General features: G+C 72.2%; 97 protein-coding genes and 1 riboswitch (2 of these 98 only partly in view). Of the genes, 53 read left to right on the top strand and 44 right to left on the bottom strand.

Annotation, left to right across the window (positions count from 1 at the left end; genetic code table 11):
* The 7 genes from AB0J90_RS04080 to AB0J90_RS04050 all read left to right on the top strand — a co-directional run.
* Positions 1-1195: the 3' portion of a helix-turn-helix domain-containing protein gene (locus AB0J90_RS04080; protein ID WP_363591935.1), read on the top strand. The gene continues 35 nt to the left of window position 1, outside the view; only the last 1195 of its 1230 coding nucleotides appear in the window; its start codon lies beyond the left edge, outside the window; its stop codon occupies positions 1193-1195.
* A 107-nt stretch (positions 1196-1302) separates the two neighbouring features.
* Positions 1303-2475, top strand: coding sequence for an acyltransferase domain-containing protein (locus tag AB0J90_RS04075; RefSeq protein ID WP_363591933.1), 1173 nt, complete (start codon positions 1303-1305; stop codon positions 2473-2475).
* A complete protein-coding gene (locus AB0J90_RS04070) occupies positions 2472-3410 on the top strand; it encodes a beta-ketoacyl-ACP synthase III (protein WP_363591931.1) in 939 nt (312 codons plus the stop codon). The genes AB0J90_RS04075 and AB0J90_RS04070 overlap by 4 nt, the downstream gene beginning before the upstream one ends.
* 124 nt (positions 3411-3534) lie before the next feature.
* Entirely contained in the window at positions 3535-3777 is a 243-nt protein-coding gene (locus AB0J90_RS04065; protein ID WP_326556500.1) for an acyl carrier protein, read from the top strand.
* 2 nt (positions 3778-3779) lie between these two features.
* The gene (fabF, locus tag AB0J90_RS04060; RefSeq protein ID WP_363591929.1) at positions 3780-5003 is read left to right on the top strand and encodes a beta-ketoacyl-ACP synthase II; all 1224 of its coding nucleotides are present in this window, start codon (positions 3780-3782) and stop codon (positions 5001-5003) included.
* A gap of 64 nt (positions 5004-5067) precedes the next feature.
* Positions 5068-6492 carry a carboxyl transferase domain-containing protein gene (locus tag AB0J90_RS04055; protein ID WP_363591927.1) on the top strand — a complete coding sequence of 475 codons (1425 nt, stop codon included), beginning with the start codon at positions 5068-5070 and terminating at the stop codon, positions 6490-6492.
* Between the two features lie 113 nt (positions 6493-6605).
* Positions 6606-7340, top strand: a complete 735-nt coding sequence (locus AB0J90_RS04050) for a class I SAM-dependent methyltransferase (protein ID WP_363591925.1) — start codon at positions 6606-6608, stop codon at positions 7338-7340.
* 125 nt (positions 7341-7465) lie between these two features.
* Here the strand turns inward: AB0J90_RS04050 and AB0J90_RS04045 are convergent, their stop codons facing one another.
* The 4 genes from AB0J90_RS04045 to AB0J90_RS04030 all read right to left on the bottom strand — a co-directional run bounded on the left by AB0J90_RS04045 (position 7466) and on the right by AB0J90_RS04030 (position 13194).
* Complete coding sequence (locus AB0J90_RS04045; protein WP_363591923.1) at positions 7466-9757, bottom strand: hypothetical protein; 2292 nt, start codon at positions 9755-9757, stop codon at positions 7466-7468.
* A complete protein-coding gene (locus AB0J90_RS04040) occupies positions 9754-10779 on the bottom strand; it encodes a glycosyltransferase family 2 protein (RefSeq protein ID WP_363591921.1) in 1026 nt (341 codons plus the stop codon). The genes AB0J90_RS04045 and AB0J90_RS04040 overlap by 4 nt, the downstream gene beginning before the upstream one ends.
* A 132-nt stretch (positions 10780-10911) precedes the next feature.
* On the bottom strand, positions 10912-12642 hold the full coding sequence (locus tag AB0J90_RS04035) for a glycoside hydrolase family 3 protein (RefSeq protein WP_363591919.1): 1731 nt from the start codon (positions 12640-12642) through the stop codon (positions 10912-10914).
* Positions 12643-12702: 60 nt separating this feature from the next.
* Positions 12703-13194, bottom strand: coding sequence for a DUF3145 domain-containing protein (locus AB0J90_RS04030; RefSeq protein WP_326556493.1), 492 nt, complete (start codon positions 13192-13194; stop codon positions 12703-12705).
* A gap of 382 nt (positions 13195-13576) precedes the next feature.
* Here AB0J90_RS04030 and AB0J90_RS04025 point away from each other — a divergent pair, with 382 nt between their 5' ends.
* The 3 genes from AB0J90_RS04025 (at position 13577) to AB0J90_RS04015 (ending at position 17819) form a co-directional block, all read left to right on the top strand.
* On the top strand, positions 13577-13906 hold the full coding sequence (locus AB0J90_RS04025; RefSeq protein WP_326556492.1) for a hypothetical protein: 330 nt from the start codon (positions 13577-13579) through the stop codon (positions 13904-13906).
* 214 nt (positions 13907-14120) lie between these two features.
* Positions 14121-15296, top strand: a complete 1176-nt coding sequence (locus tag AB0J90_RS04020; protein WP_363591917.1) for an alpha/beta hydrolase — start codon at positions 14121-14123, stop codon at positions 15294-15296.
* A gap of 402 nt (positions 15297-15698) precedes the next feature.
* Positions 15699-17819 carry an AAA family ATPase gene (locus tag AB0J90_RS04015; protein WP_363591915.1) on the top strand — a complete coding sequence of 707 codons (2121 nt, stop codon included), beginning with the start codon at positions 15699-15701 and terminating at the stop codon, positions 17817-17819.
* Positions 17820-18008: 189 nt separating this feature from the next.
* Here the strand turns inward: AB0J90_RS04015 and AB0J90_RS04010 are convergent, their stop codons facing one another.
* Complete coding sequence (locus AB0J90_RS04010; protein ID WP_363591913.1) at positions 18009-18995, bottom strand: superoxide dismutase; 987 nt, start codon at positions 18993-18995, stop codon at positions 18009-18011.
* Between the two features lie 205 nt (positions 18996-19200).
* Here AB0J90_RS04010 and AB0J90_RS04005 point away from each other — a divergent pair, with 205 nt between their 5' ends.
* From AB0J90_RS04005 to AB0J90_RS03995, 3 genes are all read left to right on the top strand, one after another.
* The gene (locus tag AB0J90_RS04005; RefSeq protein WP_363591911.1) at positions 19201-21951 is read left to right on the top strand and encodes an FtsX-like permease family protein; all 2751 of its coding nucleotides are present in this window, start codon (positions 19201-19203) and stop codon (positions 21949-21951) included.
* A gap of 137 nt (positions 21952-22088) precedes the next feature.
* Positions 22089-22976 (top strand): cation diffusion facilitator family transporter, encoded by an 888-nt coding sequence (locus AB0J90_RS04000; RefSeq protein ID WP_363592181.1) that lies wholly within the window; start codon positions 22089-22091, stop codon positions 22974-22976.
* A 235-nt stretch (positions 22977-23211) separates the two neighbouring features.
* A riboswitch (cyclic di-AMP (ydaO/yuaA leader) is annotated at positions 23212-23342 on the top strand.
* A gap of 7 nt (positions 23343-23349) precedes the next feature.
* Positions 23350-24423, top strand: coding sequence for a hypothetical protein (locus AB0J90_RS03995; protein WP_363591910.1), 1074 nt, complete (start codon positions 23350-23352; stop codon positions 24421-24423).
* A gap of 44 nt (positions 24424-24467) precedes the next feature.
* Here the strand turns inward: AB0J90_RS03995 and AB0J90_RS03990 are convergent, their stop codons facing one another.
* Positions 24468-25430 carry a hypothetical protein gene (locus AB0J90_RS03990; RefSeq protein WP_363591908.1) on the bottom strand — a complete coding sequence of 321 codons (963 nt, stop codon included), beginning with the start codon at positions 25428-25430 and terminating at the stop codon, positions 24468-24470.
* Positions 25431-25605: 175 nt separating this feature from the next.
* Positions 25606-26178, bottom strand: coding sequence for a TetR family transcriptional regulator (locus AB0J90_RS03985; RefSeq protein WP_363591906.1), 573 nt, complete (start codon positions 26176-26178; stop codon positions 25606-25608).
* An 84-nt stretch (positions 26179-26262) separates the two neighbouring features.
* Between AB0J90_RS03985 and AB0J90_RS03980 the strand changes: the two genes are divergently transcribed.
* The 5 genes from AB0J90_RS03980 (at position 26263) to AB0J90_RS03960 (ending at position 33432) form a co-directional block, all read left to right on the top strand.
* Entirely contained in the window at positions 26263-27327 is a 1065-nt protein-coding gene (locus AB0J90_RS03980; RefSeq protein ID WP_363591904.1) for an FAD-dependent monooxygenase, read from the top strand.
* A 136-nt stretch (positions 27328-27463) separates the two neighbouring features.
* Positions 27464-27952 (top strand): MarR family winged helix-turn-helix transcriptional regulator, encoded by a 489-nt coding sequence (locus AB0J90_RS03975; protein WP_363591902.1) that lies wholly within the window; start codon positions 27464-27466, stop codon positions 27950-27952.
* Between the two features lie 113 nt (positions 27953-28065).
* On the top strand, positions 28066-29520 hold the full coding sequence (locus AB0J90_RS03970) for an MFS transporter (protein WP_363591900.1): 1455 nt from the start codon (positions 28066-28068) through the stop codon (positions 29518-29520).
* A 418-nt stretch (positions 29521-29938) separates the two neighbouring features.
* Positions 29939-32974: a glycosyl hydrolase gene (locus tag AB0J90_RS03965; protein WP_363591898.1), complete on the top strand. Its 3036-nt coding sequence runs from the start codon at positions 29939-29941 to the stop codon at positions 32972-32974.
* A 122-nt stretch (positions 32975-33096) separates the two neighbouring features.
* Positions 33097-33432 (top strand): YnfA family protein, encoded by a 336-nt coding sequence (locus AB0J90_RS03960; RefSeq protein ID WP_363591896.1) that lies wholly within the window; start codon positions 33097-33099, stop codon positions 33430-33432.
* A 13-nt stretch (positions 33433-33445) separates the two neighbouring features.
* Here the strand turns inward: AB0J90_RS03960 and AB0J90_RS03955 are convergent, their stop codons facing one another.
* Positions 33446-34147 carry a DUF4232 domain-containing protein gene (locus AB0J90_RS03955; RefSeq protein WP_363591894.1) on the bottom strand — a complete coding sequence of 234 codons (702 nt, stop codon included), beginning with the start codon at positions 34145-34147 and terminating at the stop codon, positions 33446-33448.
* A 244-nt stretch (positions 34148-34391) separates the two neighbouring features.
* Between AB0J90_RS03955 and AB0J90_RS03950 the strand changes: the two genes are divergently transcribed.
* Positions 34392-36215 carry a carbohydrate-binding module family 20 domain-containing protein gene (locus AB0J90_RS03950; RefSeq protein WP_363591892.1) on the top strand — a complete coding sequence of 608 codons (1824 nt, stop codon included), beginning with the start codon at positions 34392-34394 and terminating at the stop codon, positions 36213-36215.
* Positions 36216-36258: 43 nt separating this feature from the next.
* Here AB0J90_RS03950 and AB0J90_RS03945 read toward each other — a convergent pair whose 3' ends face one another.
* Entirely contained in the window at positions 36259-36714 is a 456-nt protein-coding gene (locus AB0J90_RS03945) for an SRPBCC family protein (protein ID WP_363591890.1), read from the bottom strand.
* Positions 36715-36910: 196 nt separating this feature from the next.
* Here AB0J90_RS03945 and AB0J90_RS03940 point away from each other — a divergent pair, with 196 nt between their 5' ends.
* Complete coding sequence (locus AB0J90_RS03940) at positions 36911-37888, top strand: PfkB family carbohydrate kinase (protein WP_363591888.1); 978 nt, start codon at positions 36911-36913, stop codon at positions 37886-37888.
* Entirely contained in the window at positions 37885-38721 is an 837-nt protein-coding gene (locus tag AB0J90_RS03935) for a 5'/3'-nucleotidase SurE (protein ID WP_363591886.1), read from the top strand. Before AB0J90_RS03940 ends, AB0J90_RS03935 begins: the two co-directional genes overlap by 4 nt.
* Before the next feature lie 117 nt (positions 38722-38838).
* On the opposite strand, the gene AB0J90_RS03930 is transcribed toward AB0J90_RS03935, so the two are convergent.
* A complete protein-coding gene (locus AB0J90_RS03930) occupies positions 38839-39207 on the bottom strand; it encodes an STAS domain-containing protein (RefSeq protein WP_326556473.1) in 369 nt (122 codons plus the stop codon).
* Positions 39208-39659: 452 nt separating this feature from the next.
* Here AB0J90_RS03930 and AB0J90_RS03925 point away from each other — a divergent pair, with 452 nt between their 5' ends.
* Positions 39660-39803 (top strand): hypothetical protein, encoded by a 144-nt coding sequence (locus AB0J90_RS03925; protein ID WP_363591884.1) that lies wholly within the window; start codon positions 39660-39662, stop codon positions 39801-39803.
* Positions 39804-39974: 171 nt separating this feature from the next.
* Positions 39975-40403 carry a hypothetical protein gene (locus AB0J90_RS03920; RefSeq protein ID WP_363591882.1) on the top strand — a complete coding sequence of 143 codons (429 nt, stop codon included), beginning with the start codon at positions 39975-39977 and terminating at the stop codon, positions 40401-40403.
* 114 nt (positions 40404-40517) lie between these two features.
* On the opposite strand, the gene AB0J90_RS03915 is transcribed toward AB0J90_RS03920, so the two are convergent.
* The 3 genes from AB0J90_RS03915 to AB0J90_RS03905 form a co-directional block, all read right to left on the bottom strand.
* Positions 40518-43280 carry a cellulose binding domain-containing protein gene (locus AB0J90_RS03915; protein ID WP_363591880.1) on the bottom strand — a complete coding sequence of 921 codons (2763 nt, stop codon included), beginning with the start codon at positions 43278-43280 and terminating at the stop codon, positions 40518-40520.
* Between the two features lie 345 nt (positions 43281-43625).
* A complete protein-coding gene (locus tag AB0J90_RS03910; RefSeq protein WP_363591878.1) occupies positions 43626-44042 on the bottom strand; it encodes a hypothetical protein in 417 nt (138 codons plus the stop codon).
* A 21-nt stretch (positions 44043-44063) separates the two neighbouring features.
* A complete protein-coding gene (locus tag AB0J90_RS03905; protein ID WP_363591876.1) occupies positions 44064-46235 on the bottom strand; it encodes a hypothetical protein in 2172 nt (723 codons plus the stop codon).
* Between the two features lie 217 nt (positions 46236-46452).
* Between AB0J90_RS03905 and AB0J90_RS03900 the strand changes: the two genes are divergently transcribed.
* The 3 genes from AB0J90_RS03900 to AB0J90_RS03890 all read left to right on the top strand — a co-directional run bounded on the left by AB0J90_RS03900 (position 46453) and on the right by AB0J90_RS03890 (position 48325).
* Complete coding sequence (locus AB0J90_RS03900) at positions 46453-47133, top strand: BON domain-containing protein (protein ID WP_363591874.1); 681 nt, start codon at positions 46453-46455, stop codon at positions 47131-47133.
* Positions 47134-47208: 75 nt separating this feature from the next.
* Positions 47209-47697: a redoxin domain-containing protein gene (locus tag AB0J90_RS03895; protein WP_363591872.1), complete on the top strand. Its 489-nt coding sequence runs from the start codon at positions 47209-47211 to the stop codon at positions 47695-47697.
* A gap of 76 nt (positions 47698-47773) precedes the next feature.
* Positions 47774-48325, top strand: coding sequence for a DsbA family protein (locus tag AB0J90_RS03890; RefSeq protein ID WP_363591870.1), 552 nt, complete (start codon positions 47774-47776; stop codon positions 48323-48325).
* Positions 48326-48347: 22 nt separating this feature from the next.
* Here AB0J90_RS03890 and AB0J90_RS03885 read toward each other — a convergent pair whose 3' ends face one another.
* Positions 48348-51149, bottom strand: a complete 2802-nt coding sequence (locus AB0J90_RS03885) for a LuxR C-terminal-related transcriptional regulator (RefSeq protein WP_363591868.1) — start codon at positions 51147-51149, stop codon at positions 48348-48350.
* 201 nt (positions 51150-51350) lie between these two features.
* On the opposite strand from AB0J90_RS03885, the gene AB0J90_RS03880 reads away from it, so the two are divergent.
* The 3 genes from AB0J90_RS03880 (at position 51351) to AB0J90_RS03870 (ending at position 54919) form a co-directional block, all read left to right on the top strand.
* Positions 51351-52520 (top strand): saccharopine dehydrogenase NADP-binding domain-containing protein, encoded by a 1170-nt coding sequence (locus AB0J90_RS03880; protein ID WP_363591866.1) that lies wholly within the window; start codon positions 51351-51353, stop codon positions 52518-52520.
* Between the two features lie 323 nt (positions 52521-52843).
* Entirely contained in the window at positions 52844-53668 is an 825-nt protein-coding gene (locus tag AB0J90_RS03875; RefSeq protein ID WP_363591864.1) for a hypothetical protein, read from the top strand.
* A gap of 123 nt (positions 53669-53791) precedes the next feature.
* Entirely contained in the window at positions 53792-54919 is a 1128-nt protein-coding gene (locus AB0J90_RS03870; RefSeq protein WP_363591862.1) for a MerR family transcriptional regulator, read from the top strand.
* 24 nt (positions 54920-54943) lie between these two features.
* On the opposite strand, the gene AB0J90_RS03865 is transcribed toward AB0J90_RS03870, so the two are convergent.
* The 3 genes from AB0J90_RS03865 to AB0J90_RS03855 all read right to left on the bottom strand — a co-directional run bounded on the left by AB0J90_RS03865 (position 54944) and on the right by AB0J90_RS03855 (position 57246).
* The gene (locus AB0J90_RS03865) at positions 54944-55504 is read right to left on the bottom strand and encodes a hypothetical protein (RefSeq protein WP_363591860.1); all 561 of its coding nucleotides are present in this window, start codon (positions 55502-55504) and stop codon (positions 54944-54946) included.
* Between the two features lie 115 nt (positions 55505-55619).
* Positions 55620-56684, bottom strand: a complete 1065-nt coding sequence (locus AB0J90_RS03860; RefSeq protein ID WP_363591858.1) for a CU044_5270 family protein — start codon at positions 56682-56684, stop codon at positions 55620-55622.
* On the bottom strand, positions 56677-57246 hold the full coding sequence (locus AB0J90_RS03855) for a sigma-70 family RNA polymerase sigma factor (protein ID WP_363591857.1): 570 nt from the start codon (positions 57244-57246) through the stop codon (positions 56677-56679). Before AB0J90_RS03855 ends, AB0J90_RS03860 begins: the two co-directional genes overlap by 8 nt.
* A gap of 333 nt (positions 57247-57579) precedes the next feature.
* Between AB0J90_RS03855 and AB0J90_RS03850 the strand changes: the two genes are divergently transcribed.
* Positions 57580-58128 carry a hypothetical protein gene (locus AB0J90_RS03850; protein ID WP_363591855.1) on the top strand — a complete coding sequence of 183 codons (549 nt, stop codon included), beginning with the start codon at positions 57580-57582 and terminating at the stop codon, positions 58126-58128.
* Positions 58129-58182: 54 nt separating this feature from the next.
* Here AB0J90_RS03850 and AB0J90_RS03845 read toward each other — a convergent pair whose 3' ends face one another.
* Positions 58183-59649 carry an NADH-ubiquinone oxidoreductase-F iron-sulfur binding region domain-containing protein gene (locus AB0J90_RS03845; RefSeq protein ID WP_363591853.1) on the bottom strand — a complete coding sequence of 489 codons (1467 nt, stop codon included), beginning with the start codon at positions 59647-59649 and terminating at the stop codon, positions 58183-58185.
* The gene (locus AB0J90_RS03840) at positions 59646-61292 is read right to left on the bottom strand and encodes a hypothetical protein (protein ID WP_363591851.1); all 1647 of its coding nucleotides are present in this window, start codon (positions 61290-61292) and stop codon (positions 59646-59648) included. The genes AB0J90_RS03845 and AB0J90_RS03840 overlap by 4 nt, the downstream gene beginning before the upstream one ends.
* A 183-nt stretch (positions 61293-61475) precedes the next feature.
* On the opposite strand from AB0J90_RS03840, the gene AB0J90_RS03835 reads away from it, so the two are divergent.
* Positions 61476-62429: a L,D-transpeptidase family protein gene (locus AB0J90_RS03835; protein WP_363591849.1), complete on the top strand. Its 954-nt coding sequence runs from the start codon at positions 61476-61478 to the stop codon at positions 62427-62429.
* Between the two features lie 247 nt (positions 62430-62676).
* Positions 62677-64572, top strand: a complete 1896-nt coding sequence (locus AB0J90_RS03830) for a RiPP maturation radical SAM C-methyltransferase (protein ID WP_363591847.1) — start codon at positions 62677-62679, stop codon at positions 64570-64572.
* Positions 64573-64584: 12 nt separating this feature from the next.
* Here the strand turns inward: AB0J90_RS03830 and AB0J90_RS03825 are convergent, their stop codons facing one another.
* The gene (locus AB0J90_RS03825; protein ID WP_363591845.1) at positions 64585-65157 is read right to left on the bottom strand and encodes a TetR family transcriptional regulator; all 573 of its coding nucleotides are present in this window, start codon (positions 65155-65157) and stop codon (positions 64585-64587) included.
* A gap of 128 nt (positions 65158-65285) precedes the next feature.
* On the opposite strand from AB0J90_RS03825, the gene AB0J90_RS03820 reads away from it, so the two are divergent.
* Entirely contained in the window at positions 65286-66242 is a 957-nt protein-coding gene (locus AB0J90_RS03820; protein ID WP_363591843.1) for an SDR family NAD(P)-dependent oxidoreductase, read from the top strand.
* A 215-nt stretch (positions 66243-66457) separates the two neighbouring features.
* Here AB0J90_RS03820 and AB0J90_RS03815 read toward each other — a convergent pair whose 3' ends face one another.
* Both AB0J90_RS03815 and AB0J90_RS03810 read right to left on the bottom strand, forming a co-directional pair.
* The gene (locus AB0J90_RS03815) at positions 66458-69022 is read right to left on the bottom strand and encodes an ABC transporter permease (protein ID WP_363591841.1); all 2565 of its coding nucleotides are present in this window, start codon (positions 69020-69022) and stop codon (positions 66458-66460) included.
* Positions 69019-69795, bottom strand: coding sequence for an ABC transporter ATP-binding protein (locus AB0J90_RS03810; RefSeq protein ID WP_363591839.1), 777 nt, complete (start codon positions 69793-69795; stop codon positions 69019-69021). The genes AB0J90_RS03815 and AB0J90_RS03810 overlap by 4 nt, the downstream gene beginning before the upstream one ends.
* Positions 69796-69944: 149 nt before the next feature.
* Here AB0J90_RS03810 and AB0J90_RS03805 point away from each other — a divergent pair, with 149 nt between their 5' ends.
* The 5 genes from AB0J90_RS03805 to AB0J90_RS03785 all read left to right on the top strand — a co-directional run bounded on the left by AB0J90_RS03805 (position 69945) and on the right by AB0J90_RS03785 (position 73290).
* Entirely contained in the window at positions 69945-71144 is a 1200-nt protein-coding gene (locus AB0J90_RS03805; RefSeq protein ID WP_363591837.1) for a histidine kinase, read from the top strand.
* Positions 71141-71779 carry a response regulator transcription factor gene (locus AB0J90_RS03800; RefSeq protein WP_363591835.1) on the top strand — a complete coding sequence of 213 codons (639 nt, stop codon included), beginning with the start codon at positions 71141-71143 and terminating at the stop codon, positions 71777-71779. The genes AB0J90_RS03805 and AB0J90_RS03800 overlap by 4 nt, the downstream gene beginning before the upstream one ends.
* Before the next feature lie 108 nt (positions 71780-71887).
* On the top strand, positions 71888-72421 hold the full coding sequence (locus tag AB0J90_RS03795) for a hypothetical protein (protein WP_363591833.1): 534 nt from the start codon (positions 71888-71890) through the stop codon (positions 72419-72421).
* Positions 72422-72443: 22 nt separating this feature from the next.
* Complete coding sequence (locus AB0J90_RS03790) at positions 72444-72761, top strand: carboxymuconolactone decarboxylase family protein (protein WP_363591831.1); 318 nt, start codon at positions 72444-72446, stop codon at positions 72759-72761.
* A 187-nt stretch (positions 72762-72948) separates the two neighbouring features.
* Positions 72949-73290: a hypothetical protein gene (locus AB0J90_RS03785; protein ID WP_326556442.1), complete on the top strand. Its 342-nt coding sequence runs from the start codon at positions 72949-72951 to the stop codon at positions 73288-73290.
* A gap of 116 nt (positions 73291-73406) precedes the next feature.
* Here AB0J90_RS03785 and AB0J90_RS03780 read toward each other — a convergent pair whose 3' ends face one another.
* The 5 genes from AB0J90_RS03780 to AB0J90_RS03760 all read right to left on the bottom strand — a co-directional run bounded on the left by AB0J90_RS03780 (position 73407) and on the right by AB0J90_RS03760 (position 81856).
* Complete coding sequence (locus AB0J90_RS03780) at positions 73407-74312, bottom strand: helix-turn-helix transcriptional regulator (RefSeq protein ID WP_363591829.1); 906 nt, start codon at positions 74310-74312, stop codon at positions 73407-73409.
* 77 nt (positions 74313-74389) lie between these two features.
* Positions 74390-77371 (bottom strand): glycine--tRNA ligase, encoded by a 2982-nt coding sequence (locus AB0J90_RS03775; RefSeq protein ID WP_363591827.1) that lies wholly within the window; start codon positions 77369-77371, stop codon positions 74390-74392.
* A 60-nt stretch (positions 77372-77431) separates the two neighbouring features.
* Positions 77432-78958, bottom strand: coding sequence for a hypothetical protein (locus AB0J90_RS03770; protein WP_363591825.1), 1527 nt, complete (start codon positions 78956-78958; stop codon positions 77432-77434).
* Positions 78955-80817 carry a dynamin family protein gene (locus AB0J90_RS03765; protein WP_363592179.1) on the bottom strand — a complete coding sequence of 621 codons (1863 nt, stop codon included), beginning with the start codon at positions 80815-80817 and terminating at the stop codon, positions 78955-78957. Before AB0J90_RS03765 ends, AB0J90_RS03770 begins: the two co-directional genes overlap by 4 nt.
* Positions 80818-80980: 163 nt before the next feature.
* On the bottom strand, positions 80981-81856 hold the full coding sequence (locus AB0J90_RS03760; protein WP_363591823.1) for an IniB N-terminal domain-containing protein: 876 nt from the start codon (positions 81854-81856) through the stop codon (positions 80981-80983).
* Between the two features lie 279 nt (positions 81857-82135).
* On the opposite strand from AB0J90_RS03760, the gene AB0J90_RS03755 reads away from it, so the two are divergent.
* From AB0J90_RS03755 to AB0J90_RS03735, 5 genes are all read left to right on the top strand, one after another.
* On the top strand, positions 82136-83533 hold the full coding sequence (locus tag AB0J90_RS03755) for an Hsp70 family protein (protein ID WP_363591821.1): 1398 nt from the start codon (positions 82136-82138) through the stop codon (positions 83531-83533).
* Positions 83530-86151, top strand: a complete 2622-nt coding sequence (locus AB0J90_RS03750) for a LuxR C-terminal-related transcriptional regulator (protein ID WP_363591819.1) — start codon at positions 83530-83532, stop codon at positions 86149-86151. Before AB0J90_RS03755 ends, AB0J90_RS03750 begins: the two co-directional genes overlap by 4 nt.
* A 97-nt stretch (positions 86152-86248) precedes the next feature.
* Positions 86249-86659, top strand: a complete 411-nt coding sequence (locus AB0J90_RS03745; protein ID WP_326556431.1) for a roadblock/LC7 domain-containing protein — start codon at positions 86249-86251, stop codon at positions 86657-86659.
* 35 nt (positions 86660-86694) lie between these two features.
* Positions 86695-87564 carry a cellulose binding domain-containing protein gene (locus tag AB0J90_RS03740; protein ID WP_363591817.1) on the top strand — a complete coding sequence of 290 codons (870 nt, stop codon included), beginning with the start codon at positions 86695-86697 and terminating at the stop codon, positions 87562-87564.
* Between the two features lie 11 nt (positions 87565-87575).
* Complete coding sequence (locus AB0J90_RS03735) at positions 87576-88295, top strand: methyltransferase (protein ID WP_363591815.1); 720 nt, start codon at positions 87576-87578, stop codon at positions 88293-88295.
* Between the two features lie 17 nt (positions 88296-88312).
* On the opposite strand, the gene AB0J90_RS03730 is transcribed toward AB0J90_RS03735, so the two are convergent.
* Together AB0J90_RS03730 and AB0J90_RS03725 are read right to left on the bottom strand one after the other, a co-directional pair.
* Positions 88313-88759: a VOC family protein gene (locus AB0J90_RS03730; protein WP_363591813.1), complete on the bottom strand. Its 447-nt coding sequence runs from the start codon at positions 88757-88759 to the stop codon at positions 88313-88315.
* A 144-nt stretch (positions 88760-88903) separates the two neighbouring features.
* Positions 88904-90175 carry a cellulose-binding domain-containing protein gene (locus tag AB0J90_RS03725; RefSeq protein ID WP_363591811.1) on the bottom strand — a complete coding sequence of 424 codons (1272 nt, stop codon included), beginning with the start codon at positions 90173-90175 and terminating at the stop codon, positions 88904-88906.
* Positions 90176-90473: 298 nt separating this feature from the next.
* On the opposite strand from AB0J90_RS03725, the gene AB0J90_RS03720 reads away from it, so the two are divergent.
* On the top strand, positions 90474-91352 hold the full coding sequence (locus tag AB0J90_RS03720; RefSeq protein WP_363591809.1) for an alpha/beta hydrolase: 879 nt from the start codon (positions 90474-90476) through the stop codon (positions 91350-91352).
* Positions 91353-91362: 10 nt separating this feature from the next.
* Here the strand turns inward: AB0J90_RS03720 and AB0J90_RS03715 are convergent, their stop codons facing one another.
* The 4 genes from AB0J90_RS03715 to AB0J90_RS03700 all read right to left on the bottom strand — a co-directional run bounded on the left by AB0J90_RS03715 (position 91363) and on the right by AB0J90_RS03700 (position 94423).
* A complete protein-coding gene (locus AB0J90_RS03715; RefSeq protein ID WP_363591807.1) occupies positions 91363-91767 on the bottom strand; it encodes a VOC family protein in 405 nt (134 codons plus the stop codon).
* A gap of 105 nt (positions 91768-91872) precedes the next feature.
* Positions 91873-92688, bottom strand: coding sequence for a DUF4352 domain-containing protein (locus AB0J90_RS03710; RefSeq protein ID WP_363591805.1), 816 nt, complete (start codon positions 92686-92688; stop codon positions 91873-91875).
* Positions 92689-92935: 247 nt separating this feature from the next.
* Positions 92936-93502, bottom strand: coding sequence for a GNAT family protein (locus AB0J90_RS03705; RefSeq protein WP_363591803.1), 567 nt, complete (start codon positions 93500-93502; stop codon positions 92936-92938).
* Between the two features lie 30 nt (positions 93503-93532).
* Positions 93533-94423, bottom strand: a complete 891-nt coding sequence (locus AB0J90_RS03700; protein ID WP_363591801.1) for a hypothetical protein — start codon at positions 94421-94423, stop codon at positions 93533-93535.
* Positions 94424-94488: 65 nt separating this feature from the next.
* Here AB0J90_RS03700 and AB0J90_RS03695 point away from each other — a divergent pair, with 65 nt between their 5' ends.
* Together AB0J90_RS03695 and AB0J90_RS03690 are read left to right on the top strand one after the other, a co-directional pair.
* Positions 94489-95157 (top strand): MOSC domain-containing protein, encoded by a 669-nt coding sequence (locus AB0J90_RS03695; protein ID WP_363591799.1) that lies wholly within the window; start codon positions 94489-94491, stop codon positions 95155-95157.
* A gap of 9 nt (positions 95158-95166) precedes the next feature.
* Positions 95167-96111: a serine hydrolase domain-containing protein gene (locus AB0J90_RS03690; RefSeq protein ID WP_363591797.1), complete on the top strand. Its 945-nt coding sequence runs from the start codon at positions 95167-95169 to the stop codon at positions 96109-96111.
* A 100-nt stretch (positions 96112-96211) separates the two neighbouring features.
* Here the strand turns inward: AB0J90_RS03690 and AB0J90_RS03685 are convergent, their stop codons facing one another.
* Together AB0J90_RS03685 and AB0J90_RS03680 are read right to left on the bottom strand one after the other, a co-directional pair.
* A complete protein-coding gene (locus AB0J90_RS03685; protein WP_363591795.1) occupies positions 96212-97225 on the bottom strand; it encodes an NAD(+)/NADH kinase in 1014 nt (337 codons plus the stop codon).
* Positions 97226-97351: 126 nt separating this feature from the next.
* Positions 97352-97963, bottom strand: coding sequence for a hypothetical protein (locus AB0J90_RS03680; RefSeq protein ID WP_363591793.1), 612 nt, complete (start codon positions 97961-97963; stop codon positions 97352-97354).
* Positions 97964-98077: 114 nt separating this feature from the next.
* Here AB0J90_RS03680 and AB0J90_RS03675 point away from each other — a divergent pair, with 114 nt between their 5' ends.
* A complete protein-coding gene (locus AB0J90_RS03675; protein WP_363591791.1) occupies positions 98078-98713 on the top strand; it encodes a class I SAM-dependent methyltransferase family protein in 636 nt (211 codons plus the stop codon).
* 26 nt (positions 98714-98739) lie between these two features.
* On the opposite strand, the gene AB0J90_RS03670 is transcribed toward AB0J90_RS03675, so the two are convergent.
* The 7 genes from AB0J90_RS03670 to AB0J90_RS03640 form a co-directional block, all read right to left on the bottom strand.
* Positions 98740-99426 (bottom strand): hypothetical protein, encoded by a 687-nt coding sequence (locus AB0J90_RS03670; protein WP_363591789.1) that lies wholly within the window; start codon positions 99424-99426, stop codon positions 98740-98742.
* Complete coding sequence (locus tag AB0J90_RS03665) at positions 99423-101033, bottom strand: hypothetical protein (protein WP_363591787.1); 1611 nt, start codon at positions 101031-101033, stop codon at positions 99423-99425. The genes AB0J90_RS03670 and AB0J90_RS03665 overlap by 4 nt, the downstream gene beginning before the upstream one ends.
* Positions 101030-101911, bottom strand: coding sequence for an ATP-binding cassette domain-containing protein (locus AB0J90_RS03660; protein WP_363591785.1), 882 nt, complete (start codon positions 101909-101911; stop codon positions 101030-101032). Before AB0J90_RS03660 ends, AB0J90_RS03665 begins: the two co-directional genes overlap by 4 nt.
* On the bottom strand, positions 101908-102762 hold the full coding sequence (locus AB0J90_RS03655) for a hypothetical protein (protein WP_363591783.1): 855 nt from the start codon (positions 102760-102762) through the stop codon (positions 101908-101910). The genes AB0J90_RS03660 and AB0J90_RS03655 overlap by 4 nt, the downstream gene beginning before the upstream one ends.
* On the bottom strand, positions 102759-102890 hold the full coding sequence (locus AB0J90_RS03650) for a hypothetical protein (RefSeq protein ID WP_363591781.1): 132 nt from the start codon (positions 102888-102890) through the stop codon (positions 102759-102761). The genes AB0J90_RS03655 and AB0J90_RS03650 overlap by 4 nt, the downstream gene beginning before the upstream one ends.
* A complete protein-coding gene (locus AB0J90_RS03645; protein WP_363591779.1) occupies positions 102887-103444 on the bottom strand; it encodes an RNA polymerase sigma factor in 558 nt (185 codons plus the stop codon). Before AB0J90_RS03645 ends, AB0J90_RS03650 begins: the two co-directional genes overlap by 4 nt.
* 155 nt (positions 103445-103599) lie before the next feature.
* Positions 103600-104427, bottom strand: coding sequence for a MerR family transcriptional regulator (locus AB0J90_RS03640; protein ID WP_363591777.1), 828 nt, complete (start codon positions 104425-104427; stop codon positions 103600-103602).
* 177 nt (positions 104428-104604) lie between these two features.
* Here AB0J90_RS03640 and AB0J90_RS03635 point away from each other — a divergent pair, with 177 nt between their 5' ends.
* Together AB0J90_RS03635 and AB0J90_RS03630 are read left to right on the top strand one after the other, a co-directional pair.
* On the top strand, positions 104605-108018 hold the full coding sequence (locus AB0J90_RS03635; protein ID WP_363591775.1) for an aminoglycoside phosphotransferase family protein: 3414 nt from the start codon (positions 104605-104607) through the stop codon (positions 108016-108018).
* Between the two features lie 96 nt (positions 108019-108114).
* The gene (locus AB0J90_RS03630) at positions 108115-108705 is read left to right on the top strand and encodes a hypothetical protein (protein ID WP_363591773.1); all 591 of its coding nucleotides are present in this window, start codon (positions 108115-108117) and stop codon (positions 108703-108705) included.
* 23 nt (positions 108706-108728) lie between these two features.
* Here the strand turns inward: AB0J90_RS03630 and AB0J90_RS03625 are convergent, their stop codons facing one another.
* Positions 108729-109652, bottom strand: coding sequence for a DUF72 domain-containing protein (locus tag AB0J90_RS03625; RefSeq protein ID WP_363591772.1), 924 nt, complete (start codon positions 109650-109652; stop codon positions 108729-108731).
* A 178-nt stretch (positions 109653-109830) separates the two neighbouring features.
* Between AB0J90_RS03625 and AB0J90_RS03620 the strand changes: the two genes are divergently transcribed.
* The 4 genes from AB0J90_RS03620 (at position 109831) to AB0J90_RS03605 (ending at position 113901) form a co-directional block, all read left to right on the top strand.
* Complete coding sequence (locus AB0J90_RS03620; protein ID WP_363591771.1) at positions 109831-111039, top strand: ATP-binding protein; 1209 nt, start codon at positions 109831-109833, stop codon at positions 111037-111039.
* On the top strand, positions 111029-112312 hold the full coding sequence (locus tag AB0J90_RS03615; protein WP_363591769.1) for a hypothetical protein: 1284 nt from the start codon (positions 111029-111031) through the stop codon (positions 112310-112312). The genes AB0J90_RS03620 and AB0J90_RS03615 overlap by 11 nt, the downstream gene beginning before the upstream one ends.
* Positions 112282-113007: a response regulator transcription factor gene (locus tag AB0J90_RS03610; RefSeq protein WP_363591767.1), complete on the top strand. Its 726-nt coding sequence runs from the start codon at positions 112282-112284 to the stop codon at positions 113005-113007. Before AB0J90_RS03615 ends, AB0J90_RS03610 begins: the two co-directional genes overlap by 31 nt.
* Positions 113008-113082: 75 nt before the next feature.
* The gene (locus AB0J90_RS03605) at positions 113083-113901 is read left to right on the top strand and encodes a hypothetical protein (RefSeq protein WP_363591765.1); all 819 of its coding nucleotides are present in this window, start codon (positions 113083-113085) and stop codon (positions 113899-113901) included.
* Between the two features lie 57 nt (positions 113902-113958).
* Here the strand turns inward: AB0J90_RS03605 and AB0J90_RS03600 are convergent, their stop codons facing one another.
* Positions 113959-115343: the 3' portion of an alkaline phosphatase D family protein gene (locus AB0J90_RS03600; RefSeq protein WP_363591763.1), read on the bottom strand. The gene runs 190 nt beyond the window's last position; the window shows 1385 of its 1575 coding nt (coding positions 191-1575); its start codon lies off the right edge, out of view; it ends in the stop codon at positions 113959-113961.

The raw sequence follows: 115343 nt of genomic DNA, 5'->3' as shown, positions 1-115343 counted from the left end.
GCTGCGCCGGATCGAGCGCGCGGCGGGCAGCCTGGCCACCGCGAGCATGGCCCGGATGGACGAGAGCCTGCCCTGGTTCCGGGGACTGCCGGCGGAGCAGCGGGCCTGGGTCATGCTGGTCGCGCAGGCCGGCGTCAGTTCCCTGGTCGAGTGGCTGCGGCAGGGCGGTGGCGCCAGCGAGAGCCCGCAGGAGGTCTCCGACGAGGTGTTCGCCTCGGCGCCCCGGGCGCTGGCCCGGTCGATCAGCCTGCAACAGACCGTCGCCCTGATCAAGGTGACCATCGACGTGGTCGAGGAACAGGTCCCGGAGCTGGCCGCGCCCGGTGAGGAGCAGCTGCTCCGCGAGGTGGTGCTGAAGTTCTCCCGCGAGATCGCGTTCGCCGCCGCCCGGGTGTACGCGCGCGCCGCCGAGTCGCGCGGTGCCTGGGACGCCCGATTGCAGGCCCTGCTGGTGGACGCGCTGCTGCGCGGCGACTCGTCCGACGTGCTGGCCAGCCGGGCGGCGGCGTTGGGCTGGGCGGACGCCCCGCCGGTGTCGGTCGCGGTGGGCCGCTCCCCCGGTGGCGAGGTGGCGGCGGTGCTGCACACCGTCTACCGGGCCGCCCGACGGATCGGGGTGGAGACGATCGGCGGGGTGCACGGGGACCGGCTGGTGCTGGTCCTCGGCGGGGCGGTGGACCCGCTGACCGCGACCGCACGGCTGCTCGGTGGTTTCGGCGAGGGTCCGGTGGTGGTCGGTCCGGCCGTGCCGAGCCTGGACCAGGCGACCGACTCGGCCCGCGCGGCGCTGTCGGGGTACCGGGCCGCACCGGCCTGGCCGGCGGCACCGCGCCCGGTGGCCGCGGTCGACCTGCTGCCGGAGCGGGCCCTGGCGGGCGACTCGGAGGCCCGGCGCGGGCTGCGCCAGGACGTGTACGCCCCGCTGGTGCGGGCCGGCGGGGAGTTACTGGAGACGATGGACGCCTTCTTCGCCGCCGGTGGGGTGTTGGAGAGCGCGGCCCGGGCGCTGTTCGTCCACCCGAACACGGTGCGTTACCGTCTGCGCCGGATCGCGGACGTGACCGGGTACTCGCCGCTGACCCCGCGGGACGCGTTCGCGTTGCGGATGGCGCTGACGATCGGACGGCTGGACCCGGCCGCACCGGGTCCCCCATCACCGGGACATGAACGACCGTTCACTGCAAAAGGCCCATAACCCGCATCACCCCCACCGATCTTTGTGGGAACCCTACAAAGGTCGTAGTGTGGTTTGGTGACTTGCGGCAACCACGTGACCGGCCAGTATCCAGCAGAGTCATAACCGTGCTCGCCGTACTCTCGCCTGGCCAGGGCTCACAGAAGCCCGGCTTCCTCACTCCCTGGCTCGACCTGACCGGCACGGAAGCGCGCCTGCGCTGGTGGTCCGCGCTCGCCGGAGTGGACCTGGTCCACCTCGGCACCACCGCCGACGCCGACGAGATCAAGGACACCGCGCGCACCCAGCCGCTGCTGATCGCCGCCGCGCTGCTCGCCGCCGAACACCTCCCGATGTACGACGTCGGCCTCACCGCCGGCCACAGCGTCGGTGAGCTGGGGGCGGCCGCCCTGGCCGGCGTACTGTCCGCCGAGGCCGCCATCACGCTGGCCGCCGTACGCGGCCGGGAGATGGCCGCCGCCTGCGCGCTCGAACCGACCGGCATGGCCGCCGTACTCGGCGGTGACGCCGACGGGGTGGCCGCCGCGATCGAGGCCCACGGGCTCCACTCGGCCAACCACAACGGCGCCGGCCAGATCGTCGCCGCCGGTGCGGTCGACCGGCTGGAGAAGCTCGCCGCCGAGCCGCCCGCCGGTGCCCGGGTACGACTGCTCCAGGTAGCCGGCGCCTTCCACACCCCGTACATGGCCCCGGCCGAGCAGGCCCTCGCCAGGGTCGCCGCCGGCATCGTGCCGAGCGACCCGGCCCGGCTGCTCCTGTCCAACCTCGACGGGGCCGCGGTCAACCACGGCCGGGACATGCTCCAGCGGCTGGTCCGGCAGGTGACCGCCCCGGTGCGCTGGGACCTGTGCATGGCCACCCTGGCCGACCTCGGTGTCACCGGGGTGATCGAACTCCCGCCGGCCGGCACGCTCGCCGGTCTGGTCAAGCGCGAGCTCAAGGCCACCGGGGCGCCGGAGATCGTGACCCTCAACACCCCCGACGACCTGCCCGCCGCCCGCGACCTGATCGCCCGGCACGCAATGGCACCCAGCCACGAACCCACCATGCAGTTCCGGGTGGTGGTCGCCCCGAGCGCGGGTACGTTCGTACCCGCCGTCGACCTCGACGAGGGCGACACGATCAAGTCCGGCCAGTCCATCGGCCACGTCACCACCCGGCAGGGCCCGGCCGATGTGGCCGCACACTGCTCCGGAGTGCTGACCGAATGGCTCGCCTCAGCCGACGACCCGGTCGCTCCGGGCCAACCCCTCGCCCGCATCGGAGGACACCTCTCATGAGCCGCATCGTCGCCATGGGGCACTACCAGCCATCCAGGGTCCTCACCAACGACGATCTCGCCAAGATCGTCGACACCAACGACGAGTGGATCCGCGACCGGGTCGGCATCGTCACCCGGCGGATCGCCGACAGCGAGACCGTCAGCGACATGGCCACCGCCGCGGCCGACACCGCGCTGGCCAAGTCCGGGCTCACCGCCGCCGACATCGACCTGGTGGTCGTCGCCACCTGCTCCTCGGTCGACCGCAGCCCGAACGTCGCCTGCCGGGTCGCCGCCAAGCTCGGCATCGACGCCCCCGGCGCGTACGACCTGAACACCGCCTGCTCGGGCTTCTCCTACGCGCTCGGCACCGTCGACCACGCGCTGCGCGCCGGAGCGGCCCGCAACGCCCTGGTCATCGGCGCCGAAAAGCTTTCCGACTTCACCGACTGGACCGACCGCTCGACCTGCATCATCTTCGGTGACGGTGCCGGTGCCGCGGTGGTCAGCGCCGAGGACGACGGCGACACCCCCGGTATCGGCCCGGTCGTCTGGGGCTCGGTGCCGGAGAAGAGCGACGCCGTACGGATCGAGGGCTGGCGCCCGTACATCCAGCAGGAGGGGCAGCAGGTGTTCCGCTGGGCGACCACCGCGCTCGCCCCGCTCGCCCTGCAGGCCTGCGAGCGGGCCGGGGTGGCGCCGGAGGACATCGCCGCGTTCGTGCCGCACCAGGCGAACCTGCGGATCATCGAGGGCATCGCCAAGAGGCTGGGCATGCCCAACGCCGTGATCGCCCGCGACATCGTCGAGTCGGGCAACACCTCGGCGGCGAGCGTACCGCTGGCCCTGTCCAAGCTGGTCGAGCAGCGCGCGATCCCGAAGGGCGCCCCGGTGCTGCTCTTCGGCTTCGGCGGCGGCCTCACCTACGCCGGCCAGGTCGTCCGCTGCCCCTGAGCCCCTGCCCGGTACGCCACTGCGGGCAGACCCGTTGTCAGACCCCACCGGCCGGCACGTACGGTCCGGTGCAGGCGGTATCGTCCGCCAGCGCAGATCCATTTACCGAGAGGAAACCAGCACCATGACGACCCGTGACGAGATCACCGCCGGCCTCGCCGAGATCCTCGAAGAGGTTGCCGGCGTGAACCCGGACGACGTCGCCGAGGAGAAGTCGTTCACCGACGACCTTGACGTCGACTCGCTCTCCATGGTCGAGGTCGTCGTCGCGGCCGAGGAGAAGTTCGGCGTGAAGATCCCCGACAACGAGGTACAGAACCTGAAGACCGTGGGCGACGCGGTCGCCTACATTGAGGCGCAGTCCTGATCATGACTCGCCCCGACGTCGTCGTCACCGGGCTCGGCGCGACGACCCCGCTCGGCGGGGACGTCGCGTCGACCTGGGACGCCATGCTCGCCGGCCGCTCCGGGGTGGGACCGCTCACCCAGGAGTGGGCCGAGCAACTGCCGGTACGGATCGCCGCCGAGCTGGCGGTCGACCCGTCCAAGGTCCTGGACCGGGTCAAGCTACGCCGGCTCGACCGGTCCGAGGCGATCGCCCTGATCGCCGCCCACCAGGCCTGGGCCGACTCCGGGCTGGCCGACTCCGGCCTGGACCCGGAGCGGCTCGGGGTCAGCGTCGGCACCGGCATCGGTGGCGCGCAGACCCTGCTCGCCCAGGACGACATCCTGGAAGCGAAGGGCGCGCGGCGGGTTTCCCCGCACACCGTCCCGATGCTCATGCCGAACGGACCGGCCGCCTGGGTCGGGCTCGAACTCGGTGCCCAGGCCGGTGTGCACTCGGTGGCCAGCGCCTGCGCGACCGGTGCGGAGGCGATCGCCCTCGGACTGGACATGATCAGGTCGGGTCGCGCCGACGTGGTCATGGCCGGCGGTACCGAGGCGGTCATCCACCCGCTGCCGATCGCCGGTTTCGCCTCGGCCCGGGCCATGTCGATCCGCAACGACGACCCGGAGACCGCGTCCCGCCCCTGGGACAAGGGCCGGGACGGGTTCGTGCTCGGTGAGGGCGCCGGTGTGCTGGTGCTCGAACGGGCCGACCACGCCGCCGCCCGCGGCGCGCGGGTCTACGCCCGGCTCGCCGGTGCCGGGATCACCTCGGACGGGTACGACATCGTCCAGCCGCACCCGGAGGGCGCCGGCTTCAAGCGGGCCATCCGGTTCGCGCTGGCCGACGCCGGCCTCGACCGGTCAGACATCGTGCACGTCAACGCGCACGCGACCTCCACCCCGGTCGGGGACATGCTGGAGGTGGCCGGACTGCGGGCCGCCCTCGGCGACCACCCGGTGCTGACCGCCACGAAGTCGCTGATCGGGCACCTGCTCGGCGCAGCCGGTGCGGTCGAGTCGATCGCCACCATCCTGTCCATCCGGGACTCGATCGTCCCGCCGACGATCAACCTCGACGACCCGGAGGACGGCCTGCTCGACGTGGTCGCCCACAAGCCCCGTTCCCTGGACATCCCCGCGGCGCTGAACAACTCGTTCGGCTTCGGCGGGCACAACGTGGCTCTCATCTTCACCCGGGTCTGAGACCAACTGACTGCTCCGGTCGGGTACGCCCGCGTACCCGACCGGGGTGTGATCGGAGGCGTACGTGACCACCACTTCCGTCAGCGCCGACTCCTCTGTCGTCGACCACCGCGACCCCGAGTTCCGGCTCCGGGCGCTGTTCGACGACGGCTCGCTGCGCCTGCTGGTGCCCCGCGACGACTCGGGCGTGCTCTGGGCCCGGGGCGAGATCGACGGCACCCCCGCCGTCGCGTACGCCACCGACGCCACCCGGATGGGTGGCGCCATGGGCACCGTCGGGTGCCAGCACATCGTCGACGCGATCGACACCGCCGTACGCGAGCGGGTGCCGGTGCTCGGCCTCTGGCACTCCGGCGGCGCCCGGCTGGCCGAGGGCGTGGTCGCACTCGACGCGGTCGGTCAGGTCTTCGCCGCCATGGTGCGCGCCTCCGGGCGGGTGCCGCAGATCTCGGTGGTGCTCGGCCCGGCGGCCGGCGGTGCCGCGTACGGGCCGGCGCTGACCGACATCGTGGTGATGAGCGGTGCCGGCCGGATCTTCGTGACCGGGCCGGAGGTGGTCCGCAGCGTCACCGGCGAACAGGTCGACATGGAACGCCTCGGCGGCCCCGAGCCGCACGGCCGCCGCTCCGGCGTGGTGCACGTGACCACCAAGGACGACGAGTCGGCTCTGGTCGAGGCCCGCAAGCTGGCCGCGCTCCTGGGTCACCAGGGGCGACTGAGCCCGGCCGACATCCCGGCCACCGCCCCGGAGGGGCACGACCTCGCGGCGCTGATGCCGCCGGAGCCGAACCGGGCGTACGACGTGAAGCCGGTGGTGAAGGCGCTGCTGGACGCCGCCGGGGTGGAGTTGCACGCCAAGTGGGCGCCGAACGTGGTGACCGTGCTCGGTCGCTTCGCCGGCCGTACGGTCGGCGTGGTCGCGAACAACCCACTGCGGCTCGGCGGCTGCCTGGACGCGTCCAGCGCGGAGAAGGCGGCCCGGTTCGTGCGCCTGTGCGACGCGCTCGGCGTACCGCTGATCGTGCTGGTCGACGTACCCGGTTACCTACCCGGCCTGGGCCAGGAGTGGGACGGCGTGGTACGCCGCGGCGCCAAGCTGCTGCACGCCTTCGCCGAGGCGGTGGTGCCCCGGGTGACCCTGGTGACCCGCAAGGCGTACGGCGGCGCGTACATCGCGATGAACTCCCGTTCGTTGGGTGCCACCGCGGTCTTCGCCTGGCCGAACGCCGAGGTCGCCGTGATGGGCGCGGCGGCGGCGGTGAACATCCTGCACCGCAAGCGGCTGGCCGCCACCCCGGCCGCCGAGCGCGACGCGCTGCGGGCGCAACTGATCGAGGAACAGACCAGGACCGCCGGTGGGGTGAACCGGGCGCTGGAGATCGGCGTGGTCGACGACGTGATCGAGCCGGCCGAGACCCGCCGCCGGATCGCCGAGGCGCTGGCCGCCGCCCCGGCCGCCCGCGGCGCCCACGGCAACATCCCGCTCTGACCGGATAGTGGTCCCGCAGAATTCCTGGCCGAGCCCTCCGGATCACGAAGCACCGGATCAGGGAGCGGGGGCTGGGTGCTGCGGGGGACGGTGTCCGATTAGGGTGAACCCCCGTGGAAGCGACCGAGATCCGCAAGCTGGCCGCCCTGGAGGACACCCACTGGTGGTACCGGGAGCGGCGGGCCCTGCTGGCCCGATCGCTGCGCCGGCTGGCCGCCGCCGGCCAGGGCCCGACCGCAACCGTCGCGGCAGGCAGCTCTGACCGGGCACTGGACATCGGTGCGGCCGGTGGTGGCAACACCCGGGTGCTGCGGGCGCACGGCTGGCGGCCGGTGGCGCTGGAGTACAGCCCCGAGGGCGCGCAGGTGGCCGCCGAACGCGGGCTGCACGTGCTGCGCGCGGACGCCCGGCAACTGCCACTGCCGTCGGCCAGCCTCGGGCTGGTGGTCGCGTTCGACATCCTCGAACACATCGACGAGGACCAGCTCGCCGCCGCGGAGATCCGGCGTACGCTACGGCCGGGCGGGACCGCGCTGATCGCCGTACCGTGCGACATGCGGCTCTGGTCGGCGCACGACGTCGCCGTCGGTCACGTACGCCGCTACGACCGGACCTCGCTGGTCTCGGTGCTGGAGCAGGCCGGTCTGGTCGTCGACGAACTCTGGAGCTGGAACGTGATGCTCCGCCCGGTGGCCGCCTGGCGCCGCCGCAAGTCCACCGGCAGCGACCTCGACGAGCTGCCCGGTGTGGTCAACCTCGGCCTCCGGGCGGTGATCACCGCCGAGCGCTACCTGCCGGTCAAGTCCCTACCCGGCGTCTCCCTCATGCTCCGCGCCCACCGCCCCTAACCCCACCCCCACACCACCCCCAAGATCACCACTAATACGGAGAATGAGTGGTGATCCAGCGCGGAATAACCACTCATTCAGTGAAAGAGGCGCCTCGGACGCCCGACGGGCGGGCGCGGGGGGCGTCAGGGGAGTTCGTAGACGGCTAGGTTGCCGTTGTCGAAGCGGATGGTGGCGAGGGTGGACAGGTCCGGGGACTCCTGCTCGACGCTGCGGTCCGCCACCAGCCAGCGGACGCCGTACCGGTCGCGGAGGGTGGCCAGGCCGTCCGGGGTCGGGGCGGTGAACGCCTCGTCGTTGGCCCGCAACCGCTCCTGGTCCCAGAACGGGGCGTACGGGCCGCCGGGCAGCCCGACCATCCGGGGCGCGAACGACCAGCCCTCGACCAGCACCGAGCGCTCGGTGTAGGCGCTGAGCCAGAACGAGCGCGCGTCGCAGTAGCCGTTGACCATCGCCCGGCAGTGCACGTTGGTGGCGACGATGTCGTCCGGGTCGCTGTGCGCGTACACCCAGCGGGCGGCGTCGACCCGCGACTGCGGCATCGGCACCACCGCGTACGCGCCGCCGTTGGGATACCGGCGCCCGGCCGCCGCGTCCAGCACGAGTCCCGGTGCCCCGGCGACGAGTACGCCCGTCAGCAGGATCGCCGCCCCGCGCCCGCGTAGCCGGGGCCAGTGTCCGGCCAGCGCCGGCCAGAGCAGTGCCCCGAGTACGGCGAGCCCGCCGAGTGCCGCCGCCCACCAGAACAGCGGCCGGAGCACGTCCCAGGTCGGCGCGGCGTACACGGTGGCCGGGTGGTCGAGCTGGATCAGGCTCAGTACGAGCGCGAACCCGACCGCGCCGACCGCGAGCAGGATCCGGGCGCGGGTCGAGAGCCGGGCGCGTTCCAGCAGTTCGGCGTACCCCCAGGCGGAGGCGATCACCCCGAACGCGAAACCGGCCCGGATGAAGTACTGGTTGCTGCTGCCGGGGTGCCCGACCAGCAGGTAGATCGCCGGGCCGGCGAGCGCGCCGCCGAGCAGGAACACCTGCACCGGTTCGAGCCGGAACCGCCGGTACCGGATCAGCGCGACGATGCCGGCCAGCCGGAGCTGGAGGTTGACCAGGAAGGCGAGCAGGACGGCGACCCAGAGCAGGGCGGTGGTGCCGGCCGGGCGGTCGACCGTACCGACGAAGGGGCGCAGGCCGGAGAACGGGTCGACGGTCACGCCGTGGCTCTCGAACGCGAACAGGATAGCGGTGGCGAAGCCCTGGGCGGCCAGCGCCAGCGCACCGCCGACGAGCACCGGCCAGGCCAGGCGTCGGCGTACCACGAGGGTGACCAGGGCGGTCAGCGCGAGGGCGGCGACGACCACCGGCACCGAGCTGGCCTTCGCCCCGGTCGAGGCGACCAGCAGCAGCGCGGCGAGCACCCAGGCGCCCCGCCCCAGCGGCGGCACGGCCACGTCGCGGGCCGGGCCGATCCGGTCGGCCAGCACCGCGATCAGCGGCAACAGCAACACCCAGCTGTACGTCATCGACGGGCTGCCCCAGACGATGAACGTCGCCTGGGTGCCGAAGAGCTGGCGGATTCCGTTCTCGTAGCCGAACTCGCCGATGGTGAACATGAGCGCCGCCGCGACCGCACCCGCGTACGGCCGACCGGTGATCCGCCAGCCCACGACCGCGACCAGCACCACCGCGAGCAGGCAGAGCGCCGGTACGGCCAGCCGGAAGAACACCGTCGGCAGGTCGACCCCGCTGACCAGGCTCGCCGCCGCCATGTGGGCGAAGCCGAACCAGTGGTAGTGCAGTGGCTCGCCGGCCACCTGCGGCACGTCCGGCGGCATCTGGTGGGTGGCGGCGCCCGCGATGGAGAGCTGGAAGGGCAGGTCGATGTACTGCGCCTGCCCTTCCCCGACGGGCAGGATCGGGTTGCGGTAGAGGAACGACTCGGCGAGGTACGCGGTGAAGCCGACCACCACGGCCGCCACCGACCAGGCCCAGCCGGTCGGGACCGGGGTGTAGCCGCGTACCCGCCAGTGCCGGCGCAGCCGGGGTACGGCGAGGAACGGCAGCAGCACGGCGACCGGCCAGTACCGCAGCCACTGTTCGAGCCCGAGTCCGGTGAGGACGGCCCAGGCGGCCAGTTCGAGGATCAGCCCGACGGCGGCGCCGACGGCCAGGTCCTCGACCAGGGTGTGCGGTCGGGCGCGCAGTGCCCGGTAGACCAGGGTGCCGGGGAGCACGACGCCGAGCAGGGCGTAACCGGTGTAGCGGGCGATGTCGACCGCCGGGGTGCCGGCGTCGAGCAGGATCGCCGCGAGCACGACGAACACGGCGACCGCGGGTGCGTACCGGCGGAGCTGCCCGAGGGCGCGGGTGGACCGGCGGGTCGGGGTGTCCAGGGTCGGCGCCCCGGCGGCGACGGCGGTCAACGGAGCGTGTCGGCGAGGGCTGCCACGCCGCCGTCACCGGCGGCGTCGCCGCTGGTGACGGCGGTGGTCGGGCTTGCCGGCGGGCCGTCCGCGCTGTCGCTGGCGACGAAGTACGCCGGCCGCCCCTGCACCGCCGTGTAGATCCGGGCCACGTACTCCCCCAGTAGGCCGAGGCAGAGCAACTGGACGGCGCCGAGGAAGAGCACCGCCACGTACAGCGAGGGCCAGCCGCTGACCGTCGCGCCGAAGAAGTACGCGACCACGGCGACCACCACCAGCAGCGAACAGACCGCGACGCCGGCCAGGCCGAGCCAGGTGGCGAAGCGCAGCGGGGCGGCGGAGAAGCTGGTCACGCTGTCGGCGGCGAGGCCGACCATCCGGGACACCGGGTACTTGGTCCGCCCGGCCGCCCGCTCGTCGCGCAGGTAGGTCACCTCTCCGCTGGGAAAACCGAGCCAGGGTACGACCAGCCGGAGCACCGGGGTCCGCTCGGGCAACTCCCGCAGTGCCTCCACCGCGGCCCGGCTCAGCAGCCGGAAGTCACCGGCCTGGGCGGGCACCTGCTTGCCGACCAGCCGTCGCATCAGTCGGTAGTACAGCCCGGCGGTCCACCGCTTGAAAACCGTGTCGGTGCGCCGGTCGGCGCGCACGCCGTACACGATGTCGAGCTGGTCGGCGCGGGCGACCCGCAGCATCTCGGCGATGGTCTCCGGCGGGTCCTGGAGGTCGGCGTCGAGGCTGACCACGTGCCCGCCGCCGGCCCGCAGCACCCCGGCGACGAGTGCCGCCTGGTGCCCGCTGTTGCGGCGCAGGCGCAGCACCCGCAGTTGTGGCCAGTGGGCCCGCAGTCCGGCCAGCGCGGCGGCGGTGCCGTCGGTGCTGCCGTCGTCGACCGCGACCACCTCGTACGGTTCGCCGAGCCCGTCGAGGACCCCACGCAGCCGCTCGACCAGCAACGGAAGCACGGTTTCCTCGTTGAACATCGGCACGACCACGGACAGCGCCGGTCCCGGTTGCGTCACGGCCCGCGCACCCCCCGTTCCGGTCGACCCGGCGGACTTCCGAACGCTACCAGCAGCGGCTTCCCGGCGGGCCGACGACCGACGTCGCCGAGGCCGCCCGAGCGGGCCCCGGCGACGACCGATCGGTACGCCTCAGGCGGTGCAGGAACTGCGTGGCAGACCGGTCACCGGCACCGGCGACTGACCGGTCGGCCGGGCCTTTCCGGCGAGTACGTCGGCCAGTGCCGCCATCGACACCGCCGTGGACGAGTACGTCGCCAGCAGCACCGGCGACTTCGCCGCGTCGAGCACGTACGGGGTGTCCATCGCGACGGTGACCGCGGCGGCGGTGTTCAGGTCGGAGGCGGCGTCGCCGTACCCGACCAGGTGCACGACCGTGCCGCCCTGTGCGACCACGGTGGCACCGGCGGCACGCAGCGCGTCGGTGAGCGTGGCGGCGGTCTTCTGCCGCCCGTTCGCGGCGGTGACCGTGATCGGCCCGTGCACGGCCGCCTCGGCGCAGGTGCCGCGCAGCGCGGTCACGGACGCGTTCGCCACCTTCCGGGCAGCCTCCCGGTGCGCCGCCGTGTCCAGCGTCGCCATCGGCGGGGCCTGCCGCCCGGCGAGCGTGAACTTCAGCGTCAGCACCCGGGTCACCGCCTCGACCAGCCGGGTACGGGGCAGCGTGCCGTCGCGTACGCCGGCCAGCAGCCCGTCGTACGCCTGGGTCAGGTTCGGCGGCATCAGCAGCAGGTCGTTGCCGGCGTTGATCGCCCGTACCGCGGCCTCGCCCGCCGGGTAGCGCATCGCCGGTGCCATGTTCATCCCGTCGGTGACCACCACGCCCTTGAAGCCGAGCTGCCCGCGGAGCAGGTCGGTGAGCACCTTGTGCGAGAAGGTGGCCGGCACGCCCGGGTCGATCGCCCGTACGTCCAGGTGCCCGGACATGACCAGCCCGGCCCCGGCGGCGATGCCGGTGGTGAACGGCGGCAGGTCACCGCTGTCGAGCGCGGCCCGGTCCTGGGTGAGCTGCGGCAGGTCGTCGTGCGAGTCGGCGGCGGTGTGGCCGTGGCCGGGGAAGTGCTTGAGGGTCGCCGCGACTCCCGCGCCCTGTAGGCCCCGGACGGCGGCGGCGACCTGTTCGCTGGTGACCTTGGGGTCGTCGCCGAAGGACCGGGAGCCGATCACCGCGCTGTGCGCGCCGAGTACGTCGGCGTCGGGGGCGAAGTCGACGTTGATCCCGAGCGCGGCGAGTTCGGTGCCGGCGGCCGACCAGGCGGCCTCGGTCAGGCCGGGGTTACGGGCCGCGCCGAAGGCCATCGCGCTGGGCAGCACCGTCACGCCGGTACCGATCCGGGTGACCACACCGAACTCCTGGTCGGTGCCGATCAGCAGCGGGGCTGCGCCGGCCGGGAGCTTGGCGCCGGCCTCCTGCAACCCGCCGGTCAGCCCGTGCACCTGCGCGACGTTGTCGACGTTCGTGGTGACCTGGTTCTTGCCGGTGGGGTCGTCGGCGGAGAAGCCGACCAGGATGAGCCCGCCCAGCCGGTACTTGGCGATCATCTCGGCCGGGGTCTCCACTCCGGCCAGCGCCTTGTTGCCGGTTGCCGAACCGGGGGTGACCTTGGTGGCCGAGCTGCCGTACGCGTACGGCATGAGCACCTGGCCGACCAGGTCCTCGTCGGTCAGCCGGCCGACCAGCTCGGCCGCCCGCGCTGCCGGATCCGGGCCGCCGGAGGGGCTCGGAGCGGCCGTGGGGCTGGCCGGGACGGTGGGGCTCGCGCCTGCCGTGGTGCCCTGGTCGGATCGACCGGCACAGCCGGTCGCGGTCAGCGCGGCCAGTACGGCAAGCGCGGCGATGGTACGCCGGAGGAGGGTCGGCATCCCGCTATCCCATCAGTTTCCCCCTTATCAGGGCAACTTGACCAGGTCGTCTCCGCATGGTCAGCCGACCCTGGTGAGCAGCGTCACCGGAGCCCCGTCACCGGCGTACCGGTACGGCTCCAGCTCGGCGTCCCACGCCGTGCCGAGCGCCTTGTCCAGGGCGTGCGCCAGCGCCTCGGGAGCCCGTGCCGACGCCATGATGGCGCGCAGCCGGTCCTCGCCGAGCTGGATGTCACCAGCGGCGCCGGTGGTTGCCCGGAACAGCCCGCGTCCGGGGACGTACATGAACCGCTCACCGTCGACCCCGGTGCTCGGCTCCTCGGTGATCTCGAAACGGATCATCGGCCACTGCCGCAGGGCAGCAGCCAGTTCCGCGCCCGTCCCCGGCCGGCCGGACCAACTGCACTCAGCCCGGCGTGCGCCGGGATCGACGGGTTGAACCGTCCAGTGCAGATTGACCGGCACGGTAAGGACGCGCGCGATCGCCCACTCGACGTGTGCACACACGGCGAGTGGGGTCGAGTGGACGTATACGACGCCACGCGTTGGCACGGTGACCTCCCGGAGAGCGAGGTGCGTCTTCCCCTACGACCTCGATCACCAGGCGATGCTGGAACACATGATGACTGCTGTGACGGATGGTGCGCCAGAGAATCGGAATTTTGGCATGCCGGAATAGCCGTACCGCTAGTGGGTGTTCATTCCTCACGACAGGCCGCGGTCGCCGTACGGCTCTCGTGGTCGTGTAAAGTTCACTCGGCGTCCTGTGTCGCCGTGCGTTCGTGGATCCGGTGGCCCAGGCTGCCAACAGCAGGTTCTCCGGTGGCTCCGGCCACCGAACAGCAGTTCGGCGGCCCCCCGGCCACCAAGGCGCGTCCGGCGTGTTGCCGCCGCGCATTCCGTCCTCCCGTTATGTCTGGCAAGGAGCACTTTCGTGGCGAACAACACCTCAAAGACCGCGCGCGCGTCAGTCCGCGCCGGCCAGGCCGGTCAGGGTGGCGCCCTGAGCGTGCTCGGCGAGTTCAAGTACCTGATCCCGCTCAACGGCGGCAAGCACGCCTACGTGCGGAACCTGACCAACGGCAAGACCGTGCACGTGCGCACCGACTCGGACGCCTTCATCGAGGAGCTTCGTCAGCTCGCCGGTGCCGGCCACGCCGTGAAGATCCGCGCTGAGATCGCCGGCTTGGCTGCGGCGTTCCCGGGCGAGGGCTGGGACACCGCTGACAAGCGGCTCGTCGAGGCTGGCGTCTTCACCGCCTGATCGCACTGAACCGAGCGAACGCCTCGGTCCGGCTCCGTGCCGGACCGAGGCGTTTGTCGCTTTTCGCGCAGTCTGACGCAACCACCGCCGACACCTCGTCAGGGTGCGATTGGCCAAGATGACCGTCGGGTAACAACCGGAACGCCGCGACCAAGATCGCGGGTACGCTTGTTACCCGCGGGTACGGCAACCCTCGGACGATCCGGAGGTAGCCATGTCCGACCAACCCCCGACCCAGCGCACCCGGGTCGAGCCGGCCTCCCCCACGCCCGCGACAGCCACCCTGCCCGCCCGCGAGCCGCTCGACACGCCCGAGACGATCGATCCGCTCCACCAACTCGCCGCGCCCGAGACGATCGATCCACTCGACCAAGTCGCCGCGCCCGAGTCACCGGGGCAGGTCGACCCGCCCGAGGGGCTCGACGACGCCGGGGTCGAGCTGTCCGACGGGATCCGGCTGCGGGTCGAGCAGGTCGGACCGGCCACCGCACCGATCACCGTGGTGCTGCTGCACGGCTGGACCCTGGACCACCGGACCTGGCACCGGCAGGTGTCCGCGCTCGTCGAGCACCTGGGCGACGCCGTACGGGTGATCAGCTACGACGCCCGCGGGCACGGCCGGTCCGGCGTGAGCCACCTCGGTACGGCCAACCTCGCCCGACTCGGCGACGATCTTGCCGAACTGCTCTACCGGCTGGCACCGACCGGCCCGGTGGTGCTGGTCGGACACTCGCTCGGCGGCATGACGATCATGGAGTACGCCCACCGCCACCCCGACGACTTCGCCGCCAGGATCGCCGGACTGGTCTTCGTCGCGACCACCGCCGAGGGCCACACCCACACCTGTTACGGCCTGCCCACCCGCCTCACCTGGCTGATCCGGCTCGCCGAGACCACCGGTGCCGGCGTACTGGCCCGCTGCGGCGGCCTGCGTACGCCCCAACCGGTGTTGCAGGCGCTGCGGCCGAGCCTGCGCTGGCTGCTCTTCGGCGACGACTGCGCACCGGAGGACATCCGGCTGACCACCTCGGCGGTGGCGCGCGCGGCACTGGTCGCGATCGGCGGGCTACGGTCCTCGATCGGCCGGCAGCACCGTCTGGACACCCTCACCGCCCTCGGTGACCTGCCGGTGGCCGCACTGGTCGGCGACCGGGACCGGCTCACCCCGCCGCGCTGCACCGAGTCGATCGTCGACGCGCTCCCGGACACCGAACTGACGGTCTGTCCGGGCGCCGGGCACATGCTCATGCTGGAACGCCCGGACGAGGTGAACGCCGCACTGCTGGAGGTGGTCCGCCGCGCACTCGCGCCGATCCCCACCCAACGACGGCCCGCCCACACCGAGCCGTCCGGGCGGCGGCACACCGAGCCGCCCGGCCCGCCACACTGAGCCGCCCGGCCCGGCACGCTGAGCCATCCCGGCCGCCACACTGAGCCGCCCGGGCCGGCACGCTGAGCCGTCCCGGCCGGCACGCTGAGTCATCCGGGCCGGCGGCGGACCGACCGCTCCCGGGTCGGCGGGAAGATCTCCCGTCGGGCAGCCGGACCGGGCGGGAAGATTCCGCGGAGCCCTTCCGTTGGGTTGGTGCGGGCCCCGGACGGGCCCGGTTCGGGGCACGGGTGGGGCGTCCGGACGACCGGTCGGGGCACGATCGGGCGATCGGCGCGGAACGACCGGACGGTAACCCCGTACCCTCGCATCCTGGCAATCCTGCGCGTCCGCGCCTCCGCCCGGCCCGATCGGACCGGCTCGGCGGCGCGACCCGCGACCGACCAACCGGGAGTCTGCACGTTGACCGACCTCACCACCCTGCAACAGGAGATGGCCGCCGAGCAGCGCCATCTCGACCTGGTCTACGCCCGGCTGGCCCAGCTGCGCCAGACCGCCGTCCAGGCTGAGCAGGAGGGTTACCAGCTCGCCCGGGTGGGCAACTTCGGCGCGCTCGTCGAACGGGACGCGATGGTCTTCCACGCCGCCCGGCGCCGCCAGTCGCTCGACGCCGAGCACGAGGGGCTGGTCTTCGGCCGGCTGGACCTGCGCGACCGGCAGGTGCTGCACGTCGGTCGGCTCGGCGTACGCGGTGAGCGGGCCGAGCCGCTGGTGATCGACTGGCGGGCACCCGCCGCCGCGGCGTTCTACCAGGCCACCCCCGCCGACCCGCGCGGAGTGGTCCGGCGACGGATGATCCAGTCGGCCAACGAGAAGGTGACCCGGATCGAGGACGACCTGCTCGACCCGGGCGCCGCGCCGCCCGACATGCGGGTGGTCGGGGACGGGGCACTGCTCGCGTCGCTGGCCAAGGCGACCGGCCGGGGCATGCGCGACATCGTCGCCACCATCCAGCGCGAGCAGGACGAGGCGATCCGCTCCCCCGCCGGTGGCGTCACGATCGTCTCCGGCGGACCGGGGACCGGCAAGACCGCGGTCGCCCTGCACCGGGCCGCCTACCTGCTCTACTCCGACCGGAACCGGTTCGCCGGTGGCGGCGTGCTGGTGGTCGGTCCGTCCGGGGTGTTCGTCGAGTACATCGCCTCCGTACTGCCCTCGCTCGGCGAGGAGACCGCCACCCTGCACTCGCTCGGCTCACTCTTCCCCGGCGTGGTCGCCACGCGTACGGACCCGACCGCGGTCGCGGCGATCAAGGGTTCGCTGCGGATGCGCCGGGTGCTGGAACGGGCCGCCCACGACACGGTCCCCGGCGGCCCCACCGAACTGCGCCTGCTCTACCGGGGCGAACTGCTCCGGCTCGGTGCCGGCGAACTGGACTCGATCCGGGTCCGGGCACTGCCCCGAGGTGCCCGCCGCAACGAGGTACGCCGGGCCGGGATCGACGGCCTGTTCAACGCGCTCTGGACGCAGGCGCAGCGGATGCGGGCCGGCCGCCTGCCGGAGCGCCGCGAGTTCGAGGGTGAACTTGCCGAACGCGGCGATTTCCGGGACTTCATCCGGGCCTGGTGGCCCCAACTGCACCCGTGGCACGTGATGGGCTGGATGACCCGGCCGGAGCGGCTGCAGGCGTACGCGTCGGGGATCCTGTCCAACCGGGAGATCCGGGCGCTGAGCGCGTCGTGGCGGACCCTGGACGCCGACGGGCCGACCATCGCCGACGTGGCCATCCTGGACGAGTTGGACGAGTTGCTCGGCAAGCCGCTGCGGGCGGCGAAGCGTCGGCGCGATCCGTACCTGCTCGGCGGTGGGGTACGCGAGCTGAGCACGTACGCCGATCGGCAGCGCGCCGAGCGGGCGCGGGTCGAACGGCCGGAGGACTACCAGGAGTACGCCCACGTGGTGGTGGACGAGTCCCAGGACGTGTCGCCGATGCAGTGGCGGATGCTCGGCCGGCGCGGTCGGCTCGCCTCCTGGACCGTGGTCGGCGACCCGGCTCAGACCGCGTGGACCGGCGATGCCCGCGAGCTGTCCCAGTCCCGGGACAAGGCGCTCGGCCGCCGCCCCCGGCACGACTTCACCCTCTCCACGAACTACCGCAACCCGGCGGAGATCTTCGAGGTGGCCGCGGCGGTGATCCGGGAGGTCGCCCCCGATCTGCCGCTGCCGACCGCGGTGCGTTCGACCGGGGTCGAGCCGATCGAACTGGTCGTACCGCCGGAGGAGCTGGCCGCCACGACCGTCAAGGCGGTGACGGACCTGCTCGCCGAGGTCCAGGGCACGGTCGGGGTGATCACCCCGGTGCCGCGCCGGGAGGAGGTCGCGGGCTGGCTGCAACACCTGGCCGAACCGCGCCTCCAGGTGGTCACCAGCCTCCAGGCCAAGGGCATGGAGTACGACGGGGTCGCCCTGATCGCCCCCACCGAGATCCGCACGGACTCCGAATCCGGCGTACGCACCCTCTACGTAGCCCTCTCCCGCGCCACCCAACGCCTAACCACCATCGACCCCACCCCAACCCCCTAACCCCCACCCCCACCCCGCCCCACCCCCCACCCCCCACCACTCGTCGATCTTGCAGTTGTGGTGCCCGGACTGTTCCGAAGAGTCCGGTTCATCCACCGCCACAACTGCAAGATCGACGGGACGGGGGGCGGGGACGGGGGGGGCGGGGGCGGGGGATGGGGGGCGGGGGATGGTGGGCGGGGCGGGGGGTCAGGGGCGCGGGATGGATGTGGTGGTGTATGGGGTGGTGGCGGTGGGTGGGGTGGTGAAGCGGGCGTTGGGGAGGTAGAGGCGGTTGGCGTAGGCGGCGATCGTGGTCGGTACGTCGAAGGTGGGGGAGGTCAGCTTCTCCACCAGGCGGGCGCTGGTGCCGGTGCGGTCGAGTTCGAACACGGCGACGGTGTTCAGGCGGTTCTGCACCACGTAGAGGGTGCGTCCCTCGCGGAGCAGGCCGTCGCCGTTGGTCAGCAACTCCCCGCCCAGGTCGACGGTCTTGGTCACCCCGGTGGCCGGGTCGACCCGGAAGAGCAGGCCGGTGCCGGACTGCACGATCAGCAGCCCGCGCCCGTCCGGCGTGGTCACGATGCCGTTGGCGTTGACCCCGGCGCCGTAGACGATATCGCCGGTCAGCGGCAGCGTGACCACCTCGTCGGCGTCGGGCAGGCCACCCCACCGGTCCAGCGGCAGCTTGTACAGGACGGGGTTGGTCGAGTCGGTGAACCAGGCCGCGTCCGACGTGAGCACCACGTCGTTGACGAAGCTCGGTACGGAGCTGAACTGGTAGCTGGCCAGCAGTTCCCCGGTGAACGCGTTGACCACCCGGGCGGTAGCGCCGGTGGCGGTGTTACCGCCGCTGACGAACAGGCGCCCGCGCAGGTCCACCTTGAGCCCCAGGGACGGGGTGCCCGAACCGGGGTTGATCACTTCACCCCGGCCGGTGAGCAGGCTGACCCGGTAGATGGCGCCGGTGGCGCGCGAGCCGAAGAAGGCGTACGGCAGCGCCCCGATCGCGATCCCCTCCGGCTGGAACCCGTCCGGCAGTGCGAACGTACCGGGGAAGAACGTGCCGGCTCGGTTCGTGGCGACCGGCGTCGCGCTTTCGGCGCTCGGGGCGGCTGCGGCCGGGGCGGCGGCCACCAGTACGCCGGTCAGTGTCATCGCGGCAAACAGGACGGTGGTGCGGGGTCGAACTCGCATCCTCGATCTCCTCCCCCGCCGTTGCGGCGGGCATCGGCTGATGTCGGTGTGTGTGCCGCGTTCGATGTTGCCCGCTCGATCCGCCGGTCGCCACCGCACGGCAGGGCGGCAACCGGCAGCGAAGCAGTACCGGGCAGCAGAGGGGTCAGTCCGGCTGCCCGGCTGTAAGGGACGGGACATCCGGACGTGGCGGGACGGACGGCCGGTGACGGAGCATTGGGCCGATGACGGAACATTGGCCGATGACGGGACGCTGGTCGGGGTGAGCTGGCCGCTACTGCGCCTGGCCGTGGCCGGGCTGCGGGCCCATGCCGTACGGCTGGTGCTGACCGCGTTCGCGGTGGTCGTCGGGGTCAGTTTCCTGGCCGGCACGCTGGTCTACGGCGACACCGCCCGGGCCGCCTTCTACGACGACCTGGCCCGGTCGGCCCGGAACGTGGACGTGGTGGTGGAGCCCGCCGAGACGCTGGTGTCGGCCGAGACGGTGGACCGGATCCGGGCGGTCGACGGGGTGGCCGAGGTGGACGGTCGGGTGATCGCCTGGCTGGGCCTGCTCGACCGGGACGGCCGGCTGCTGACCCAGCAGGGTCACGTCGGTTATGGACTGTCCCTGCCCGGTACGGCGGCGCTCGCCCCGTACGACGTGGCGGCGGGGCGGCTGCCGTCGGCGGCCGGTGAGGTCGCGGTGGACAAGACCACGGTGGCCGGTACGGGTTTCACGCTCGGTGCCCCGGTGACCCTGCTCGACCAGGCCGGTACGCCACACCGGTTGACCCTGGTCGGGGTGCTGGACCTCGGCGTGAACCGCCTCTTCGGCGGCTCCCCGGTGGCCGCGCTGGCCGAACCCGACCTGACCCGGTTGACCGGCACCCAGCGGTACGCCCAGGTGGTGATCCGGGCCGAGCCGGGCGTCGACCCGCAGACGCTGGCCAGCCGGGTGGCGCAGGTGACCGGTGACCCGCGCCTGGTGGTGCTGACCGGCGACCGGCTCCGGCAGCAGCTTGCCGAACAGGCCGGCAAGTACGTCGACGGTTTCCTGGCGGTGCTGATCGGGTTCGGCCTGGTCTCGCTGACCGTGTCGGCGTTCGTCATCTACAACACCTTCGCCATCCTGGCCGCCCAGCGGGTACGAGAGCTGAGCCTGCTGCGCTGCGTCGGCGCCTCCCGCCGCCAGGTCGGTACCTCGGTGCTGCTGGAGGCGCTGGCGCTGGGTCTGCTGGCGTCGCTGGGCGGGCTGGCGATGAGTCTGCTGGTCGGCTACGGGCTGATCTGGGGGCGGGAGTTGGTCGCGACCGACATCCCGCTGCACGCGCCGGTGGTGCGTTGGCCGACGGTGGCGGTGGCGATCGGCTTCGGCACGCTGGTGGCGGTGCTGGCTGCGCTCGTACCGGCACTGGGCGCGGGGCGGGTGCCGCCGCTGGCCGCGCTGCACGGCAGCGCCACCGCCGAGTTGCGCGGTTCGACCGGTCGACGCGCACGGGTCCGGCTGCTGGTCGCCGCCGGGCTGGCCGGGGCGGGCCTGCTGGCGATCATGATCGGGGTGCCGATGGCCTTCCCGGGGCTGCCGCTGGTGCTCGGCGGCGGGATGATCGTCTTCCTCGGGGCGGTGGTGGCGGCTCCGTTGCTGGTGCCGCGCGCGGTGGGCGTACTGGGGTGGCTGCCGGCGCGGCTGTTCGGACCGGTGGCCCGGCTGGCGGTGGTGAACGCGCGGCGCAACCCCCGCCGGGCCGCCGCGACGACCATGGCGCTGACCGTGGGGGTGGCGCTGATGTCGATGTTCGCGGTGCTGCTGGAGACCGCCCGGGACCAGACCGGGCGGGAGCTGACCGAGAACTTCCCGGTGGACTTCGTGCTCGACCGGGCCCGGGTCGACGGCACACCCGGGGTGACCCGCGGTGCGCTGCCGGCGGATCTGGCCGGCGTACTCCGGGCCGACCCGGCGTTCGCGACGGTGGCCGAGGTCCGGTTGGCGCCGGCACCGGCGGACCCGCAGGTCCGGGTCTGGTCGGTGCCGCCGGAGCAGTTGCGCGGGCCGATCCGGCCGGAGGTGACCGAGGGTGACCTGGCCGACCTGCGGCCGGGCACGGTCGCCCTGGACCGCCGGGTGGCGCAGGCCCGCAACCTCGGCCTGGGCGACCGCTTCCCGCTCGGCCTCCCCGCCACCGCGAGCGACACCGACACCGCGGGAACCAGCGCCACCGCGAGCGCCACGGCCACCGCGAACGCCACTGCGAGCGCCACTGCGAGCGCCACGGCTACCGCGAACGCCACCGCCGTCGGGAGCCCGACCGGCGGCGCGGACGGGTCGGGCTCGTTGCTCGTGGTCGCGCTCTACGACGATGCGCCGACGAGTGGGGCGGCGCTGGTCGAGTGGGGCCAGTTCACCGCCGCGTACGGGGCCGGCGCGCCGAACCAGTTGCTGATCGACCTGGCCCCCGGCGTCGGTACGGCAGCCGGCCGGCAGGCGCTGGACGGGCTGCTGCGGGCGTACCCGGTGGTGCGGCTGAGCAGTGCGGCCGACCAGGCGGACGCGTTGTCGGCCTCGCTGGACGAGTTGCTCGGCATCTTCGCCGCGCTGCTCGGCATGTCGGTGCTGATCGCGCTGTTCGGGATCAGCAACACGCTCTCGCTGTCGGTGTTCGAACGTACCCGTGAATCGGCCACGCTCCGGGCGCTGGGGCTGTCGCGGCGGCAGCTCGGTCGCCTGCTGCTGGCCGAGGCGGCGCTGATCGCGCTGGTCGGCGCGCTGGCCGGGATCGCCCTGGGGGTTGGCGTCGGCTGGACCGCGGCACTCGGACTGATCAGCAGCTACGGGCACGGGCTGCCGGTCGTACCGGTGGGGCAGCTCGCCCTCTGCACGGGCCTGGCCTGCGGCGCGGCGGTGCTGGCCGGGCTGCTGCCGGCCCGCCGGGCGAGCCGGGCACCGATAGTGGCGGCGATGGCGAACGAGGGCTGAGCCGCCCTGCTCCCCCGGTGCCGGTTCCGGTCCAACCCGCTGGCACACATTGCGATATCAGCATATGTTGGGCCATAGTGGGACCGGCGACGGAGGGTGTGTGCGTGGGCGCGGGTCATGACCACGGCGCGCAGGCGATGCGCGCCGCCGAGCGGCACCGGGGACGGCTCTGGTTCGCCTTCGGGCTGCTCGTCGTGTTCATGGTCGTCGAGGCGGTCGCCGCCCTGGCCACCGACTCACTGGCCCTGCTCTCCGACGCCGGGCACATGTTCACCGACGTACTCGGGATCGGGATGGCGCTGGCCGCGATGACCGCGACCCGGCGTGCCACCGACGACCCGCAGCGGACCTTCGGCCTCTACCGGCTGGAGGTGCTCGCGGCGCTGGCCAACGCGGTGCTGCTCTTCGGCGTCGCGATCTACGTGCTGGTCGAGGCGGCCCGCCGGTTCGGCCAGGACCACCCACCGACCGTGCTGGCCGGGCCGATGCTGGTGGTCGCCATCCTCGGCCTGCTGGCCAACCTGGTCGCCTTCGCGCTGCTGCGCCCCGGGGCACGGGAGAGCATCAACCTGCGCGGCGCCTACCTGGAAGCGCTCGGCGACATGCTCGGCTCGGCCGGGGTCATCGTCGCGGCGCTGGTGATCGCGAACACCGGCTGGTGGTGGGCCGACCCGGTGGTCGCGGTCGCGATCGGCGTGTTCATCCTGCCCCGGACGTGGCGACTGGCCCGAGCCGCGATCCGGATCCTGGTGCAGGCCGCGCCGGAGCACCTCGACGTGCCCACGGTGGCGGCCCGGCTCTGTGCCGTACCGGGTGTCGCCAACGTGCACGACCTGCACGTCTGGACACTCACCTCGGGCATGGAGGTCGCCTCGGCGCACCTCACCCTCTCCGCCGGTGCCGAGGTCGGCGCGGTGCTGGCCGCCGCCCGAGGGGCGCTGCACGACGACTTCGACATCGCGCACGCCACCCTCCAGGTCGAGCCCGGCAGCGCCACCGAGAACTGCGGCCCCGCCGACTGGTGAACCCCGATCCGGTACGCACCTCCAGCCGGCTTGCCCCTTACCGGCACCCGCAACCCGACCACTCTTCGCTTTCCTCGTCCTTAAATTTTGTCCCCCGACCGGGTGAAGTTTTCAGTTTATATCCGGCATATCATTTCGATTCATTAGCCGACGCCGACGAGCCAACACTGTCCGTACTGGACCCGGCCGGTAGGCTCGGCTCCGGTCTCCGCCGGGCGGCGCCCTCCGGCGCCTGCGGTGACCGTCGCCTAATCGCACATGCGAGCCGGGGAACCATCGCGTCATTGGGGTGCATCCGCGTCAGCGGTAGGGATCTTCCGTCCCGAACCCGTCAGCTAACCCGGTCGGCGGCTGACGGAAGGACGTGCACCGAATGCCATTGTTGGCGCCCGTACGACCCCGCTATCCGCGCGCGGTCCGCACCGCGATCGCGGTCACCCTCACTTTGTTGGCCAGCGCCTTCACCCCCGCCGCCGCGCTGGCCGCACCCGCTGCGACGCGCACCGCCGTACTCGCCGCCGCCCCCGGCGGCACCGACGACGAGGGCGGCAGCGACAGCCTCCGGGAGCAACTCGACGTCGCGGCCAAGGGCTATCTCGACGCCCAGGCGGCGCTGGACAACTCCACCAAGCGGCAGCAGCAACTCGCCGCGCACCTGGGCACCCTGGAGGCCGAGCTGGTCACCCGTACCCAGACGGTCGGCGAACTGGCCGGCATGGCGTACCGCACCGGCCGGCTGGGCCCGCTCACCGCCCTGCTCAACAGCAACTCGCCGGACGGTTTCCTGGACCGCGCCGCGTCGCTGGGCACGGTCGCCGCGAACGAGGACCGCCAGCTCCGCAACCTGATCGAGGTACGCGACAAGGAGGCCCGGGCCAAGGCGGCGATCGACAACGAGATCCGGGAACAACGCAAGCAGCTCGACATCATGGCCAAGCGCAAGCAGCAGGCCGAACGAGCGCTGGCCGCGGCCGGCAGCGGCGGCTCCAGCCCCGGGGTCACCGGCACCACCACCGCCGCCACGGCCAAGCCCGCGCCGCGCAACTCGGACGGGTCGTGGCCGAAGGAGTCGTGCAGCGTCAACGACCCGACCACCACCGGCTGCATCACCCCGCGCACCCTGAACGCGATGAACCAGGCCAAGGCGGCCGGCTTCACCCGCTTCGTCTCCTGCCACCGCACCGGCGGCTCGGGTGAACACCCGAAGGGCCGGGCCTGCGACTTCGCGGCGGAGAAGGGCGGCTTCGGCGGCGTCGCCACCGGCGGCGACAAGACGTACGGCGACAACCTCGCCGCGTACTTCGTCAAGAACGCCAGCCGCCTCGGCGTGCTTTACGTGATCTGGTTCAAGCAGATCTGGTTACCCGGCAGCGGCTGGAAGGCCTACAACGGCGGCGGCGACCCCTCCAGCAACCACACCAACCACGTCCACCTCTCCGTGAACTGACCACTGCGCTGCCCCCTCCTCGGCGGCGGGGAGGGGGCAGCGGGTCAGTGGTTGGCGTTCCAGAACCCGATGAGGGTGGCGGTCCACCAGCCGAGTTGGCTGACCGTCGCGGCCAGGGCACCGGGGAGCAGGTCGGGCCAGGGCAGAGGGTTGTCACCGGCGCGGGCGAGGCGGTCGCGTACGCGGCCGAGGAACAGCCCGTTGATCCCCACCGCGAGTACGGCGAGCAGCTTGAGCTGCACCAGCCCGGACGAGGTGTCGGGGCGCAGTGCGGCACCGCTGGCGACCAGCCCCAGCAGCCCCAGCCAGATCAGCACGTGCACCCCGTGCGCCATGCCCAGCACCGTGCCCAGCCGTTCCCGGCGCAGCAGCCAGCGCAAACTGAACCAGTCCACGGTGAGTACGGCTCCGAAGCCGACCACGAGGCACGCCAGATGGCAGAAGAGCGCGAACGACCGCCAGCCCGGACCGACGCTGAGGTGCGGGGCGACGAGCACCACGACCAGCCAGCCGAGGACGACGGCGGCGATCGAGCCGATCCGCGCCCCCCGACCGGCCGGCCGACGGTGGCCACCCCGCCAACCCGCCGCCGGACCAGACCCCGGTTCGGAACGACCGGCAGGGGACCCCGATCCGCGCCCGGCCGGAGAAGCTGTCTCGCGGGCGGCGGCGGGTGGTGCGTCGGCACCGACGGGACGCGGTGTCAGGTGATCGGTGGATGATGCTGGTCGGTGGCCGTCGGCGGTGGTCGGAGCCGGGCGGTCGCCGGTGGGCGTGGAGCGGGCATCCTGCCTCGACGCTCCGGGACGGGTACGGCGGCTCGCCGGGTCGGCGCGGTCGTACCGGCCGGGCAGGGTGGGGCGATGTCCGGCGCGCTGCCGCGCGAGGGCGTACTCGGGCGCGTACTCCTTCGCCGGGGCCGGCGCGTACTCCCGCTCGGGCGCAGGTCCGCGGTCGACTTCTGCGGCGTCGGTGCTGTGCCGCCCGGGGGTACGGAGGTCAGACATCCGGACCGGCGGTTCCCGCAACCGGCATGGTGGTTCCTCCGCTCGCTCGGACCGGGTCGGCTCGGAACCGGGTCGACCGGGAGGGGACCAACCGGCCCCTCCTGTTCAGGAGACTCGGCGGGGGCGGCGGCGCAACAGAAACTTGCCCGACAAGACGTAGCCGGCTGCCGGCCGATCAGGGGAGGGCGGCGCGCGGGGGTGCGATGGCGCCGAGCAGGAGGCGCAGTCCGGGGGTCGGGTCGAAGGCCGGGTCGGGGAAGGCGAGCTGGTGCATGATCACGCCGTCCATGTGGTCGAGCATGAGCCGGCAGTGTCGCTCCGGGTCCGGTGAGCCGACCGCGCGCAGCCAGGGTGCGCCCCAGCGGACCAGTTCAGCGTTGCCCTGGCCGAGGTCGGCCTGCAACTGCGGGCGGACCGCGGCGTCCAGGCAGAGGGCGAGGCGGGCGACCGTACGCGACCGCCCGGCACCGACCGCCGTACGCACGAAGTCGGCGAGCAACCGGGCCAGCTCGTCGAGGTCGGCGGGGTGGACCGCGCCGGTCGTACGCTGCCAGTCCGCCCGGTCCAGCGCGGCCAGCCGGGCGACCACGCCACCGAGCAGGGCGTCGCGGGTACGGAAGTGGTTGGACGCGGATCCGGCGGGCAGCCCGGCCTCGGCGTCGACGGCCCGGTGGGTGAGCTGGCGCAGCCCCTGTCCGCCGAGCACGCGGATGGCGGCGTCGGTGAGTTGGTCCTGCCGGGACGACATCCGCTCACCCTAACGGACTACGCCCGTAGTCAGTTTCACTACAGCCGTAGTGACATCCCACTACAGCCGTAGTACGGTCCGCCCATGACAAAACGAGCGGGCATCATCGGCGGCGGCATCGGCGGACTCGCGACAGCGATCATGTTGCAGCGGGCCGGCTGGACGGTACGGGTCTTCGAGAAGGCACCCTCCCTCGTCGGCACCGGCACCGCGCTCGGCATGTGGCCGGCATCGCTGCGCGCCCTCGACGCCCTCGGCCTCGGCGAGGACGTACGTCAGCGCGGCGCGCGGCAGCACCACGGCAACTTCCTGCGCCCGGACGGCAGCCGGATCGCCCGCCTCGACGTGGGTGCGATGGCCCGACGCAGCGGCGACTCGGTGTACCTGATCTCCCGACCGGCCCTGCTCGGGCTGCTCGCCGGGGCGCTCGCCCCCGCGACGGTCAGCTTCGACAGCCCGGTGACCGACCTGGCCGCGTACCGAACCGGGTTCGACGTGATGGTGGCCGCCGACGGCGTGTTCAGCCGTACCCGTACGGCGATCTTCGGGCCGGGCAGCGCGGCCCGCTACGTGGGCGCGACCGCCTGGCGGGGCACCGTGGACGGGGCGACCGACGCGGTCAACGAGACCTGGGGCCGCGGGCAGCGCTTCGGCATCACCCCGCGCGAGGACGGCCGGACCAACTGGTACGCCACCGCGCTGACCCCGCCGGGCGGACGCTCGCCGGAGGGCGAGTCGGGGGCGCTGCGGGCCAGGTTCGGTGACTGGCACGCGGGCGTACAACAGGTGTTGAGCCGGCTGCGGCCGGCGGAGATCCTGCGCCACGACCTCTACCAGCTCACCCCGCCGCTGCCGAGCTACCTCGACGGCAACGTGGTCCTGATCGGCGACGCGGCCCACGCGATGACCCCCGATCTGGGGCGGGGTGCCGGGGAGGCACTGGTCGACGCGGTGACGCTCGGACGGTGCCTGACCGGCGCCGCTTCGATCGCCGCCGGCCTGGCCGAGTACGACAACCTGCGTCGCCGGCCGACCCAGCGGCTGGCCCGGCTCTCGCACCGGGTCGGCCGGGTCGCCCAGGCCCGCCGGTTCACCCCGCTACGCGACGCCGCGGTCCGCCTCGCCCTCTCCTTCGGCCCGCCCGCCTGAGCCACACCGCCCTTCGGCCCGCCCGCCTGAGCCGCACCGCCCTTCGGCCCGCCCGCCTGAGCCGCACCGACAAGACCACGCGATAAGTCTGTTATTGGATGATCTGCCACGGATCGAGTTGGCTATGCTGGTCGACATGACCGCGATGGCACCGACCCGGACCGAACCGGATCTGTCGTTCCTGTTGGACCACACCAGCCACGTGCTGCGGACCCGGATGGCGGCGGCGCTCGCCGAGATCGGGCTCACCGCGCGCATGCACTGCGTGCTGGCGCACGCCCTGGCAGAGGAGCGGACCCAGATCCAGCTCGCCGAACTGGGCGACATGGACAAGACCACGATGGTGGTGACGGTCGACGCGCTGGAGAAGGCGGGGCTGGCCGAGCGCCGGGCCTCCGCCACCGACCGGCGGGCCCGGATCATCGCGGTCACGCCGGAGGGGGCGCGGGTCGCCGAGCAGAGTCAGCGGATCGTCGACCGGGTGCACGAGGAGGCACTGGGCGCCCTTCCAGCCGACGAGCGCAAGGCCTTCCTGCGCGCCCTGGATCGCCTGGTCACCGGGCATCTTGCCAGTCCGGCCGAGCACCCCCAGCCGGTACGCCGAGCCCGCCAGCGCGGCAACTAGCCCACCGCACCAGCACACGAATTAGCTCACTAACAGATCGTCTCTAACAAAACTATCTGCTACGGTCCTCCTGTTGCCCGGTACGAGTACGTCCGTACGACAGGAGGACCGACGTGTCCAATCCCCTACCCCGAACCCGTTGGCTGGCTCTCGGAGTCATCGCCACCGGGATGCTGATGGTCATCCTCGACGGCAGCATCGTCACCGTGGCGATGCCGGCGATCCAGGCCGACCTGGGCTTCTCCCCCACCGGCCTGAGCTGGGTGGTCAACGCCTACCTGGTCCCCTTCGGCAGCCTGCTGCTACTGGCCGGACGGCTGGGCGACCTGGTCGGCCGCAGGCGCCTGTTCCTCACCGGCATCGCGGTGTTCACCGCGGCCTCGCTGCTGGCCGGTGTGGCCACCTCACCCGGGGTGCTGATCGCGGCCCGGTTCGGCCAGGGCGTCGGCAGCGCGATGAGCGCCTCGGTCAGCCTCGGCATCCTGGTGACGCTCTTTGTCGAGCCCGCCGAACGGGGCAGGGCGATCGCCGTCTTCAGCTTCACCGGTGCCGCGGGCGCGTCGATCGGCTCGGTGCTCGGCGGCCTGCTCACCGACTCGCTGAGCTGGCACTGGATCTTCTTCATCAACCTGCCGATCGGGCTCGCCGCGCTCGTGGTCGCGCTGCGGGTGCTGCCGGCCGAGCGTGGGCTCGGGCTGGCGGCCGGCGCCGACGCCACCGGTGCCGTACTGGTCACCGCCGGGCTGATGCTCGGCATCTTCACCGTCGTCAAGGTCGACGAGTACGGCTGGACCTCCGCCCGTACGCTCGGCTCCGGTGCGCTGGCCGCCGCCCTGCTCGCCGGATTCGTGGTCCGTCAGGCGACCGCGCGGCACCCGCTCATGCCGTTGCGGATCTTCCGGTCGCGCAGCGTCTCCGGGGCGAACCTGGTCCAGGTGCTGATGGTGGCGGCGCTCTTCTCGTTCCAGATCCTGGTCGCCCTCTACCTCCAGCGCGTACGCGGCTACGGCGCCGCGGCAACCGGCCTCGCGATGCTGCCGGCGGCGACCGTCATCGGCGCGGTCTCGCTCGGTGTCTCCGCCCGGCTCAACCGCCGCTTCGGCGAGCGGAACGTGCTGCTGGCCGGCATCCTGCTGCTGATCGGGATGCTCGGCTGGCTCAGCCGGATCCCGGTGCACGCCGACTATGTCACCGACCTGCTGCCGGTGATGCTGCTCGCCGCGGGCTTCGGGCTCGCCCTGCCGGCGTTGACCGCGCTCGGCATGTCGGGGGCGGGGGACGACAACGCCGGGCTCGCCTCCGGACTGTTCAACACCACCCAGCAGATCGGCATGGCGCTGGGGGTCGCCGTGCTCTCCACCCTCGCGGCCACGCGTACGGACGGGTTGCTGGCCGGGGGCGCGAGCGAGGCGGTGGCGCTGACCGGCGGCTACCGGCTGGCCTTCACGGTCGGTGCCGGGCTGCTCGTCGCCGCCCTCGTTGTCACGCTCACCGCGCTGCGCCGACCCGAGCAGCTTCGCGCGGACCCGGTGGAGCGGCACGCACCGGCGGCAGCCGGACGCGGCTGACCGCGGACGACCGGCGACGAGTGATCCGATAACAGTTTTTCGAAAGGTTTTTCGGATCACTTCTTGCCCAAGGGGAATGAGCGGCCGAAATGCCGTCCGATTCATTCTCCGTACACGTCGAATAGTGCCCCCGGCGCATCCGGTGCAGCGGGGCGCATGGCAGAGAGCGCTCTTTTACTAGCTCTGAGTAACCCGCCGAGCGAGGCTCCCACCTCGCTCGGCGGGGTCGTGAGAGCGCTCTCTCAAAGTTAGCCCGCTACCCCGCACAGTGTCAACAGAGATCCCCTCCCGAACCGGTACTCCCGCAAAGAACGGGGCGAGACATTGACAGCAGCCACCATCTCTGATGCTCTGACGCAACGCCCCCTTAATGTGCGCGAAACCTTAGGCGCACGACCGTCCCCCGACCGGAGGCACCATGAACCTGTCCCTCCGCCACGTCGTACCCGACGACGGCGGCCAACCGGACACCCGGCCGCGACCGGCCCACCAGAACCTGCGCCGCCGACTCCTGGCCGCCAGCGCGACCGTCGCGCTCGTGGCCAGCGGGCTCACCTTTGCCATAGCCGGTGGTGCGGGCGCCGACCCGCTCGGCGCCGGCAGCTACGCCACCACCCGGCCGGCCGGGGCGGCACCGCCGTCGGGCTGCGCCGACCTTTCCACCAACCCCCGGCGGTACGTCACCGCCAACGCGCCGGCCGGCGCGATCCCCACCAACGACTGGTGGTCCTCGCTGCTGTTCAAGCGCCTCGACTGCGCGTACTCCGAGCCGCTGCACGCGCACCCGGCGTCGTACGACCCGGTGGCCGGCGGGCTCGGGGTTTCGTACACCACCACCGCGGGGATCTCCGGCTCACCGACCGGGCCCGGCGAGTACCACTACACCTACAACGCCGACTTCACCCTCGGCGTGACCGGGCTGAACTCCCCCGACGTCAAGGTGGACGGCTGGACCGACTGGACCGTCACGCCGTACTGGTCGGACGGGACCAGGACCCTGAAGGCGACCGTCGGGCACGGGCTGCCGTTCGTGTACGCACAGGCCACCGGCGGCAACGCCCAGCTCAGCCTGACCAGCACTCCCACCGTCTGGTCGAACACCGCCGGCCGGCTCGGCTTCACCGTACGCGGGCACGACTACGTCGCGTACGCGCCGACCGGGGCGACCTGGACGGTCAGCGGCAACACGGTCACCTCGACCCTCGCCGGCCGGGGCTACTTCTCGGTGGCGGTGCTGCCGACCACGCCGAGCAGTTCGGCCGCGGACCGCACCGCCCTGCTGGCCAGCTACGGCCAGTACGCCCACAACCACGTGACCGGCACCCGCGTCTCGTGGGGCTTCAACGCCTCCACCAGCACCGTGACCGCCACCTACGGCTTCACCACCACCGCCCGTGAGGGCACCGGCAGCGGTACGGTCGTCTCGCTCTACCCGCACCACTGGAAGAACCTGGCCGGTGGCACCCCGATCGCGCAGACGTACATCTCGCCGCGCGGTCCGATGAAGACGCTGGTCGGCGCGACGTCGTTCAGCACCAACATCCGCTACCAGGGTGTGCTGCCGGAGATACCGGCGGTCGCCACCTCCAGCGGTGCCGACCTCGCCACCCTCGGCGGCTACCTGGACCAGGTCGCCACCGGTGACCCGCTGGCCGGGTTCGGCAACGACACCTACTGGACCGGCAAGGGGCTCGGTCGCGCCGCCCGGCTCGCCGAGATCGCCGACCAGCTCGGCCGGACCGCCCAGCGGGACCTGCTGCTCAACGCGATCCGTACCCGGCTCAACGACTGGTTCACCGCCTCGCCGGGCAAGACCGCCCGGGTGTTCCACTACGACCAGGCCTGGGGCACGCTCGTCGGCTACCCCGCCTCGTACGGGTCCGACCTGGAACTCAACGACCACCACTTCCACTACGGCTACTACATCGCCGCCGCGGCGACGCTGGCCAAGTTCGACCCGACCTGGGCCACCGGTGCCCAGTACGGCGGCATGGTCAACCTGCTGATCCGGGACGCGAACAGCCCCGACCGCAACGACCCGATGTTCCCGTTCCTGCGCGACTTCGACATCTTCGCCGGGCACGACTGGGCGTCCGGACACGGCTCGTTCATGGCCGGCAACAACCAGGAGTCTTCCTCGGAGGGGATGAACTTCGCCTCCGCCCTGATCCAGTGGGGCCTGGCCACCGGCAACACCGCGGTACGCGACGCCGGGCTGTTCATCTACACCACCCAGGCGCAGGCGATCCAGGAGTACTGGTTCGACTCGGCCGACAGCAACTTCCCGGCCGCGTTCGCGCACAAGACGGTCGGCATGGTCTGGGGCGACGGCGGCGCGTACGCCACCTGGTTCTCCGGTGAGCCGGAGATGATCCAGGGCATCAACATGCTGCCGATCACCGGTGGCTCGAACTACCTCGGCTACAAGCCCGCGTACGTCACCACCAACTGGAACGAGCTGGTCACCAACAACGGTGGTCCGCCGACGGTGTGGCAGGACGTGCTCTGGTCGTTCCGGGCGATGGCCGAACCGGACGCCGCGCTGGCCAGCTTCCGGGCCAACCCGACGTACGCGATCGAGGAGGGTGAGAGCCGGGCGCACACCTTCCACTGGCTGCGTAACCTGGCCGCGCTCGGGCAGGTGGACACCACGGTCACCGCCAACACCCCGCTGTACGCCGTCTACACCAAGAACGGCGCGCGGACGTACGTGGCGTCGAACATCACCCGCAACCCGATCACGGTGACCTTCTCCGACGGCCGGACGTTGACCGTGGCCGCCGGCAAGACCGCGACCACGGGTGCGTTCACCTGGAGCGGCGGCAACGCCAACGGCGGCATCGGCAACCCCACCGGCACCCCGACGGTCCCGCCGACGACGCCGCCGACGACCCCTCCGACCACACCACCGACGACCCCGCCGCCGACGACCGTCACCCCGACGCCGCCTGTGACCCGCTCCAACCTGCTCTACGTCCGCTCCGGCGGGGCGCTCTCGGCAACCGCCGGCACCGGCGCGGCCACCACCACCATCGCGGCGGCCAACGGCAACTGGGACGGCACCCCGCACAACCCGGTGGTGCACACGGTCTGCGGGCTGACCGGTGCGTACAACTCGGCTGCGACCGCGTTCAGCCTGTACGTGGACGCGGGCGGCGCGGTCGGCGCGGCGGTACAGGCACGGGTGTCGTACGACTTCACCGGGTCGGGCAACTACAGCCGGGTGGAGACGTACAACTACTTCGCCACCGACCCGGTCGTCGGTACGGAGACGTACACCCAGGCTGCCGGGGTGAAGACCGCGACCGGTGGGTTCGCCGCGCTGGCGAACGGTTGCGTCAAGCTGGAGGTCTGGAACGCCATCGGCAACGCGGCCACGACGGTACGGGTCAACGCGACCGCCGCCGACGGCCGCCAGTCGACGGTCACCGTGCCGTTCACGGTCACCGGCTGACCATCGCTTCCCCGGTCCCTGGCTGATGTTCGCCGGGACAGGTGGGGCTCCCCAGGCGCGCAGGTCGCGTCGCGGGGAGCCCCACCGCCGTCTGCGGCCCCGTCGGGCCGACAATGGCAGCCGTGACCGTCGCCCGATCGCTGCTGTTGTTCCTGCTCGCCGCCGTCGCCGAGATCGGCGGCGCGTGGCTGGTCTGGCAGGGCGTACGCGAGCACCGCGGACTGCTCTTCGTCGCCGCCGGGATCCTGGCGCTGGCCGGGTACGGCTTCGTCGCCGCCTTCCAACCGGACCCGAACTTCGGCCGCGTGCTGGCCGCGTACGGCGGGGTGTTCGTCGCCGGGTCACTCGCCTGGGGCGTGATCGTGGACCGGTTCCGCCCGGACCGCTACGACCTCACCGGCGCCGCTATCTGCCTGGTCGGCGTCGCGATCATCATGTACGGCCCGCGCGGAAGCTGACCCGCCGCAGGTTTCACCAGGCGACGACGCCCTGCCGGCTGGGCTGGATCGTGCCGATCTGCACGCTGCTCAGCGGCAGTTCGGTGACCGTCTGGTTGCCGCCGTCGATGCCGGTGACGTGGGCGACCACGACGTCCGGGTCACCGGCCGGACCGACCCGGACGGTGGTGGCGACCGAGCAGTCCCCCGCCGACTTGGCGCAGGTCGTCCACTTGATCCCGGCGTACGCGGACTCGCCGGGGTCGAGTTCGGCGGCGACGGTCGCACCGGGCTGGCTGACCCGCTGCTGACTGACCTTCAGCAGACCGCCGTCGGCGGCCTCCAGTCGCAGGTTGACCCAGCCCTCGATCCGGCACGGCGAAGATCCGGCGTTGGTCAGGATCAGCATCGCCATGCCGGCCCGCTGGACCGTCAGCTCCGCCTTCAGCCCCTTGGCCGTGCAGTTGGCCGCAGCGCCGGGCACCGGGGCCGCGCCTCCTGGTGCCGGGGCCGCACCGCTGGGTGCCGGCATGGCGTTTCCGGCCGCCGGGGTCGCGCTGGAACCAGGGATGGCGCTGGCCGACGCACCGGGCTCGACACCGACGGTCGTCGACGCGCTCGCGCTGGGCAAGGCCGGAGCGGACGAGTCGTCGTCGGACGACCCTCCTCCGCAGGCGCCGAGCGCGATCGTGGCTGAGGCCAGGCAGGCCGCGACGAGGAACCGGGTCGAACGCATGGATTACCTACTTTCCCGCGAACGTCAGGACTTCAGCGGCGAAACCACCCCCGCCGCGCGTGCAGCACACTCTCACGCCGCTGCACCGACGGCAACACGAGGGACGCTCCGGTCCGCCGCGTTTCCTATTAGGACATTGTCGGGAGTAAATTGTTAATCAATCTGCAACACGACGCCATCCTGCCCGTGACTGTGGCAGGGTCGCCTTCCCGTCCCCGCGTCGCTCTCCCCGCAAAGGATCACCATGGGTGTCCGAAGAAGCCGCGCCGCCATCACCACCGCCCTGCTCACCACCGGCCTGCTGGTCGCCGCGCTGCTCGTCGGCACGGTCGGCCGACCGGCCGAGCAGGCCACCGCGAGTCCGGCCAGTCCGGGCAGCAAGGACGTGATCGTCCATCTGTTCCAGTGGCCGTGGGCCTCGGTCGCCAACGAGTGCACCACCGTGCTCGGTCCGAAGGGCTTCGGTGGGGTGCAGGTCTCCCCACCACAGGAGCACGTCGTACTGCCCGGTCGGGGCTACCCGTGGTGGCAGGACTACCAGCCGGTCAGTTACCAGTTGACCAGCCGCCGGGGAAACCGGGCCGCCTTTGCCAGCATGGTGCAGACCTGCCACAACGCCGGGGTGAAGATCTACGTCGACGCGGTGGTCAACCACATGGCCGGCGGGGCGTCGACCGGGACCGGCAGCGGCGGGTCGACGTACAGCCACTACGCCTACCCGGCGGTGCCGTACGGGACCGGCGACTTCCACCACTGCGGGCGCAACGGCAACGACGACATCGCCAACTGGGGCGACCGCTGGGAGATCCAGAACTGCGAACTGGTGGACCTGTCCGACCTGAGGACCGAGTCGTCGTACGTGCGCGGCAAGCTGGTCGCGTACCTCGACGACCTGGTCTCGCTCGGCGTTGACGGCTTCCGGGTCGACGCGGCCAAGCACCTGCCCGCCGCGGACCTGGCGGCGATCGTCGACCCGGTGACCGGCGACCCCTACGTCTTCTCCGAGGTCATCGAGGGCGGTGCCGGTGAACCCACCCCCGAGGAGTACGCCGGCCTCGGCGACGTCACCGAGTTCCGGTACGGCGACGTGGTCGGCACCGCCTTCCGTGACGGGAACCTGGCGAACCTGAACAACCTCGCCACCTCGATGCGGCTCGGCTCGGCCGACGCGGTCGCCTTCGTCGACAACCACGACACCCAGCGCAACGGCCGGGCGAAGCTGACCTACCACAACGGTTCGTCGTACGCGCTGGCCGAGGCGTTCATGATCGCCTGGCCGTACGGGGTGCCGCAGGTGATGTCGAGCTTCACCTTCACCGACCCGGAGGCAGGACCACCGGCCAGCGGCGGCACCACCAGCGCGGTCAACTGTGCCAGCGGCTGGGCCTGCGAGCACCGCTGGCGGACCACGGCGAACATGGTCGGGCTGCGTAACACCGCGGCCGGCGCGGGGGTCACCAACTGGTGGAGCAACGGGTCGAACCAGATCGGCTTCGGCCGGGGCAACGTGGCGTACGCGGCGTTCAACCGTGGCGGGACCGCCCTCACCCGTACGTTCCAGAGCAGCCTGCCGGCGGGCACCTACTGCGACGTGATGGCCGGCGACTTCTCCGCCGGCAACTGCACCGGGGCGCGGTACACGGTCGACGCCGCCGGTCAGTTCACCGCCACGGTGCCCGCGAACGGCGCGCTGGCGCTGCACGTCAACGCCCGTACCGCCGCCACGCCGACACCGACCCGGACCACCACCCCGCCGGCCGGGCAGTGCATCGGAGCCACCACGGTCACCTTCGAGGTGAACGCGACCACGATCTGGGGACAGAACGTCTTCGTCACCGGCAACACGGCAGCGCTCGGCAACTGGGACCCGGCGAACGCGGTGCCGCTCTCGTCGGCCGCGTACCCGGTCTGGCGGGCCTCGGTCACCCTGCCGCCGAGCGCCCCGGTGCAGTACAAGTACATCAAGAAGGACGGGTCCCAGGTGATCTGGGAAAGCGATCCCAACCGCACCCGCAACCCTCCGACGTACGCCCCGTGCACCGCCACCTGGACCGACACCTGGCGCTGAACCCTCCGTGCGGTGCCCGCCCCGACCGGGACGGGCACCGCACTCAGGCGGTGGGGGTGGCGTCCAGCTTGGCTTGCAGCCGTGACCCGAGGGCCAGGTGCGCGGTGCGTGCCTGCCGGAAGGCGTACGCGAAAAGCGGCCCCGGCGCGGACAGCGTGATCTGTACGTCGACCCTGGTGATCCCGTCCGGTTCGGAGCTGAGCCGGGCGTGGTTGCGGACGGTGGTGTTCGGCCACTGCCGCGCGACCGCCACCACCTCGTCCTCGTTCGCGGTCAGGATGTCCGCCTGGTACGAGGTGCGGAACGTGAACGGGCCCCAGGCGAGCCGGTCGGAGATGGTGTAGCTGCGCAGGGCGCCGGGGCGGGCCGGCCGGGGCTCGACCCGGATGATCAGCGGGTGCAGGTCGGCCTGGGCGCTCAGGTCGGCGAACAGCCGTACGGCGTCGGCCCGGCTGCACCGCGCCTGCACCGTGTAGTGGAAAGTGTCCTGCTTCGGCACCGGCTCTCCTCCGTGGGCGTCGATTCCCCGCGCGTCGATTCCGTGCGCGTCGATGGTTGCCGGACAGTGCACCACGTGAACGGCGCTCGGAAAAGCCCGTACGCCCGAACCGGAACAACGCGGACGTCACCTCCCGATGGAGCGGTGTTCGCGAATCGGCCGCCTGCCGTTCGCCGGGTAGGGAAACGTAGCGGGCATGAATGCCCACGTCATGGTCTTCGCGCCCGCTCCACAACTGACGGTGACGATCGACCAGCCCAACGACGAACCGGAGATCCACCTGCACCCCGGTGGTCAGGGGGTCTGGCAGGCCCGGATGATCACCTGCCTCGGTACCCGGGTGGTGCTCTGCGCCAGCCTCGGCGGCGAGATCGGCCAGGTGTTGGAGCCGCTGATGGCCAGCGAGGGGGTCGAGCTGAAGGTGGTCCGCCGGGATTCGAGCAGCGGCGGGTACGTGCACGACCGCCGCGACGGTCGGCGGGACGAGATCGTCGACGTACCGGGGCACGCGCTCAACCGGCACGAGCTGGACGACCTCTACAACCTGGCGCTCGGCGAGGGCCTGCTGGCACCGGTCAGTGTGCTCAGCGGGCCGGGTGACCCGTCCCTGGTGCCGCCGGACATCTACCGCCGGCTCGCCGCCGATCTGGGTCGCAACGGCAGCCGGGTGGTGGTCGACCTGTCCGGTGACCATCTGCGCGCGGTGCTGGAGAGCGGCGTCTCGTTCCTCAAGGTCAGCCACGAGGAGCTGCTGCGCGACGGCATGGCCGACGACGACAGCGAGGCCGAACTGACCCGGGTGCTGTACGAGTTGCACGCGACCGGCGCCGAGTCGGTGGTGGTCAGCCGGGCCGACGAGCCGGCGTTGACCCTGGTCAACGGCGAGGTGTACGAGGTGCACATGCCCCGGCTGGAGGCGATCGACCCGCGCGGGGCCGGTGACTCGATGACCGCCGGGGTGGCCGCCGTACTGGCTGCCGGTGGGGATCTCGAACTGGCGGTGCGTACCGGAGCGGCGGCCGGTGGGCTGAACGTGACCCGGCACGGGCTGGGCACCGGCCGGCAGGACTCGATCGCCGGACTGGTGGAGCGGGTCCAGCTAGCCCCGATCGGGTCCGGGCGCCAGGACCGGATGACACCGGACGACTTCGCCGGACGGGCGGCCGGCTCGTGACCGTACGGGTGTTGGTGACCAACGACGACGGGATCGCCGCGCCGGGCATCCGGTGGCTGGCCCGTGCCGTGGCCGACCGGGGATACGACGTGGTGGTGGCGGCGCCGAGCGAGGAGGCGAGCGGCACCAGCGCGGCGATGATCGCGACCGAGCGGGAGGGCCGGGTGGTCGTCGAGGAGCACGAGATCGAGGACCTGGCCGGGATTCCGGCGTACGGGGTGGCCGGCTCGCCGGGATTCATCACGCTGATCGCGATCCACGGCGCGTTCGGGCCGCCGCCGACGCTGGTCGTGTCGGGGGTCAACCGGGGCGCCAACGTGGGCCGGGCGGTGCTGCACTCGGGTACGGTCGGCGCGGCCTTCACCGCCGCCGCGAACGGCGCGCACGCGCTGGCGGTCTCGCTCGACGTGCTCTCCGTCGGCGAGGGCACCACCGGCAGCGGTGGTGCCGCGGTGGCCTCGTCCGGGCGGTTCCGCGACGAGGTACGCAACTGGGCGACGGCGGCGCGGGTGGCGGTGGACCTGCTGCCCCGGCTGACCTCGGGACCGTTGGAGAGCGTGCTCAACGTCAACTCACCGGACGTGCCGTACGGGGAACTGCGCGGCGTACGGGCCGGCACGCTGGCCGGGTTCGGGCAGGTGCAGATGACCGTGGCGGAGTCGGGGCGGGGTTTTGTCCGGACCGCCCTGGAGGAGTCCGGCGAGCGGGTGCGGCCGGGCACCGACGTGGCCTGGTTGGCGGCCGGTTATGCCTCGGTCACCGCGCTCCGGGCGGTCACGGAGGCGACCGACGTCGACCTGTCGGGCCTGGACGACCGGTCGGGGCAGCGCTGAGCTTGCCCGTCAGGGCCGCGCTGAGCTTGTGGGGTCGGGCACGCGGGCCGGATTGGTCGACCCGGTTCCGTCACCGGCCGCGGTGTTCGACGCCGGCCGATGACGGAAGGGATCGTCTCAGGCGCCGGGGAGCTGCGGTTCCGGTGTCGGAGCCGCCCCGGAGAAGTACGGTTCGGGGGCACCGAAGAGGCCGAGCAGCCCGGTGACCCAGAGTTGCCGGTGGACGAACCGGCTCGGCTCGGTGACGACCAGTTTCACACCGCTGACCTCGGCGGTCTGGAAACCGGCGACCATGGCGCTGATCCCGACCGAGTCGATGAAACTGACCAGTCGCATGTTGAGCTCGATCCGGGGCGGGCGCCCCTTCGCGAGCAGGCCGACAACAGCTTCGCGCACCTCGTACGCGGTGTCGACGTCGATCTCGCCACGCGGGGCGATTTCCACGACTCCACCAGGCAGGATCGACTTGGCGATCGACAGGCTCACGCGAGCACCTCCACTCGCCCAGATCCGGGCGCTTCATCAGTACGCGGGCCGCGACCGAGAGTATTCCTCAGATGGCCCCGGTCGCCACCCCTCCGGCACGGCAATCTATGCGGCCGGTCCGACAAAACAGTCCTTATCTGGTCATTCGTCAGCATATGTTCTCACGATTCAGGATGCCACCTGGAGCGCCGTGCGGCCATCAGGGTATCCCCCGATCCGTCAGCCAGGGCCCCGGTGCGGCCCCCACCGGCCGGCCGGGCCCGGGCGGTCGCGCGCTCATCCGGGCCGCCAGCAGGCGTAACGCGTACGGTGTACGGCGAGAAATGTGCGCAGCGACACGTCCACCCGGCACTCCGGCGCGCCGAGCTGTTCCATCGATGCGGGTGGACCCGGGCACCTACACTCGGGGCCTCGTCCGGCGCGCTCCGGCGCGCACCGAGAGAGGACTGATCATGCTGAAGCGGTTGCTCGGCCTGGCCGGCGTCGGTGTCCTGCTCGCCCTCGTACTGGCCTGCGGATTCGGGGGCGGCGGCGATGACGACGACGATGACGACGACGATTTCGCCCGCGGTACGTCGATTGTCCTGATCCGCTAGCCTTCTCCCGTCCAAACCCCGCCCGAGACCCGACCTCCGTCACCACTTCCATGCGTCCGCACGGGTTTGCCGCCGAACATGTCCGGGCACCTCCGAAGCAACAGAAACCGCGCCGAACAGATGGCTCTGTCCGAAGTGCCCGCTGCTTTCGGCATCCGAGGAGGTACCACGATGTTCGGAACGAACCTGGTGGCGCGTCGCAGCAAGCCCGAACAGATCGCCGACCAGGCGTGGCAGCACCTGCAGGCCACGTTCAGTTCGGCCGGCGACAGCGTGCGTCACGTCGCACGGGACACCGCCCACTCGGCCCGGCGGGGCACCTCACACCTCGCCGACGAGGCCGGCGACCGGGTCAGCTCGGTCGCGGACGAGGCCTGGCGGCGGGCCACGGCGGCCTCCGCCGCACTGGCCGGCCGGCGACCGGGGCTGCCCTGGCTCTGGATCATCGGCGCCGCTGGCCTCGGCGCCGCGATCGGCTGGGCCGCCGGCTCGGCCGCCCGCGCCGCGATCGCCCGCGAGGGCGAGGATCCGAGTACGACCGAGAGTGTGGAGTTCGTCGAGCTCAGCCCGCCGAACCCCAGCGTCCGCCTGCACAACTGACCGGTGTACCCCCGGCCGGCGTGACCGGCCGGGGATCCGCTGACCCGTGGGTGTCGCCCTGCCAGCATCATCGGCGGGCGACACCCACGGTTTTGTCAGTCCCGTGCTCGGCTGTCAGCCCCGGGTGCAGCCGACCGGGCTCGGCATCCCGTTGCTGCCGGTGTAACTGCCCAGGAAACCGAAGGTCGTGGTCGCGTTGGGGGCCAGCGCGCCGTTGTAACCGACGTTACGGACCACCACCCCTGACCCGCTCTGGGTGTGCGTACCGCCCCAGATCTGGCTGATGGTCTGGCCGTTGGGGAAGGTCCAGTTCACCGTCCAGCCGGTGGTCGGCGTGGTGCCGGTGTTGCGTACGGTCACCTCCGCTTGGAAGCCGCCCTGCCAGGAACCGGTCACCCGGTACGTCGCCGAGCAACCGCCGGCCGGTGCCGTGGTCGGCGGGTTGGTGGGCGGAGTCGTGGGCGGTCGGGTGGTGGGCGGTGTCGTGGGCGGAGTGGTCGGCGGACGGGTCGTCGGTGTGCTGGTCGGCGGAGTCGTCGGCGGGTTGGTCGGGCCGCCGAGCCGATCGGCGTAGAGGATGCCGCGACCGTTGGTGCCGAGGTACACCCGACCGTAGATCCGCGGGTCGCCGGTGATCGCCTCGGCCGCGTTGCCGTACTGGTGCTGGTCGTCGTTGATCCGTACCCAGACCCCACCGGCGTTGTCCGAGCGGTACACGCCCGCCTTGCCGTCGATCGTCGCGTACGCGAACAGCGCCGGGTACGTCTGCCCCGGTGCCGCCCGGCCGAAGCCGATGTTCACCGCGCCGGTCACGTTGCCGAGTTTGGTGAAGCTGGCGCCGGAGTTGGTCGAGTGCCAGATGCCGGTGCCGCCGGTGCTGTCACCGCCGGCCAGCCAGATGTCGCCCTCGACACCGGGCAGCGCCTTGAAGTGCACGTTCCCGCTGCTCGGCAGCCCGGTGGCGGCGCTGGCGGTGAAGCTCGCGCCCCCGTTGGTGCTGACGTAGAACCGGCCGCCGCCGAAGGCGTAGAACTTGTTCGGGTTGACCCGGTCGGACTCGACCTTCGCGTTCGCCGGTACGCCGGTCGACGCGGTCCACGAGTTGCCGTACCCGACCGAGTAGACGACCTGCTGGCCCGAGTCGCCGGGTGCCCAGACGAACCGGCTGCCGTTGGCCGCGGCGGCGACCGTACCGCCGCTGTTGATGCCGCCCGGTTCCTGGGCCTGGAACCAGTTCGCCCCACCGTCGGTGGAGAAGGCGACATGGCTGTCGTTCGGCCGTTCGGAGTCGGTGAAGTTGCCGGACCGCACCATGATCGACGGATTCGACTCGGCGAAGTCGAGGCTGGTCGTGCTGGTCATGGTCGGCTGGGTGAACATCATCGCCGGTACGGCGTCCAGGTTGGCGTGCCGGAAGCCGCCGATGTCGCCGAGCGCACTGACCAGCGGGGCACCGCTCGGCGGGCTGGCCAGGTCGAGCACCGCCGTCTCCTCCAGCCCCCGGACCATCGGCCGGATGGTGAGGGTGCCGCCGGTGTCCCAGTTCTTGAGGTTGGTGGTGCCGTAGATGGTGGCGCCGGTGCCGTACATCATCCGGTTGCCGTCGAACGGGTCGATCTCCAGCGACTCGTTCATCCAGCCCAGTTTCGGCGACTCCTCCGGCGGCGCCGGGTTGGCGCCGAAGCTCAGCCAGGGCACCGAACTGATGTCCATCGTGTAGCGCTTGGTCCGGTTGGGATAGCTGCCGAAGTCCCAGATCCGGGTCCAGGTCGCACCCGCGTCGGTGCTGCGCCAGAAGATCGCATCCGGCCACCAGGAGATCTGGGTGGCGACCATGAGGATGTTCGGGTTCTGCCGGTCGATGGTCAGCCCGCTGTACCCGAAGTACGCGTCCGCGCTGCTCGACGGCAGCGGGCTGATCTGGGTCCACGCGCCGGTCGCCCGGTTGAACTTCCACACGTCACCCTTGTTGCCGTCGTACGGGCCGCCGGTGTCGCTGGTCGCGATGTAGAGGTAGCCGCCGACGTGGTCCACCACGCCCTTGTGGGCCAGGTAGCCGGTGGGCTGGCCGGCGATCCGCTCCCACGTGCTGCCGCCGTTGGTGCTGCGGTAGACCGGGTTCTGCTTGTCCGCCACGCCGACGTAGATGGTCTGGGTGGCGTTGCCGGCCGTACCGGTGCTGCGGTCGAAGTTGACCCAGGTGACGCCCTGGTTGCCGTTGAGGTAACCGTTCGGGTCGTTGGGGTCCTGGGCGTAGTTGCCGGGGTTGGGGAAGTTGGCCACCTTGGCCCAGGTGACCCCGTAGTCGGTGCTGCGCCACAGGCCGTTGCCGCCCTCGGCGCCGTAGTAGACGGTGCTGTTGCGGTTCGGGTCGACGGCCAGCCGCTCCCCCTGCCCCCGGCCGGGCATGTTGCCGCCGACCTTGAACGGCAGCACGGTCGCCTGCCAGGTCGCGCCCTTGTCGGTGGAGCGCAGGATGGCGCCCGGGTTCGGGTCCCAGTCGTTGGTGTACATGCCGACGGCGGCGTACACCCGGTTGGTCTGGACCGGATCGGTGGCCAGGCTGAGCACCCCGTTCCAGCCCCACCTGTCGTAGCCCACCCAGTCGAGCAGCGGGGTCCAGGTCTGGCTGCCCTGTTCCCAGCGGTAGGCGCCGCCGATGTCCGTGCGGGCGTAGATCAGGTTGCGTTCGGTGGGGTTGAAGACGATGCCCGGCACGAAGCCGCCGCCGTCGATCCGGACGTTCTTCCAGGAGTACGGCTCGGACGCGGCCGCCGCGGCCGGTGACGCGGACGGGCTGAGGGCGACCTGGGCCACCACGGCCACCGCGCCGGCGACGACCACGGCCGCGAGCGCGCTGGCGAGACTTCTACGCATGTACGGCTCCCTCTGAGCGCTGACGCTGCTGTTACTGGGGACGGAGAACCGCCATGCACGGACGCGCGGGCGCGCCGATGCCGGTGAGCGGGCACGGGCCATCGACTGCCGCGCCGAGCGCGTGCATGAGCGAGGAATGACGGTGGTGCGGAGCTGCCCTTGGCTCCCGCACCGGGCACGATTGGCTCCCGCACCGGTCTCGTGCAGACACTCACACACGCCGGTCAGCGCTGTCAATAGTTGCGTATTTAAACTAAAGAATGGATGGCTCGGCGTGCCGGCCGAGTTCGGCGACGACCTCGGCCGGCCGGATCTGACCGGCACGACGCTACGCGACGGCTGCCGCTACTCGGTGGGTTCGCCCTCGGTCGGGTCCGGGCTCGGTGGCGGCTCCGGCGACTGCGGCGGTGTGGTCGGCTCGACCGGCGGCGGCGAGGTCGGCTGGCTGGGCGACCCGGACCCGGCAGATCGGGTACCGGTCGGTGCCGGGGAGGTCGGTTTGCCGGGGGCGGCCGGCGTACGGCCGGGAAGGGGGCGGTCCGGCCCCGGCGGGGCGAGTACGCCCACGGTCGCCGACGGGTCGGGGGTCGGCAGACCCGGTGAGACGGAATCGGTCGGCGAGGCCGTCGCGCTGGCAGAACCGCTCGGCAGCGGCGCCGCCGGCAGCGGTTCGGAGCGGAGCAGGGTCCCGCCCAACCACACCGCCGGTCCCAGCCCGACAGCCACGATCCCGCCGAACAGCGCGGCCACTCGGCGGTCCATCGCAAAACCTCCCCGGCCAGCTCAGCCGAGCCGGAACACCACCGCTCCGGCGATATCCTCACGGCTGATCCCGAGCCCCTGTGCGTCCCGGTTGAGCACATCCTGCCATGGTGTGCCGTTCACGTACTCCGGCAGCACGACAACTGTCCGGATGCCGATCTGCCGCAGGTACGCGACGCTCGTCTGGTCGGGGAAACTCGGCGTCACCGCACGGATCTGTTGCTGCGTCGGCGGTACGAACGACGCCAGACCGTTGGCGATCTTCGGGAACCCGTCGGTGGACCAGAGCATGATGGTGAACTCGAACGTCCCGTCGCTCGGCAGCACCAGCAGTGGCCCCTCCATCCCGCGCAGCGCCGCCGGTTGCGCCTGCACCGGCGCGTGCGGGGTGGTGTTGACCCCTTCGAGCACCACCAGGGCCAGCGGCACCAGCGTCAGGAGGCGGACCACCCACCCGGCCATCGGACGCGCCGGCCCGGACGCCCGGACCTGCTTCGGCGGTGGCGACACCGAGTGTGCGACCGGCACCGCGGGCCGGATGAACGCGCTGGTGACTCCGGCACCGACTGGCACGGGTGACCGTGCCGGCACGGCGGCCCCACCTGCGGGCGCGGGCTCGTCGTCGGCCGCGGGTCGACCGCCGTCACCGTCGGCCGCGTCACCGTCGGTCGCGGCCGCACCGCTACCGCCTGTCGCGGACGCGTCGCCGTCGATCCCGCCCGTCGCGGAAGTAGCACCGCCGTCGATCCCGCCCGTCGCGGGTGTAGCGCCGCTGCCGTCCGTCGCGGGTGTAGCGCCGCTGCCGTCCGTCGCGGATGTACGGCCGTCGGCGTCGCCCGGGGACGCGTCGCTCGGTTCGGTACGGCCGAGCATGCTGAGCACCCCGGCGGCGAGGATGCCGAGCAGCAGCGTGGTCCAGAGGATCAGCCGGCCCGGCGTACGGATCGCGTCCCAGCCGGGCAGGTGCAGGAACAGCGTGGCGTAACCCGGATTGCCGTCCCCGCCGAAGCTGGTGCCGGCGGCGAGCGCGACGCTCACCAGCACCCCGGCGGCGAGCAGCACCCGGTGACGTACGCGCCAGGCGGAGAAGAACAGGCCGGCGAACGCGAGGCCGATCAGCACCACACCGGGCAGCAGGGTCATCTCACCGGCGAACGGCAGCAGCTCACGGGCGGCCGCGTGCCGCTCCCCCCAGAGCCACGACTCCGGCGGCGCGGTGAAGAAACCCCGCAGCGGTGGGGAGAACTGCTCCAGGTGGGCCAGGGTCCGGCGGCCGTCCGGGTTCTGCTCGACCACCTTCAGGTACGGCAACGCCATGGCGAGCGTGATCGCGGCGAAGACCACACCACCGACCAGGTCGGCGGTGAGCAGCCGACGGCCGAAGACCGGTCGGGCCGAGCGCCGCCACCAGGACCAGAGGTAACCGACCACGACCACGAGGCAGAGCACCGCCAGGGCGTACCCGAACGGCAGGCCGATGCCGAAGCCGAGTGTCATCTGCCAGGCAGCGACCAGCCAACCGGCCAGCGCCCAGCCCGGACGACGTAGCTCCGGGCGGTAGCCGTAGGTCAGGGACCAGCCGTGCCCGCGGGCGAGCATGGCCAGGGCGAGCGCGATGCCGCCGATCGAGAGCACGTGCAGGTGCCCCGCCTGGGCCAGCTTCCACGGCGCGTACCCGTACGCGACCCCGGCCAGCGCGGCCCCGATCCGGTTCGCGCCGAGCTGGCGGACCAGGGCGTACGCCCCGACGAAGGCGAGCGCGTGGACCAGCACGTACAGGATGTTGTAACGGACGATCGCGGCGACCGGGCCCTCACCGACCATGCCCAGCGGGGCGTAGCCGAGCAGGGTGTCGGAGTACGCGTACGTGTAGCGCTCGGGGAAGAACGTGTTCGAGTGCCAGAGCTGGATCGGATCGGTGAGCAGGGCGTGCCCGCCCCAGGCGACCTGCCACGCCTGCAGGACCGGGTCGCCGGTGTCCTGCGGGATGGTCGTGGTGACGTCGCGCAACGTCGGCCAGGTGAGCAGTACGGCCAGCAGCAGCCCGCCGAGCGAGGCGAGCGTCCACTCGTGCCGCAGCAGGCGTACGAGGCGTTGTGACACGGCATGGCCGCGCGGCGGCCCGACCGGCTGCTCGGGCACCGTGGCCGAGCCGGCCGTCCGGTCCCCCGCAGTCACCTCGTCGGTCGTCATCCGCTCTCCTCCACCCACGTCAACACACCTGCCGGATCGACAGTCGATGATTCCTTACCGCCGGCCGACCTGTCACGCGCCCGGTCCGGCGGGCCTCACCTTTCCCGGGTGATGGGACGTCACCCGGGTACGCCGGAGCATCGGCCGTGACAGCGCGGCCACCACCGGCACCCCGGCGGGTCGCCGGTGCGCAATCTATCCCGTGGAAGGAACCACCATGACCTCGGCGAGGACGATCACCCGCAGCGACGAGGAAATCCAGCGCGATGTCCTCGACGAACTGGAGTGGGAGCCCCGGGTCCAGCCCAACGAGATCGGCGTGACGGTGCAGGAGGGGGTGGTGACCCTCACCGGCTGGGTGGACAACTACGCCAAGAAGTGGGCGGCCGAACGGTCCGCGCACCGGATCAACCGGGTCCGGGCGGTGGCCAACGACATCGAGGTGCGGTTGCCGTCCTCGGCCGAGCGGACCGACCCGGACATCGCGCTGGCGGCCACCCGCGCCCTGGAGTGGGACGCCTTCGTGCCGGTCGGGAACCTCGACGTGACCGTCTCCAACGGCTGGGTGGTGCTGCGCGGGGACGTCGAGTGGGAGTACCAGAAGCGGGCCGCGGAGCGGTCGGTCCGCCGGCTGGCCAGCGTCCGCGGCGTGACCAACGGGATCAACGTACGTCCGATCGGGCTGCCGTCGCCCGACGAGTTGGAGCAGCTCGTGGTCAACGCGCTGATCCGCAGCGCCGAGACCGACGTCGAGCGGATCGACATCGAGGTGCAGGGCGACCTGATCGTGCTCACCGGCGCCGTCGACTCCTGGCTGGAGCGGCAGGAGGCCGAGCGGGTGGCCTGGTCCGCGCCGGGCGTCGCCGCCGTCGACAACCACATCACCGTACGGGTGTGAGGCCCGCACCGGACGCGGGTTACCACCCGGATCGGGTGAGCCGGTGTCACCCGGCCCGGCGCGAGGATGAGAGACATGACTGATCCCAGCGGCGCACTCCAACCGGGACAACCGGCCCCGGAGTTCACCCTGCCGACCGGGCCCGATCGGCAGGTGAGCCTGGCTGAGTCCCGGGGTCGGCCGACCGTGCTGGCCTTCTACCCGGCGGACTGGAGTCCGGTCTGCGGTGACCAGATGGCGCTCTACCAGGCCGCGCGGCCCGCGTTCGACCAGTACGGCGCGTCGCTGCTGGGCATCTCGGTGGACAGCGTCTGGTGCCACGACGCGTTCGCCGCGAGTGCCGGGATCGAGTTCCCGCTGCTGTCCGACTTCGAACCGAAGGGCGCCGTCGCCCGGCAGTACGGCGTCTACGGCCCGGACGGCTACGCCGAGCGGGCACTGTTCGTGCTCGACCCGCAGGCCCGGGTGAGCTGGAGCTACGTCTCGCCGATCGACGTGAACCCGGGCGCCGACGGCATCCTCGACGCGCTCGACGCCCTCACCAGCCATCAGGCGCGGGCGTGACACGGCGAACAACGCATCTCTGCTGACCCGGCCGTCGGGACCGGGAAGGCGACACCGAGCACGACGGGGAGGCCCGATGACAACACCGATGCAGGTCACGTCGAGCAAACTGCGGGTGCCGCTCACCGACGACGATCACGTACGCGGGCCGGCCGAGGCACCGGTCACCCTGGTCGAGTACGCCGACCTGCAGTGCCCGTACTGCGGGCAGGCATATCACCGGCTGCACGAACTCCTGCGCCAGCGCCCCGAGACGGTACGGCTGGTCTTCCGGCACTTCCCGCTCAGCAACGTGCACCCGTACGCGGAACTGGCCGCCGAGACGGTCGAGGCGGCTGGCGTACGGGACCAGTTCTGGGCCATGCACGACTGGATATTCGAGCACCAGGACCAGCTCGACCCGGTGCACCTGTCGATGGGCTGCCAGCAGCTCGGGCTGCCGGAGGACGAGGTGGCCGACGAGGTCGCCCGGCACGTGCACCTCGACCGGGTCCGGCGCGACTTCGTCGGCGGCATCCGCAGCGGCGTCAACGGCACCCCGACGTTCTTCGTCAACGGCGTCCGCTACGACGGCTCGTACGAGCTGCCGGAGCTGATCGCGGCCGTGGACCAGGCCGCGTCGAGCTGACTTTCGACTCGCGCGCCGATGGTCAGATCAGACGCAGCTCGCGGGCCCGGCGGACGGCTTCCCGCCGCCGGGTCGCGTCCAGCTTCCGGTAGATGTTGCGCACGTGCGTCTTCACCGTGTTCACCGAGACCGACAGCTCGCTGGCGATCTCCACGTTGGACAGGATGCTCTGCAGGTAACGCAGCACGGTGAGTTCCCTGTCGGTCAACGGCTCCCCCAGACCGGGCACCGCCGCGGCCAGCCGCCCGCCCCGGTCCCGCCGGTCGACGCCGGTGGGCGTGATGCCGTCGCGACCGACGTGCTCGGCACCGGTGGCGATCAGTTCCCGGACCATCGGCCAGTACGCCGTACCGGAGTCGAGGTGCGCGGCGAGCAGGTCGCGGGCCGGTGGTTCGGACCGGGTGAACACCCGACGGAACCCGTCCGGCGCGGCCAGCACCAGCACCTCCTCCAACGTACGGGCGGCCCGACGGTGGTCGCCGGCCGCACGGGCGGTCAGCGCGTCGAGCAGCCCCGCCTCCAGCCGTACCGGCAGCAGCCAGGCGTCGCCGTCCGGCCCGGCCCAGTCCGGCAGCGTACGGGCCACCGCGCCCAGGTCCCCGGCGTGCAGGTACGCCCGGCACAGCGCCACGGCGAGCGCCTCCGCCGGCCCGGTGGCCTCGTCCAGTGGGGTGAGCAGCAGTTCCCGGCTGCGCCCCAGGTCGCCGTGCGCGGTGCACAGGTCGGCTTCGGCGGCGAGCAGCCAGTGCGACAACTGCTCGGCCCGCTGCTGCTCGCCCAGCCGGGCCCGGCCGGCGAGCAGGAGCTGGTAGGCGCCGGTCAGGTCGCCTCGGTCCCGGCCGAGTTGGGCTCGGATCCAGCCGGCCACCGCGGCGACGGCGGGTTCGCGGCCCTGCTCGATCCGGTGACCGGCGAGCGTCAGGTTCGCCTCGGCGTCGGCCGGGCTGTCCCGGTGCAGGGCGATCAGGGCGAGCGCGAGGTAGGCGTGCCCGTGGTCGGTGGGCGCGTCACCGTCGAGCGCGCCGCCGACCACCAGCCGGGCGTCCCGTTCTGCGGCGGCGAGCCGTCCGCGTACCGCCCGGACCAGGGCCAGCCGGCTGGTGCAGGCCAGTTCGGTGCGGGTGAGTCCGGCCCGGTGCGCGTCGGCCAACGCACCACTCAGCTCGGTCTCGGCGGCGACCAGGTCCCCGGTGCCGAGTTGCACCGCACCGGCGGCGGTACGGGCGATCGCCCGCGCGCGCAGGTCGACCGGGGGTCGGCCGGCACCGGCACCGGGCGGCGACGCCAGCGCACGCAACCGGGCGGCGGCGGCGAGCACGTCGGCGACCTCACCGTCGAGTTGCGCCCCGGCCAGCCGCAGCGCGGCCGCGATCAGCGTGAACCGGTCCCGGCGGACCCCGTCGAGCTGGGAGGCGTACCGATCGGCCAGCCGTAGGTGGCCACTGGCGGCGGCGCGGTCGCCCCGGTCCAGCGCGTCGACGGCGTACGCCAGGGCGAGTTCCGGCTCGGTGCGTACCGCCTCGGGCGCCGGTGGACCCGGTACCGGCGGGCCCGGCCGCGCCGGGGTGTACGGGACCAGCTCGGGCCAGTGCTCGGCGAGTACGTCGATGGCCAGACCCCACTCGCCCGCGCCGAGCGCGTGCCGCAGCGCCTCGGCCGGCAGTTCCCGTGTCACCGCCCAGCCTGCCGCCCGCCGGTGCAGGTCGAGCAGTTCGTCGGCGGGCCGCAGGCGTTGCTCGGCGCGGAGCAGTTCGGCGAGCATCCGGTGGTAGCGGTAGGCGGGCGGGCGGGTGCCGAGGCCGATCACGAATCCGGTGTCCCGTTCCAACTCGGCCAGCACCCGGTCGCCGTCGGTCCGCCCGGTCAGGGCGTTGACCAGGTCACCGGTGACCCGGTCGGCGACGGCACCGCGGCCCAGCACGTCCCGCGCCTCGTCGGTCAGCCCGGCCAGCACCTCCACCGACAGGTAGTCCGCCACCGCGGGATCGTCGCCGCCGAAGGCGTCGACGAACCGGGCCGGGTCGGGGTGGCCGGGCAGGGCGAGCGCGGCGAACCGGAGGCCGGCCGGCCAGCCCTCGGTCCGTACGCGTAGCTCCTCGGTCTGGTCGGCGGGGACGCTGATGCCGTGCGCGGTCAGCAGTTCGGCGGCCTCCGCGGCGGTGAACGCCAGCTCGGCCGCGCGGATCTCGGTCAGCTCGCCGCTGAGCCGCCACCGGTGCAGCGCCAGCGCCGGGTCGGTACGCCCACCGACGACCAGCCGGAGCCGGTCCCCGGTGTGCCGGAGCAGGAATTCGAGCCCGTCGGCCACGCCCGGGTCGTCGATCCGGTGGAAGTCGTCGAGCACCAGCGTGACCGGCTCCGGCCGGCGGCTCAGCTCCACGGCGAGACGGTCGAGGAAGTCCCGGTCCACCGGTTCGTCGGTGCCCGCGACGGCCGGCGCGGCGGACCCGTGGCCGTTCCTGGGGTCGCCGGTGGATCGGACGGCGGCCCGCAGGTACGACCAGAGCCGGCTCCCGCCGTCGCCGGGTTCGAGGGAGAGCCAGGCCCGGTGCCCGTTGTCGGCGTGGGCGCGGTACCAGGAGCCGAGCAGCGTCGTCTTGCCCCAGCCGGCCGGTGCCGAGACCAGCGTGACCGGGCCGGCGGCTCCTGCCTCCAGCAGTGTGAAGAGCCGGGGGCGGGCGACCACCGCGCCGGGCAGCGACGCGACCACCAGCTTGGAGGCCAGCAGCGGCGCGACCGCGGGCCCGGCGGCCCGGTCTTCCCCCACCACACCGGTACGACCGCGCGGCGCGGCGGCGCCGGCTCCGATCCGGTCCTCGGGCATCCTGTTCCACCCCCGCGGACACGACGACATCCATTGGTTCGATCACGGCCTGGACCCGGACTTCCGTCCGGGGCGCGACCCGGATACCCGGCCCGCCGGAGTTCACCCCTGACGGAGGAGACCGGTTCACCCCGATCCCCCACGACCGATCCCGGGTCGGCGGCGGCGATGCCCCCTGCTGTCCGGTGCGAGACTGCTCGGGTGTCCACGCCCCGTCCGTACGACCTCGTCCTGTTCGGCGCGACCGGGTTCACCGGCGGCCTGACCGCGCGGTACCTGGCCCGCCACGCGCCGAGCACGCTCCGCTGGGCGCTGGCCGGACGCAACCCGCAGCGGCTGGAAGAGGTGCGCGACGGCCTTGCCGGGATCAGCCCGGCCTGGCGTGACCTGCCGCTGCTCCCGGCCGACACGACCGACCCCGGATCGCTGCGCCGCCTCGCCGCAAGCACCCGCACGTTGATCAGCACGGTGGGGCCGTACGTGCACCACGGCGAGCCGGTGGTGGCCGCCTGCGCCGAGGCCGGGACGGACTACCTCGACATCACCGGTGAGCCGGAGTTCGTCGACCTGATGTACGTCCGCCACCACGAACAGGCCACCCGGACCGGGGCGCGGCTGGTGCACGCCTGCGGCTTCGACTGCGTACCCGCCGACCTCGGCGTGCACTTCACCGTCGGGCAACTGCCGGTGGGCGTACCGATCACAGTGGACGGTTACCTGCGGGCGTGGGGTGTGCCGTCGGCCGGCACGTACCGGACGGTGTTGCTGGTGTTGGCGCGGCGCCGCGGCGCGGCGACAGCGGCCCGCGCCCGGCGGCGGGCGCAGCCGATGGTGGAACCCCGCCGGGTACGGGCGGGCGCCGGGCGGGCGGGCCGCTCGGCCGAGTTGGGCCACTGGGTGCTGCCGCTGCCCTCGCTCGACCCGGCCGTGGTGCGCCACTCCGCCACCGCCCTGGACCGGTACGGTCCCGACTTCCGGTTCCGCCACCATCTCGCGCTGCGGCTGCCGCTGGTGGTCGGCGCGGTGGCCGGGGTCGCCGCACTGGCCGTGCTGGCCCGGGTCCGCCCGGTCCGGGAGTGGCTGCTGCGCCGGGCCGCCCCGGGTGCGGGCCCGACGGCCGAACAGCGGGCCAGGGGCTGGTTCGTGTTCCGTTTCGTCGGTGTCGGCGGCGGCCGCCGGGTGGTCACCGAGGTTGCCGGCGGTGACCCCGGGTACGACGAGACCGCCAAGATGCTCGCCGAGTCGGCCCTCTGCCTGGCCCTGGACGACCTGCCACCCACCTCCGGTCAGGTGACCCCGGCAGCGGCGATGGGTGAGGCGCTGACCGCGCGCCTGCACCGGGCCGGGATCACCTTCCGGGTGCTGTCCTGAGCGCCGGTCCAGCTCGTCGGCGACCACGGCACCGAACGCGCGAGTCGTGGAAGTTTTACGTCACCGATCGGCTGAACAAAGACGCCTTATCGTTCATTAAGTTCACGTCGATGAAGGATGGCGATATCGCTTAGCACTACCGTCGAATGACGGCCCCGGGCAGGCATAATCCCGCTGCGAGAAATCCGGACTGACGACCCGTTCCGGTTTGTGGCAATCGGCGAACGCACCGACGAATTGCCCGTGTGGCCGAAACCCGTTACCCATGTCATGCTCGGTTCGTTGTATCCATACGACTACATTGGCTCCGGCGGAGGGTGCGCGTGACCCAACTCGACCTCCCCGGTCCCGCGCCGGCCCACCCCGCCCCCCGGCGGACCGCCGAACAGGTGACCCGGCTGCGCCTCCTCATCACCGTCAAGACCGCACCGCGCCCCACCGACCGCTCCGACCGGACGGTCTACGCGGCCGGCATCAGCGCGGACCCGGACCGCCCCGGCTGGATCCGGCTCGCGCCGATCCCGATCAGCGAACTCGGCCCCGCCGCGGCCTTCGGCACGTACGACATCATCAGCGTCGACGCCCGCCCGGCCGACCCGGACTTCGGCCGGGAGAGCTGGCAGCCGGTACCGCACACCCTGGTCCGCGAGCACCACCTCAAGCGGTGGCAGTGGCGCCAGCCGTGGCTGGACCCGTACCTCGGGGAGACCGTGTGCCGGGAGCAGCCGGACGGGCCCACGCTCGCCCTGGTCCGGCCCCGGCAGGTCGACGGGCTCGTCCTGGCACCGCACCCGGACTGGACCATCGAACAACGCCGACGGCTCGACGCGTACGCCGACCGCCTCGACCCGACCGGGCACCAGGACCGCGGCCCGCTCTGCGCACCCCGGTTCACCGGGGCGTACCGCTACCGTTGCGCCGGGTACGACTGCCCCGGCCACCAGCACACCATCGCCGACTGGGAGTTCGCGGCGTTGCAACACCGGCTGGCCGGACTTTCCGACGACCGGCTTCGCAACGCCCTGACCACCGCCTTCCTGCACCGGATCTGCGGCCCGGACCGGGATCCGGCGTTCTACCTCGGGCGCTCCGGCACCCGCCCGGACGGCTACGACGTGCTCGGCGTCTACTGGCCACCGCGCCGCTGACCTCGGCAGTCTCTCCGCCGTCGAGCCACACCGCGCGTCGGGCGGCCGCTGCGTCCGGATAGGTTCGCCGGGTTGACCCTCGACCTGGTCGAGCCCCCAGGATCAGCGGACGTGGAGAGCGACATGCGCAGCATCGGGGAGATGGCCCGGGCCAGCGGCCTGACCGTCAGCGCCCTGCGGTTCTACGACGGCGCCGGCATCCTGGTGCCCGCCGTGGTGGACCCGGAGACCGGCTACCGCTGGTACGCCCAACAGCAGCTCGAACCCGCCCGGCTGGTGGCCCGCCTGCGACGGGTCAACCTGCCGCTGTCCGAGATCGGCCTGGTGCTCCGGCACTGGTCCGAGCCGGTGGTCGTACGCCGGCTGCTGGACGGGCACCTGCGTCGGCTGGAGGCCGGTCTCACCGACGCCCGCCGCGAACTCTCCCGGGTCCACGCCCTGCTCGACCACGAGGAGAACCTGATGACCGGTGCCACCCATCTCACCCTCACCCGCGGCGGCCTGGCCGCCGGGCTCGACGCGGTGCGTTTCGCCGTCGGTGACGACCCTGAACTGCCCGTACTCGGCTCGGTGTTGTTCGAGATCGAGGAATCGCTGCTGCACCTGGTGGCCACCGACCGTTACCGGCTGGCGGTCGCCGTGGCGCCGGTGAACGCGGTCGACGGGCCGAGCCGCCGGGTGATCGCCCCGGTCGCCTTCGTCGACCAGGCCCGCAGCCTGCTTGCCGGCACGGGATCCGACGCCGACGAGCCGGTGACGGTGGTACTCGGCGGCACCGAGGTCGGCATCCGGGCCGGCGGGCTGACCGTGCAGGGCGAACCACTCGACTACGACTTCCCGGACTACCGGCGACTGCTCGGCAACCGGCTCGACGGCAAGGGAACGGTGCGGGTGACCGTGGACGTCCCCGCGCTGCGTACGGCGCTCGCCACCGCGAACACCACCACCGTCGTACGCGAGCAGGACGGCACGCCGTGCGAGGTGGCGGTGCTGGCGGTGGGCGCCGACGGAGCCCTGGCGGTGCTGGACCCGGACCGGATGCCGGCCGACCCGTCGGGCGCGGGAGCGGTGGCGGGCGTGGACGGTTCGGCCGGGCCGATCGGGGTCAACCGGGAGTTCCTGCTGGAGGCGCTGGACGCGGGTGGCCGGGGGCAGCTCGTACTCGACCTGGACGGGCCGATCCGGCCGCTGCTGCTGCGGCAGCCGGACGACGAGCGGACGTTCTCGTTGCTGATGCCGATCCGCCGCTGACCGGGCGTACGGGCCGGCGGCGGGTCAGGCGACGAGGCCCCGGTACCGGCGCATCCGGCGCCGGTACAGCCAGAAGTAGCCGGCGGCCACGGCGAAGAACGGCACGGTGATCAGGGCACGGACGACATCGCTCGTGCTCCGGTCACCGAGCAGCAGCAACACCACCTGCAGCAGCGCCAGTAAGACGTACAGCCACGGCACCCAGGCCTGGGCGGGGCTTCGCGCGATCAGGTCGCGGGCCAGCAGGTCGATCCGGGTGTCGTCGCTGTGACCGGCCCGGATCGCCCGGTGCACCGCCCGTCGGGTCGCCAGGTCGGCCCCCAGTATCAGCGGCGGGTCGCTTCGGCGCCGCTGCACCAGCCAGACGACGCCGAGCAGGGCCGAGGTGACCAGGGCCACGCCGGCACCGATCATGATCAGGTTGAGCGGTGGCGTGTCCCCGAGGGCGACCAGGCCACCGATGATGATCGCCAGGCCGGCCAGCGGCCCGACGAGCAGGATGATCAGTCCCATCCGGCGCCGCACCCGATGCCGGGCACGTTCCCTCAGCTGCAACCGTCCGACACCGGCCTCTGTCCCCGTCATCACGACCACCTCCCGTGACAGCCGGAGATACCCGTCGATCCCGCTTTCCAATCCGGTAGCCGGTCGAATGGTTCGGGGCCGGACCGGCGTACCCGGTCCGGCCCCGAACCGCGGTTCAGCCGAGCTGGTCGGTGCGCTGGTGGGCCAGGTAGAGCACGTAGGAGATCACCGCGGGCGCGCGTACGGCCGAGCGTGGCGGGCTGATCAGGGCCACCTGTTCGTAGCTGAGCAGGGTGCCGGTGTCCGGGTCCAGCACGGCCAGGTCGCGGGTCGCCCCGGCCTCGCTGTCCACGCTGACCGCGACACCGGTCCGACCCGCCCGGTCGACCACTCTCCCCCGGTACACCAGTCCGTTCGTCTCGGTCAGCACGTGCAGTACGGCGGCGCGCAAGGCGGGACTCATCTCGTGGAATCGGTACAGGTCGGCCACCGCCCGGATCACGGCCTGTGGGCCGTTGCTGAAGGGTTCGTGCGCGGAAAGTTGTCGGGACAGCACCACCGGGTCGGTGGCCGGGTCGTCCACGACCAGGGCCATCTCCCCGGCGCGGTAGTCGGTGCGGGAGCGGTCGGAGCCGGGTGGCGGCCCGTCGAGCCACTGCGCCGCGTCCGCATTGCCCGCCTGTGGCGGCAGGGCGGTGATCTCCTCCCGGCCGGACCGGTCCGCCGCCCACCACAGCCGCTCGTCCCGGGCGACCACCGCGTTCGCCTCGTCCGGGCCCCCGGCGGTGTTCTCCAGCGACCAGGTCTGGCTGTGCTGGTACGTGTAGCGCCCGGTGCCGGCCGTCTCGTGCAGGCCAGCAGTCCGTTCCGCCAGCTCCCGCAGCCACGGCCCGGCCGGTTCGGCCTGCCCGGGAAACTGGAGCCCGAGCGCGGCCGGCGCGACGGCCATCGCCACCGTCGTCGGCTCGCCACCGTCCCCGACCCCGGCCGGCAGTACGTTGACCAGCACCAGCGCGGTGACGCCGAGGGCCACGGCGGCGGCCGGCGCGAGCAGCCGGAGCCGTACGCCGGGACGGCTCGTCGCCCGCCACCGCCCGTCGACCCGGCGCTGGTCGACCAGCCTCCGCAGCTCGGCGGCGCTGCGCCGGGGCGGCCCGATCTGCTTGCCGCGCATCGGGTCGTTCGCCTCGACCAGCCGTCGGACCAGACGCTCGGTCTGCTCGTCGTGATGCTCAGCCATCGTTGCTCTCCCCCACGCCTCTGCGACCCGCGCCACTGAGCACCGGGTCGGCCGTACCCACCATCCAGCCGCGCAGCCGGCCCAGCGCCCGGGAGCGTCGCTTGCGTACGGTCGCCTGCCACAGGCCGAGCACGTGTGCGATCTCGGCGGTGTCCAGTCCGTCCAGGTAGGCGAGTTGCAGCACCTCCCGCTCGGCCGGCTTGAGCTGTCCCCAGACCCGACCGAGGTCCAGCCGGTCGCAGACGATCGCGCTCTCCTCGCCCTCGGCCGCACCGGCCACCACCTCCATCACCTCCATCTCGACCAGCGCCATCGGGTGCCGCCGACTCCACCGCCGGTGGTTGCGCAGGTGGTTGTTGGCGGTGGCGAACAGCCAGGCCCTCGGTTCGTCCGGTACGTACGACCGCCGGTCCCAAGCGGTCATGAACGTCTGCTGTGCCAGGTCTTCCGCCTCGCCTTCGTTACCGCCCAACGCCCGCGCCAGCATCCTGACCACGTCCGGCCAGAATCGCCGGTGCAGTGCGTCGTGCCACGCCTCGTCCCGGCCGCCGTTGCCGCCCACCGACTCTCCTCGAGGGATCGATGCCTCTCGCCCGCCGGCACGGACAGCACCGGCGACGATCTATGTCGTTCCTCCCACCATGAATATGTCCGCCCCGGCGCCGGTGTGACCGTCCAGGTCAGGTGCCATCGGCGAGAAATCCGACGCGCTCTGCGTCGGCTATCCGACAAATGGCCGATCTCGACCCGCAGAACCGGCAATGACCTGCGAGAACATGAAGATGAATCGTGACAAGTCATTCACCGTCATCTTTGCCACAATATGATGAAGGTCGGATGCGGGCTCCGACCGATCTCCCTCACCGCACGGAATCCCGTACCCGAGGAGGCTGCCATGGCAACCACCCCCCGCCAATGGAGCAGATCGGCAACCGTCCTGGCCGCGATCATCGCGATCGTCGCCCTCGTCGCCGCCGCACCCCCGGCCACCGCCGGACCACCGGACGGCCCCGTCTCACCCGGCGCCGTACAGGTCGAGATCGACAAGCACCTGGCCGCGTATCCGGGCGGCCGGCAGATCGGCCCCACCGAGATCAGCTATGCCGGTGGCAGCTTCGTGCTGACCTTCGAACCACCGGTCGGCACCCTGGCCAGCCCGGACTGCACCTCGGGCTGGTTCTGTTTCTACGACCGGATCAACTACGGCTACCCGCGCGGGCGGCTGTCCAGTTGCGGCTGGCAGGACCTGGCGAGCTGGGGCTGGCACGACCGGACCGAGTCGGTGCACTTCAACATCTCGTCAGGGTCGGTCTCGTACCTCAACCACACCAGCGCCGGCCACGGCGGCGACCCGTACCTGTTCTCGGTCAGCGCGAGCGCCCGTACGGACAACGACGTGTCGCCGTACCGCAACATGGCCGATCACGTGAACCGCTACTGCTGACCCGGATCCACCGGCGTGCGGCACCGCCACGGGGGTGGTGCCGCACGAGCGGGCCTACTTCGGCTCGGTCAGGCGCAGCGCGAGCGCGGGACACATCCGTACCGCCTTGCGGGCACCGGCCTCCAGCCAGGTGGGCACCGGCGTGGGCGGGAACGACGGGAAGCCGTTGCCGTCCAGCCGGATGAACTCCGGCACCACGTGCGCGCAGAGCCCGTGCCCGTCACACCGGGACCAGTCCACAGAGAGCCGGCTGGAGACCGCCTCCGGACTCGCCGGCAGCCCCAGCACGCCCTTCACCCGCCGGCCGCAGCCGTCACGGGTGGCGTGGGCGGCGAGGTCCTCGGCGAAGACCTCCATCGCGGAGGTGGCGAACCGGGAGGTGCCGTCCGGGTGGCTGCACGCGCCGCGTCCGCGTACCGCCCCGGCGGCGGCCCGCACGACGTCGGCGGCGGCGGTGCCGGCGACGATCAGGTCGACCGAGCGGGCCAGGTCCGGCAGGCCGAGCCGGCACGGTCCACACTGGCCGGCGGACTCACCCGCGAGATACTGCACCACCTGGGCGACCTCACCGAGCGGGCAGGTGTCCTGGCCGAGCGGGATCATGATGCCGGCGCCGAGGGTGCCGTTGACGGCGGCGAGGCCCTTGCGGGAGATGACCGCCTTGGCGGCGGCCTCGGCGGTGATCCACCGGCCGTGGTAACCGCCGGTCAGCACACCCGGACCGTCGGGCACCTCGCACAGCCGCAGGATGTCGGCGAGCGGCGTACCTGCGGGGCATTCCACCACCGCGGGCCGGGCGGCCGCGCCGGTCACGGTGAGCAGCACGGTGCCGGGCTCGTCGTCGGTGCCGACCGCGGCATATTCGTACGGACCGAGCCGGGCGGCGATGGCGAGCTGGGCGTACGTCTCCGCGTTGGACAGCAGCGTCGGCATGCCGGCGACACCGGAGTCACTGGCCCGCTTCTTCACCCCCGGTGGGATGTGCGCCTCGCCGTTGATCCCCTTGACCAGGGCGCCGCCCTCGCCGGAGATGAACCGGTGCGGGACGGTGACGATCCCGGTCGGCACCGGCATCTGCCGTTCGGCCAGCGCGGCGGCCAGCGAGGCCTCACCGATCCCGTCGTCGGCGACCCCGATCACGATCTCGTCCGCGTCCAGGGCGTACGCGACCATCGCCGCGCCGTCCAGGATCAGGTGCGGGGCCCGGGTGAGCAGGACCTTGTCCTTCCAGCTCGCCGGCTCACCCTCGGTGGCGTTGACCACCACCACCGGGGCCAGGGCCTGCTTGCGGGCCGAGTCGAGGACCGCCCGGACCTTACGGGCGAACGGGAAACCCGCGCCGCCCTTCCCCTTGAGCTGCATCTCCTCGGCGAGCTTGACCAGCCCGTCGACCGACAACCAGTCGAGTTCACCGTGCACGTCCTCGTGGGCGAGCAGGTCCAGCCGGCCGTACTCGCTGAAGCCGGCGGTCAGTCGGGGCGGGCCGAAGGTGGCGACCGGGGGCACGGTGGCCCGACTCACTTGGCCTCACCCCGCAGTTCCCGCCAGTACGCCTCGTCCACGCTGTCCCCGGCGCCGCGCTTGCGTTTGCCGGAGCGGCCCGAGCCGTCCCCGCCGGCCTTGCGCAGCGCCCGCCGCAGGTCCAGGTTGACCAGCGTCGGGGTGTCGTCCACGACCGGTGCCCGATCACCGGACCCCCGGCGCGGCCGGTAGTCCAGGTCGGCTTCCTCGTCGTCCGCGCGCCGCCGGGGCCGGTAGTCCAGGTCGGCTTCGTCCTCCGCCTGCCGGCGCGGCCGGTAGTCCGCCTCGACCTCGTCGTCGGCGCCCCGGCGCGGCCGGTAGTCCAGGTCCGACTCGTCGTCGGCGGCTCCCCGGCGGGGCCGGTAGTCCAGCTCGGCCTCCGGTTCGGCTCCCCGGCGCGGCCGGTACTCCCGCTCGGCGGTGTAGTCCCGTTCGTCGTCCCGATCGGTGGTGTACTCGCGCTCGGCGGTGTAGTCCGGATCGGTGGTGTACTCGCGATCGGCGGCGCGGGACCGGCGGCCGGACTCCCGTTCGGGTCGGCCGCTGTCGACGTAGTCACGTTCGTAGTCGCGCTGGATGTCCTGCTCGGAGCGGCGGCGGCTGGTCGGGGCGGAGTCGGTTTCCGTACGCGCGGACCAGCGCCGCCCGTACCGAGGGCCTTCCGCGGCCGGTTCGTCACCGATGGTGCCGGGCTGCGGCACCTCCGGTACGACAAACCGGCTCGACCGGCGGCCGGTGGTGCTCTCGGCGGCGGTACGGTCGGGACGCGCCCGGCGCCCCACCCGCTCCTCGGCCCGGCCCACCCGCAGGTTGCCCGCGTTCTCCGGTTCGGCCCAGCTCACCCGTACGTCGCTGCGCATTGTCGAACCCGCGAGGTTGGTACGCGACTCGGCGCCATCGCGTACGGCCTTGCCGATCGGTTTGATCGAGCCGGTGGTCATGCCCTGGTCCTTGCGCTTGCGCCCGAGGCTGACCGAGAGCCGGACCAGCAGCGCGACGATCACCAGGAAGACGCAGAGCAGGTAGCTGAGGGTCACCCAGGCGGCGGGCTGGCGGCCGGCGTTCAGCCCGTGGGTCAGCGCGATCGGCCAGGAGGCGTACGCGGTGCTGTGCAGCGCCCGCCACATCCAGGGCTTGCCCCGGTTGACGAAACGGGCCCGGATCAGGCCGGTCCAGAGCGTGGAAACCATCAGGTACGCGGCGATCGTGCCGAGCCCGACGTAGAGCCCGCGCTGCGAGACGAACGGGATGACGGCGTCGACCGGTGCCGCCCGCCCGCCCGAGACCTTGGTGAGGATGTGCAGGCCGAGGGTGGTGACCGCGATGACGCCGGTGGTCCGGTGCGCGGACTGCAGCAGCACCCGGTGCCGTACCAGCAGCACGATCCGGTCGGTGGCCAGCAGGCCGGCCATCACGGTCAGGCTCAGCGAGACCAGGGCGACCACACCGGCGTAGAACTCGAGGTAGACGTAGCTGTAGACGTACAGGACCTGACCTGCTGCGGTAAGCATGGCCAGGGCCCAGGCGCCGGCCAGTACGGAGGCGCCGAGCACCGCGATCGCACCCTTCGACCGCGGCGGTCCGCCCCGGCTGGTGACGGTCCTGGGGCCGGCGGGTCGCTGGATCTGCTGTATCCGAGCCATACGCTCCTCGATCTCCCACCCAAGCTCTTCCGTCACGTCATACGTAGGAACGGGACGAGCGGATGAGTGGCTGACGCGATTTCTTCTCACGATCGGCGCGCGGGTGCCGGGGGCGGGCGAACCGCTGGTCACCGAACGACGAGACTTACCAAATGGGGCGAGTTCACCACGTACAGTTGCTGTGTGCCTTTTGTCCCTTCGGAACCGGCGGCTCCGAGTCGGACGCGTGCGCGTCTACTGCTCTCCGCTGGCCTCCTCGCGCTGCTCGGCGGCCTGGTCGCACTGATCCTGGTGATCACTTCGAGTGCCGGTCCGGACCGGGCCGGCCGGCCTCCGGTCGCACCGGATTCGACGCTGACGCCGGTGCCGTCCGGTCCGGCGAACACGACGCCGGCAAGCGTCGAGCCATCGATAACCGCGATACCGCCGCCGGCCAACCTACCAGTGGTCGACTACGATGCGGCACCCGGCGGTTTTCCCGCCGACCCGGATCCGCTGTCGACGGTACGGCTGCGCGAAGGGCTGCACCCGACCGCCAAGGTCGGCGCGTACGACGCACCCGGCGGCCGGCCCCGGGCCTTCCTGGCGCCGACCCTCGCCGGAGTGCCGCTGACCGTGCCCATCGTGGAACGCCGGTCCGGCTGGGCCGCCGTCCTGCTCCCCTCGGCGAACCGGACCGTGGCCTGGGTGCCGCCCGGCAACTGGACCACCGTCGCACTGCGGGACCAGCTCGTCGTCGAGCGGAAGACGTACAAGCTGACCTGGCTGCGCGACGACAAGCCGGTACAGACCTGGCGGACCACCCTCGGCACCCGCGAGACGCCGACACCGCTGGGGCGTACCTTCCTGCTCGGCCGCTCCACCCTGATCGGCCAGGTGTACGCGGACACCGACGTCTTCGCCCTCGGTGCGATCCCGGACGACCCGGACGCGGTGCCGGCCGGCCTGCGCGGTGCCCACATCGGACTGCACACCTGGTACAACGACGACGACCTGGGCACCAACGTCACCGACGGCTGCATCCGGATCACCCGCAGTGGCCAGCGCAAACTGCTCGCGGAACTCGATCCCGGCACCTCGCTGGTGGTCGTGGACAAGCTCCCCGCGGCCACCCCCGGCCCGCTCACCACGGGATAAGGCCCGCTCACCAGGTCACCCGCCACGCAATAGCCGGCACCACCCGCGACGACGATCGTGCTCCGGCTGCTCGGATCGCGCGCCGTGCATTTGGATCGGGTCATGGTTGGCGCCGGGGCCGTCTGGTCGAGTGACCGTTCGCTATGTGCTGATAGCCTCGCGGCCGACCGAGCACCCTCGACCCGCCACCGTGGCTCATGGCCGGACCGCGTCGGGCCTGCCGGGCCACCTCGTCCGGAGGCTCAGCATGGCCGCATCGTCGTCGCGTCCCGGCGACAGCACGGCGCAGGCGCGCACGGCCTGGCCGACCGTCCTCGTCTCGATGCCGTTCATGGACGTCGACCGACCCTCGATCCAGCTCGGCCTGCTCAAGGCGATCACCGAAACCCACGGCTTCCCGGTACGCACACTGCACGCGAACCTCGACTTCGCCACCCGGATCGGGGTGGAGCACTACCGGGGGATCGCCGCACAGCGCGGTCGACTGGTCGGCGACTGGCTGTTCTCGATCGAGGCCTTCGGCAACGCCGCTCCGGACCCCGACGCGCGCCTGCTGACGGACTTCGCCGAGGACCTCGCGTACCTGGCCGGATCCTCCGAGCGGGCGCGGGAGCTGCTGCTGCGGGTACGGGACCGGGACGTGCCGGCGTACCTCGACGCACTGCTGGGCGCGTACCCGTGGGAGCGGACGCGGGTGGTCGGCTTCAGCAGCACGTTCCAGCAGAACACCGCCTCGTTCGCGCTGGCCCGCCGACTGAAACGGCACCACCCGCACCTGGTGACGGTCTTCGGCGGCGCCAACTTCGACGGCGAGATGGGGCTCGAACTGGTCCGCTCGGTCGACTGCGTCGACTTCGCCGTGGTCGGCGAGGGTGACATCGCGTTTCCCGACCTGCTCGAAGCGCTGGCCGCCGGTACCGATCCGGCCGCCGTACCCGGGGTGGCCTTCCGGAAGGGTGACCGGGTGGTCGGTACGACACCGGCGGCGCCGCACCACCGCCTCGACGACCTGCCGATGCCCGACTACGACGAGTACTTCGAGCGCGGCGAAAACCTCGGGCTGGTCCCCCGCGTCGGGCGCCGCGACACCTGGATCCCGTTCGAGTCCGCGCGGGGCTGCTGGTGGGGGGCGAAGCACCACTGCACCTTCTGCGGGCTCAACGGCACCACGATGGCCTTCCGTGCCAAGTCCCCGCAGCGGGTGCTGGGTGAACTCGCGCACCAGGCCGCCCGCTACCGCAGCTTCCGCTTCGAGGCCGTCGACAACATCCTCGACCCCCGCTACCTGCGCGACGTGTTCCCCGCGATCAGCGCCGCCCAGTCCGACTACGAGATCTTCTACGAGGTGAAGGCCAACCTGACCCGCGCGCAACTGCGACTGCTCGCGCAGGGTGGCGTGTCCCAACTCCAACCGGGCCTGGAGTCGCTGAGTTCGAACGTCCTGCGCCTGATGGACAAGGGCGTACGGGCGGCGCAGAACGTCAACCTGTTGCGCTGGGCGCACTACTACGGCATCGGGGTGGAGTGGAACATCCTGTGGGGATTTCCCGGCGAGACCCCGCACGACTACGCCACCCAGGCCGCCGTCATCCCGGACCTGGTGCACCTGCAACCCCCGGTCAGCGCCGACCAGGTCTGGCTCGAACGGTTCAGCCCGCTGTACGCCCAACCCGAGCGGTTCAAGCTGCGCCACCGCAACCCCGAGCGCAGCTACCGGTACGTCTACCCGGACACCGTCGACCTCGATCGGGTCGCCTACTTCTTCGAGTACGAGCCGGAGGACGCCCTGCCCGACACCGCGTACGACGAACTGCGGCAGGCGGTCGGCGCCTGGTCGACGGCGTGGCGGCGGGAGCCGAGGCCGGCGCTGACGTACCGGTCCGCTCCGGATTTCCTCCAGATCGACGATCGCCGGCACCCCGGCCGCGAGGGGACGTACACCTTCCACGGGACGCTGGCGGAGATCTACCTCGCCTGCGGTGACCGCCCCACGACCGCGTCGGCCGTACGCAACCGGCTCCGCCTCGATCTGCCGGTGGAGGCGATCGAGGAGGTGTTCGAGGAGTTCCGCAGCCGGGGGCTGATGTTCCGCGACGAGTCGCTGGCGCTGGCTCTCGCCCTGCCGGCGGTGCCCGGACGCTGAACGGCGTACCCGTCAGTTGGTGAGTGCCGTGGTGATGGCGGACGCGCTGGCGACCACGGCGGCACGGTGGCGGCGCAGGCGTTCCGCCTCGTCTGTCCCGCCGATTGCCCGGATGGTCGGCGCGATGCTGGTCCAGACGAAGGTGAGGTTCATGACCAGCAGCAGCAGGTCGACCGCGGTCGTCTCGTCGGCGCCCCGCGCCTGCCCGGCGGTGAGCAGCGCCTGGGCCTTGGCCCGGTAGGAGTCCGCCTCGGCCGTCGACACGTCGGCCCGCTCCAGGGACTTCCACTGGTTCAGGCGGACGAGTTCGGGGTTGACGACGAGGTGGTCGAACAGCGCTCCGGCGTACCGGGGCAGGTCGTCGGGGAGGAACGGTACGGCGTCGGCCAGCGAGCCGAGCCGGTCTTCGAGCATCGCGTCGAAGAGACCGTCCTTGGAGCCGAAGTAGGCGTAGATCGCCTGCTTGTTGGCGGAGGCGACGGCGGCGATCCGGTCGACCCGTGCCCCGGCCAGCCCACGCTCGGAGAACTCCTCGAAAGCCGCGTCGAGTAGTCGCTTGCGGGTCGCCGCCGAGTTGTACGCCACCCGCCCATGCTAGCAATCCAACTGGATGGTTGACTCTTGGACCTCGTCGTGGCATGGTTTAAACCATCCGGATGGATTGAACGGCCGATCAGCGCCGCTATTTCCCCATCCCAGGCAGGGAGTCCGCAATGTCCCGTATCACCACCCCCTTCGACGCCCGGTCGACCGCCTCCGACGTGATCGAGGGCGTCGACCTGACCGGCAAGCGTGCCGTCGTCACCGGCGGCGCGTCCGGCATCGGCCTGGAAACCGCCCGCGCACTCGCCACCGCCGGTGCCCAGGTGACCCTGGCCGTACGCGACACCGCCGCGGGCGAACGCGCCGCCGCCGACCTGCGTGCCGCCACCGGACGCGACGACGTACGGGTGGCCCGCCTCGACCTGACCGACCGCGCCACCATCGACGCGTTCACCGCCGGCTGGACCGGCCCGCTGGACGTCCTGGTCGACAACGCCGGGGTGATGGCCCTACCCGAGCTGACCAGGAGCCCCGAGGGCTGGGAGGCGCAGTTCGCCGCCAACCACCTGGGCCACGCCGCCCTGACCCTGGGCCTGCACGACGCCCTGGCCGCCGCACCGGCCGCCCGGGTCGTCGTGGTCAGCTCGTCGGCGCACCTGATATCGCCGGTCGTCTTCGACGACATCCACTACACCGACCGCCCCTACGACGGCTGGTCCGCGTACGGCCAGTCGAAGACGGCGATGATCCTGTTCACGGTCGCCCTGGCCGAGCAGTGGGCCGCCGACGGGATCACCGTCAACGCGCTGCACCCCGGCGGCATCGTCACCAACCTCCAGCGCCACCTCGACGACGCCCAGCTGCGCTTCGTCGGCGCGCTCGACGAACAGGGCAACCGCCTGGAGGTCCCGCCAGGCTGGAAGACCCCCCAACAGGGCGCGGCCACCTCGGTCCTGCTGGCCGCCTCCCCGCACGTCGAAGGCGTCACCGGCCGCTACTTCGAAGACAACAACGAAGCCCTCCCCGCCCCCGACCCCGCCGGCATGGTCGGCGTAGCCCCCTACGCCCTAGACCCCACCCTCGCCAACCACCTCTGGAAAGAAACCCTCCACCTCCTAAACCACTGACCCCACCCCACCCCACCCCACCCCGACCGCCCCACCCCACCCACCCCGCCCCACCCCCACCCCGACCGCCCGGCGATCTTGCACTTGTGGTGGTGCACAAAACCGGACGAGTGCCGCAATTCGAGGCACCACAAGTGCAAGATCGCCGAGGCGGACGGGCGGGGGCGGGGGCGGGGGGACGGGACGGGACGGGGGTGGGGGCGGGGGGATGGGGGTCAGGTGTCGGTGGCTAGGGCGGTTACCGGGCTGACGCGGGAGGCGCGGCGGGCGGGTAGTAGGCCGGCTACTGCGGTCAGGGCTACCAGGGCCAGGAACAGGGCGGCCAGGGGCAGGGCGGGGAAACGCAACGGGGCGTTGGCACCCAGGGCCTCGATCGAGAGCCAGGCGTACGGGACGCCGAGCAGGAGACCGAGCGTGGCGCCGATCAGCCCGTAGAGGCTCGCCTCGGTGGTGAGCATGAAACGCAGCCCGCCCCGGGACAGTCCCACCGCGCGGAGCAGGCCGGACTCGCGTACGCGCTCGACCACCGAGAGGGCGGTCGTGGCGCCGACACCGACGACGGCGATCAGCACGGTCAGTCCGACCAGCCCGATCGCGATGCCGAGCAACGTGTCGACCAGCCCGTTGATCTCGTCGCGCTTGTCGGCCAGCACGGTCAGGCCGAGCCCGGTGCTGCCCTCGGTCACCTGCCGCAGCGCCTTCTGGGCGGCGCTGCGGCCGTCCTCACCCGAGCGTGCCGCGTCGGCGAGCAGCCCGGCGTAGCCGGCCGGGGCACCGAGCCGGTCGAGGTCGGCCGGGTCGAGCACCACACCGGACATCAGCGGGGTGGCACCGGGCAGGACCGCGGCTACGCGTACGTCGATTTTCCGCTGTTCGCGGGTCAGGGTGATCGCGTCACCGGCGCGCAGGCCGGTGTCCCAGGTCACGTAGCCGGCGAGCACCACCCGGCCGGGTCCGAGGTCGGCGACCCGACCCGACCGTACGTCGAGTTTGCGCACCTCCGGCAGGCCGCTCAGGACGAGGTCGGTGGCGTCGAGCGTCTCCCCGCCTTCCCCGATCGGCGCCGGATCGCCGGTACGGCTCAGCGCCAGCCCGTCCAGCCGCCGGTACGGCGTCAGGTTCCTGATCTCGCCGCGCCCGCGTGCCGCCTCGACCACTGCGGCCGGCAGGGTCGTACCGGCGGCGGCCGTCACCTCGAAGTCGGCGGGTGCGCTGACCGCCAGTTCCCGTTCACCGAGCACCCGCATGGACGAGCCGCCGACCAGGACCCCGGCGATCAGGGTCACGCCGAGCGCGACGACCACCGACACCGCGGCCGCCCGGCGGGGCGCTCCCCCGATGCCGCCGACGGCCAGCCGCCCGACCGGGCCGAGCCGGCGCAGCGGCCAGCCGACCAGCCACAGCACCGGCCGGACGAGCACCGGGCCCAGGGTCACCAGGGCGAAGAAAGCCAGCGTGCCGGAGATGACGATCATGAGCAGGGGCGTTTGCGGGTTGTAGTCCACCGGCTCCGGCCCGGGTAGCCGGGTCACCACCAGCCCCGCCAGCAGCGCCGCCCCGGCCGCCAGCAGCAGGCCGCCCACCAGCCGGATCGCGCCGATGTCCCGGCGACCTGAGGTGGTGCTCGCCGCCCGCAGCGCCTCCAGCGGGGCGACCCGCGCGGCGCCGAACGCCGGTGCCAGCACCGCGACCAGGGTGACGAGGGTCGCGCCGGCGATCACCGCGAGCGCGGCGGCCAGCGGGAGGCCCGGCGACGACACGGTCAGGTCGAAGGCCCGCAGCAGCACCGGCAGGGCGTGACCGAGGACGAGGGCGATCGTGACGCCGACCGTACCGGCGACGAGTCCGGTGAGCGCACCTTCGACGGCGAGTGCCCCGGCGAGCCGGCCCCGGTTCGCGCCGATCGCGCGCAACAGGGCCAGTTGCCGCATCCGCTGGGCGAAGACGATCCGGAAGGTCGAGGTCGCGACCAGTGCGGCGGCGGCCACCGCGATCGAGATGAACATGCCGACCAGGGCGAAGACCGGGCCGAGCCGGGCCACCGCCAGTTCGGCCTCGGCCGCCCGAGCCTGGGCACCCGTACGCACCACCGGGCGCTCGGGCTGCGCCACCGCGGCGAGGATGCCGTCCACCTGTGTGCGTACCGCCGTGGGCGAGGCGCCGGGGGTGAGCCGCAGGTCGATCTGGCTGAGCAGGTCCGTACCACCGAGTGCGGTCGCGATCAGGTCCGGGGCGTACGCGTCCTGGCCGCCGTCGTCGTCGGACTCGACCACGCCGGTAACCGTCAGTTTGACCGGGCCGGTCGGCGTGCCGCTCCCGGTGGTGGTGACCGTGCCGACGGTCAGCCCCATCCGCTCGGCGGTACGCGGGGTGACCGCGATCTCGTTGGCCGCGTCCGGGTAGCTGCCCTGGACGACCCGGGCCAGCGCGAGCGGGCCGGTGCCCGGGTCGGCGTGCAGCCCGAGGTAGCCGCCGCCCGACTCGCCGAGGGCGAGTCCGCTGTCCAGCCGCCCGGCGGCCTCGGCCACGCCGGGCAGGTCCCGCAGTTCGCGGAGCACGTCGACACCGACCGGGGTTCCCTCCGGGTCGCCGACCACGAGGTCGGTCGCGGCCGGGGTGCTGGCGGCGGTGGCCTCCACGGTCCGCGCGGTGATCTGCTGGGCCAGTACGGCGGCGAACACGACAAACGACGCGACCAGTACGGCCAGCCCGGTCAGCAGCAGCCGGCTCGGGCGGCGGGCGACCCCGCTGAGCTGGGTACGCAGCACGGTGGCCCTCATCGGGTCGCCACCAGCCGGTGCAGGGCCTCGGTCACCGAGGCGTGGTCGGGGCGGGCGAGGTCGCCGGCGATTCGCCCGTCGGCGAGCAGCACCGCCCGGTCGGCGTACGCGGCGGCGGTCGGGTCGTGGGTGACCATGACGATGGTCTGGCCGAGGTCGCGTACGGAGTCGCGCAGGAAGGAGAGCACCTCGGCGCCGGAGCGGGAGTCGAGGTTGCCGGTCGGCTCGTCGGCGAAGACCACCTCGGGGCGGGACACCAGGGCCCGGGCCAGCGCGACCCGCTGCTGCTGGCCGCCGGAGAGTTCACTGGGCCGGTGACCGAGCCGGTCGCCGATGCCGAGCACGTCGACCAGGTGGGCGTACAGGTCCCGGTCGGGGCGCTGGCCGGCGAGGTCGAGCGGCAGGGTGATGTTCTGCGCGGCGGTGAGCTGCGGCAGCAGGTTGAACGACTGGAAGACGAAGCCGATCCGCTCCCGCCGTACGGTGGTCAGCGCCCGGTCGGACTGCCGGGTCAGGTCGGTGCCGCCGAGCAGGGCCTGACCGGAGGTGGCCGAGTCGAGGCCGGCGAGGCAGTGCATCAGGGTCGACTTGCCCGAACCGGAGGGGCCCATGATGGCGGTGAACTCCGCCCGACCGAAGCCGACCGTGACCCCGTCCAGTGCCCGTACGGCGGTGTCGCCGCTGCCGTACACCTTGACCAGGTCGACCGCGGCCACGGCGGCCCGGGACTGGTCCGGTGGGGCGACCGGGGCGGCGTGGTGCTGGGAACTCATCGATCCTCCAGTGGATGCTCGGACAACTCCGCCGGAAGCTTCGCCGTCCGGCGGCCGGTGGCACATCGGTCCGGAGCCGGGTTCGGGCGGCGGCGACTCTGACTTTCGGCCGATCTGCCGCCGCCGCGTGCTGGCTACGCTGGGTCACGATGACGACCCCTCGACTCGGACACGTGTGGTTCCGGCTGGGCCAGCTCGCGGCGCTCGCGCTGATGGCCCTGCTCGGGCTCTTCGACCTGTATGTCGGCCTGATCCGGGGGCGTGAGTCGAGCAACAGCATGCTGACCCTGCTCGGGGTGGCGATGGCGGTGGCCACGGCGATCGTCTGGCTGCCCGCGCACCCGCAGGGTTCGCGGCGGCTGCCCCGGGCCGCGCTGGTGCTCGCCGCCGCGTCCGTCGTGCTCACCCTGGTGGTCAGGATGGCCGATCGCCCTGCGGGCAGCGCCGCGAGCTGGGGCTTCGCCGAGACCTGCGGGCTGCTCGGGGTCCTGTTCGTGGTGGCCCGTCGAGGGGCCGCCCGCTGGGCGCTGGCCGGGGTGCTGGGTTGCGCCGCGGCGCTCGTCGTGCTGCCGATGCGCAGCACGACCGGCAGCGGTTACGTCATCGCGGGACTGTTCCTGGCGCTCTGCGCCGCCGCCACCAGCGCGGGCGGGACGTACCTGCGGTTGCTGGACAGCGGGCGGCAGCGGGCGATGGCAGGCGTACGGGCCGAGCAGCGCGCCGAGTTCGCCCGCGACCTGCACGACTTCATCGCCCACCACGTGACCGGGATCGTGGTCCAGGCACAGGGTGCACGGTTCGTCGCCGAGCAGGACCCGCAGCGGGTGATCCTGGCCCTGGAGCAGATCGAGCGGGCCGGTGCGGAGACGATGACCTCGATGCGGCGGATGGTGGGGATCCTGCGCGATCCGCAGGCCGCGCCGGACGCGCCGCTGGCGCCGCTGGCCGGGGTGGCGGACCTGACACCACTGCTGGCCCGGTTCAACAGCGCGCCGACCCCGGTGGCCCGGCTGCACGTGGACGGGACGCTGGAGGACATCCCGGTGGAGGTCTCCACCTCCGGTTACCGGGTGATCATGGAGGCGCTGACGAACGTACGACAGCACGCGTCCGGGGCCCGGTGGGTGGACGTGTCGCTGCGCCGTACGCCCGATTGGTTGTTGGTCCGGGTGACCGACGACGGTGCGGCGCAGCGCGTGCCCGGCCAGCGTGGACATCACGGGTACGGTCTGGTCGGTCTGACCGAACGGGTACGCGCGGTCGGCGGGCGCTTCTCCGCTGGTCCCGGCATCGACGGCGGCTGGGTGGTCGACGCGGCGTTGCCGCTGCGACAGGGGGTGGCCGGGTGATCCGGGTGATGATCGCCGACGACCAGGCGATGGTGCGGACCGGCTTCGGGATGATCATCGGGGCTCAGCCGGACATGTCGCTGGTCGGCGAGGCCGCCGACGGTGTGGAGGCGGTGTCCCTGGCCCGGCGGCTGCGGCCGGACGTGGCCCTGCTGGACATCCGGATGCCCCGGATGGACGGGCTGGAGGCGCTCCGGCTGCTCGCCGGCCCCGGCGTCGCCGACCCGGTCAAGGTGGTCGTGGTGACCACGTTCGACCTGGACGAGTACGTGCACACCGCCCTGCGCAACGGCGCCTGCGGTTTCCTGCTGAAGGACTCCGGCCCGGCGTTGCTGGTCGAGGCGGTCCGGGCGGCGGTTTCCGGTGACGCGCTGATCAGCCCGTCGATCACCGTACGGCTGCTGGAGCACCTCAGTCCCCCGGCGCCGGCCCGTGACGACGCCGGCCTGTCGCCCAGGGAACTCGACGTGGTGAAGCTCGCCGCGCGGGGGCTGACCAACGCCGAGATCGCCGCCCGGTTGTTCATCGCCGTCGGGACGGTCAAGACCCATCTCGGCAGCGTGCAGATGAAACTCGGCGCCCGTAACCGGGTGGAGATCGCGGCCTGGGCGTGGGAGCGCCGGCTGCTCGGCTGACCCGTCGGCATCTTGCGATCCCGCACCGCAGCCGGCCCCCGGCTGGGATCATCCGAGGAGGCCGCTGGGGACGTTTGCCCAGCTCGTCCGGGGTGGAGGAGGGGCGCGATGCCCGACGACCAGATCTTGAGCGAGTCCGCGTTCCACGCGGTGATCAACGCGCCGATGGAGCGGGTGAACATCGCCGACTGGCTGTTCAACCTGCCCGAAGCGGAGTACCAGCGGTGCGCGCCGCCGGACCACATCGCGGCCGGCTACACCACCACCGACGACGGCCGCCCGATGTCGATCAACGTGGAGCAGATCGGTGACGGGCTGGTCGTCCAGCACTACGTGGCTGACCCGGCCGGTCCGCACCACTGTCGGATGGTGTCGATCTCCGACGTGTACAGCCCGGGTGGGCGTACCAAGATCAAGGTCATCTGGGACCTGAGCGTGAAGCCGATCGACGAGGGACGCTGCGAATACACCAACAGCGTGGTTGCCCTGACCACTCCCGAGTTCCTGGACTTCATCGACCGGCAGGGCCTCACCCTGCAACAGGCCGCCGCGGCCCGCCAGGTCGCCTCCGCCGACCACAACAGCCGGGAAACCCCGCTGTACGCGAAGAGCATCGAACGCCGCGCCGTCGCCGCGAGCTGACCCGCCAGGAAAGGGAACACCCATGAGTACGCCGGACCCGTCGACCTTCGACCTGGCCCACTCCTTCACTCCCGGGATGGCCGCCCTGGTCGCCGATCCGCTCTACAGCGACGTGTGGACCGATCCGGCGTTGAGCCCGCGCGACCGCAGTCTCGCCACGGTTGCCGTACTGGCGGCGCTCTACCGTCCGGACGAGTTGCCCGAGCACCTGCGCCGGGCGATCAGCAACGGCGTGACCCGTGACGAGATCGCCGCCCTGCTCACCCACGTCGCCTTCTACGCCGGTTTTCCGGCCGCCATCTCCGCCTCCGCCATCGCCGCACGCACCCTGCCCGGCTGAGCAACTAGTGGTTGCGCGGGTGGTTCCGGGCGGTCCGCTCGTTGCCCCGGCGGTAGTTCCCGGTCCAGCGGGCCCTCACCTGCGGTTGAGTCGGCCAGCGGACACTTCTTCCTGACGATCTGTCGCAAACCATAAACTCACGGTGATCGCTCAACTACCCATCGAATGTTTCGGTTGGGAAGGTGCCATGCATGAGTTAGCGGAGAAGAACAAGTACGTCGCGTTCCTGTTCATGAAGATCAGTCCCGAGTACTTCGCCCTCGGTCGGGACGGCATCCACGAGGTTTCCGCCGGTCATGCGCGGGACATGGGCAGGTACGCCAAACTACTGACCCACGTCGTGTGCAGCGGTGTCGACGCCCGCTACGACCAGGTCACCATGGTCGAGGCCGACACCCTGGAGGAGATCCACGCGGCGGCGACCGACTTCCGGATGGGCGCCAAGGCCCGCTACATCGAGATCGTGGACATCGTGGTCGGCATGAAGGCTCCGCCGCGCGGCCTGGCGAAACGCGCCGCCGCCGAATAGGAGCGACAACTACCGCGGGCGGCAGACCGGTTCGCCGCGCCGGGGCGGCGAGTCGGTTCCCGTACCGGCGACCGTGCATCCCGTCGGTTGCCGGTACGGGAAACCAAACACTTCGCCTACTGCTCTTCGACCGGCTCGCCGGCAGGATCCCGTTGCCGCCTCGTCGGATCGGAAGCGACGAGGCTGCCCAGCAGGCCCAGCAGTTCCGCGTTGCGGCTGCCGGGCTCGGCGTGAAACACCACCAGGATGAGGCCGTCGGTGCCACCGACAGCCAGTTTGTTCCCGTGCAGGTCGATGTCGCCGACCTGCGGATGGGTCAGCCGGCTCACCCGGCCCCGCTTGGGCTGCACGTCATGGCGCCCCCACAGGCGCCGGAACCGGTCACTGCGTACGGAGAGTTCGCCGACGAGTTCCACCAGCCGGGGATCCTCGACGTCGGGCCCGGCGAGCGCTCGGAGGTTGGCCACGCCTTCCTCCGTCACCTCCTCCCAGTCCCGGCGCAGATCCCGCTCCCCGGGGTCGAGGAACACCGCCCAGAGCAGGTTCACCCCCGGGGCGTAGTTGGGGGACAGCGCCGCCGCCAGCGGATTGACCGCGAGCACGTCGGAGAACTTGTTCTGGACGTACGCGGGATTGGTCGGCCAGCCGTCGATGAGCTGGAGAATGCTCGCCGGCACCCGCTCCAGTTGCGGCGACGCCCGTCGGCGGGGCGCCGACTGTGCCAGCCGGCGCAGGTGCGACGCCCGCTCCCCGGTCAGCCCGATCATGTACGCGGACGCCTCCGGGTCGAGTTGCAGGACCGTGGCGAGCGCGTCGAGGACCTGGACCGAGGGGTTGCGGTCGCGCCCCTGCTCCAGCCGCAGGTAGTAGTCCGAGCTGATGCCGGCGAGCATCGCCACCTCCTCCCGGCGCAGACCCGGAACCCGCCGCATCCCAACACCTCGGCTGATACCGACATCCTCGGGCCGGACCAGTTCCCGCCGGGCGCGCAGGAACTCGCCGAGCGCGTTGGTGCTGTCCATGCCACCCACGGTAGTGCCGTTTCCACGCAGGTGAGTGGCCCTGTCACTCCCAGGAACCCGCCGTACCTGCCTGGCGGCTACATCCGCAGGTGGTCCCAGTCGAGCAGGTCGGCGCCGAGGGCGCTCACGGTCGCCAGCAGGCCGAGTCGGGCGGCGCGCAGGTCGAGGTCGTCGGTCATCACGAACACGTCGTCGAAGAACGTGTTCACCGGTGCGGTGATGCGGCCCGCGACCTCGTTGAAGCGCTCCAGGTCGGTATGCGGGTCGAGTGCGGCGCGTACCTCGCTCAGCACCTCGTGCAGGCGCAGCTCGGCCGGCTCGACCAGCGCGTCCGGGACGTATTCGGCCGGCGTACCGGCGGGGACGATGCGGCGGGCCCGCTGGATCGCCTCGGCCAGGGTGCGGAACTGCTCGTCCTTGACCAGGGTGTCGATCTGGCCGAGCAGCAGGTCGACCAGTCCGGGGCGGTCGGCGTGCGGCAGCACTGCCCGTACCCGGTCGACGGGCTGGCCCTCCTCGGTGAGCAACTGCTCCAGCCGACGGGTCAGGAACTCGGCCGCGGCGGCGAGCACCGATTCCGCCACCGGCACCGGTTGCCGCCGGGCCGCCGCGGCGAGCGCTTCGGTCAGGCTCAGACCGGCGAGTTCCGGGTGGGCGCGGTGCACGGCCAGCAGACCGAGAAACGCCCGGCGTACGGCAAAAGGATCACTGCTGCCGGTCGGCAGCCCGACCGTGGCGGCCAGCCCCGCGACCAGGTCCAGCCGATCTGCCAGGGACAGCAGTGCCCCGGGCAGCGACTGCGGCAGGGCGTCGCCGGCACCGCGCGGCAACTCCGCCTCGTAGACGGCCTGGGCGACCGCCTCCGACTCGCCCGCGTGCAACGCGTAGTCGCGGGCCATCACCCCGGCCAGGCTGGTCATCTCGGTCACCAACTGGGAGCCGAGGTCGAACTTCACCAGCGCGGCGGCCCGGTGCAGGGTGGCCGTGTCGGCTGGGCCGAGGTCCAGCGCGGCGGCCAGTACGCGGGCCAGTTCGGCGATCCGGTCGGCGCGGTCGGCCATCGAACCGAGCTTGTCGGTGAACGTCAGCCGGCTGATCCGCTCCCGCATCCCGACCAGCGGAACCTTCAGGTCGGCCCGGTAGAAGAACGCGGCGTCCTCGTACCGGGCGCGCAGCACCGCCTCGTTGCCGGCCCGGACCAGGTCGGCGTCGACGGCACCGTTCGCGACCGCCACGAAGTACGGCAGCAGTTTGCCGTCGGCGTCACGCACCGGCAGGTAGCGCTGGTGCTTGCGCATCACGTTGACCAGGATCGCCTCCGGCAGCCGGAGGTAGTCGGGGTCGAACCGGCCGAGCAGCGGGGTCGGCTGCTCCACCAGGTAGAGGATCTGGTCGATCAGCGAACGCTCGGCGTCGGTGTCGAGCCGGCCGCCGGCCTCGGTGGCGAGCCGTTCGGCCCCGGCGACGATGAGCCGGCGACGCTCGTCCGGGTCGACCACGATGCCGGCGTCGGCCAGGATGCCCAGGTGCGCCTCGGCCGAGGCGACCGGGATGGTCGGCGCGGGCGAGTTGCGGTGCACGTGGGTCTGCCGGTCGGAGACGAGCGACGACACCGCTACCGGCACCACCTGGTCGCCCCAGAGGGCGAGCAGCCAGCGGACCGGGCGGGTGAAGGCCAGGTTCGGGTCGTTCCAGCGCATGTTCTTCGCCGACCGCAGCGCGGTCACCACCTTGGCCAGCACCTCGCCGAGCACGTCGGCGGCGTCCCGGCCGGCTTCGGGGCGGAGCACGGCGAGGTGTTCGACGCCGTTGAACTCGACCCGCTCCAGCGCGTCGACCTCGATCTTCTGCGACCGGGCGAAGCCGAGCAGGGCGGGCGTGGGCTGCCCGTCGGCGGTGAACGCGGCGGCGGCCTTGGGGCCCTTCACCGTACGGACGTGGTCCTCTTCACGGGCGGCGACGTCGTCGACGACGGCGACCAGCCGGCGGGGGTTCGCCAGTACGCGGATGCTGCCGTGCACCAGCCGGGTGGCGGCCAGCCGCTCGGTCAGCTCCCGGCGCACCTGCTCCCGGGCGGTACGCGCCTCGGCCGGCGGCATCTCCTCGGTGCCGATCTCGAAGACGAGCTGGCGGGTGCCGGTCTCGCCGGTCGGGGTGGCGGTGGGCGCGACGGCCAGCGGGGTCTGCTCGACCACGCCCAGCGGGTGGCCGAGTTCCTCGCGGCGGCTGGCCCAGAGGCGGGCGACCTCGCCGGCCATCCGGCGCATCCGGGCGAACTCGGCGGCCCGTTCGGAGGTGGAGACCGCGCCCCGGGAGTCGAGCACGTTGAACGCGTGCGAGCACTTCAGCACGTACGTGTGTGCCGGCACCGGCAGGCCGGCGTCGATCATCCGCTGGGCCTCGGCGGCGTACAGCTCGAGCAGTTCGCGGTTGGCCGCCACGTCTGCGTCGTCCAGGTAGTAGCGGGACATCTCGTACTCGGACTGGCCGAAGACCTCGCCGTAGCTGACCCCGGGCGCGTACGCGATGTCCTTGAAGTGGCGTACGTTCTGCAACGCCATGATGATCCGCTCGATGCCGTACGTGATCTCGACCGACGGCGGGTCGAGGTTCACCCCACCGGCCTGCTGGAAGTACGTGAACTGGGTGATCTCCAGCCCGTCGAGCCAGACCTCCCAGCCCAGCCCCCAGGCGCCCATCGCCGGGGCGGTCCAGTTGTCCTCGACGAACCGGACGTCGTGCGCGGCCACGTCGATCCCGAGCGCGGTCAGGCTGCCCAGGTAGAGCTCCTGTGCGTTGCCCGGTTCCGGCTTCAGGATCACCTGGAGCTGGGTGTGCGTCTGGAGCCGGTTCGGGTTCTCACCGTACCGGGAGTCGTCCGGGCGGACCGACGGCTCGACGTACACGGTGCGCCACGGCTCGGGGCCGAGGACCCGCAGGAAGGTCGCCGGGTTGAGCGTGCCGGCACCGACCTCCGTGTTCATCGGCTGGAGCACGAGGCAGCCCTGCTCCGACCAGTACGCCGTCAAGCGGGCCAGGGCATCTTGCATGGTCAGCATGGAAAACTCCGTCCGAGGCGACCCCTGGCAGGCAGGCGGCAGCGGCGGGCCAGGGTTTGCTCAGTGTAGTGACCAACCGGCGCGCAGTTCGGCGAGCATCCCCTCGACGCTGCGCAACACCACCCGGGCGATGCGCCGCTGGTCGGGCCGGAGCAGCGGGTCCTCGGCCTGGGCCTGCCAGCGGTAGAGCGCGTCGACGCCCCGCTCCCACAGTTGCCCGCCGTCGGTGTCCTGGTCCAGCTCCAGCCGTACGGCGAGGCTGGTGCCGTTGCCGCCGACCAGCCGGTGTGCCTCGGCGGCCAGCTCCTGGTCGATCCTGGTTTTGGGGTCGCGGAGGGTGGCCAGCAGGCGCAGCTCGCGGAAGTCGTGCGCGGAGGCGAGCACCTGCTCCACCCGGGCCAGCAGGTCCGCCGAGCCGGGCCGGGGGTCGGTACGCACCACCCGCTCCAGGGCGGCGAGCGCGGACCGGGCCTTGAGCACCTCCCGGCGGTCGGTGAAGTAGCGGGCCATCGACTCGCGCAGCTCGGTCAGCCCGCTGCGGCGGACGAGTTCGGCGGCGAGCCCGGCCCGGTTCGTGGCACCGGTACGGATCAGCGTGGTGGCCAGGCGCAGTCCGAAGACCCCGAACCGCTCCAGCAGCGCCCGCCGCTGCGTCGCGTCCGGCAGGCCCGAACCGGAGTAGTCGGCGGCGGCGTGCGAGCCACCGGTGGAACGCGGGGCGGTGAACTGGGTGTCGACGAACCGGTCGGCCGACAGCAGCGCGGCGGTCAGCTCCTCGCGGGGCAGCTCGGCGAGCGCGGCCAGGGCGGCGAACTCGGCCTCGCTCAGCACCCGGCCGGCGAGCGCGACCAGTCCGGCCACCGGCACCACGCCCATGCACAGCGGGCGCACCCCCGGCTCCTGGTACTGCCGGCGGGCCAGCTGTTTCGCGGTGACCAGCGCGTCGACCCGGCCGCCGCCCAACTCGTCCGCGCGGGCGAGCACCAGCAGCACGTTGACTGGCGTCGACCGGCCGACGGTGCCCTCGCGTAACGCCCGGAGGAACCGCAGGTCGGTTTCGCGCCCGTCGCGGGTCAGGTAGAGCACCGCGTCCGCATCCCGGATGATCTTCATGGCGGTCGGCTGGTCCTCGTCCTGCGCGACCGGCGGCACGGCCGGCATCTCGACCAGGGTGGTGTGCCGCAGCACCCGCGTCGGCCAGCGCACCACCACCTCGCTGACCTGCGTGGACCGCCAGCCGCCCAACTCCACCCGCAGCGCCCCAGTGGACCGGATCACCGGCAGCTCCCACGCCGACCCCTCCGCCGAGTACGCCGTCGCACCCGGCTCCGGGCCGTCCTCGTACCAGGTGTGCAGCGGGCCGCCGTCGGCCGGCTCGACCGGTGCGACCTCCTCCCCGAGGATCGCGTTGAGCAGCGTCGACTTGCCGGCCCGCCACGGCCCGGCGACCGCGATCCGCAGCGGTTCGTCGAACCGGTCGAGATAGTGCCGCAGCCGCTCGGTCGCGGCCGGGTTGTCCCAGTAGAGCGTCAGCGCGTCGGTCAGCAGCGCCGGCACGGACTCGTCCAGCCGGCCGGCGCCGGTCACCGGGGGCTGCCCAGCGGGGCCGAACCCATGCCGCCGCGCCCGGCCGCGAGCTGCTGCACCTGCTCGTAGAGGGCCGCCAACCGGCGCATCTCCTGCTCGATCTGGCGGTGCCGCTGGTCGCGGGTGGCCGCGTCGGCGTCAGCGGACTGCTTCGCCGTACGCAGGGACGCGACGATCGCCTCCTGGAGGTCCTCGGTCAGCGCCGCGAAGTGGTCCCGCAGCATCCGCTGCACCCGCCGGGCGGTGTCCCGGCAGTCCTTGTTCAGGCGCAGGAAGAAGTCGTCCACGTGCCGCTGGGCGGCCATCCGTACCGCCGCCTGCCGCCGCTTGAGCAGCGACTTGCTCTCGTCCCGGATGCTCTTGCCGCCGAACAGCGCGCCGGCACCGAGCGACACGAAGTTGATCAGCGGCATGCCGGCCAGGCTGGTCGCCAGCCCGAACATCAACACCCCGCCGTACGAGCCGCGCAACGCGGTGACCACCTTCTGGGTGGGCGTGAACCGCTCGATCGGCGGCTGTTCCAGCACCGGCAGCCGTTCGGCGATGTCGGCCGGGACCTGCACCGACCAGTCCGGCAGGGCGTCGTGGCCGTACCGGGTGAACTGGGTGGCGACCCGGCCGGCGATCCAGTCGCAGCGCTGGGCCAGCCAGACGAAGTTGGCCTCGGCCGCCTCGACCAGGTTCTCCTCCAGCCACTCCTGGAACGGTTCCCAGCCGGTCTGCGGGTCGGCCGTCTCGAACGCCTCGTCCACCTGACGCAGGATCTTGCGGGTCCGGTCGCGCAGGTCGTACTCGATGTCGGAGAGCAGGTCGGCCATCTCGTCGTTGAGCGTGTTCTGCCACCGGGTGGTGCACCGGCGCAGCTCGTCGACCTCGCGCTGGGCGGCCCGAAGCCGGTTCATCGCGGCCGAGTTGTCACCGGAGGAGGCCGACGTCAGCTCCGCCCGCAGCGGCGCGGCAAGCTGCTCGATCGTGGTCCGGCTGAGCAGCGCCACCGCCGACCGGGCCAGCACCTCGGCCTTGCTGCCCTGGTCGCGCAGCAACCGGCCGATCAGGTCGGGGAACCGAGACTCGGCGTTGACCACCTTGTCGTCGGTCTTCGCCGCCGCCAGGCGCAACGCGGCCGAGACCGGGATCAGCGCCGCCGGCACCCCGGCGCTGGCCAGGTGCTGCCGGTTGCGGTCGACCACGGCACGCCAGTCCGGCACCATGTCGATCTTCGTCTGGACGACGATCACGTTCGGGTGCGACTGGGCCAGGTGCAGCAGCAGGTTCAGCTCGGGGACGGACAGTTCCCTGGTCGCGTCGGTGACCAGCAGCACCGCGTCCGGGCGGGCCAGCGCCGCGTACGCCGTGGTCGTCCGGGCCTGGTCCGGGCCCTCCGCGCCGGGGGTGTCGACCAGGGTGAGCCCACCGGCGAGCAGCCCGCGCGGCACCCCGATCTCGACATGGGTGCTGCCGACGGCACCGGGACCGGTGGCAACCGCGGTGCTGATCCGGGCGGCGGCCTGCTCGATCGGCAGCGGCACCCGCTCCGCCGGTACGGGCGCCTCGACGGCCAGCCGCCCCGGAGCCGGTGCGGCGGTACGGACCAGGGCGGCGGTCGGCGCCGGGGCGTGCCGGACCACTGTCGGGACCACAGTGGTCCGGCCGTCACCCACCGGGCAGACCGGCGCGTTGATCAGGGCGTTGATGAGCTGGCTCTTGCCCTGTTTGGGTTCGCCGACGACCAGGACCCGAAGCCCCGGATCCAGGAGCTGCACCCGTTTGCGGCGTACCGAGTCGACCAGGTCACTGCGACCGTGCGCCGCGCAGAGCCGGCTGGTCTCGTCGAGCACGTCAAGCCAAATTGGCGTCATCACGCACCAAGTGTGCCGATTTCGACGCGATTATCAAGTGGCTGTGTACGCGATTATCGAGGGGCCGTACCGGAAAGGGGCCGGAGGCCGGGCCCACCGCAGCGGGGCCCGGTCTCCGGCCGGTCGCCGCGCCGCGCCCACCCCCGGGCCGCGGCGCAGCCGATCAGAGCAGACCGTCGGTGATGCCGAGCAGTCCGCCGTGGGTGTCGGCGGTGGCGTGCGCGTTCGCGCCGAGGCCCAGGTCGCCGGTGAGGCCGACGCCGTCGAGGGTGCCGCCGACGGTGGAGGTGACGCCGCCGAGCACACCGTGGGTGTCGACCACGTCGCCGACCACCGGAACGCCGTTCAGTCCGCCGGTGAGACCGTCGGTGAGGCCACCGGTCAGGCCGCCGACGTCGAGCGAGTCGGTCAGGCCGGTCACGTGGGTCAGGCCGGTGACCGTGTTCACCGCGAAGTCCGCGGTGCCGAGCAGGCCGTCGGTGGCGGTGCCGTCGAGCACCGCACCGGTCGGGTCGTTGGCCACGCTCTGCGTGGTGTCGACCAGGCCGGTCACCCCGGAGGTGTTGACCACGCCCAGGTCGAGGGTGTTCGCCACGTCGTTGACACCGGACAGGTCGGTGGACAGGCCAGCCGGGCTGACCGCGGCACCGATGCCGGGGATGACCGCGGCGGCGGCACCGAGGCCGGTCGGGTCGACCGTGATCGCGCCGAGCACACCCGCGTTGACGTCGACGCTGTTGCCGAAGCCGGCCGAGGTGATCTGGTCCGCGACGGCGTGCAACTGCCCGACCACACCGAGCGCGCCGCTGTCGAGCCCGGCCAGGCCGCCGAGGTCGCCGACCGGGGCGAGGGCGGTGATGCCCTGCAGCGGCACGGTGTCCACCACGAACGGGATCACGTCCTGCACGTCGGCCGGGGTGAGGTCGCCCAGCCCGGCGTCGGCCAGGGTGGCCTCGGGGTCGAGTTCGAAGGCCGACCGGGCGTCGACGTCGGTGAGCAGGTTCAGTACGAAGTCGTGCAGGTTCTGGGTGGAGTCCATGGTGGACAAATCTCCTCGGGTGAACGGGGGCCGGTCGGGTGGACGGAGGCCGGGGCGATCCGACGACGGGGGGCGCCAGAACTGCCACTGACGCTAGGCCGTGGGTGACGTACCGGACATCGGGGACGGATCCGGGTCCTGCCGGGGGCCGGACTAGGGCAGAACCCACCGTCGCCGTTAGGGGCTTAGGGGGTCCGTCCCGTCAGATTTAGGGTCCCGTTGGTGGAGGGATCTCTGGTACGAAAGGATGAGTCAGAATCGCTGAAGGAATCGGGTGCAATGGCGTACGTCCTCGGGATCGACATCGGCGGGTCCCACACCACCGCCGCCATCTCCCGACTCTGGGACAACTCCTGGACCCCACCCGAGGTGACCTGGCTCGACGCCCACTCCCCCACCATCGCACCGGTGCTGCACCTGGCCCCCAACGGCGCCCTCACCCCCGGTGACCCGGCCCTTGGCGGCACCCCCTACGACGCCGGACGGATCGCCCGGGACTTCGTCGCCCGCGTCGGCGACCCGGTACCGCTGCTGGTCGGCGGGGAGGGCTGGTCCGCGCAGGCGCTGACCGCCGTACTGACCCTCCGGGTGGTGGAGCAGGTCGCGGCCCGCGAGGGCGGGCACCCCGAGCAGATCGTGCTCAGCCACCCCGCCGGCTGGGGCGCGTACCGGCGCAACCTGGTGCACGCCGCGCTCTGGGAGATCGGGCTGAGCAACGTCACCCTGCTCTCCGAGGCGATCACCGCCGCCGAGAGCCACGTCGTCGCCGCCGGCTTCACCGGACGTACGCTCGCGGTACTCGCGCTGCACTCGGACGGCTGCACCGCCAGCGTCGTCGGACGGGGGCGCACCGGCGGCTTCGGCGTACTCGACTCGGCCGGCGAGGGCGAACCGTACGGCAGCGGCGAACTCGACTTCGACGAGGCGCTGCGTGAACACGTACGCGCCGAACTCGGCCGTCAGCTCGGTCCCCGCCAGCTCGACGAGGCGCAGGTACGGGTCGCGCTGCTCGAACTGCCCGCCGAGTGCGCCCGCGCCCGGGACCGGCTCGCCGTCACCACCGAAACCGACGTACGCCTGCACCTGCCGCACGGGCCGATCCGGGTGCCGGTCAGCCGCGCCGAGTTCACCGAGCTGGCGCGCCCCGCCGTGCAGGTCGCGATCGACACGCTGGCCACCACGGTCCGCTCCAGCGGGCTGCCGGGCGACCAGCTCGACGGCGTACTGCTGGTCGGCGGTTGGGCGCGTACGCCGCTCGTCACCGAACTCGCCGAGGTCCGGTTCCCCGGCCTGATCGCGGTCGGGCCCGACCCGGAAACCAGCACCGCGGCCGGGGCGGCGGTGGCCGCCGGCCAGATCGTGCTGCCGACCCCCCGACCCGAGCCCCGCGCACCCGAGCCGCACCCCGCCGACCCGGCACCGGCCCGGACCGCACCGGCACCGAGCCACCCCGAACCACAGTGGACCCAGCCCGAACCGCTCCGGGGCCGACAACCGTCGCGCGACCTGGTACGGCCGGAACCCGAACCCGAACCACCACCCCGCCCGCCGATCCGGATCACCCCGCTGAAACTGCCGAAACCCCGTGGTACGGGGCTGCGCGGCACCGGTCGCGAAGCGTCCCGCGACGCGATCGACGAGCGCCCCGGTCGCAGTGCCACGAGAGGACAACGTTGAGTCCGCACACCGCCATCCGCCCCGAGCTCGTGCTGGACGGACCCACCCGGGCGCTGCTCGACGCGGTCGACGCGGATCCGCACGCCCCGCTGGCCGTCGCCATCACCGCCCCCGGCGGGTACGGCAAGAGCGCGCTGCTGCACGAGCTGGCCGGGCTCTACCGGCGGGCCGGGCACCCGGTGCTGGACACCTGGCCGACGGCGGCGAGCACGGCCGAACCCGGTGCCGTGCTGCTGGTCGACGACGCGCACCTGCTCGACGAGGCCCGGCTGCGCGAACTGCGCCAGCGGCTCGACGCCGGCCCGGCCCGGCTGGCGGTCGCGTACCGGCCCTGGCCCCGGCCGGCGGCCCTGGTCGAGCTGGTCGAGCAGTTGACCCGGGACCGGCCGCCGCTACTGCTCGCCCCGTTCACCGCGGCGCGGACCGCCGCCCGGCTCGGCACCGCGTACGGCCACCGGCCCGAAGCGGGCCTGGTGAGCTTCGTACAGGGGCAGACGGGGGGCGTACCCCGGTTCGTGGAGCGACTGGCGGCGGCGCTGCGCCCGGAGGCCGGCACCCCGCCCCGGCAGCCGCAGGCGCCGGATGCGGGCGGGGCCGGCTACCGGGTGCCACCGGCGGCGCTGCTGCCGTTCGGGACCGAGGTCGCCGACCTCACCTGGCCGGTCCGGCGGCTGCTGCTGGCCGTCGCCGCCGGGGTTCCGCTCCCGGTCGACCTGCTCGGCGCCCTGCTCGAACAGGACCCGGACGAGGTGGACGAGACCCTGGCGCAGGCCCGCGCGAGCGGACTGCTCGGCCCCGACGACCGGCTGCCCCCGATCGTCGAACGGGCGGTCACCTCGCTCAGCCCCGCCGGCCAGCGGATCGCCGTCTGGCAGCGGCTGGCGGAGCTGCAACGCGGACGCGGTGCCCCGGTGCTGCCGCTGGTCCGGTCCCTGCTCACCCCCGGCGTCGGCGGCGAGAACGCCGGGCTGACCATCGAGGCCGCCGCCGAGGAGGCGCTGGCCGAGCAGCCGTCGCTGGCCGCGGACCTGTTCGCCGCAGCCGCGGCAGCGGGCCGACCGACCGCCGCGCGGCAGGCGTACGCCGCCGCGCTCGCCGGGGACCTCGACACCGCGTTGCGCCTGGCCGACCGGCTGGTCGGGGCGGCGGACGCCGACGACCGGCGCGACGGCGCCACGGTGGCCGCCACCGCGCTCGCCCACCGGGGGCAACTCGGCCGGGGTGCCGAGCTGTACCGCTGGTCGAACGTGCCCTCGTCGGCCGCGTTCGCGGCGGTCGCCACCATCGGCACCGGGCACGTCGCCGAACCGGACGCGCCGGCACCGCAGCCGTCGACGGACGGGCCGCCGACGCTGCTCACCAGCGCCGCCCTGCTGACCGTACGGGGCGTACGCGAAACGCTCACCGGCCCGCCGACCGCGGCGCTGTCCACCCTCGTACAGGCCGCCGCGCTGCTCGAACCCGCCGGTCGTACGGTCCTGCTGCCGGACAGCCCGGCGGCGCTCGCCGCACTGGTGGCGCTGCACTGCGGCGAACTGGAGATCGGCGAGCGGGTACTCGACCGGGCCATCCTCGCCGGCCTCGGCGGGGCGCTGATGTCCCGCCGGCACCGGCTGCTCCAGGCGTGGATCCAGATGGTGCGCGGCCGTACGGCGATGGCGGCCGAGGCGCTGCACGCGGTCACCGGTCCGCCCACCGGCGACGTCACCGCACCGCTCGAATCGCGCGACCAGCTCTTCGCCAGCGCGCTGGAGATCGGCATCGCCCGCCGCGACAGCGACCTGCCAGCGGTGCAGCGCGCCTGGGGGCAGGCCCGGGAGGCGCTGGTACGGCACCCGGTCGACCTGTTCAGCTTCCTTCCGCTGGGCGAGATCACCATCGCCGCGGCCCGGCTGGGTGAACTCAACCGGCTCGAACCGTACCTACGCGAGGCGTACGCGTTGCTCGACCGGCTCGGCGCCCCGGCGCTCTGGGCGACGCAACTGCGGTGGAGCGGCCTGCACGCCGCGATCATCGCCGAACTTCCCTCGGTAGCCGACGAACACGTTGCCGCGCTCGCGGCGAACGTCGGTCACAGCCGGTACTCTGCCGTGATGGCCGCCGCTGCCGAGAGCTGGGTGGAGGTGCTGCGTGGCACCGTCGATCCCGCTCGGGTCGAGTCCGCCGCGCGTGGGCTGCACGACGCCGGCCTGGGCTGGGACGGCGCACGACTCGCCGGCCAGGCCGCGATCCGGACCGCGGACCGGCGAGCGATGACCGCCCTGCTCGACTGCGCCCGGATGTTGCAGGGCCGACCGGCCGGGCACAAGGGCCCGGCGCACCCGGCCGGCGCCTCGAACGCACCCGTGGCCGACGCCGTCACCGCACCGACCGAGAGCCGCCTCAGCGACCGGGAGCAGGAGGTGGCCGACCTGGTCCTGAGTGGCCTGACCTACAAACAGATCGGCGACCGGCTGTTCATCTCCGCCAAGACGGTCGAGCACCACGTGGCCCGGATGCGCCAGCGGCTGAACTGCGCCAACCGGGGGGAGCTGCTCAACCGGCTCCGGGTGCTGGCCGCCGAGCGGGGCAGCAACGGGTCGGCGACACCGACCTGGCCGAAACGACCGGCGTCGTGAACGCCCCGGCGTGTCGTGCACGACGCCACGTACCGATGACGGACAACACTGATGCCGGCTGACGGCAGCGAGAGGACAACGACGAGTGGTTTCCCCGATGGTCGCGACCGATAACCTGACCCGGCTCCTGGACGACCTCGTCAACCGGGTCACCGGAGCGGACCTGGCGATGGTGCTCTCCCCCGATGGATTACCACTCGCCGCCTCCGGGCAGGTCGACGCCGAGCTGGCCGACCAGGTCGCGAGCGTGACGGCGGGGCTGCACGCGCTCGCCGTGGCAACCGGGCGGCAGACCGGCGCCGGCACCGTACGACAGATCATCGTGCAGATGCGGGAGGCGTACCTGTTCGTCGCCACGACTCGCGGCGGCGCCGTACTGACCGTACGGTTCGACGGTGACGTGGAAGTCGGCGACGTCGCGTACGAGGTGGCTCTCTTCGCCGGGCAGGCGCACCACCACCTGCCGGTGTACCTCGAACCCGCGCCGATCCCCTCGTCCACGGAGTGAACAGCGGATCCGAGCATCATGAAGGAGTACCGGTCGTGAATCCGGACGAGCCCACCGGCGACCTACGGCTCGACTCGCCGGACCGTCCATCGGGGACCGTCACACCGCCACCACCAGCACCGCTACCGCCACCACCGATCCGGACCGGCCCGCCCCGGACCCGCGCGGTGGCGGTGCTCGACGCCGTACTCGGGGTCGGTGCGGCGATCCGCGGTGCCTTCGCCTCCGGGTCGGCCCGTACCGGTACGTCCGGTGGGGTGACCGTCGGGCGTTGGTCGATCGGGGTGGGTGTCGTCGCCGGGGCGGCGGCGGTGCTGTCCGCGCTCGTCCTGCTCATCGTGCTGGTCCTGCGTACGCCGGACGACCACGTCCCGCTGAACGTGGCGCCGCCGGCCGAGGTCGGTGTGGGCAGCAACGCCGACCCGGGCACCCCGGGCAGCGAGGCGAGCCCGAACGCGGTACGCACCGATGCGCCCGGCGCCGAGGCCGTCCCGCCCGCCGGGCTTCCGGCCCGACCGGAGAACCCCACCGGTACGTCGACGGAAACCTCGTCCGCCGCGCCGCCACCCGCACCACCGGCCGTCGGGCTGACCGCGGCGTACACGGTCGGGGACGCGACCCTGGTCGGTTACCGGGTGACGGTGACCATCGACAACCCGAACCCGGCTCCGGTGCAGCGCTGGACGGTGACCATCACCCTGCCCCGCGCGCCGATGACGGTCCGGGAGGTGACCGGTGCCACGGCCACCCAGGACGGCACCACCTGGACCTTCGTGCCGGCCCCGGACACCGAGCCGGCACCGGCCGGCGGGTCGGTCAGCTTCCGGTTCCGGGTCGACGGGGTGGGAGTCAACTCCGCCCCCACCGCCTGCACCATCGACGGCCGCCCCTGTACCACCGGCTGACCGGGATCCCCATGGACGAGCACGTTCCGATGATGTCCACCGAGTACGCCGCCCGCGTACGCGAGTGGCACGAGAACGCGTACCGGCAGGCGCGGGCCGAGGCCGGACCGGAGGGCGGTACGGGCCAGACCTTCGAGTACCTGGACCGGGTACTGGTGGTCCCGCCGCAGGTGCACCCGATCACCGGCATGTCGCACCTGCTCGGTGCGGCGGTCCTGGCCGAGGTACGGGAGACCGACCGGGTGCTCGACATGGGTACCGGCAGCGGCGTCAACGCGATCCTGGCGGCGTCGAAGTCGAGCCGGGTGGTCGCGGTCGACATCAACCCGTACGCGGTGGACGCCGCTGCCCGCAACGCCGAACGCAACGGCGTCGCCGACCGGGTCGACGTACGTCACGGCGACGTTTTCAGCGCGGTCGACGGCGCGTTCGACCTGATCGTCTTCGACCCGCCGTTTCGCTGGTTCGCCCCTCGTGACCTGCTCGAAGGCGGCAGCACCGACGAGAACTACCGGGCCATGACCACGTTTTTCACCCAGGCGCGGGAGCACCTGACCGCCGACGGCCGGATGCTGATCTTCTTCGGCAGTTCCGGTGACCTGACCTATCTGCGGCACCTGATCGACACGACCGGCTTCACCGCGACGGTCCTGTCCCAGCAGAGCCTGGTACGCGACGGCTGGCAGGTCGACTACTTCACCTTCCGGTTGACCCGGCAACAGCCCGCGTAGGGATCGCTCCCGACGGCTCACCGGGCCGCGCGGCCGATCATCTCCAGGCCGCCGGTCGCCTGGCCCACCTCGATCAGGTAGCCGTCCGGGTCCCGCAGGTAGCACCGGATCTCCATCCCGTGGTCCTTCGGCTCGGTCAGGAACTCGCCGCCGCGCGAGCGCCACTCGTCGTAGACCGCGCGTACGTCCATCACCCTGATGTTCATCGCGCAGCTCAGCGTGCCGGAGTCCTGCGGGGCGCGGGCCTGCACGGTCGGCTTGTCGTCGGTCGGGCCGCCCTCGTTGTTGATCACGATGTAGCTGTTGCGGAAGTGCAGGATGCACGGCTCCCGCTCGCGTACGCAGGTGGCGCCGAGGACCCGCTCGTAGAACTCCCGCGACCGGTCGACGTCCCGGACGATCAGCAGGCTGGTGAGCACCGCCCCGCCGCGGGGTTCGAAGTAGTCAAGCGTCGCTTCGGTCATGTCCGCTCCCGGGCTCGGTGCCGCCCCCGGTGGGTCGACTGCTGCCGCATCCCCGATCTACGGAAAACAAACCCATCACCGTACGGACCGAGCCGGCCGATCGCGCAGCCCGGCTCGGCCCGTACGGGCGGGTCGGTCAGCGGGTCAGCAGCCGATCCGGCTCGACCCGAGCGCCACGTCGTCGAACCAGAGCGTGTCCGCGCCCTCGCCGTAGCTCTCCCAGCCCAACCGCAGGTCGGTCAGGTTCGGTCGCCAGTTGGCGCGGTTGAGCCACTGCCCGTCGATGTCGTGGGTCGGGGTGCCGTCGACGGTCAACCCGGTCACCGCACCGCCGTCCACCCAGGTCTGCAGGCGGCCCTGCACCCCGTCGACCACGAACTCCACGCAGGTCCACCGGTTGGTCGGCAGCGGCACGCTGAGCGCCACCCCGGCCGGGCTCTGTTCTGGCAGGGTGGCGTCGTCGGACGCCCGGTTCCATTGCAGTGCCCCGTTCTGGCCGCCGACCCGCAGGTCACGGTTGCCGTCGTTGGCGTCGCGCATGGCCAGGAAGGTCACGTGCTGGGTCGGCAGCGCCGTGGTGTGCCGTACCCAGAACCGGCCGTAGCGCACCTGGCCGAGTCCGGCGAGGTCGCGGGTGGCCTGGACGAAGACGTGGTTGCAGTAGCCGGCGGTGCCGTTGATCCGTACGGATCTGCTGCCCTGGTGCGCCACCGTGGTGTCGACGGTGGCCGTACCGCTGCCCTGGCAGTCGGGGTAGTTGACACTCCAGGCGCCGGTCGGCGTACCCCCGGTCTGGCTCTCGAAACCGTCACAGAACGCGGCCGCGCCGCATCCGCTCGGCGGCGGGGTGGTCGCGGGCGGGGTGGTCGGCGGCGCGGTCGTGGCCGGCGGCGTCGTGACCGGCGGGCTGGTCGGGGGTGGGGTGGTGGCCGGCGGCGTCGTGCTCGGCGGCGGGGTGCTCGGCGGCGGCGCCGTGGTGGGTCCGGCGTCGTTGCACGGTACGCCGTCGAGCGTGAATCCGGTCGGCGCCGGGTTGCTCGCGCCGAAGGTGCCCTGCACCCCGAACTCGGTGGACCCGCCGGCCGGCAGGCTGCCGTTCCAGCCGGCGTTGGTCGCGGTGACCACCGCACCGGCCTGGCTGACCTGGGCACTCCAGCCGTTGGTGATCCGCTGGTCGGCGGCGGGATAGGTCCAGCGGACGGTCCAACCGGTGACCGGGGTGGCGCCGTTGGTGACCCGGACGGTGGCGGTGAACCCGCCGGGCCACTGGTTGACCCGGTAGTCGACCAGGCAACCGGCCGCCGCCGAGGCGGGTCGGATCAGGGTCGGGCCGGCGAGGCCGACGACGCTCGCGGCGAGCGCGGTCACCAGGGCGGCGACCAGCGGCACCCGGCGGCGCGCGGGGATGAGTCTCATGACGGGTGGGTTCCTCTCGACCGGCTGCCGGGCCGGTCGAGCCGGTCTGCCGGCAGCGTGGCTGCGACGACTTCACGGCCCTCGCGCCACGTCGCGCGCACGGCCGCCACCCGGCTCCGGTGCTCGTGTCCGCCGGCACCCGGTCAACCCGTGCCCGTGCCGGCGACGACACCCGCCCATGCTATATACCGTCGTCTATTCCTACAACGGCCCGACGGCGTCGACGAAGCCTTCGCGGGTGTACCGGCACGGACGGCGGGTAGACCGGCTCGACCGGGGGGCGACGGGGAGGACGACCATGAACAGCGGACGGGTGCCGCAGGGTTACACCGAGCAGAAAGCCCAGGTCGGCGACGTCTGCCTGAACTACGTACGCGGCGGCCAGGGCGACCCCCTGGTGCTGCTGCACGGCTACCCGCAGACCTGGTACATGTGGCGGAAGGTCCTGCCCGAACTCGCCCGCCACTACACGGTCATCGCACCCGACCTGCGCGGCGCCGGGGACAGCGACGCGCCACCCGACGGGTACGACAAGAAGACGCTCGCCGACGACGTACACGGTCTTCTTGCCCAACTCGACCTGGACGGCGACATCTGCCTCGTCGGGCACGACATCGGGACGATGGTCGCGTACGCGTACGCGGCCGAACACGGCGACGAGGTGGGCAAACTGGTGCTCACCGAGGCACCGATCCCGGACCGGAGCCTCTTCCAGATCCCGGCGCTGACCGAGGACGGCCCCGGATTCTGGAACATCGGCTTCTTCAGCCTGCCCAACGGGCTGCCGGAGCAGATCATGGACGGTCGGGAGGACCTCTGGGTGGACCGGTTCACCGACTCGATGGAGGTGCAGGACGGCATCACCGCCGACGACGTACGCGAGTACGCCCGACACCTGGAGGACGACGCGCACCTGCGGGCGAGCTTCGAATACTTCCGCGCCCTGCCGCAGGACGTCGCCGACAACAGCGAGTACGCCAAGACGAAACTCGCCATGCCGGTGCTCGCCCTCGGTGCCAGAGCCAGCCTCGGCGACGCCGTACAGACCCAGGTCCGGCAGTACGCGACCACAGTGAGCGGCGACGTCATCGAGGACTCCGGGCACTGGATCTTCGAGGAGCAGCCGGCCGAACTCACCGACCGGCTGCTGCACTTCCTCGAAGCGCCCCCTCGATAGCGGTTCCGGGCTAGCCCCCGTTGGACCACGACCGGCTGGACAGCACCAGCCGGTAACCGTCCGGATCCTCGACCGTCACGCCCCACCGGTCCCAGTACGCACCCTGTGACACCCGCCGCCCACCGGCCTGCTCCAGCCGGGTCACCAGCGCGTCGTCCACCGGCCCGGCCAGATAGAGCACAAACAGGTCCTCCTCGGTCGGTGACGGGCGCACCGTGAGATTCGCCCCGCCGACCAACTCCAGGTGCCAGGACGCCTCCGGCCAGCCAAGCATCAGCAGGTCGTGCTCGTCCGGGCCACCCGCGACACCGCGGTAGAGCACATCCAGGCCCAGACCGTGCACGTAGAAGCGTTCGGCCGCCGCCAGGTCACTACTGGGTCGGGCCAGGCGGATCGGCGTACTCGGGTCGATCATCAACAGCTCCGTTCTCCGTGGATGACCAGCCTGCGAGTTGAAGCTCACTTGAGGTCAAGCCGACAGCTTGACCTACTCGGCGCGTACGTGCGGCCGCGACCACCGTCAGAGCGTGACCACAGCATCTTCGGCGAGGGTGAACAGTCCGGCGTCGAAGGTGATCGTGGTCAGTTTCGTGTTCTTCGGTACGTCGAAGTAGACGAAGGCGCGGATCGAGTTGCCCGGATTGATCTCGTCCAGGAAACCGGCGCCATCCTTGTTGCCGTAGATGTTCGCCTCACCGTCCGCCTCGTATTCGCGGTCGCTCGCATCCTGCGCACTGACGGTTCCGTCAGCATGGAACAGATGGGCCTTCTTCGTCACGTTCTTCACCGAGACATCGGTCCGGCAGAACGTGCCCTGCGCCTTTCGGTTCAGATAGGAACTGCCGACCTGCGCGATGCCGCACTTGACGCCGTGCACGACGAATTCGAAGTCGCCGCCGCGTACGGTTTCACCGACCTTGTACTTCTTCGGGCCCTCCGGCGGTGGCTTCGGCGCCTCGGTCTTGGCGGGTTCGGCGGCCTTCGGCGCCGCCGGGGCGTCGGACCCGGCCGCCGTCGGGGTCCCGGCCGGCGCGGCGGCCGAGCTGTTCGTCTCGTCCAGGTCGCCGGAGTTGGCCGCGATGATCGTGCCGCCACAGCAGAGTGCGACCACGATGCCCGCCCCGATCAGGCTCGGCACCAGCCACCGTCGGCGCTTGCGCGGAGGTGGCGGTGCGACCGGATAACCCGGCGGCGGCGCCGCGGCCGGGTATCCGGGCGGCGGGGCAGGGTGGTAGCTGGCCACGCCGGGCTGGTAGGTCGGCTGCGGCGGGTACGGGGTGTGCGGCGGCTCGGGCTGGTACGGCGGCTCCTGGCCGGGGTGGTTCGGGGTACTCATGGTCTTCTCCGCGTCAATGTCGGTGGCACCCCGCATCGGGAGTGCGAGCACAGACGTTGCCACAGCTCGGACGCGACAGCAGAGCATCATTCGGTCACTCTGTGCGGCTGAAGAGTTAACCCTCCTCTAAGGACATGAGCCCGTGTCGCAACCTCTGCGAGCCACCCGAACACGCAGTTTCCACATTCAGCGAAACGGGTCACCGGAAAGGTGGAACGACATCAGCGACCGGTCATTTCCGTACGCCCTAAGCGCCAGGGGATCCTGGGGTACGGGTGAGCCACTCCGGGGCGAGTAGTGACCAGATCTCGGTGTCGTGGCGGATTCCCCGGTGCGGGAACGTCTCGCGTAGTACGCCGTCCAGCCGCATGCCGAGCCGGCGCGCGACGTTACTGCTGGCGGTGTTCTGCGGGCTGGTACGCCACTCGACCCGGTGGATGCCGCGTACGCGTACCGCCCAGTCGACGAGGTGCCCGGCCGCCCGGGTGATCAGGCCTCTGCCCTGCCCGGCCGGTTCCAGCCAGCAGCCGATCTCACAGCTGCCGGCGGTGGCGTCGAAGGAGGTGTACATGGTCCCGCCGACGAGGGTGCCGTTGAGCCAGATGCCGTACAGCCGGCCGGCGTCGCGGGCGGCGAGGTCGGCGTACCGCTGGAGCGTGGCGCGGGCCGAGTCCAGGTCGGTGCTTCGGCTCGCCCACGGAATCCACGGGTCCACGGCGGCGCGGGCGCGGTCCATGTGGGCGAGGAACTCCTCGGCCTGCCACGGTTCCAGCGGGCGCAGTTCGGCCCCGTCGGCCAGCGTGATCGCGAACATCCGCGCAATGTATCCGTTGCCGGACCAGGCCTAGTCGCCAAGGGCGGCGACGTGGTCGGGGCCGAGGACCGGGAGGTAGTCGGTCGGCAGGTCGAGGCACGAGGTGACCGGCTCGGCCGCTTCGACGATGTCGAGCATCCGCTCGACCAGCGCGTCCGGGTCGGGACGCAGTTCCACACAGAGCCGTACGTGCACCGCACGCAGGGCCGAGCCGATCTCCTCGAAGTCCTCGTCGTCGGCGACGGCACCGAGCGGTCCCAGACGCGTGTCCCAGCGGCGGGCGGCGTACTCGACGGTCAGCAGGGTCGCCTCGGTGACGGGCCGCTGGGCGAGCACCTCCAACTCCTCGACGAGTTGCTGACCGGCCTTGGCCACGTCGTACGGATCGGACTGGTCGGTGACGGTCAGGCCGTCGACGGTCGCGCGCACGTCGGCCAGTTCCGCGTCCGTCGGGGCGCCGAGCTGTCCGGCGTACGTCAACAGCCTGGTCTCCAGCCGGCGGTCGGTGACCGCGTGCTCGGCGACCAACATGGCCAGCCGGCGGACCGGGAGGGTGGCGGCGACCTCGGCCAACCGGCGGACCTCCGGGTCGACCTCGACGGTCGACGGGGCGGTGGCCGCCGACGACCAGTGGAAGCCGTCGCGGAGGGCGGCGAGCGTCAGCGTGACCGCGTGCACGCACAGCTCCTCCGGATCGGCCTCCGACGCGGCACACTCGCACTCGCCGGTGAACGCGCCACCGACCACGCCGACCCACACCTCGTACGCGGTGGCGTCCTCGTCGTGTACGGCTCCGATCAGGCCGCCGCCCACCTCGACGGTACGGCCCAGCCTGCCTCCGGCCAGCAGTTCCTCGGCCTCGCGGTAGACCGCCGGATCCACCGCACCGCGCACCGCGTCCACGTCGATTCGCACAACCATGCGCACATTGAACCGGTGCCGGTACGGCCACCCGTACCGGGGGCACCCCGCGTATGGTCGGATCCATGGGGATGATTCTCTCGGTGAACCTGGCCGTACCGGAGCCGAACAGCGCCAAGTCGGTCGGTGTCACCGGCATCAACAAGCAGCCCGTCGACGGCCCGGTGCAGGTCCGGGCACCCGGCCCGAAAACCACCGGGCTGCACAGCGGCCTGGTCGGTGACCAGATCTTCGACATCGCCCACCACGGCGGCGACGACCAGGCGGTGTACGCCTACGCCCGCGAGGACTACGACTGGTGGGAGACCGAACTGGGGCGCCCGCTGCGGGGTGGCGTCTTCGGCGAGAACCTGACCACGACCGGCTTGGACGTCAACGGCGCGTTCATCGGTGAACGCTGGCGGATCGGTGCCGACCTGTTGCTGGAGACCACGTTCGGCCGGATACCGTGCGCCACCTTCCAGCTGAAGATGGCCGAGCCACGCTGGGTGAAACGCTTCACCCGGGAGGCGCGGCCGGGTGCGTACCTGCGGGTGGTCGAGCCCGGCGAGGTCCGCGCCGGTGACGACGTACGCGTGGTCCACCGCCCGGAGCGTGGGGTGAGCATCGCGGAGGGGTTCCGGGCCTGGATGCTGGAGCCGGAGTTGCTGCCCCGGCTGGTGGAGGCCGACGGTGTGTCGGACCACCTGAAGGAGGAGATCCGGCAACTGCTCGCCGCCCGCGCGAAGTCCTAGAGTCGAGCCATGACACCAGCCACCCAGCCGGTCCGTGGCTCGATCCTGGTCACCCGCGGCGACACGGTCCTGGCCCAGGTCGACAGCGGGTACGCCGACGCGGCGACCGGCACGGTCAACTCGCGGCAGACCCGCTACCAGATCGCTTCGATCAGCAAGCAGTTCACCGCGGCGGCGGTTCTCCTGCTCGCCGAGCGGGGTGCCCTGGCCCTGGACGACCGGGTCGGCCGGTGGATCGGCGGCTGCCCGCGATCGTGGGAACCGATCACCCTGCACCAGCTTCTGGTGCACAGTTCCGGTCTCGGCCACTGGAAGGACTACCCGACGATCGACCTGACCGCCGGGATGGCACCGGACGACCTGATCGCCGTCTTCCACCAGGCCGCGCCGCTGTTCGAGCCCGGCACCGCTTGGCAATACAGCAGTCCCGGTTACGTCCTGCTGGCCCACGTCGTGCAACGAGCCGCCGACCGGCCGTACCGTGAGTTCCTGGACGACGAGATCTTCACCCCCATGGGCATGGACCGTACGTTCGTCGGCGCCCCCGGCGACCGCACCGACGTGGCCCGCGGCCATGCCGCCGACAAGCCCGTGCCGTCGTTCGAGTTGGACTCGGTGGGGATGGGCGCGGGTGACGCCTGGTCGACCGTCGACGACATGCGGGCGTGGCTCGACGGGCTACCGGCCGGGCGGTTGCTCGGCCCGGAGTCGCTGCGGCTGACGTTCACCGAGCACGCAGCCACCATTCACGGCCCCGAGTTGCGCAGCTACGGCTACGGCTGGTTCATCGGCACGGTCAACGGCGAGCGATGGCGCCAGCACTCGGGCGACAACGCTGGCTTCAAGGCATTCGCGGCCTGGCTGCCCGACTCCGACCGCCGCCTCGTCATCCTCAGCAACCAGGACGAAACCGGCCCCGCCGCGGTCCACGACCTGCTTGCCGCCACCGCCTGAGCCACGATCGGCGCCGCCGACCGGCGTCGGACGGCGGCGCGGTGCTCGCCGCCCGGACGACGATCCGAGCGGTCGATACTGCCGTAACGCGGCGCCCCCTTCACTCCACCCGGCCGCGTACCGGCTCGCTGTCGGCGATCGCGGCCGGGGCACCGGCGAGGGAGAACTTCTCCCGCAGTCGGGAGTAGAAGTGCGACGAGTGGAGCCGGACCAGTTTGGCCGGTTGCGCCGCCGGTTGCACGGTGACCCAGTCGCCCGGGTTCAACACGCCCCGGAGTTGCCCGTCGACGCTGACCGCCACCGAGCCCGAGTGGTCGAGCACCCGTACGGATACCGCCTCGTCGGCGGCCACGACCATGCTGCGGTTGAAGACCATGTGGGCGGCGACCGGGGTCAGCACCAGCGCCCGCAGCCGGGGCGACAGGATCGGGCCACCGGCGGCGAAGCTGTACGCGGTCGAGCCGGTCGGGCTCGCCACCACCAGCGCGTCCGCCGAGTACGAGGTGAACAGGCTCTCGTCCAGGTAGACCCCGAGACTCGCCTGCCGGTCGCGGGCCAGCTTCTCGAACACGATGTCGTTGAGCGCGGTCACGTCCAGCGCCACCCCGGCGCGGTTGATCGGCTCCTCCGGCTGCCGCAACGGCGGCGGGGGCAGCAACGGGCCGCGCCCGTACCGGAGCAGGTCCTGCATGCCCTTCGGGATCTCCAGCGGGCGGGAGGCGCAGAGGGTCAGCATCAGCCGCTCGTCCATGTGCACGTTCCCGGAGAAGAACGCGTCCAGGGCCGCGCCGATCTCGCTCGGGTCGACCTCGGTCAGGAAACCCACCCGGCCGACGTTGATGCCGAGTACGGGTACGCCGTCCTCGGCCGCGATCCGGGCACCGCGCAGGAACGTACCGTCGCCACCGACCGTGACGACGAGCGCCGGATGACCGGCGGCCTCGGCCTCGTCCACCGCGTTGCGCCGGTGGCAGTTCTCCCAGTCCCGCTCCCAGACGTCGATGTCACTGACCGTGATGTCGTTCGCGTTCGCCCACCGACGCACCAAACCGGCGGCCTCGACCGCCGCCTGCCGACCCGTGTGCACCACCAGGCCGATTCGCTCGCGCGTCATGATCTCGTCTCTCCTCCGTCCCGGGGGACCCGACCCTCGCCCGCGGCGGCCGTTGCCGGGCACCGCGCAGCCGGTCAGATGCAGCTTACGGACCCCGTCGGGTCCGGTACGCGGACGGTGAGCGGACTAGTCGGGCAGATTGGGCGAGATCACCACACCCTGGTCAGCGCAGGCCCGGCGCAGCCCTTCGGCGTGCGCGGACAACTGCGGCAGGTAACGCAGCGCGCCCATCTCCTCGCCCGGCGGCAGCTTCGACACCTCCCACAGCACGTCCATCATCTGGGTACCGTGCTCCCGGATCGCCCGGATGTCGGAGTCCGCGAACTGCTCGCGCAGCTCACGGTGCTCGTCCTCGGCCAACTCACGGTTCTCGCCGGAGGTCCGCTCCGCCAACGACCGGCAGCCCGCGACGCCGCTGTCCTCCCGGACACCGTCCCAGATCGCGAGCCCACCGAGTGCGAGCACGAAGAGCGCGAGCAGACCGGCGGCGGCAACAAGAAACGGCTTCGCGCGATTACGCTGCGGAACCGGCTGACCCGGATCCCCGTACGGATAAGGACCACCGTCCGGGTACGGAAACGGCGCCGCGCCCGGGTACGACGGCGGCGAGGTCGGCTCGGCGTACGGATCGGGCGCCTGCGCGTACGGAGACGGGCCGCCGGGCTGGGCGGGGAGCGGTTGTGGGTTCGGCTGGGCGGACGGCTGTGCTTGGGAGCCCTGGCCGTACTGGTCGGTCATTTCTCTCCCCAAGTCGTCGAGTCCGTGGCGGCTCTGCGTCGAGGGTGCCACAGTCTCCCGGTCCGTTCGGCGATGATGGGTACGGGTCACACATCGAGACGGGGAGTTGCCGGCATGAACCGCTACGGCACCGAGTGGCACAGCGCGTACGACCAGCCGGGATCGCACCTGTGGCACCGGCTGCGGCTGGTGCAGGACCAGTTGCGGCAGGCGCTCGCGGAAGCTGCACCGGGTCCGGTCCGGCTGGTCAGCGGCTGTGCCGGTGAGGGGCGGGACGTGCTCGGAGTGCTCGGCGACCATCCACGCCGGATGGACGTACGGGCTCGGCTGGTCGAGTTGGATCCGACGAACGCGAAGGCGGCACGGGTTGCGGCGTCGGCGGCGGGGCTGGACCGGCAGATCGAGGTGGTGGAGGCCGACGCTGGCGTGGCGGCGTCGTACCTCGGTGCCGTACCCGCTGACATCGTGCTGATGTGCGGCGTATTCGGCAACATCTCCGACGCCGACGTACAGGCGACCGTGGCGGCCCTGCCACAGCTCTGCGCGCCGAACGGCTTCGTGATCTGGACCCGGCACCGCCGTGCCCCGGACCTGACCCCGAGCATCCGCGCCTGGTGCACCGGGGCCGGCTTCCGCGAACTGGCCTTCGCCGCCCCCGCCGACCAGACCCTCAGTGTCGGCCTCTACCAACTCACCGTCGCACCGGCCACCTTCGACCCGGACCTGCGCTACTTCACCTTCACCCGGTAGGCCGCCCTCACCCGGTCAACCCGCCCTCACCCGGTAAGCCGCCGGGCCGCGCCGGGTCGGCTCCACGGCGGCCGCCGGATCGGCTCGATGCCGGCCCGGAGAAAACCAGCCAGCGCGAGGATCGCGAGGACCGACCAACGGTCGTGGGCGGCCGCCCACCGCGGATCATCGGGTACGACAAACAGGGCGATCCGCTCCGGCACCAGGTACAGCACCACCAGCCCGACCAGCAGGGCCGGCGCCGCCACCGTGCTGACGATCCCCGACTCGCTCCGCCGCCTCGCCATTGCCGCGAGCGCGACGACCAGGGCGACGATCGCCGTCGCCTCCACGGTGAGATCCGCCAGCGGCACCACCGGCCCGATCCCGGGTCCGGCCCCGGCGACGGTCACCGCCAGCATGCCGACCCACCAGGCGGCGAGCACCGGCAGTGCGATCAGCACCCGCAGCAGGTGCCGGGCCGGGCGCTGGGTCGGCACCACGGCAATGCTGCGCTCGGCCGGATCGTCGAGCACGAACGCGGCACCGAGCGCACCGGCCATCGCACCGACCCGGAGCAGGGTGCTCAGGTCCTCGGCCGACAGCACCACCGCCGTGGCGGACGGCACCCCGACCACGGCCAGCCCGAACCCGCAGGCGGCCAGCAGCGGCACCCACCTCATCGCGTACGCGGTGGGTCTGAGCAGGGCCAGCATCGTGCCGAACCTGCTCACGCCGTACATACGCCCCGCTCGTCCTCCGGCACCTGCGGCGGGACGGTTACGCCGAACAACTCGCCCACCCGCTCGGTCGACGTGTCCGGTGCGGTCAACTCCGCCCAGTTCCGCCGCACCACCACGGCGACCTCGTCGGCCGGCCGCCGCAACAACTCCCACACGACCACCATCTCCCGGTCCGTCACGCTCACCCCCTGGTGGAAACTCGGCTCGCCGAACTGGATTCCGCCCCAGCTGTTCTCGTCGGCCATCCGCAGCCCGGCGGCGGTCTCCGGCGTCGCCTGACCGGCCAGCCAGCCGACCAGTACGCCCCGCGCACCGCAGACCATCCCGTCGGCTCCCGCGCCCCTGCGGCTCATCACCTCGTACGCGACCAGCCCGGCGAACTCGGCCTCTTCCTGGCCCCGGCCCCACCTGGTGCCGACGCTGATCGTGCTGGGAGTCCCCGCCGCGACGTCGCCGCGCCGCCACGCATCCGCCCGTGCCTGCCGTTCCTCCTGGGTCGTCACACCGCCCGCCTCCGGGTACCCGTGGGCCCAGACGCGCTGCCGTACGGCCAGCGGCTGCTCCGCCTCGGCGGCCGGCACCCGGCGCAGCACACCCCGCAGCACCTCGTCCCAGGCGTCGACCCAGGGGGCGAAGTCCGGGAACGCGCAGTAGCTGACCCGGTCGATCCGGCGGCAGGTCTGCTGGGCCGCGGGGTTGTCGGTGGCCGTGATGCGGGCGGCGACCACGGCGTCGTCCACCGGGCGGGCCTGCACCACCCCACCACCGACCAGCAGCGCGAACCCCAGCAGACCGGCCGTCACAGTGCGGCGGCCACGGGCACCGGCGCGGGCCAGTGCCGCGACGGCGACCAGCGCCACCAGCCCGGTCAGGTAGACCAGGTGCGGTCCGGCCGGCCGGGCCAGCAGGTCGACCGGCAGCGGCACCGGCGCGTCCTGCGACGTGACCGGCAGGAACCAGGCCAGTCGGCTGTCGTCGGACAGCGGTATCAGGTCGGGTGCCATCATCAGCACGCCGGATCCGAGCACCGCGAGCACGGCTACGAGGACCGAGCCGACCAGCCGGGCCAGCAGTACCCCGACCGCGCCGAGCAGCACCACCGCGACCGGGGTGGTGAGCAGCTCGTACGGGTCGAGCCGCCCGGCCGCGCCGGGAAGTACGGCCGCCACGGTCACCAGCACCGCCACGAGTACGGCGGCGAGCAGTCCGAACGCGAGCGTGGTGAGCAGGTGCGCGGCGGTACGCCAGGCGACCGGGAGCACGAGTACGTCGTACAGGGCGGTGGTGCGGTGCCGACGCGGGCGCAGCACCGCGAGGTTGCCGACGATCAGGGCGGCACCCCCGAACAGGAGCACGGTCACGAACTGCAGGCTCCGGTCGGTGTCCTGGAGCACCGGGTAACGGTTCGCGGTCCCGGCCAGCCACCCGTACAGCCACGGGCCGACGAGCAGCAGTACGGCGGCGACGGTGGCCGGATGGCGCAGTCCGCGTTTCGCCTCGCCCCGGGCGAGTGCCACGGTGGCCGCCCAGCGGTCCGCGGTGGTCGGCTCGGGTCGGTCGTCGGTCCGTACCGGTCGCGATCGCAGCGTGGTGGTCATACCGGGACCCCCTCCTCGGCCGTCACGTCGACGAGCATGAGATAGCCGTCCTCGATCGTCGGATCGAGCAGTTCGGCACCGGGCGGCGGGTCACCGATGTGCCGGTAGCGACCGGTCCCGGTGCGCCACGACGCGAGCGTGCCCTCGGCCCGTACGTCGCCGGTCCAGACCCGGCCGTGGGCGAGCGCGACCAGGTCCGCGGGTGGACCCTCGAACTTCACCGTGCCGTGGTCGAGTACGACCACCCGCCGGCAGAGCATCAGCACGTCCTCGGTCTGGTGGGTGGAGAGCAGCACCGCTCGCCCCTCACCGAGCCCGGCGATCAGCTCCCGGAACCGCAGCCGCTTCTCGGGGTCGAGACCGACCGTCGGCTCGTCGAGGATCAGCAGTTCCGGGTCGCCGACGAGGGCCGCCGCGACCGCCACCCGCTGCCGCATGCCGCCGGAAAGCGCCTTGATCTTCTTGCCCCGCTGGGCGTCCAGGCCGACGGTGGCGAGCACCCGGCGTACCTCCTCGTGCCGGTCGCGCCGGTGGGTCAGCTCCTTGAGGATCGCCACGTAGTCGACGAACTCGAACGCGGTGAAGTTCGGGTGGAAGCCCGGACTCTGCGGCAGGTAGCCGAGCCGGCGCCGGACGGCCAGTCGCCCCGGCGCCGTACGCGGGTCGTGGCCGAGCACGGTCAGTTCGCCGTCGTCGGGGAGCAGGGCGGTGGCGAGGATCCGCAGCAGGGTCGTCTTGCCCGCGCCGTTCGGCCCGAGCAGGCCGGTGACCCCGTCGTGCATGGTCAGGGACACCTGCCGCAGGGCGACGGTACGCCCGTACCGCAGGGACAGGTCGGTGGCGCGGACCGCGGCGACTCCGGTCGGTGTGCTGGTCATGACATCCTCCCGGCCCCGGTGTTCGGGGCACGATCGATCCGGCGGGGCACGTCGAACGCCGGCCGGAGCCGGTGGAGCAGGGTGGCCGTGAGCGCACAGGCGAGCGCCATCGCGACCTGGCCGCCACGGGTGAAGAGCACCGCGTTGTCGGCGTGGCCGGGCAGCGTGCCGGCCAGCAGGACGACCCAGCCCAGCCCGACCGCGACGGCGGCGAGAACCGGACCGAGTCGGGGCGTCAGCGCGAGGCTGAGCAGCGTCAACGCCAGCGCGGGCAGGAACCAGCCGAGCGCCCGCAGGCCGTAGTCGGGCAGGCCCAGGCTGGCCAGGACGCTCAACACGCTGGTCGCGCCCAGCACCGCCACCGAGCGCAGGAGCAGCAGCCGGAACGAGTGCAGCGGCGCCACCAGCGCGATCTCGTACGTGGGGTCGGCGCTTGGACCGTACGAGGCGGCGACGCCGACCAGCGGCAGCAGGGGCGCCACCATGAGGAACACCACCGGGTGGGCCAGGTGCGCCAGGGTGATGGTGAGCACCAGGGTGGTGGCGACCGCGGCCAGCCAGGAGCGGCGCAGCACCCGGGTGGCGGCGAGCAGCCGGGCGGTGTGGTCGGCCACCCCGAGCCGGAGCAGCAGACGCTCGACCGGACCGGGTACGGGCGCGTCGAGTTCACCGTCCAGCCGGGCCCAGCCGGCGCGTACGGGTTCCGGGTCGGCGACCGACGCGAGCCGGGACCGGCAGTCGGCGCAGCCGAGCAGGTGCGCGTCGGTCGACCAGAACAGCGGCGGGGCGAGGAGGCCGTCGGCGTACCGGCGCAGCTCCTCGTCCGGCACGTGCCAGTGCGGGCTGGTCATGGCCGCCTCCCCCGGTCCGGGCCGATCCCCCGGCACACGCCGTTCACCCGGTACACGCCGTTCACCCGGTACACGCCGTTCACCCGGTACACCCCGTTCACCCGGCTCGTGCCGGTCCGCCGGTTCATGTCAGCTCCTGGCGTAGTTGCCGGCGGGCCCGCATCGCCCTGGTCTTCACCGTGCCGGCCGGAATGCCGAGCAGCACCGCCGCCTCCCCGGTGCTGAGACCGTCGAGCACGGTCGCCTGCAGTACCGCCCGCAGCTCGGGTGAGAGTCGCTCGATCGCGCCGGCCAGGTCGCCGTGCTCGACCGCGAGCAGCACCTGCTCCTCGGCCGACGGCGCGTCCCGGGGCCGGTATCGGGTGAGCAGCCGGGCCAGCCGTTCCCGGGCGCCGTGCCCGCGCAACGCGTCGATCAGCCGGCGCGACCCGATCCGCCACAGCCAGCCGGCGACCTCTCCGGTCGGCTGGTCGCGGTAGTGCGCGGTGCCCCGCCAGACCGCCAGAAAGGTTTCCTGCACCACGTCGTCGACCAGCGCCGGGTCGGCGCAGCGGTACCGCAGCCGCAGCACCAACCAGTTCGCGTAGCGCCGGTAGAACAGCTCGAACGCGGCCCGGTCGCCGGCCCGGATCGAGGCCAGCAGCTCGGCGTCGCTCGGCGGCTGCCCGGACAGTACGGTCACAACCCCTCATCGGATCCGGGACCGCGTACGGTTCACCGCAACGGAAAACGGGTCACCGTCGCGGAGAACGCGTCACCACGAAGACGGTTCCCCACCGCGAAGACGGTTTCCCACCGCGAGAACGGTTCACCTCGGCGGCCCCGGTTACCGGAGCGCTACCGGGCGACCTCGACCTGGAACTCGTGGACCCACTTGTCCGGGTCGTCCGGCACGAACTCCAGGCAGACCTCGCGGGCGTACCCGATCATGCGGTAACCGTGCTCCTCGACCCAGCCGGCCAGGATGTGCATGCTCCGGTCGGCCTCGTGCATCGGACCACGGTGGATGATCGTCGCCGCGGAGTCGATGCCGGGCAGGTCGACGATGGTGAAGTCGTGGTCGTCGCGGGGTGCGACCGCGACCTGAATCGCTGCGTGCACCACGACCGCCTCGCCGGAGTCACCCGGCGCCGGGTCGTAGTACGCGACCGACGGGCCGGTCACGGCGACCCCGGCCGCGTCGAGCCGGCAGAGCAGCTCGGGATAGAGCGGGTGGATCACCGGCATGATGTCGACGCTCTCGTAGCTGGCCGCGACCGCGCTGAGTTCGGCGACCCGGACCGGGGCGATCTTCTTGAGTACAACGTCCTCGGTGTGCATGTGGCCCTCGTTCTCGATCATCCGGAGCCTCGCCTCGATCCCGGTCAGCCGGGCCGCGTCCGCCGCCAGCCGCGCGGCCAGTTCCGCCCGTTGCAGGCGCAACATGCCGCGCAGCTGCTCGACGTCCAACTCGTCGTCGAGCACCCTCTGCACCTGCTGGAGGGTGAAGCCGAGATCCTTCAGGGCGATCACCCGGTTGAGCCGGCGCAGTTGGTCGGCGTGGTAGGAGCGGTATCCGCTGGCGGGATCCACGGCAGCCGGGCGCAGCAGTCCGATCGCGTCGTAGTGACGCAGCATCCGGACCGACACCCGGCCGAGCTTGGCGAAGTCTCCGATACTGAACATGACCTGTCCCACCGTGGCCCCTGACACCGTGTCAGAGTCAAGTTTCCTCCCACGCCCGCCGCTGTCGACCTCGGTTCGGGGAATCAGGCGACTATCCACCATCGCCTAATGTGGGGCGTGCCGGGCGTACGAGCAAACGGCGCGTCAACGGATCAACGCGCTGCCACGGAGGTTGTCATGGCACTCACCCCCCGCTTCCGGCCGGGTACCTCCCGCCGGCCGTTCGTCGACCGGGAACCGGTGCTCGCCGCCTTCCAGGAACTGCTGGCCGGGTACGAGAACGAGACCCGGGTGGTGAACCTGACCGGAATCGGCGGGATCGGAAAGTCCCGCCTCCTGGTCGAACTCCGCAAGCGGGTACCGGACCCCCATCCGACGGCCGTGCTCGACCTTCAGGTGCCTGCCCAGCGGGAACACCAGGACGCACTGGCAGTGCTGCGGACCCAGTTCGGCCAGCAGCGGGTGGCATTCCACCGGTTCGACATCGCATACGCCGTGTTGTGGCAACGGCTCCATCCACGACTCAGCCTCGGGCGGGAGGGGCGGGCGCTGGTCGAGAACAGCGAGGTGCTGACCTCGCTGCTTGACCAGTTCACCGCCGTCCCGGTGTTCGGCACGGCGGTCAAGCTGATCGACCTGGCCGACCGCAACCTGCGTCGCTGGCACCAGTTGCGGCATGACGAGACCCTGCGCGAGCTCGACCAGTTGTCGCTGCCCCAACTCATGGACGCGGTGACGTACCTGTTCGCGGCAGACCTGCGCGCCAGCGGGCGGGCGCCGCAGGTCCTGTTCGTCGACGCGTACGAGGCGCTGATCGGGGGCGCCGCCCGGGCTGGCCGGACCGCCGCCGTCGATGGCTGGCTGCGTGACCTGGTGGCCCAGGTGGACGACGGTCTCACCGTGGTCGCCAGCCGGGAGCCGATTGACTGGCACCGGTACGACCCGGCGTGGGCAACCCTCACCCGCACCATCCCCATCGGCGGCCTGCCGCTTCCGGCTCGGCTGGAGTTGCTCGTGGCGATCGGCGTGGAGGACCCCGAACTGGCCAGCTCGATCGCGCAGGGCAGCGAGGGGGTGCCTTTCTTCCTGCACCTCGCCACGGATGCCGGCACCGCGGCCACAGACGGTTCGGTGGTGTCGCCGGACGCGATCCTGGAACGCTTCCTCCAGCATGTCGACCCGGTGGACGTACGGATGCTGGAACTGTTGAGTCCGGCCCGGCTCTTCGACAGCGAGGTGTTCCAGGCGGTCGCGGAAGCGTACGCCCTGCCGTCACACACGCTGGCCTGGGAGTCGCTGATCGGCTACTCGTTCGTGCAGCCCGCCGGTGACTTTGGATTGCAACTGCATCAGCTTATGGCGTCGACGATGCGGCGCCGGCTGAGCGTACGCAGCCGGGTAGCCCTGCACCGCCTGCTGCACCGCGTCTGGCGGGACCGGGCCAACCGGCCGGGGGTGACACCGGCGGAGATGGTGGTGGCGCTGCGCGAGGCGGCCTACCACGGACTCTGCGGTGACGACCTGTCGCCGACCACCTTTCTCGACTACAGCGACCGGGTGCGCACGGCGTCGGCCACGTCCGGGGTGGAGGGCATGCTGGCAGACCTGGAGGACTATCTGGTCGAGGCGGACGCGACCGAACTCGAACACCTGGCCACCTGCCTGCGTGCCGAGACGCTGGTCATGCACGGCGATGCCGCGGCGGCGGCGGAGCTCACCGCTGAGCTGCCCATCGAGCCACCGGCCGACCAGGTCTGGGCACGCCTTGCGGTGGCGGCGGCGCACGCCCGTCGGATCCTCGGCGACACGGCGGACGCGCTGCACCGTTACGAGGTGGTCTGGCAGGGCTACGACGGTGCGGCCAGGTTGGACGCCGGCCTCTGGGCAGGCGACCTGCACATGGCACAGGGCCGCTTCGTTGACGCCGTGGCGGCCGCGACAGAGATCGAGCGGGTGCTGCCGGCCCACTGTCACGAGGAGCGCGGCAACGTGCAACGGTTGCTCCACCTGGGCTACCGGTTCGCCTTCGACTACCCGGCGTCAGCCGACTACCTCGCTCGGGCTCAGGCGAGTTACACCACCGCGCGTAGCGCGATCGGCCTTGCGGACATCATGACCAATCGGGCGGAGCTGCTGGCGGTCACCAATCCTCGGGCGGCGGTGCCGGCGGCGCACGCCGCCCTCGCCCGGCAGCGCGAGATCGGCGCGGACCACGAGATCGGCAAGGCCTACTGCGCGCTGGGTCTCGCCCATACCGCCCTGGGTGAACTCGGCGCGGCCGAGCATGCCCTCACCGAGGCGGTCGCGGCGTTCGAACGTTCGGCGTACCGCTCCGGCCGGGCCCGCGCGGAGCTCTACCGGGCCGCCCTGTCGGCCCGACTCGGCCGCCATACGGAAGCGCTCGCCTCGATCCGCTGGGCGATCGCCGAACTGGAGACGGTCGAGGTCTACCCGACCCTGGTAATCGCCGGGGTGCGGCTCGCGGAACGTCTCGGGGCGCCCGCACCGGACCTCGAGGCCGCGGTCACCCGGGCACGCGCCGCCCTACGCCTGCCGGAGGGCGTGACCGACCTGGACCGCCGGATAGGCGGTGTGCTGGAACTGCTCACCGGCGATGGGCTCTCGGCTCTCTACCGGGAGGCGCTCGGTCGGGAAGACCGCGCAGCCGGTTTCTACAACCACAACGTCCGAGTCGGGGACGATCTGGTTCGCGTCCCGATTCCGGGCATCGACACGATGGACCTGGCGATCTGGCCCGAGCATCTGGTGCTGGCCGCCGTCGGCCGGCACGTCCCGGCCGTCCCGAAGCTACGCGCGGTGCATGCCGATCCCGCGTTCCAGGTGCACGAATACATCGAAGGCTTGGTGGTCGACGCGGTGGCACCCAAGGACACCGCCGTGCCCGACGGCCTGGTCGAGCAGGTGGCCGAGTTCTTCCTGACCATGGGGTCGGTGCCAGCGTCCGAACTTCCGCCGCCGCCGGCCGACTGGCCGTGTGACGGTGACTCCGCCGGCTTCGCCAGCCAGCTCAGCAACATCACTAGGGGGGTGCATCGGGAGAACCGGGAGCAGTTCGGCTGGCTCTGGGACGAGTTGCGCTTCCCCGCCGACCCATTCGCACCGATCGTCTGGTCGGAGCTGAACTCGCGCCCGTTCCGTCTGGTCCACGCCGACGTACATCGCAAGAACATGATCCTCACGCCGGCCGGCCGGGTCGTGATCATCGACTGGGAGTTCGCGCTCTGGGGTGACCCGGTCTACGACCTGTGCGGGCACCTACACAAGATGGCCTACCTGCCCGACGACGAGGCCGCGATGCGGGCCGCCTGGCAGGCCCGGCTGCCGGCGGAGGCGACCGTACGGTGGGAGGCCGACCTCGGCCTGTACCTGTCCCACGAGCGGGTGAAGTCGGCGCTGGTCGATTCGGTGCGCTACTTCAAGGTCGTCTCCGCCCCGGACGTTCCCCCTGACCGGGTACGGGAGCTGGTCGAGAACCTCGCGCTCAAGATCTCTCGGGCTAGGGCGGTCTGGGGTCAGCCCGGCGAGGTCGAGCCCGCGGAGGTCGCCCGGGCGTTGCGGGTCAGCATGTGACCGGTTGGCCGGCGACGCCCCGCTGGTCTCCCATAACCGGCGGTCGGCGCTCGAAAAGGCTGGTGGTACGGGTGGGCTGGGCGTACAACTGCTGTCATGGAGACGGTCGATCCCACACCGGTGTGGCTGCTCGACATCGACGGCGTGGTCAACGCGATCAGCCGCAGGCCCGACCGGAACGTGTGGCCCCGGGACCAGTGGGTCACCGGCACCGCCAGCTCCGCGGGTGCCGACTGGCCGATCCTGGCGGCCCGGCCGGTGCTCGACTTCATCCGCAAAGTGCACGAGTCGGGGCGGGCCGAGGTCCGTTGGCACACGACCTGGCAGCACGATGCCGAGAACCTGGCCCGGCTGCTGCGGCTGCCGAGGTTCGAAACCCAGGACTCACCGGAGTTCGACGAGCGTGAGCAGGCGCTCGCCGGTGCCGCACCGGTCGCCGTCGAGCAGGGCTGGTGGAAGTACCCGGCGGCCGAGCGGGTGGTCCGCGACGAGGGCCGGCCGCTGGTCTGGACCGACGACGACGCGACCTGGGAGCTGCGCGCCCACGACAACGGCAGCGAGCTGTCCCGGCTCGCGCCGACCCTGATCGTGTCCCCGCAGTCGCACCTCGGGCTGACTCCCAAGCACCTGCGCAACATCGACGCGTTCCTGTCCATCCAGGCACCGCGACCGAGCGCCCGGAGCTGACCGGCGCAGCCACCCCGGCGACGTCAGGAGCCGACCGGCAGCAGGGTCAGCTGCTCGGTGTCCGGTCGGCTGCCGTCGCGGCGCAGCAGTGCCGCGAGCCGGGCCGCGTCGCGTTGGGCCTGGTCACCGCAGCAGTTGTTCATCAGCACGTGCAGCTCGTCGGTTTCGCGGGCGAACTCGCGCAGCCGGTCGGCCCACCGGGCGAGCTGGCCCTCGGCGTACGCGTACCGGAATTTTTCCTGTTTGTCGCCGCTGCCCCAGGCCGTGCTGTGTCCGTGGAAGCGGACCACCGCCGGGTCCGCGGTGGCGAGCAGAACCGGCGGTACGGAGGACGTGTGCCCCTGTGGCATGTCCACACAGACCATCGACAGGTCGTTGCGGGCCAGGAAACCGACGGTGTAGCGGGCGTTGTCCCCGTCGAACCAGGAGCTGTGCCGGAACTCGACGGCGACCCGCAGTGGTCGGCAACGCTCGGCCACCTCGATGATCCGCCGCTTGGCCGCCTCGCCGTAACCGAGCCACGGCGGGAACTGGAGCAGCACCACGCCCAGTTTGTCGGCGGCGGCGAGCGGTTCCAGGACGGCACGGAACCGCTCCCACAGTTCCTCGTACGTCGGCTCGGGCAGGTCGCGTCGGCGTACCCGGCTATCCGGGTCACCGGCGGGACGCAGGTCCCGGGGCAGCGCCGAGATGGCGGTGGGGTGGCCGGTGAAGAGGCTGAACGCCTTGACGTTGAACTTGAAGTCCGGTGGTGTCCGCTCGACCCAGGCCGAGGTGGTCTCCACCGCCGGGAGCGCATAGTAGGTGGTGTCCACCTCGACCAGGTCGAACCGGTCCGCGTAGTAGGCCAGCCGGCCGGCCGGGGTGTTGGCCTCCCGCGGATACCAGCCCGAGGCCAGTAGCAGCCGGTCCGCCCACGACGATGTGCCCACCCGAATCTCGCTCATGCCCTACCAGTTTCTCCATCCCGCGTGGACTGAAACCGGCGCTGCGCGGCGGCGCCGGGACACAGGCCCGTAACGGCTGCACCGGTACGGGAACTGATCGGGCTATTCGTGCTATTCTCCCCCGTCGATATGCCGGACGTCCGGCCAGTGAACCGATCAGCCGCCGGGAGGGCAGGAATTGACATTGGTCACCAGCCTCGGCATCGCCCCGGATCCCGCCGCCGACGAGGACCGGCCGGCCAGCGGCGCACTGAACCAGGTCTTCGCGATCTTCCCGGCGCTGCTCCGGCTGACCTGCGGCCTCGCGGGCGCGGCCGTGGCGCTGGCCGTACGGACCCCGCCGGTCTCCACGCCGCTGCTGGTCACCACGATCGTCGTGCTCACCGGCTGGTCCGTGCTGTTCGCCGTGGCGACCCTGCGGCGCGGGCTGACCGCCGGCATCATCTACGTCGACCTGACCCTGACCATCGGCTGCTGCCTGCTGATCAACCGGCTGGTCGCCGCCGAGGTCCTGCCCGGTGAGGGAAGCTGGCTGGCCATCCTCGCCAGCACGTCGATCGTCGTCGCCCACTTCGGGCTGCCCGCGTCCCGGTCCGTACCGGCCGGACTGGTCGTCACCGCGGCGTACGCGTACGGGGCTCATCTCGCCGGCAACAACACCGAGGCGGTCTCGCACTCGGTGACCCTGGTCGTGCAGACCATCTTCGGCGCGGGACTGGCCGCGCTGACCCGGCGCAGCAGCCGCGCCGCCGACGAGGCGTTCGCCGACTACCAGCGGGCCTCGCGTGAGGTGCTGATCGCCCGAGCGGCCCGAGCGGCGGAACGCCGGCACAACCGCGACCTGCACGACACGGTGTTGTCCACACTCACCGTCGTCGGGCTCGGCGGGGTGGGCGCCGGCTCACCGCTGCTACGCGTACGGGCGGCGGCCGACCTGCGTACGCTCGACGCGCTGGCCTCGTCCCGCAGCCGTGCGCTGTCGGCGCCGCCGGACCCACGCGTGCCGGTGGCCCTCGATGACCGGCTCCGGGCGCTCCTGCACCGCACGCCCGAGCTTGCCCCGACCGTCGACCTGCAACCCTGCGCGGTGCCGCCGGACATCGCCGACGCGCTCGCCGACAGCGCCGCCGAGGCGCTGTCCAACGTGGTCCGGCACGCCCCCGGCACCGCCGTCTCGGTGCGGCTCACCGCCCTGGCCGGCGCGGGGGTCGCGGTCGAGGTTTCCGACGACGGGCCGGGCTTCGACCCGCTGACGGTCCCACTGCACCGGTACGGCCTGCGCGAGTCGATCCACGGACGGATGGCGGCGATCGGCGGGCGGTCCGAGGTCGACTCCGCCCCTGGTCGCGGCACCCGGGTGCGGTTGGAGTGGTCCGATGTCCACTGAGCCACGGCACCCGGCTGTCACGGACGACCCGGCGACCCGACGGACCGCGCCGCTGGCCCGGGGCACCGATGCCGGCGTCGCGCTCGGCGTCATCGCCCCGGGTCGGAACGGGGCCGTCGATCCGGGCGCGACGGCCGGACCGGACGGTACGGGTGCGACGCCGAGGGACGTGGTGGCCGGTGTCGCCGCCACCGCCGACCGGGGCAGCCGGATCGCGGCCGTGCTCATCGCCTTCGGCTGGCACACGGTGGTCAACGTGCCCGCGCTGCTCGGCAACTGGTCGGTGTACCGGTGGCCGTGGCTGGTCGGCGCCGGCTGGCTGATCTTCGTCGCGGTCGGCGCGATCTCCGCCGCCCACCTGCTCCGGGGCACACGTACGCCGACCTGGCGGCTGATCGGCGTACTGCTGCTGGTCGACGCGATGGTCTTCGTCAACACCCCCGCCGAGCTGCTGTTCCTGCCGGCGAACTGGGGCTGGGGCACGCTCGGCTGGTTCGTCGTCCTCGTGCTCTGGGGACGCCCGGTCACCGCACTGGTGGCGGTCTTCGCCACCGAGGCGGCCATCGCGCTGGTCGCGGTCTTCGTCTACGGCGCCGGTGACGCCGCCGGGTTGAGCCGGTACGCCATGTACACCTACGGCACCGCGACCCTGCCGATCGCGTTCAGCGTCGCGGCCAGCGTGCTGCGTACCCTGGCCGCCCGTACGGCCGGCACGTTGGCGGCCCGCGCTGCCCTCGACGCCGAACGGATCGCCGCCCAACGGGCCCGAGCGGACCGCCAGGAACGACTGGCCCTGGTTAGCCGGACCGCCGGGGCGCTGCTCGCGGAACTGGCCGACGGCTCCGCCGACCCCACCGATCCGGTGGTGCAGCGGCGCTGCGCATTGGAGGCGGCACGGCTGCGCCGGTTGATCGCGGAGTCCGACGACGTACCGGACCCGCTGCTGCACGAACTGCGCGCGGCGGTGGACATCGCGGAGCGAAACGGTCTCCCGGTCGAGCTGGTTTCCGTTGGTACGCTGCCGGCGTTGCCCGTACACGTTCGCCGCAGGCTGGCCGAACCCCTCACCGCGACCCTCGCCTCCGCCCAGCAGTGGGCCCGGTTGACCGTGGTCGCCCAGCCGGAAGAGGTGGTGGTCAGCGTGGTCACCCCGAGCACCGGAGCGGATCCGGCCGGGCCGGCCGCGGCCGGCACCGACAACGGAGAAGTCGAGTACGTCTACGAGCGGGACGGGGATCAGGTATGGGCGCAGACCCGGTGGCGGGCCACGTGAGCGACGACCGGGAGCAGCGCTTCACCGTTGCGATCATCGACGACCACCCGGTGGTGGTGGAGGGCGTACGTTCCTGGCTCGACCAGGAGCCACGGCTGACCGTGGTGGCGACCGGCGAGGACCCGGACGTGGTACTCGGCGACGACCAACCGGCCGCCGACGTCATCATGCTGGATCTGCGGCTGCACGGGCACCTGGTGCTGGACAAGGTCGCCGAACTCGGCGCCGCCGGTCGCCGGGTGGTGGTCTACTCCGAACACACCGAGGCCGACATCATCCTGGCCGTGCTCGACGCCGGGGCGGTCGCCTTCCTCGCCAAGCACGAGGGGCGCGAGCACTGCGTGGCCACCGTGCTCGCCGCCGCCAGCGACCGTGGTTACGTACCGCCCGCGCTCGCCGGTGCGATCGTCGGCGACCGCCGGTCGGGTCGGCCCGTACTGTCCGAGAAGGAGCGTGAGGCGCTGCTGCTCTGGTTCCAGTCGATGTCGAAGGCTTCGGTGGCCCGGCGGATGAACATCAGCGAGCACACCGTGAAGCAGTACGTCGACCGGGCCCGGATCAAGTACGCCCGCGCCGGCCGCCCGGCAGCCACCAAGGCGGCGTTGCTGGCCCGAGCGATCGAGGACGGACTCGTACGGGCGGAGGAGATCGGCGACTACCGGTCATACGCCTCACCCGATCAGCCGACCCCCTAACAGGTGTCATGACGCGGGTCACAGAGTCCGCGAACCTGGACAGGAGGAAGTTCGTCCACAGGAGGCCCTCCGCCGATGAGCGACGACGCATCCCCGTACTTCGTTCGGCCGCACCGTTTCGACCAGCCGGACCAGGACGACCGCGGCTACCCGCAGCTCGACCGGCACCACCGGGTGTTGCTCGACCCGGGTGAACGGGCGCTCTGGCGTGGCCGGGTCGACGTCGCCGGTTACCTGCTCGGCCCGTCGCTGGGCAACGGCACCCTGCACTGGTCCCTGCTCCGGCCGGCGGACGTCACCGTCACCGACCGGCGGTTGGCGTTCGTCTGCGAGAACTGGGACTTCGACAAGGTGGGCGCACCCGGCGAGACCCGCACCGGCCGGCCCCGGCACCGCCGCTGGTCGGAACAGGCCGGCAGCCGGATCGTCACGGGGCAGATCCGCTGGCAGTGGCCGGGCCGGCTGCACCTGCTGCCGGCCGGGCCGGACGACCAGCCGGAGCGGGTGCTGCTGGTCTGCGACAGCCTGCGGACCATCCGGCAGCCGGGCCTGGCGCTCGGCGGCGGCGACCTCGGTTCGCCCGGCGCGGCCCGGGAACTGGTCCATCTCGTCCGTCGGTCGATCGCCCAGTTCCGCCTCGCCCACCCTGGCACGCCGGAGCTGTCCGCGCAGGAACGGGGAACTCTCGCGATCCGGGCCGGGGCGGGCCCGTTCACCGAGGAACTCGCCGACCCTCGGCGGGGCATCGGTCTTCCCGGTGGTCTGGTCGTCGAATTCACCCATCGCGACGACTATCACCGCCGGTCAGCGCGGAGCTCCTTCTCCGCGCGCCGGGCGCCGCAGGCCGGCAGTGCCGGCCTGCGGCGCTCCGGGCACCCCGGCTCCGCTTCCTGACCCGCCACCGCGCCGCGGCGTACGACGTGGCCGCCGGGGCGCGGGCCGGGCCGCGGATCAGTGGGTCGTGTCCGCCTGTACGCCCGGACGTCCGCTCTCGACCACGAAGCTGGCGTGGGTGCTCACCGGCGCACCGGGTGTCGTCACGTACGGCACCACCCGGTAGTCGCTGCGCCACTCGTCCCGGCCGACGGTGCAGCGGACGTACCCACGGCGCTGGTTGTAGTACTTCATGTGCGGGTTCGAGGCGAGCCACTCGGTGCCCCGGGCGTCCATGTCCGCGCCGTCGGCACCCGAGGTGATCGAGGTGCCGAGGAACTCGACGCCGACGGTGCGCGACTTCGGGTCGTCGAAGTTCTGCTTGAGGTCGGCGACCATGCTGCAGTGGGCGTCGCCGGTGACCACGACCATGTTGTCGATCCGGCGCTGGGCGACCCGGTCGAAGATCCGCTGCCGGGCCGGCTCGTAGCCGTTCCAGTTGTCCATCGGCAGCAGCAGCCCCGGTCCGGGGTCGCGGTCGGCGCGGGCCATCACGGTCTGCTGGGCCAGGATGTTCCAGGTGGCGTGCGAGGAGGTGAGCCCGTCGAGCAGCCACTTCTCCTGCTGCGCGCCGAGCATCGACCGCGACGGGTCGAGCGCGTCGTCGCAGGGTGCCGCCGAGCCGCCGCCGCAGACCTGGTCGTCGCGGTACTGGCGGCCGTCGAGCACGTTGAACTCGGCGAGCTGGCCGTACCGCAGCCGCCGGTAGAGCCGCATGTCGGCACCGCGCGGCAGCGCGCTGCGCCGCAGCGGCAGGTGCTCGTAGTACGCCTGGTACGCGGCGGCCCGGCGCTGCCGGAAGCTCTCCGGTGACTGGTTGGCGTCCTCGGAGATCTCGTCGGCGTAGTTGTTCTCCACCTCGTGGTCGTCCCAGGTGACCGCCCACGGGAACCGGGCGTGTGCGGTCTGGAGGTCCGGATCGGTCTTGTACTGGGCGTGCCGTACCCGGTAGTCGGCGAGCGAGAAGATCTCCGCCGCCGGCAGGTGGGCTCGTCCGATCGTGCCGGCCGCCGGGCCCTCGTAGATGTAGTCGCCGAGGTGGACGACCAGGTCGAGGTCCTCCTCGGCCAGGTGCCGGTAGGGCGTGAAGTGGCCGGTCGGGAAGTTCTGGCAGGAGACGAAGGCGAAGGCGAGGCTGCCGGGCCGGGCCCACGGTTCGGGGGCGGTCCTGGTCCGCCCGACCGGGCTGACCTCGTTGCCCGCGCGGAACCGGTAGAAGTATTCGCGGTCGGCCCGCAGCCCGCTGACCTCGGCGTGGACGGAGTGCCCCAGTTCCGGGGTGGCCAGGTCCAGTCCGCGCCGGACGACGTGGCGGAACCGGGCGTCCTCGGCGACCTCCCACTGCACCGGGACGACCCGGCGGGGCATGCCGGCGAGACCGTCGGCGGCGAGGGCGTCGGGCG

The organism is Micromonospora sp. NPDC049523, from assembly GCF_040676775.1.
GTDB lineage: Bacteria > Actinomycetota > Actinomycetes > Mycobacteriales > Micromonosporaceae > Micromonospora_G.
Note: the sequence above shows the minus strand (reverse complement) of the source record. Positions and strands in the feature narration are given on the sequence as shown.

Bases quoted from the DNA above. Each gene is read 5' to 3' on its own strand.
- AB0J90_RS03685 (WP_363591795.1), bottom strand. From the start codon at position 97,225: ATGACGCGCGAGCGAATCGGCCTGGTGGTGCACACGGGTCGGCAGGCG.
- AB0J90_RS03700 (WP_363591801.1), bottom strand. From the start codon at position 94,423: ATGGTTGTGCGAATCGACGTGGACGCGGTGCGCGGTGCGGTGGATCCG.
- AB0J90_RS03780 (WP_363591829.1), bottom strand. From the start codon at position 74,312: ATGGACAGCACCAACGCGCTCGGCGAGTTCCTGCGCGCCCGGCGGGAA.
- AB0J90_RS03655 (WP_363591783.1), bottom strand. From the start codon at position 102,762: ATGACCAGCCCGCACTGGCACGTGCCGGACGAGGAGCTGCGCCGGTAC.
- AB0J90_RS03915 (WP_363591880.1), bottom strand. From the start codon at position 43,280: ATGCGTAGAAGTCTCGCCAGCGCGCTCGCGGCCGTGGTCGTCGCCGGC.
- AB0J90_RS03715 (WP_363591807.1), bottom strand. From the start codon at position 91,767: ATGATCGACCCGAGTACGCCGATCCGCCTGGCCCGACCCAGTAGTGAC.
- AB0J90_RS03820 (WP_363591843.1), top strand. From the start codon at position 65,286: ATGTCCCGTATCACCACCCCCTTCGACGCCCGGTCGACCGCCTCCGAC.
- AB0J90_RS03625 (WP_363591772.1), bottom strand. From the start codon at position 109,652: ATGAGCGAGATTCGGGTGGGCACATCGTCGTGGGCGGACCGGCTGCTA.
- AB0J90_RS03965 (WP_363591898.1), top strand. From the start codon at position 29,939: ATGAACCTGTCCCTCCGCCACGTCGTACCCGACGACGGCGGCCAACCG.
- AB0J90_RS03785 (WP_326556442.1), top strand. From the start codon at position 72,949: ATGCATGAGTTAGCGGAGAAGAACAAGTACGTCGCGTTCCTGTTCATG.
- AB0J90_RS03890 (WP_363591870.1), top strand. From the start codon at position 47,774: ATGACAACACCGATGCAGGTCACGTCGAGCAAACTGCGGGTGCCGCTC.
- AB0J90_RS03745 (WP_326556431.1), top strand. From the start codon at position 86,249: ATGGTCGCGACCGATAACCTGACCCGGCTCCTGGACGACCTCGTCAAC.
- AB0J90_RS03735 (WP_363591815.1), top strand. From the start codon at position 87,576: ATGGACGAGCACGTTCCGATGATGTCCACCGAGTACGCCGCCCGCGTA.
- AB0J90_RS04070 (WP_363591931.1), top strand. From the start codon at position 2,472: ATGAGCCGCATCGTCGCCATGGGGCACTACCAGCCATCCAGGGTCCTC.
- AB0J90_RS03870 (WP_363591862.1), top strand. From the start codon at position 53,792: ATGCGCAGCATCGGGGAGATGGCCCGGGCCAGCGGCCTGACCGTCAGC.
- AB0J90_RS03640 (WP_363591777.1), bottom strand. From the start codon at position 104,427: ATGTTCAGTATCGGAGACTTCGCCAAGCTCGGCCGGGTGTCGGTCCGG.
- AB0J90_RS03985 (WP_363591906.1), bottom strand. From the start codon at position 26,178: ATGTCGTCCCGGCAGGACCAACTCACCGACGCCGCCATCCGCGTGCTC.
- AB0J90_RS03900 (WP_363591874.1), top strand. From the start codon at position 46,453: ATGACCTCGGCGAGGACGATCACCCGCAGCGACGAGGAAATCCAGCGC.
- AB0J90_RS03755 (WP_363591821.1), top strand. From the start codon at position 82,136: ATGGCGTACGTCCTCGGGATCGACATCGGCGGGTCCCACACCACCGCC.
- AB0J90_RS03695 (WP_363591799.1), top strand. From the start codon at position 94,489: ATGGGGATGATTCTCTCGGTGAACCTGGCCGTACCGGAGCCGAACAGC.
- AB0J90_RS03615 (WP_363591769.1), top strand. From the start codon at position 111,029: ATGTCCACTGAGCCACGGCACCCGGCTGTCACGGACGACCCGGCGACC.
- AB0J90_RS03895 (WP_363591872.1), top strand. From the start codon at position 47,209: ATGACTGATCCCAGCGGCGCACTCCAACCGGGACAACCGGCCCCGGAG.
- AB0J90_RS03980 (WP_363591904.1), top strand. From the start codon at position 26,263: ATGACAAAACGAGCGGGCATCATCGGCGGCGGCATCGGCGGACTCGCG.
- AB0J90_RS03705 (WP_363591803.1), bottom strand. From the start codon at position 93,502: ATGTTCGCGATCACGCTGGCCGACGGGGCCGAACTGCGCCCGCTGGAA.
- AB0J90_RS03955 (WP_363591894.1), bottom strand. From the start codon at position 34,147: ATGCGTTCGACCCGGTTCCTCGTCGCGGCCTGCCTGGCCTCAGCCACG.
- AB0J90_RS03790 (WP_363591831.1), top strand. From the start codon at position 72,444: ATGAGTACGCCGGACCCGTCGACCTTCGACCTGGCCCACTCCTTCACT.
- AB0J90_RS03975 (WP_363591902.1), top strand. From the start codon at position 27,464: ATGACCGCGATGGCACCGACCCGGACCGAACCGGATCTGTCGTTCCTG.
- AB0J90_RS03910 (WP_363591878.1), bottom strand. From the start codon at position 44,042: ATGGACCGCCGAGTGGCCGCGCTGTTCGGCGGGATCGTGGCTGTCGGG.
- AB0J90_RS03995 (WP_363591910.1), top strand. From the start codon at position 23,350: ATGCCATTGTTGGCGCCCGTACGACCCCGCTATCCGCGCGCGGTCCGC.
- AB0J90_RS03650 (WP_363591781.1), bottom strand. From the start codon at position 102,890: ATGAACCGGCGGACCGGCACGAGCCGGGTGAACGGGGTGTACCGGGTG.
- AB0J90_RS03725 (WP_363591811.1), bottom strand. From the start codon at position 90,175: ATGAGACTCATCCCCGCGCGCCGCCGGGTGCCGCTGGTCGCCGCCCTG.
- AB0J90_RS03720 (WP_363591809.1), top strand. From the start codon at position 90,474: ATGAACAGCGGACGGGTGCCGCAGGGTTACACCGAGCAGAAAGCCCAG.
- AB0J90_RS03885 (WP_363591868.1), bottom strand. From the start codon at position 51,149: ATGCCCGAGGACCGGATCGGAGCCGGCGCCGCCGCGCCGCGCGGTCGT.
- AB0J90_RS03805 (WP_363591837.1), top strand. From the start codon at position 69,945: ATGACGACCCCTCGACTCGGACACGTGTGGTTCCGGCTGGGCCAGCTC.
- AB0J90_RS04035 (WP_363591919.1), bottom strand. From the start codon at position 12,642: ATGCCGACCCTCCTCCGGCGTACCATCGCCGCGCTTGCCGTACTGGCC.
- AB0J90_RS04000 (WP_363592181.1), top strand. From the start codon at position 22,089: ATGCGCGCCGCCGAGCGGCACCGGGGACGGCTCTGGTTCGCCTTCGGG.
- AB0J90_RS03660 (WP_363591785.1), bottom strand. From the start codon at position 101,911: ATGACCAGCACACCGACCGGAGTCGCCGCGGTCCGCGCCACCGACCTG.
- AB0J90_RS03990 (WP_363591908.1), bottom strand. From the start codon at position 25,430: ATGTCTGACCTCCGTACCCCCGGGCGGCACAGCACCGACGCCGCAGAA.
- AB0J90_RS03610 (WP_363591767.1), top strand. From the start codon at position 112,282: ATGGGCGCAGACCCGGTGGCGGGCCACGTGAGCGACGACCGGGAGCAG.
- AB0J90_RS03775 (WP_363591827.1), bottom strand. From the start codon at position 77,371: ATGCTGACCATGCAAGATGCCCTGGCCCGCTTGACGGCGTACTGGTCG.
- AB0J90_RS03940 (WP_363591888.1), top strand. From the start codon at position 36,911: ATGAATGCCCACGTCATGGTCTTCGCGCCCGCTCCACAACTGACGGTG.
- AB0J90_RS03675 (WP_363591791.1), top strand. From the start codon at position 98,078: ATGAACCGCTACGGCACCGAGTGGCACAGCGCGTACGACCAGCCGGGA.
- fabF (WP_363591929.1), top strand. From the start codon at position 3,780: ATGACTCGCCCCGACGTCGTCGTCACCGGGCTCGGCGCGACGACCCCG.
- AB0J90_RS03860 (WP_363591858.1), bottom strand. From the start codon at position 56,684: ATGGCTGAGCATCACGACGAGCAGACCGAGCGTCTGGTCCGACGGCTG.
- AB0J90_RS03635 (WP_363591775.1), top strand. From the start codon at position 104,605: ATGGCACTCACCCCCCGCTTCCGGCCGGGTACCTCCCGCCGGCCGTTC.
- AB0J90_RS03815 (WP_363591841.1), bottom strand. From the start codon at position 69,022: ATGAGGGCCACCGTGCTGCGTACCCAGCTCAGCGGGGTCGCCCGCCGC.
- AB0J90_RS03760 (WP_363591823.1), bottom strand. From the start codon at position 81,856: ATGGACTCCACCCAGAACCTGCACGACTTCGTACTGAACCTGCTCACC.
- AB0J90_RS03730 (WP_363591813.1), bottom strand. From the start codon at position 88,759: ATGACCGAAGCGACGCTTGACTACTTCGAACCCCGCGGCGGGGCGGTG.
- AB0J90_RS03680 (WP_363591793.1), bottom strand. From the start codon at position 97,963: ATGACCGACCAGTACGGCCAGGGCTCCCAAGCACAGCCGTCCGCCCAG.
- AB0J90_RS03865 (WP_363591860.1), bottom strand. From the start codon at position 55,504: ATGACGGGGACAGAGGCCGGTGTCGGACGGTTGCAGCTGAGGGAACGT.
- AB0J90_RS03630 (WP_363591773.1), top strand. From the start codon at position 108,115: ATGGAGACGGTCGATCCCACACCGGTGTGGCTGCTCGACATCGACGGC.
- AB0J90_RS03765 (WP_363592179.1), bottom strand. From the start codon at position 80,817: ATGACGCCAATTTGGCTTGACGTGCTCGACGAGACCAGCCGGCTCTGC.
- AB0J90_RS03690 (WP_363591797.1), top strand. From the start codon at position 95,167: ATGACACCAGCCACCCAGCCGGTCCGTGGCTCGATCCTGGTCACCCGC.
- AB0J90_RS04065 (WP_326556500.1), top strand. From the start codon at position 3,535: ATGACGACCCGTGACGAGATCACCGCCGGCCTCGCCGAGATCCTCGAA.
- AB0J90_RS03920 (WP_363591882.1), top strand. From the start codon at position 39,975: ATGTTCGGAACGAACCTGGTGGCGCGTCGCAGCAAGCCCGAACAGATC.
- AB0J90_RS03905 (WP_363591876.1), bottom strand. From the start codon at position 46,235: ATGACGACCGACGAGGTGACTGCGGGGGACCGGACGGCCGGCTCGGCC.
- AB0J90_RS04020 (WP_363591917.1), top strand. From the start codon at position 14,121: ATGTCCGACCAACCCCCGACCCAGCGCACCCGGGTCGAGCCGGCCTCC.
- AB0J90_RS03710 (WP_363591805.1), bottom strand. From the start codon at position 92,688: ATGAGTACCCCGAACCACCCCGGCCAGGAGCCGCCGTACCAGCCCGAG.
- AB0J90_RS03950 (WP_363591892.1), top strand. From the start codon at position 34,392: ATGGGTGTCCGAAGAAGCCGCGCCGCCATCACCACCGCCCTGCTCACC.
- AB0J90_RS03665 (WP_363591787.1), bottom strand. From the start codon at position 101,033: ATGACCACCACGCTGCGATCGCGACCGGTACGGACCGACGACCGACCC.
- AB0J90_RS03605 (WP_363591765.1), top strand. From the start codon at position 113,083: ATGAGCGACGACGCATCCCCGTACTTCGTTCGGCCGCACCGTTTCGAC.
- AB0J90_RS04010 (WP_363591913.1), bottom strand. From the start codon at position 18,995: ATGCGAGTTCGACCCCGCACCACCGTCCTGTTTGCCGCGATGACACTG.
- AB0J90_RS03925 (WP_363591884.1), top strand. From the start codon at position 39,660: ATGCTGAAGCGGTTGCTCGGCCTGGCCGGCGTCGGTGTCCTGCTCGCC.
- AB0J90_RS03830 (WP_363591847.1), top strand. From the start codon at position 62,677: ATGGCCGCATCGTCGTCGCGTCCCGGCGACAGCACGGCGCAGGCGCGC.
- AB0J90_RS03850 (WP_363591855.1), top strand. From the start codon at position 57,580: ATGGCAACCACCCCCCGCCAATGGAGCAGATCGGCAACCGTCCTGGCC.
- AB0J90_RS03840 (WP_363591851.1), bottom strand. From the start codon at position 61,292: ATGGCTCGGATACAGCAGATCCAGCGACCCGCCGGCCCCAGGACCGTC.
- AB0J90_RS03810 (WP_363591839.1), bottom strand. From the start codon at position 69,795: ATGAGTTCCCAGCACCACGCCGCCCCGGTCGCCCCACCGGACCAGTCC.
- AB0J90_RS03795 (WP_363591833.1), top strand. From the start codon at position 71,888: ATGCCCGACGACCAGATCTTGAGCGAGTCCGCGTTCCACGCGGTGATC.